At 71.7% G+C, this 111,828-nt stretch carries 102 protein-coding genes and 1 pseudogene (1 of these 103 running past the window's edge); 63 read left to right on the top strand and 40 right to left on the bottom strand.

The genetic code is table 11. From position 1 onward, the window contains the following. The first annotated feature begins 151 nt into the window (after positions 1 to 151). Entirely contained in the window at positions 152 to 1,336 is a 1,185-nt protein-coding gene (locus ACIRQ7_RS03740) for an alpha/beta hydrolase (protein WP_404259566.1), read from the top strand. Positions 1,337 to 1,357: 21 nt separating this feature from the next. Here ACIRQ7_RS03740 and ACIRQ7_RS03735 read toward each other — a convergent pair whose 3' ends face one another. From ACIRQ7_RS03735 to ACIRQ7_RS03725, 3 genes are all read right to left on the bottom strand, one after another. Beyond that, positions 1,358 to 2,404: a hypothetical protein gene (locus tag ACIRQ7_RS03735; RefSeq protein WP_404259564.1), complete on the bottom strand. Its 1,047-nt coding sequence runs from the start codon at positions 2,402 to 2,404 to the stop codon at positions 1,358 to 1,360. Positions 2,405 to 2,437: 33 nt separating this feature from the next. Then, a complete protein-coding gene (locus ACIRQ7_RS03730; protein ID WP_404259562.1) occupies positions 2,438 to 2,899 on the bottom strand; it encodes a hypothetical protein in 462 nt (153 codons plus the stop codon). 75 nt (positions 2,900 to 2,974) lie between these two features. Next, positions 2,975 to 4,744 (bottom strand): acetyl/propionyl/methylcrotonyl-CoA carboxylase subunit alpha, encoded by a 1,770-nt coding sequence (locus ACIRQ7_RS03725; protein WP_404259560.1) that lies wholly within the window; start codon positions 4,742 to 4,744, stop codon positions 2,975 to 2,977. Between the two features lie 497 nt (positions 4,745 to 5,241). Between ACIRQ7_RS03725 and ACIRQ7_RS03720 the strand changes: the two genes are divergently transcribed. The 11 genes from ACIRQ7_RS03720 to ACIRQ7_RS03670 all read left to right on the top strand — a co-directional run bounded on the left by ACIRQ7_RS03720 (position 5,242) and on the right by ACIRQ7_RS03670 (position 18,241). Further along, positions 5,242 to 5,730, top strand: coding sequence for a hypothetical protein (locus tag ACIRQ7_RS03720; protein ID WP_404259559.1), 489 nt, complete (start codon positions 5,242 to 5,244; stop codon positions 5,728 to 5,730). An 825-nt stretch (positions 5,731 to 6,555) separates the two neighbouring features. Next, on the top strand, positions 6,556 to 7,839 hold the full coding sequence (locus ACIRQ7_RS03715) for a hydroxymethylcytosylglucuronate/cytosylglucuronate synthase (protein ID WP_404259557.1): 1,284 nt from the start codon (positions 6,556 to 6,558) through the stop codon (positions 7,837 to 7,839). Between the two features lie 55 nt (positions 7,840 to 7,894). Continuing rightward, positions 7,895 to 8,911, top strand: a complete 1,017-nt coding sequence (gene blsE / locus ACIRQ7_RS03710; protein WP_404259555.1) for a cytosylglucuronate decarboxylase — start codon at positions 7,895 to 7,897, stop codon at positions 8,909 to 8,911. A 19-nt stretch (positions 8,912 to 8,930) separates the two neighbouring features. Then, positions 8,931 to 9,878: a CGA synthase-related protein gene (gene blsF, locus ACIRQ7_RS03705; RefSeq protein WP_404259553.1), complete on the top strand. Its 948-nt coding sequence runs from the start codon at positions 8,931 to 8,933 to the stop codon at positions 9,876 to 9,878. 97 nt (positions 9,879 to 9,975) lie between these two features. Further along, positions 9,976 to 11,208: an arginine 2,3-aminomutase gene (gene blsG / locus ACIRQ7_RS03700; protein ID WP_404259551.1), complete on the top strand. Its 1,233-nt coding sequence runs from the start codon at positions 9,976 to 9,978 to the stop codon at positions 11,206 to 11,208. Further along, positions 11,205 to 12,383: a DegT/DnrJ/EryC1/StrS family aminotransferase gene (locus ACIRQ7_RS03695; protein ID WP_404259549.1), complete on the top strand. Its 1,179-nt coding sequence runs from the start codon at positions 11,205 to 11,207 to the stop codon at positions 12,381 to 12,383. Before blsG ends, ACIRQ7_RS03695 begins: the two co-directional genes overlap by 4 nt. Beyond that, a complete protein-coding gene (locus tag ACIRQ7_RS03690; RefSeq protein WP_404259547.1) occupies positions 12,380 to 13,648 on the top strand; it encodes an ATP-dependent carboxylate-amine ligase in 1,269 nt (422 codons plus the stop codon). Before ACIRQ7_RS03695 ends, ACIRQ7_RS03690 begins: the two co-directional genes overlap by 4 nt. Before the next feature lie 102 nt (positions 13,649 to 13,750). Continuing rightward, on the top strand, positions 13,751 to 14,998 hold the full coding sequence (locus ACIRQ7_RS03685) for an MFS transporter (RefSeq protein ID WP_404259546.1): 1,248 nt from the start codon (positions 13,751 to 13,753) through the stop codon (positions 14,996 to 14,998). A 98-nt stretch (positions 14,999 to 15,096) separates the two neighbouring features. Next, on the top strand, positions 15,097 to 16,977 hold the full coding sequence (locus ACIRQ7_RS03680; RefSeq protein ID WP_404259544.1) for a hypothetical protein: 1,881 nt from the start codon (positions 15,097 to 15,099) through the stop codon (positions 16,975 to 16,977). A gap of 39 nt (positions 16,978 to 17,016) precedes the next feature. Beyond that, positions 17,017 to 17,673 carry a class I SAM-dependent methyltransferase gene (locus ACIRQ7_RS03675; RefSeq protein WP_404259542.1) on the top strand — a complete coding sequence of 219 codons (657 nt, stop codon included), beginning with the start codon at positions 17,017 to 17,019 and terminating at the stop codon, positions 17,671 to 17,673. 49 nt (positions 17,674 to 17,722) lie between these two features. Next, positions 17,723 to 18,241 carry a nucleoside 2-deoxyribosyltransferase gene (locus ACIRQ7_RS03670; protein WP_404259540.1) on the top strand — a complete coding sequence of 173 codons (519 nt, stop codon included), beginning with the start codon at positions 17,723 to 17,725 and terminating at the stop codon, positions 18,239 to 18,241. Positions 18,242 to 18,287: 46 nt separating this feature from the next. Here ACIRQ7_RS03670 and ACIRQ7_RS03665 read toward each other — a convergent pair whose 3' ends face one another. The 5 genes from ACIRQ7_RS03665 to ACIRQ7_RS03645 form a co-directional block, all read right to left on the bottom strand. Then, entirely contained in the window at positions 18,288 to 18,899 is a 612-nt protein-coding gene (locus ACIRQ7_RS03665) for a nucleoside triphosphate pyrophosphatase (protein ID WP_404259538.1), read from the bottom strand. Between the two features lie 43 nt (positions 18,900 to 18,942). Beyond that, positions 18,943 to 20,427 carry a peptidoglycan D,D-transpeptidase FtsI family protein gene (locus tag ACIRQ7_RS03660; protein WP_404259536.1) on the bottom strand — a complete coding sequence of 495 codons (1,485 nt, stop codon included), beginning with the start codon at positions 20,425 to 20,427 and terminating at the stop codon, positions 18,943 to 18,945. Between the two features lie 125 nt (positions 20,428 to 20,552). Next, the gene (gene mmpB, locus ACIRQ7_RS03655) at positions 20,553 to 20,681 is read right to left on the bottom strand and encodes a morphogenic membrane protein MmpB (protein ID WP_401462290.1); all 129 of its coding nucleotides are present in this window, start codon (positions 20,679 to 20,681) and stop codon (positions 20,553 to 20,555) included. A gap of 215 nt (positions 20,682 to 20,896) precedes the next feature. Then, positions 20,897 to 21,109 carry an acyl-CoA carboxylase epsilon subunit gene (locus tag ACIRQ7_RS03650; RefSeq protein WP_401462293.1) on the bottom strand — a complete coding sequence of 71 codons (213 nt, stop codon included), beginning with the start codon at positions 21,107 to 21,109 and terminating at the stop codon, positions 20,897 to 20,899. 79 nt (positions 21,110 to 21,188) lie between these two features. Beyond that, positions 21,189 to 22,778, bottom strand: coding sequence for an acyl-CoA carboxylase subunit beta (locus ACIRQ7_RS03645; protein ID WP_404259534.1), 1,590 nt, complete (start codon positions 22,776 to 22,778; stop codon positions 21,189 to 21,191). Positions 22,779 to 22,909: 131 nt separating this feature from the next. Between ACIRQ7_RS03645 and ACIRQ7_RS03640 the strand changes: the two genes are divergently transcribed. The 4 genes from ACIRQ7_RS03640 to ACIRQ7_RS03625 all read left to right on the top strand — a co-directional run bounded on the left by ACIRQ7_RS03640 (position 22,910) and on the right by ACIRQ7_RS03625 (position 27,490). Then, positions 22,910 to 23,821, top strand: a complete 912-nt coding sequence (locus ACIRQ7_RS03640) for a biotin--[acetyl-CoA-carboxylase] ligase (RefSeq protein ID WP_404259532.1) — start codon at positions 22,910 to 22,912, stop codon at positions 23,819 to 23,821. A gap of 250 nt (positions 23,822 to 24,071) precedes the next feature. Further along, positions 24,072 to 25,226: an adenylate/guanylate cyclase domain-containing protein gene (locus tag ACIRQ7_RS03635; protein ID WP_404259530.1), complete on the top strand. Its 1,155-nt coding sequence runs from the start codon at positions 24,072 to 24,074 to the stop codon at positions 25,224 to 25,226. Between the two features lie 130 nt (positions 25,227 to 25,356). After that, positions 25,357 to 26,145 carry an enoyl-CoA hydratase/isomerase family protein gene (locus ACIRQ7_RS03630; RefSeq protein WP_404259528.1) on the top strand — a complete coding sequence of 263 codons (789 nt, stop codon included), beginning with the start codon at positions 25,357 to 25,359 and terminating at the stop codon, positions 26,143 to 26,145. A 256-nt stretch (positions 26,146 to 26,401) separates the two neighbouring features. Further along, positions 26,402 to 27,490 (top strand): diguanylate cyclase domain-containing protein, encoded by a 1,089-nt coding sequence (locus ACIRQ7_RS03625; RefSeq protein ID WP_404260097.1) that lies wholly within the window; start codon positions 26,402 to 26,404, stop codon positions 27,488 to 27,490. A gap of 48 nt (positions 27,491 to 27,538) precedes the next feature. On the opposite strand, the gene ACIRQ7_RS03620 is transcribed toward ACIRQ7_RS03625, so the two are convergent. Next, complete coding sequence (locus tag ACIRQ7_RS03620; RefSeq protein ID WP_404259526.1) at positions 27,539 to 27,931, bottom strand: hypothetical protein; 393 nt, start codon at positions 27,929 to 27,931, stop codon at positions 27,539 to 27,541. Between the two features lie 108 nt (positions 27,932 to 28,039). Between ACIRQ7_RS03620 and ACIRQ7_RS03615 the strand changes: the two genes are divergently transcribed. The 5 genes from ACIRQ7_RS03615 (at position 28,040) to ACIRQ7_RS03595 (ending at position 33,436) form a co-directional block, all read left to right on the top strand. Then, positions 28,040 to 28,378, top strand: a complete 339-nt coding sequence (locus ACIRQ7_RS03615) for a hypothetical protein (RefSeq protein WP_401462311.1) — start codon at positions 28,040 to 28,042, stop codon at positions 28,376 to 28,378. Positions 28,379 to 28,669: 291 nt separating this feature from the next. Further along, positions 28,670 to 29,929, top strand: a complete 1,260-nt coding sequence (locus tag ACIRQ7_RS03610; protein ID WP_404259524.1) for an Ig-like domain-containing protein — start codon at positions 28,670 to 28,672, stop codon at positions 29,927 to 29,929. Between the two features lie 103 nt (positions 29,930 to 30,032). Then, positions 30,033 to 31,016, top strand: a complete 984-nt coding sequence (locus tag ACIRQ7_RS03605; protein WP_404259522.1) for a GNAT family N-acetyltransferase — start codon at positions 30,033 to 30,035, stop codon at positions 31,014 to 31,016. 312 nt (positions 31,017 to 31,328) lie between these two features. Next, positions 31,329 to 32,528, top strand: a complete 1,200-nt coding sequence (locus ACIRQ7_RS03600; protein WP_404260096.1) for a DUF2786 domain-containing protein — start codon at positions 31,329 to 31,331, stop codon at positions 32,526 to 32,528. Positions 32,529 to 32,776: 248 nt separating this feature from the next. After that, the gene (locus ACIRQ7_RS03595) at positions 32,777 to 33,436 is read left to right on the top strand and encodes a YoaK family protein (protein ID WP_404259520.1); all 660 of its coding nucleotides are present in this window, start codon (positions 32,777 to 32,779) and stop codon (positions 33,434 to 33,436) included. A 64-nt stretch (positions 33,437 to 33,500) separates the two neighbouring features. Here ACIRQ7_RS03595 and ACIRQ7_RS03590 read toward each other — a convergent pair whose 3' ends face one another. The 4 genes from ACIRQ7_RS03590 to ACIRQ7_RS03575 all read right to left on the bottom strand — a co-directional run bounded on the left by ACIRQ7_RS03590 (position 33,501) and on the right by ACIRQ7_RS03575 (position 36,407). Further along, entirely contained in the window at positions 33,501 to 34,013 is a 513-nt protein-coding gene (locus tag ACIRQ7_RS03590) for a hypothetical protein (protein ID WP_404259518.1), read from the bottom strand. Positions 34,014 to 34,096: 83 nt separating this feature from the next. Next, positions 34,097 to 34,378, bottom strand: coding sequence for a hypothetical protein (locus ACIRQ7_RS03585; protein ID WP_404259516.1), 282 nt, complete (start codon positions 34,376 to 34,378; stop codon positions 34,097 to 34,099). Positions 34,379 to 34,427: 49 nt separating this feature from the next. Continuing rightward, positions 34,428 to 35,132 (bottom strand): peptide-methionine (S)-S-oxide reductase MsrA, encoded by a 705-nt coding sequence (gene msrA / locus ACIRQ7_RS03580; protein WP_404259514.1) that lies wholly within the window; start codon positions 35,130 to 35,132, stop codon positions 34,428 to 34,430. A gap of 132 nt (positions 35,133 to 35,264) precedes the next feature. Then, a complete protein-coding gene (locus ACIRQ7_RS03575) occupies positions 35,265 to 36,407 on the bottom strand; it encodes a hypothetical protein (RefSeq protein WP_403667239.1) in 1,143 nt (380 codons plus the stop codon). A gap of 169 nt (positions 36,408 to 36,576) precedes the next feature. On the opposite strand from ACIRQ7_RS03575, the gene ACIRQ7_RS03570 reads away from it, so the two are divergent. Beyond that, positions 36,577 to 37,737 (top strand): cystathionine gamma-synthase, encoded by a 1,161-nt coding sequence (locus ACIRQ7_RS03570; RefSeq protein WP_401462336.1) that lies wholly within the window; start codon positions 36,577 to 36,579, stop codon positions 37,735 to 37,737. Positions 37,738 to 37,776: 39 nt separating this feature from the next. On the opposite strand, the gene ACIRQ7_RS03565 is transcribed toward ACIRQ7_RS03570, so the two are convergent. The 3 genes from ACIRQ7_RS03565 to ACIRQ7_RS03555 all read right to left on the bottom strand — a co-directional run bounded on the left by ACIRQ7_RS03565 (position 37,777) and on the right by ACIRQ7_RS03555 (position 39,183). Beyond that, positions 37,777 to 38,028 (bottom strand): hypothetical protein, encoded by a 252-nt coding sequence (locus ACIRQ7_RS03565; protein WP_404259512.1) that lies wholly within the window; start codon positions 38,026 to 38,028, stop codon positions 37,777 to 37,779. Then, positions 38,025 to 38,513, bottom strand: a complete 489-nt coding sequence (locus ACIRQ7_RS03560) for a sigma factor-like helix-turn-helix DNA-binding protein (RefSeq protein WP_404259510.1) — start codon at positions 38,511 to 38,513, stop codon at positions 38,025 to 38,027. The genes ACIRQ7_RS03565 and ACIRQ7_RS03560 overlap by 4 nt, the downstream gene beginning before the upstream one ends. 169 nt (positions 38,514 to 38,682) lie before the next feature. Continuing rightward, positions 38,683 to 39,183 carry a MarR family winged helix-turn-helix transcriptional regulator gene (locus ACIRQ7_RS03555; RefSeq protein ID WP_404259508.1) on the bottom strand — a complete coding sequence of 167 codons (501 nt, stop codon included), beginning with the start codon at positions 39,181 to 39,183 and terminating at the stop codon, positions 38,683 to 38,685. 356 nt (positions 39,184 to 39,539) lie between these two features. On the opposite strand from ACIRQ7_RS03555, the gene ilvA reads away from it, so the two are divergent. From ilvA to ACIRQ7_RS03540, 3 genes are all read left to right on the top strand, one after another. After that, entirely contained in the window at positions 39,540 to 40,703 is a 1,164-nt protein-coding gene (gene ilvA, locus ACIRQ7_RS03550) for a threonine ammonia-lyase (protein WP_404260094.1), read from the top strand. A 298-nt stretch (positions 40,704 to 41,001) separates the two neighbouring features. Continuing rightward, on the top strand, positions 41,002 to 42,093 hold the full coding sequence (locus tag ACIRQ7_RS03545; RefSeq protein ID WP_404259506.1) for an ATP-binding cassette domain-containing protein: 1,092 nt from the start codon (positions 41,002 to 41,004) through the stop codon (positions 42,091 to 42,093). Beyond that, the gene (locus ACIRQ7_RS03540; protein WP_404259504.1) at positions 42,090 to 42,959 is read left to right on the top strand and encodes an ABC transporter permease; all 870 of its coding nucleotides are present in this window, start codon (positions 42,090 to 42,092) and stop codon (positions 42,957 to 42,959) included. Before ACIRQ7_RS03545 ends, ACIRQ7_RS03540 begins: the two co-directional genes overlap by 4 nt. Before the next feature lie 153 nt (positions 42,960 to 43,112). On the opposite strand, the gene greA is transcribed toward ACIRQ7_RS03540, so the two are convergent. Beyond that, entirely contained in the window at positions 43,113 to 43,610 is a 498-nt protein-coding gene (greA, locus tag ACIRQ7_RS03535; RefSeq protein ID WP_401462354.1) for a transcription elongation factor GreA, read from the bottom strand. 217 nt (positions 43,611 to 43,827) lie between these two features. Then, positions 43,828 to 44,238: a DUF4307 domain-containing protein gene (locus ACIRQ7_RS03530; protein WP_404259502.1), complete on the bottom strand. Its 411-nt coding sequence runs from the start codon at positions 44,236 to 44,238 to the stop codon at positions 43,828 to 43,830. Between the two features lie 130 nt (positions 44,239 to 44,368). Between ACIRQ7_RS03530 and mca the strand changes: the two genes are divergently transcribed. Both mca and ACIRQ7_RS03520 read left to right on the top strand, forming a co-directional pair. Then, entirely contained in the window at positions 44,369 to 45,241 is an 873-nt protein-coding gene (gene mca, locus ACIRQ7_RS03525; protein WP_401462359.1) for a mycothiol conjugate amidase Mca, read from the top strand. A gap of 4 nt (positions 45,242 to 45,245) precedes the next feature. Further along, positions 45,246 to 45,512, top strand: a complete 267-nt coding sequence (locus ACIRQ7_RS03520; RefSeq protein WP_404259500.1) for a hypothetical protein — start codon at positions 45,246 to 45,248, stop codon at positions 45,510 to 45,512. Positions 45,513 to 45,666: 154 nt separating this feature from the next. Here the strand turns inward: ACIRQ7_RS03520 and ACIRQ7_RS03515 are convergent, their stop codons facing one another. Continuing rightward, entirely contained in the window at positions 45,667 to 48,948 is a 3,282-nt protein-coding gene (locus ACIRQ7_RS03515) for a tetratricopeptide repeat protein (RefSeq protein WP_404259498.1), read from the bottom strand. A gap of 210 nt (positions 48,949 to 49,158) precedes the next feature. On the opposite strand from ACIRQ7_RS03515, the gene ACIRQ7_RS03510 reads away from it, so the two are divergent. From ACIRQ7_RS03510 to ACIRQ7_RS03495, 4 genes are all read left to right on the top strand, one after another. Further along, positions 49,159 to 51,258 carry a thioredoxin domain-containing protein gene (locus ACIRQ7_RS03510; RefSeq protein WP_404259496.1) on the top strand — a complete coding sequence of 700 codons (2,100 nt, stop codon included), beginning with the start codon at positions 49,159 to 49,161 and terminating at the stop codon, positions 51,256 to 51,258. Positions 51,259 to 51,370: 112 nt separating this feature from the next. Beyond that, entirely contained in the window at positions 51,371 to 52,375 is a 1,005-nt protein-coding gene (locus ACIRQ7_RS03505) for a zinc-binding dehydrogenase (protein WP_404259494.1), read from the top strand. 74 nt (positions 52,376 to 52,449) lie between these two features. Continuing rightward, positions 52,450 to 53,832, top strand: coding sequence for an amidase (locus ACIRQ7_RS03500; RefSeq protein WP_404259492.1), 1,383 nt, complete (start codon positions 52,450 to 52,452; stop codon positions 53,830 to 53,832). An 87-nt stretch (positions 53,833 to 53,919) separates the two neighbouring features. Next, positions 53,920 to 54,300, top strand: a complete 381-nt coding sequence (locus tag ACIRQ7_RS03495; RefSeq protein WP_404259490.1) for a MerR family transcriptional regulator — start codon at positions 53,920 to 53,922, stop codon at positions 54,298 to 54,300. Positions 54,301 to 54,407: 107 nt separating this feature from the next. Here the strand turns inward: ACIRQ7_RS03495 and ACIRQ7_RS03490 are convergent, their stop codons facing one another. Further along, positions 54,408 to 55,046 (bottom strand): TetR/AcrR family transcriptional regulator, encoded by a 639-nt coding sequence (locus ACIRQ7_RS03490; protein WP_404259488.1) that lies wholly within the window; start codon positions 55,044 to 55,046, stop codon positions 54,408 to 54,410. Positions 55,047 to 55,608: 562 nt separating this feature from the next. Further along, positions 55,609 to 56,334, bottom strand: a complete 726-nt coding sequence (locus ACIRQ7_RS03485) for a hemolysin III family protein (RefSeq protein WP_404259486.1) — start codon at positions 56,332 to 56,334, stop codon at positions 55,609 to 55,611. 239 nt (positions 56,335 to 56,573) lie between these two features. Between ACIRQ7_RS03485 and ACIRQ7_RS03480 the strand changes: the two genes are divergently transcribed. The 3 genes and pseudogenes from ACIRQ7_RS03480 to ACIRQ7_RS03470 all read left to right on the top strand — a co-directional run bounded on the left by ACIRQ7_RS03480 (position 56,574) and on the right by ACIRQ7_RS03470 (position 59,097). Continuing rightward, positions 56,574 to 58,394, top strand: a complete 1,821-nt coding sequence (locus tag ACIRQ7_RS03480; protein ID WP_401462384.1) for a phosphoenolpyruvate carboxykinase (GTP) — start codon at positions 56,574 to 56,576, stop codon at positions 58,392 to 58,394. 36 nt (positions 58,395 to 58,430) lie between these two features. Next, positions 58,431 to 58,532, top strand: a pseudogene (locus ACIRQ7_RS03475) (IS5/IS1182 family transposase); the annotation flags it as partial. 139 nt (positions 58,533 to 58,671) lie between these two features. Next, positions 58,672 to 59,097, top strand: coding sequence for a VOC family protein (locus ACIRQ7_RS03470; protein ID WP_404259484.1), 426 nt, complete (start codon positions 58,672 to 58,674; stop codon positions 59,095 to 59,097). Positions 59,098 to 59,367: 270 nt separating this feature from the next. Here the strand turns inward: ACIRQ7_RS03470 and ACIRQ7_RS03465 are convergent, their stop codons facing one another. After that, the gene (locus ACIRQ7_RS03465) at positions 59,368 to 59,793 is read right to left on the bottom strand and encodes a hypothetical protein (RefSeq protein ID WP_404259482.1); all 426 of its coding nucleotides are present in this window, start codon (positions 59,791 to 59,793) and stop codon (positions 59,368 to 59,370) included. A gap of 137 nt (positions 59,794 to 59,930) precedes the next feature. After that, positions 59,931 to 61,142, bottom strand: a complete 1,212-nt coding sequence (locus ACIRQ7_RS03460) for a pyridoxal phosphate-dependent aminotransferase (RefSeq protein ID WP_401462390.1) — start codon at positions 61,140 to 61,142, stop codon at positions 59,931 to 59,933. 188 nt (positions 61,143 to 61,330) lie between these two features. Between ACIRQ7_RS03460 and ACIRQ7_RS03455 the strand changes: the two genes are divergently transcribed. Then, positions 61,331 to 64,174 carry a P-loop NTPase fold protein gene (locus tag ACIRQ7_RS03455; RefSeq protein ID WP_404259480.1) on the top strand — a complete coding sequence of 948 codons (2,844 nt, stop codon included), beginning with the start codon at positions 61,331 to 61,333 and terminating at the stop codon, positions 64,172 to 64,174. 50 nt (positions 64,175 to 64,224) lie between these two features. On the opposite strand, the gene ACIRQ7_RS03450 is transcribed toward ACIRQ7_RS03455, so the two are convergent. Together ACIRQ7_RS03450 and ACIRQ7_RS03445 are read right to left on the bottom strand one after the other, a co-directional pair. Next, positions 64,225 to 65,862, bottom strand: a complete 1,638-nt coding sequence (locus ACIRQ7_RS03450) for an amidohydrolase family protein (protein WP_404259478.1) — start codon at positions 65,860 to 65,862, stop codon at positions 64,225 to 64,227. A gap of 135 nt (positions 65,863 to 65,997) precedes the next feature. Then, positions 65,998 to 67,287: an amino acid deaminase gene (locus ACIRQ7_RS03445; RefSeq protein ID WP_404259476.1), complete on the bottom strand. Its 1,290-nt coding sequence runs from the start codon at positions 67,285 to 67,287 to the stop codon at positions 65,998 to 66,000. 287 nt (positions 67,288 to 67,574) lie between these two features. On the opposite strand from ACIRQ7_RS03445, the gene ACIRQ7_RS03440 reads away from it, so the two are divergent. The 5 genes from ACIRQ7_RS03440 (at position 67,575) to ACIRQ7_RS03420 (ending at position 71,842) form a co-directional block, all read left to right on the top strand. Beyond that, positions 67,575 to 68,618 carry a sugar kinase gene (locus ACIRQ7_RS03440; RefSeq protein ID WP_404260093.1) on the top strand — a complete coding sequence of 348 codons (1,044 nt, stop codon included), beginning with the start codon at positions 67,575 to 67,577 and terminating at the stop codon, positions 68,616 to 68,618. Then, positions 68,615 to 69,394, top strand: coding sequence for an IclR family transcriptional regulator (locus ACIRQ7_RS03435; protein WP_404259474.1), 780 nt, complete (start codon positions 68,615 to 68,617; stop codon positions 69,392 to 69,394). The genes ACIRQ7_RS03440 and ACIRQ7_RS03435 overlap by 4 nt, the downstream gene beginning before the upstream one ends. Before the next feature lie 8 nt (positions 69,395 to 69,402). After that, a complete protein-coding gene (locus tag ACIRQ7_RS03430) occupies positions 69,403 to 69,813 on the top strand; it encodes a RidA family protein (protein WP_401462409.1) in 411 nt (136 codons plus the stop codon). A 143-nt stretch (positions 69,814 to 69,956) separates the two neighbouring features. Then, complete coding sequence (locus ACIRQ7_RS03425) at positions 69,957 to 71,438, top strand: GntP family permease (RefSeq protein WP_401462412.1); 1,482 nt, start codon at positions 69,957 to 69,959, stop codon at positions 71,436 to 71,438. Positions 71,439 to 71,581: 143 nt separating this feature from the next. Further along, positions 71,582 to 71,842 (top strand): hypothetical protein, encoded by a 261-nt coding sequence (locus ACIRQ7_RS03420; protein ID WP_404259472.1) that lies wholly within the window; start codon positions 71,582 to 71,584, stop codon positions 71,840 to 71,842. Positions 71,843 to 72,013: 171 nt separating this feature from the next. On the opposite strand, the gene ACIRQ7_RS03415 is transcribed toward ACIRQ7_RS03420, so the two are convergent. Then, a complete protein-coding gene (locus ACIRQ7_RS03415) occupies positions 72,014 to 72,346 on the bottom strand; it encodes a hypothetical protein (protein WP_404259470.1) in 333 nt (110 codons plus the stop codon). 272 nt (positions 72,347 to 72,618) lie between these two features. On the opposite strand from ACIRQ7_RS03415, the gene ACIRQ7_RS03410 reads away from it, so the two are divergent. Next, positions 72,619 to 73,470, top strand: a complete 852-nt coding sequence (locus ACIRQ7_RS03410; protein WP_404259468.1) for a helix-turn-helix domain-containing protein — start codon at positions 72,619 to 72,621, stop codon at positions 73,468 to 73,470. A gap of 10 nt (positions 73,471 to 73,480) precedes the next feature. Further along, the gene (locus ACIRQ7_RS03405) at positions 73,481 to 73,672 is read left to right on the top strand and encodes a hypothetical protein (protein ID WP_404259467.1); all 192 of its coding nucleotides are present in this window, start codon (positions 73,481 to 73,483) and stop codon (positions 73,670 to 73,672) included. A 72-nt stretch (positions 73,673 to 73,744) separates the two neighbouring features. On the opposite strand, the gene ACIRQ7_RS03400 is transcribed toward ACIRQ7_RS03405, so the two are convergent. Continuing rightward, the gene (locus tag ACIRQ7_RS03400; protein ID WP_404259465.1) at positions 73,745 to 75,112 is read right to left on the bottom strand and encodes a M14 family metallopeptidase; all 1,368 of its coding nucleotides are present in this window, start codon (positions 75,110 to 75,112) and stop codon (positions 73,745 to 73,747) included. 249 nt (positions 75,113 to 75,361) lie between these two features. On the opposite strand from ACIRQ7_RS03400, the gene ACIRQ7_RS03395 reads away from it, so the two are divergent. After that, positions 75,362 to 76,285 (top strand): serine protease, encoded by a 924-nt coding sequence (locus ACIRQ7_RS03395; RefSeq protein ID WP_404259463.1) that lies wholly within the window; start codon positions 75,362 to 75,364, stop codon positions 76,283 to 76,285. A 115-nt stretch (positions 76,286 to 76,400) separates the two neighbouring features. On the opposite strand, the gene ACIRQ7_RS03390 is transcribed toward ACIRQ7_RS03395, so the two are convergent. Further along, positions 76,401 to 77,378 (bottom strand): chitinase, encoded by a 978-nt coding sequence (locus tag ACIRQ7_RS03390; protein ID WP_404259461.1) that lies wholly within the window; start codon positions 77,376 to 77,378, stop codon positions 76,401 to 76,403. Between the two features lie 468 nt (positions 77,379 to 77,846). On the opposite strand from ACIRQ7_RS03390, the gene ACIRQ7_RS03385 reads away from it, so the two are divergent. The 12 genes from ACIRQ7_RS03385 to ACIRQ7_RS03330 all read left to right on the top strand — a co-directional run bounded on the left by ACIRQ7_RS03385 (position 77,847) and on the right by ACIRQ7_RS03330 (position 88,866). Further along, the gene (locus ACIRQ7_RS03385; RefSeq protein WP_404259459.1) at positions 77,847 to 79,406 is read left to right on the top strand and encodes a hypothetical protein; all 1,560 of its coding nucleotides are present in this window, start codon (positions 77,847 to 77,849) and stop codon (positions 79,404 to 79,406) included. Positions 79,407 to 79,576: 170 nt separating this feature from the next. Beyond that, a complete protein-coding gene (gene cpaB / locus ACIRQ7_RS03380; protein WP_401462441.1) occupies positions 79,577 to 80,302 on the top strand; it encodes a Flp pilus assembly protein CpaB in 726 nt (241 codons plus the stop codon). A gap of 13 nt (positions 80,303 to 80,315) precedes the next feature. Continuing rightward, positions 80,316 to 81,809 carry a CpaE family protein gene (locus ACIRQ7_RS03375; RefSeq protein WP_404259457.1) on the top strand — a complete coding sequence of 498 codons (1,494 nt, stop codon included), beginning with the start codon at positions 80,316 to 80,318 and terminating at the stop codon, positions 81,807 to 81,809. 75 nt (positions 81,810 to 81,884) lie between these two features. Then, positions 81,885 to 82,373 (top strand): TadE family protein, encoded by a 489-nt coding sequence (locus tag ACIRQ7_RS03370; RefSeq protein ID WP_404259455.1) that lies wholly within the window; start codon positions 81,885 to 81,887, stop codon positions 82,371 to 82,373. Next, positions 82,370 to 82,942, top strand: coding sequence for a TadE/TadG family type IV pilus assembly protein (locus ACIRQ7_RS03365; protein WP_404259453.1), 573 nt, complete (start codon positions 82,370 to 82,372; stop codon positions 82,940 to 82,942). The genes ACIRQ7_RS03370 and ACIRQ7_RS03365 overlap by 4 nt, the downstream gene beginning before the upstream one ends. After that, entirely contained in the window at positions 82,939 to 84,279 is a 1,341-nt protein-coding gene (locus ACIRQ7_RS03360; protein ID WP_404259451.1) for a CpaF family protein, read from the top strand. Before ACIRQ7_RS03365 ends, ACIRQ7_RS03360 begins: the two co-directional genes overlap by 4 nt. Next, positions 84,276 to 85,223 (top strand): type II secretion system F family protein, encoded by a 948-nt coding sequence (locus ACIRQ7_RS03355; protein ID WP_404259449.1) that lies wholly within the window; start codon positions 84,276 to 84,278, stop codon positions 85,221 to 85,223. Before ACIRQ7_RS03360 ends, ACIRQ7_RS03355 begins: the two co-directional genes overlap by 4 nt. Positions 85,224 to 85,237: 14 nt before the next feature. Next, the gene (locus tag ACIRQ7_RS03350) at positions 85,238 to 86,131 is read left to right on the top strand and encodes a DUF5936 domain-containing protein (protein ID WP_401462459.1); all 894 of its coding nucleotides are present in this window, start codon (positions 85,238 to 85,240) and stop codon (positions 86,129 to 86,131) included. A gap of 506 nt (positions 86,132 to 86,637) precedes the next feature. Next, a complete protein-coding gene (locus ACIRQ7_RS03345) occupies positions 86,638 to 86,802 on the top strand; it encodes a hypothetical protein (protein ID WP_401462462.1) in 165 nt (54 codons plus the stop codon). A 14-nt stretch (positions 86,803 to 86,816) separates the two neighbouring features. Further along, positions 86,817 to 87,515, top strand: a complete 699-nt coding sequence (locus tag ACIRQ7_RS03340; RefSeq protein ID WP_404259447.1) for a pilus assembly protein TadG-related protein — start codon at positions 86,817 to 86,819, stop codon at positions 87,513 to 87,515. Between the two features lie 62 nt (positions 87,516 to 87,577). Beyond that, a complete protein-coding gene (locus ACIRQ7_RS03335; RefSeq protein WP_404259446.1) occupies positions 87,578 to 88,162 on the top strand; it encodes a hypothetical protein in 585 nt (194 codons plus the stop codon). Positions 88,163 to 88,215: 53 nt separating this feature from the next. Then, entirely contained in the window at positions 88,216 to 88,866 is a 651-nt protein-coding gene (locus ACIRQ7_RS03330; RefSeq protein ID WP_404260091.1) for an OmpA family protein, read from the top strand. A 41-nt stretch (positions 88,867 to 88,907) separates the two neighbouring features. Here ACIRQ7_RS03330 and ACIRQ7_RS03325 read toward each other — a convergent pair whose 3' ends face one another. Then, positions 88,908 to 89,645, bottom strand: coding sequence for an esterase/lipase family protein (locus ACIRQ7_RS03325; RefSeq protein WP_404259445.1), 738 nt, complete (start codon positions 89,643 to 89,645; stop codon positions 88,908 to 88,910). 113 nt (positions 89,646 to 89,758) lie between these two features. Here ACIRQ7_RS03325 and ACIRQ7_RS03320 point away from each other — a divergent pair, with 113 nt between their 5' ends. Further along, positions 89,759 to 90,340 (top strand): TetR/AcrR family transcriptional regulator, encoded by a 582-nt coding sequence (locus ACIRQ7_RS03320; protein WP_404259443.1) that lies wholly within the window; start codon positions 89,759 to 89,761, stop codon positions 90,338 to 90,340. Positions 90,341 to 90,537: 197 nt separating this feature from the next. Further along, positions 90,538 to 91,749, top strand: a complete 1,212-nt coding sequence (locus ACIRQ7_RS03315; protein WP_404259441.1) for a Cmx/CmrA family chloramphenicol efflux MFS transporter — start codon at positions 90,538 to 90,540, stop codon at positions 91,747 to 91,749. Between the two features lie 147 nt (positions 91,750 to 91,896). Here the strand turns inward: ACIRQ7_RS03315 and ACIRQ7_RS03310 are convergent, their stop codons facing one another. Both ACIRQ7_RS03310 and ACIRQ7_RS03305 read right to left on the bottom strand, forming a co-directional pair. After that, on the bottom strand, positions 91,897 to 92,265 hold the full coding sequence (locus tag ACIRQ7_RS03310) for a DUF192 domain-containing protein (protein ID WP_404259439.1): 369 nt from the start codon (positions 92,263 to 92,265) through the stop codon (positions 91,897 to 91,899). Positions 92,266 to 92,350: 85 nt separating this feature from the next. Beyond that, positions 92,351 to 93,007, bottom strand: coding sequence for a maleylpyruvate isomerase N-terminal domain-containing protein (locus ACIRQ7_RS03305; protein WP_404259437.1), 657 nt, complete (start codon positions 93,005 to 93,007; stop codon positions 92,351 to 92,353). Between the two features lie 200 nt (positions 93,008 to 93,207). On the opposite strand from ACIRQ7_RS03305, the gene ACIRQ7_RS03300 reads away from it, so the two are divergent. Continuing rightward, on the top strand, positions 93,208 to 93,942 hold the full coding sequence (locus ACIRQ7_RS03300) for a prepilin peptidase (protein WP_404259435.1): 735 nt from the start codon (positions 93,208 to 93,210) through the stop codon (positions 93,940 to 93,942). Between the two features lie 751 nt (positions 93,943 to 94,693). Here the strand turns inward: ACIRQ7_RS03300 and mgrA are convergent. After that, positions 94,694 to 95,731, bottom strand: a complete 1,038-nt coding sequence (gene mgrA / locus ACIRQ7_RS03295) for an L-glyceraldehyde 3-phosphate reductase (protein WP_404259433.1) — start codon at positions 95,729 to 95,731, stop codon at positions 94,694 to 94,696. 122 nt (positions 95,732 to 95,853) lie between these two features. On the opposite strand from mgrA, the gene ACIRQ7_RS03290 reads away from it, so the two are divergent. The 4 genes from ACIRQ7_RS03290 (at position 95,854) to ACIRQ7_RS03275 (ending at position 101,278) form a co-directional block, all read left to right on the top strand. Then, complete coding sequence (locus ACIRQ7_RS03290; protein WP_404259431.1) at positions 95,854 to 96,651, top strand: isoprenyl transferase; 798 nt, start codon at positions 95,854 to 95,856, stop codon at positions 96,649 to 96,651. A 510-nt stretch (positions 96,652 to 97,161) separates the two neighbouring features. Then, positions 97,162 to 98,484: a PhoH family protein gene (locus ACIRQ7_RS03285; RefSeq protein ID WP_401462494.1), complete on the top strand. Its 1,323-nt coding sequence runs from the start codon at positions 97,162 to 97,164 to the stop codon at positions 98,482 to 98,484. A gap of 407 nt (positions 98,485 to 98,891) precedes the next feature. Then, on the top strand, positions 98,892 to 99,590 hold the full coding sequence (locus ACIRQ7_RS03280) for a transglycosylase SLT domain-containing protein (RefSeq protein WP_404259430.1): 699 nt from the start codon (positions 98,892 to 98,894) through the stop codon (positions 99,588 to 99,590). A gap of 140 nt (positions 99,591 to 99,730) precedes the next feature. Beyond that, positions 99,731 to 101,278, top strand: coding sequence for an AI-2E family transporter (locus tag ACIRQ7_RS03275; RefSeq protein ID WP_404259428.1), 1,548 nt, complete (start codon positions 99,731 to 99,733; stop codon positions 101,276 to 101,278). Positions 101,279 to 101,393: 115 nt separating this feature from the next. On the opposite strand, the gene ACIRQ7_RS03270 is transcribed toward ACIRQ7_RS03275, so the two are convergent. Together ACIRQ7_RS03270 and ACIRQ7_RS03265 are read right to left on the bottom strand one after the other, a co-directional pair. Then, positions 101,394 to 101,927 (bottom strand): alkyl hydroperoxide reductase, encoded by a 534-nt coding sequence (locus ACIRQ7_RS03270; RefSeq protein WP_401462503.1) that lies wholly within the window; start codon positions 101,925 to 101,927, stop codon positions 101,394 to 101,396. Between the two features lie 42 nt (positions 101,928 to 101,969). Further along, positions 101,970 to 102,524: a peroxiredoxin gene (locus ACIRQ7_RS03265; protein ID WP_401462506.1), complete on the bottom strand. Its 555-nt coding sequence runs from the start codon at positions 102,522 to 102,524 to the stop codon at positions 101,970 to 101,972. Between the two features lie 155 nt (positions 102,525 to 102,679). Here ACIRQ7_RS03265 and ACIRQ7_RS03260 point away from each other — a divergent pair, with 155 nt between their 5' ends. Beyond that, positions 102,680 to 103,645 (top strand): hydrogen peroxide-inducible genes activator, encoded by a 966-nt coding sequence (locus ACIRQ7_RS03260; protein ID WP_401462509.1) that lies wholly within the window; start codon positions 102,680 to 102,682, stop codon positions 103,643 to 103,645. Between the two features lie 4 nt (positions 103,646 to 103,649). Here the strand turns inward: ACIRQ7_RS03260 and ACIRQ7_RS03255 are convergent, their stop codons facing one another. The 6 genes from ACIRQ7_RS03255 to ACIRQ7_RS03230 form a co-directional block, all read right to left on the bottom strand. Then, complete coding sequence (locus tag ACIRQ7_RS03255) at positions 103,650 to 104,027, bottom strand: VOC family protein (protein WP_404259426.1); 378 nt, start codon at positions 104,025 to 104,027, stop codon at positions 103,650 to 103,652. 60 nt (positions 104,028 to 104,087) lie between these two features. Further along, positions 104,088 to 106,487 (bottom strand): FtsX-like permease family protein, encoded by a 2,400-nt coding sequence (locus ACIRQ7_RS03250; protein WP_404259424.1) that lies wholly within the window; start codon positions 106,485 to 106,487, stop codon positions 104,088 to 104,090. 8 nt (positions 106,488 to 106,495) lie between these two features. After that, the gene (locus ACIRQ7_RS03245; RefSeq protein ID WP_404259422.1) at positions 106,496 to 108,925 is read right to left on the bottom strand and encodes an FtsX-like permease family protein; all 2,430 of its coding nucleotides are present in this window, start codon (positions 108,923 to 108,925) and stop codon (positions 106,496 to 106,498) included. After that, complete coding sequence (locus ACIRQ7_RS03240; RefSeq protein WP_404259420.1) at positions 108,922 to 109,611, bottom strand: ABC transporter ATP-binding protein; 690 nt, start codon at positions 109,609 to 109,611, stop codon at positions 108,922 to 108,924. Before ACIRQ7_RS03240 ends, ACIRQ7_RS03245 begins: the two co-directional genes overlap by 4 nt. Beyond that, entirely contained in the window at positions 109,608 to 110,132 is a 525-nt protein-coding gene (locus ACIRQ7_RS03235; RefSeq protein WP_401462524.1) for a PadR family transcriptional regulator, read from the bottom strand. The genes ACIRQ7_RS03240 and ACIRQ7_RS03235 overlap by 4 nt, the downstream gene beginning before the upstream one ends. Positions 110,133 to 110,234: 102 nt before the next feature. After that, a protein-coding gene (locus ACIRQ7_RS03230; RefSeq protein ID WP_404259418.1) for an ABC transporter permease crosses the window boundary here: on the bottom strand, positions 110,235 to 111,828 show its 3' portion. The gene runs 857 nt beyond the window's last position; only the last 1,594 of its 2,451 coding nucleotides appear in the window; its start codon lies off the right edge, out of view — the gene reads right to left on this strand; its stop codon occupies positions 110,235 to 110,237.

The following is a 111,828-nucleotide window of genomic DNA, read 5'->3' as shown; positions in this document are numbered from 1 at the left end:
ACGCAGGCCTCCCCTTCCCCATCAAACCTGGCGCAATGCGGTCTTCCGGTGGCGTCCCGCGACGTCCGCCGGCGGCCGCTGGAGAACGCCGCGGCGGCCGGTCGAGGGGACACCCGGGCCGCACCCGGCGTGCGGAAGCCGGAGAACTCTCATGGGACTGACCAGCGGGTCACTGTTGTGCGTCACGGCTGCCGTCGCCGTGGCCTGCGTGGGGCTCACCCTGTGGCTGTGGCCACGGTTCGCCGGCCGCGGGCCGCGGGCGCTGCTGGGCCGCCTCGGCACGATCGTCGCGACCCAGCTGACGATCGTCGCCGCGCTCGGCCTCGCGGTGAACGCCAACTTCCAGTTCTACACGTCCTGGCACGAGCTCCTCGGCCTGTACGACGACGCTCCGGGCGCCGTCGGCAAATGGGGTGACGGCGGGACGGCCGGCCCCGTGGGGGACCCGTCGAAGGGCCTCGTGCAGCCCTCGGGCCCCGAGGGCCTGGACAGGGTGCACGGGCTGCCGAAGGGGCCGCCGGAGCTGGCGGGCAGGGTCGAGGCGGTACGGATCGTCGGGAAGCGGACGCGGGTCGTGGACACCGCGTATGTCTCGCTGCCGCCGCAGTACTTCCAGCCGCAGTACGCCCGCCAGCGCTTCCCCGTCGTCGTCGCGCTCAGCGGCTACCCGGGCGGGACGTTCCTGCTGGCGCAGCATCTGCGGATCCCGCAGACCGCCGCCGGCCTGATCCGGTCCGGCCGGATGCAGCCGACCGTCATCGTGATGCTGCGGCCCACCATCGCGCCGCCGCGCGACACCCAGTGCGTCGACGTGCCGGGCGGTCCGCAGGCCGAGACCTTCTTCACCCGCGATGTGCCGGACGCCCTGAAGGCCCACTACCGCGTCGGCCACGACCCGGGCGGCTGGGGCGTGCTGGGCTACTCCTCGGGCGGCAGCTGCGCGCTCCAGCTCGCCCTGCGGCACCCCCGCACGTACACCGCGGCGGCCGCACTCTCACCGGAGTTCCGGGTCGCCAACGACCCGACCACCGGCAACCTCTTCGGTGACGGCAAGGACCGGATACGCCGACGCCAGGAGCACGACCTGATGTGGCGCCTGCGCCACCTGCCCGTCCCCCGGGTGAACGTCCTCGTGGGCACCAGCCGTTCAGGGGAGAAGAACTACCCGGCGGCCGCCTCCTTCCTGGACGCGATCCGTCCCCCGATGAAGGCCGAGGCGATCGTCCTCGACCACGGCAGCCACAACTTCGCCACCTGGCGCCGCGAACTTCCCGCCGCGCTCCGGTGGATGAGCCGGTCCCTGACGTTCCCGGAGGATGTGGTGGGCACTTCGTGAGGGGTGGCCGGTGGGCCGGGTTCATTGCCCGGCGGGCGTGGGGTCGGGTGGGGGGAGCCGGTAGGTGTCGAGGGCGGCGGCCCGCTCGTGGTACGGGCGGCGGTGCAGGGTGGACACCAGCCGCCACATGCGCCGCTCGTCCGCCAGCCGGTGCGGCAGCACCAGCCCCAGCGCGGCGGCGAGCGGCCCGCGACCGGCGTTGACCAGGGCGCGTACCGCTGCCGCCCACTCGTCGGTGGCGTTCACCGCGCAGCGGTACCAGAGCGGCAGCAGGGCGGTGAGCGCCGCCGCGGTCCCGAGCAGCGCGGCCGCTTCGGCGCCGTCGGAGGCGAGGGCGGCCAGGGCGAGGACCGCCAGTGCGGCGTGCCCGTAGAACAGCGCGACGAAGAAGTCCGCGTTCGTACGGGCGAGTTCGGCCTGGCGGCGGATCTGTTCCGGTGCGGTGCCGGTCAGCTCGTTCCACAGCACCTGGGTGTCCAGCCGGAAGCGGTCGTGTCCGTACTCCTCCAGGCGGCGGACGGCATTGCCGAGCAGGGTCGGGGCGATCTGGTCGTCGTCGATGGGATAGCGGCTCAACCGCTCGCCGAGCAGCGCGCGCTGGGCGGCGGTGCGTCGCAGGTCCCGGTGGGCCGTACGCGCCAGGCGCGGGTCGGCGCGGAGCCGGGCGAGCTCCTCGGCGTCGGCGGCCGGCAGCTCCGGGCCGGCCGTGCGGGTGCGGCGTTCGAGCCGCAGGAGGGCGATGCGGTCGGCGAGGCGCCGTTTGGCGGCGCGCTGGCGGACGCAGCCGCGGGCGTACGCCGTGGAGGGCCACAGGGTGTAGCCCTCCAGGACGCGGTAGAGCGGGGTCGCCAGGGCGTTGAGCACCAGCCCGAGGAGGAGCGCGGCACTCAGCAGCAGGAGGGCGGCGCCGGTCCCGGTGGCGGGCCAGAGGCGTTCCGCGGGGGCGCTGTGGCGCAGGCTCGGTGCGACGAGGACGGAGAAGACGGCGAGGTTCAGGGCGGTGGGCAGGATCCAGCCGACGATCAGCGTCCACGCGCCGCCGAGGACGCTCTTGGCGATGTCACCCACGGGAGCCGCACACCCCTCCTGCGGCTCCGCGCCTCACCACTCGTCTTCCTTGTCGTCACCGAAGGGCGGCCCCGGCGGGGTGTTGCCGTGCACGGGGCGAACGCGGTAGGAGACCCCCTGATCTCCGTCCTGGATCACGAAGACACTGCCGGCGGAGCGGTGGTCGGCGGCGGTCGGCGCCCCGTCGGAGGCGGCCAGGCGGTCCACCAACTCCCGCAAGGACGTGGTGAGTTCGGGGGAATCCTGCAGCAGGTGGAGCAACCTCCGCCGCCACCGCGCGAGCAGGCCTTCGACGGCGTCCGGACCGCCGTCCTCCTGCGCGGCGGCGTGGTCGTCGCTGAGGGTCTCGAGTTCGCGGTTCAGCGCGTCCCCGCCGCTGCCGTGGGCGATCACACGGGCGAACTCCTCCCGTACCCAGGACCATTGGTCCGTGTCCGACGCGGCGATCAGCTGCCGCGCCGCGGCGGTCGCCAGCGCCACCAGTTCCGCTTCCATGCGCCCATTGAAACGGGCGGACCCCCGGCACTCAAGTGCCCAGGGCCCGCCCGTGACGGGGTGACGACGACCGCGTCAGTCCTTGATCTCGCAGATGACGGCGCCGGAGGTGAGGGCGGCGCCGACCTCGGCGGTCAGGCCCTTGATGGTGCCGGCGCGGTGGGCGTTGAGCGGCTGTTCCATCTTCATGGCCTCAAGGACGACGACGAGTTCGCCCTCGGCGACCTGCTGGCCTTCCTCGACGGCGACCTTGACGATGGTGCCCTGCATGGGGGAGGCCAGCGCGTCACCGGAGGCGGCGCTGCCGGACTTCTTGCCGGCCTTGCGCTTGGGCTTGGCGCCACCGGCGACCGCGGCGCGGGCCAGCGGCATGCCGAGCGAGGAGGGCAGCGACACTTCGAGGCGCTTGCCGCCGACCTCGACGACGACGGTCTCGCGGGTGTCCGCCTCGGCCTCGTCGCCGCCGGGGGTGGCGAAGGGCGGGATGTCGTTGACGAACTCGGTCTCGATCCACCGGGTGTGGACCGTGAACGGCGCGTCGCTGCCGGTGAGTTCGGGGCCGAACGCCGGGTCCTTGACGACCGTGCGGTGGAAGGGGATGGCGGTGGCCATGCCCTCGACGGTGAACTCGTCCAGGGCGCGGGCGGCGCGCTGCAGAGCCTGCTGGCGGGTGGCGCCGGTGACGATCAGCTTGGCGAGCAGGGAGTCCCAGGCCGGGCCGATGACCGAGCCGGACTCCACGCCCGCGTCGAGGCGGACGCCGGGGCCGGTGGGCGCGTCGAAGCGGGTGACGGTGCCGGGGGCCGGCAGGAAGCCGCGGCCCGGGTCCTCGCCGTTGATGCGGAACTCGAAGGAGTGGCCGCGCACGGCGGGGTCGTCGTAGCCCAGGGCCTCGCCGTCGGCGATGCGGAACATCTCGCGGACCAGGTCGAGGCCGGTGACCTCTTCGGTGACCGGGTGCTCGACCTGGAGGCGGGTGTTGACCTCGAGGAAGGAGATGGTGCCGTCCTGGCCGACGAGGAATTCGCAGGTGCCGGCGCCGACGTAGCCGGCTTCCTTGAGGATGGCCTTGGAGGCGCGGTACAGCTCGGCGTTCTGCTCGTCCGACAGGAAGGGTGCCGGGGCCTCCTCCACCAGCTTCTGGTGGCGGCGCTGGAGGGAGCAGTCACGGGTGGAGACGACGACGACGTTGCCGTGGGTGTCGGCCAGGCACTGGGTCTCGACGTGCCGGGGGCGGTCGAGGTAGCGCTCGACGAAGCACTCGCCGCGGCCGAAGGCGGCGACGGCCTCGCGGACGGCGGAGTCGTAGAGCTCGGGGACCTCTTCGAGGGTGCGGGCGACCTTCAGGCCGCGTCCGCCGCCGCCGAAGGCCGCCTTGATGGCGATCGGCAGGCCGTGCTCCTTGGCGAAGGCGACGACCTCGTCGGAGCCGGAGACCGGGTCGGCGGTGCCCGCGACCAGCGGCGCGCCGGCGCGCTGCGCGATGTGCCGGGCGGCGACCTTGTCACCCAGGTCGCGGATGGCCTGCGGGGGCGGGCCGATCCAGGTGAGGCCCGCGTCCAGCACGGCCTGGGCGAACTCGGCATTCTCCGACAGGAAGCCGTAGCCGGGGTGGAGGGCGTCCGCGCCGGAGTCGGCGGCGGCGGCGAGAACCTTGGCGATGTCCAGGTAGCTGGTGGCTGGGGTGTCACCGCCCAGGGCGTATGCCTCGTCTGCCGCGCGGACGTGCAGGGCATCCCGGTCCGGGTCCGCGTAGACCGCTACGCTCCCGATCCCTGCATCCCGGCAAGCACGGGCAACACGAACAGCGATTTCGCCACGGTTCGCGATGAGCACCTTGCGCACGATGGATCCTTCCTTGGCGCTTCGCCGCAACAATTTGAACGACGCGAGTTTAGGGACTGGCAACACCGCGTGCCGACCCGTTCCCGGGCGTGACCTTTCCCACACAGAGTGTGCAGGGGGTGCCAGTGAGAGGCCAAAGGCCCCTGTCACCCCAGGGTAGGCCCGGATTCCTGAACTCCGGCTCAAGCCCGGGTGTGGCCTAGGTCTCTGCCTGGTGGCGTCCTGCGGATCGTCAATTCTTTGTGGAGTCCCTACGAATGGACGAAGGAAACTTTGCGTGCGGCTGCGAGGGGCGACCGGCCCCCGACCCCGCGCGCGACGCCGCCGTCCCGTCCGGCCTCTTCCCCTACTCGTGCACATCCCGCGCACATCCCGCGCAGACCCTTGCCCCGGCTATTACCGATTAGTAGCGTGCGCGATGTCTTCTGTACTGGCGGTAACCGGCGTTCCCTGGGGGCGCGCGGAGGCCGCGCGGAGTTCGGCAACGACGGAAGTGGGTGGGTGGGGTGACAACGGCGCGCAGACCGGTGGCCTTGGCGGCGGCGGTGATGCTGATCCTGGAAGGGTTCGGGATCGTGCTGCTCAACTGGATCCTCAGCATCGTCGTGGACCGGCAGCAGATGTCCCTCGCCGGGCTCCAGCCCCGCGCGATGTCCGCCGGAGCGTGGATCGCCGGCGGCCTCTTCGGCGTCTACCTGCTCTTCTGCGCCGGTGTCCTGCTGCGCTGCGCGCTGCGCGACCGCGCCCCCGGCGGCTTCACCCGCATCGTGCTCATCAGCTGCGCGGTCATCCACGGGGTGCTCGGCGCATTCGCCGTCGGCCTGGTCGGCTGGGTCGCGTTCCTCGCCATGATGGTGGTGCTGGCACTGCTCGTGCTGACGCTGGTGGCGTACGGCGAGGCCCACCGGGCCACGGCGGGGAACGGTGGCCCGGAGGGGAACGGCGCGGGCGGCAACGGCGCGGCTCCGGCGCCCACCTCGGCCTGACCGGCGCGGGCGACTCGCACCGGCCGCCCGGTAACCCGCCCGCGTTCGCGTGAATTCGCCCGCGTCCGCGTGGCGCCGGCTTGTCGGCCAGGTGCCCAGCATCTGGCGCGCTGCCCTTGGCCGTCGGCGTCCCGTCGTCTGCGGTCGGCTGTCCGTCGTCGGCGGTTGACCGATGGTTTGACGCCATCGGCGCGTGACGGGGGCGAATGCGGGCGGCAATACACGGAGCGCCATGGGCCCCAGGGCCACGCCGGCACTTCCTCGGCCCAGGTGCTGACCGCCCTCGCGCAGGTGCTGCGGCTGGACGCGCCCGTGCGGGCGCCCCTGGCGTACGCCGAGTTGAGTGGGGTTCTGGCCGACTTCGGGGCGGGCGCCGCGAGCGTGCCACGGCGGAAGCCGCGGCCACCGGACGGGTGGTCCCGGGCGCCACGAGGAACGCCGCCCCTCGGAGGACGGAGCCGGCCTCGGCCGCGCCGGACCCGGCAGCGGGAGCGCCTCTGCGGAGGCCTGCACGGACCGCGGTGCCGCGATGTGTCCTGCGCATGGCGTCGCCGTCCCGCGCGTCATCCACCGCCCGGCCGGTACGGGGCACCGGTCCGTAGGGGGACCGCCCGGCGGCGCCGAGGCGTCGCGCGGGGCCGTGGCCGGAGCATTGGCGCGGAGCCACTGTTGCACATGGGATGCAGTTGCTTGATTGGCTCAATAGTGCCCGTGGGCACCCTTGCGTCCCGGTTCCGTCGTCTATGAGCATGGCGTCCCGTCCGGATTCCGAAACCGGACGTCCGTCGACCCAGGGGCAAACTCCACGAAGGGTTCGATCACGTAATGGAGCATCACTTAAGCGATATCGAGCACGACCCGGGCGGTGTGGCGGGGACCATCGCCGTGGCGGGTGCCGAGTTCGGCTGGGGCAGTACCGGCAAGTTGAGCGCCGTCATCGCCGCGCTCCGGGCGCGTTCCCCGCGGCCCCTGAGATTCGTGGGGCTGGCCTCGCGGCTGAGCCGTACGCTGCTGGCCGAGCACGGCATCGACCGCTGGTACGACGTCGCCGTGGACGACCGGAAGGCCGTCGCCGAGGTGGTGCGGCAGGAGCGGATCGTTGCGGGGCTGGTGGTGCTGGAAGGCCCGGCGGCCATGGCCCTCGAAGGCGCCGAAGTCCCCACCGTGTTCGTCGACAGCCTGCCGTTCCTGTGGACGGAGGGGGACCGCGCCGCCCTCCCGATGGACGTCTCCGTCTACTGCGCGCAGCGCTGCGTCGACCTCCCCGCGGAGTGCCGGGGCGTGCTCGCCTCGATCGGCAATCTGCGGTGGGTGGAGGCGGTGGTCTCGGCGGCCCCCTCGGCGTCCGCACCGGCCCCGTCCGAGCAGGCGCCGATGCGGCGGGCGCTGGTGAATCTGGGCGGGCTGCGGTCGCCGACGCTGGGGGACTGGACCTGTTACCCGCGGGTGGTGGTGCCCGCCGTGCTGAGTGCCCTCGCGGCCTTCGGCGTACGCGACGCGCATGTGGCGGGCAACCTCCCGGAGGCGTTCCGCGCCGAGCTGGAGGCCGTGGCGGGCCCGGTCGGCGGGGCCGGGGCGGCGGGCGGTGCGGACGCGGCGGGCGCCGCGCGAGGTGAACTGCGCGTCACCTACGGGCCGTTGGGGCACCGCGAGTTCCTGGACCGGCTGGCCCGCGCCGATGTGCTGCTGACCTCACCCGGCCTCACCACGCTGCTGGAGGCCGGCGCGCTGGCCAGGCCCGTCGTCTGCCTGCCGCCGCAGAACCTCAGCCAGATCTTCAACGGCCGCTTCCACAGCAGCGCCGTCGGGGCGGATGTCCGGGTGCGCTGGCCCGCGGAGGTCTTCTCCGAGGAGCGTGTGCTGGACGACCGTACGACGGCCGAGGAAGCGGCCCTGCGGGTGATCTACGGCGGCATCGCGGACGCCGTGCGGGACGCCGGGCGCGTGCGGCCCGCCGTCCGCGACGGGGTGCTGGCCGCGCTGCGGCGGGCCCGGGACGGCGCCGACTGGCGGGGGCTCGCGGACACCGTCGGCGCCGCGGGTGCGGCGCAGGTCGCCGACCATGTGCTCGCCCTCGTCCTACGGACACCGACCGCTGCCCGCAGCTGAACGGCCGGCCGCGGAGCGCGGCCGTCCCCGGCCCGGCAACAGGAGGGTTTTCCTCATGACGGCACGTCATCAGAAGCGCAATCCTGCCCACGAACGCCAGCGGTATCTGTTCATCCGCATTCTGGAAGCCTGTAATGCGGATTGCTTCATGTGTGAATACGCGCTGTCCCGCGACGGCTTCCGATTCTCGGCGGAGGATTTCGCGCAGCTGCTGCCGCGGGCCGCCGAGGCCGGCGTCGGATACGTACGCTTCACCGGCGGCGAACCGCTGATGCACAAGGACGTGGTGGAGCTGGTGCGCCTCGGCAGCGCCGCCGGTATGAAGATGTCGCTGATCACCAACGGCATGATGCTGCCCCGGCAGGTCGAACGACTGGCCGCCGCCGGACTCGCCCAGGTCATCGTCAGTCTCGACGGCGGATCGGCACGGACGCACGATGTCTACCGGCGCTCGCCCGGCATGTTCGACAACGGGCTGAGCGGCCTGCGGGCGGCCGCCGGGCTGGGGGTGCTGCCGCGCGTCAACAGCGTGGTGGGGCCGCACAATTACCGTGAGATGCCGCAGTTGCAAAAGGTGCTCACCGAAGCGGGCGTGCACCAATGGGAACTGTCCGCGCTGAAGCTCGAACGCACCATTCGCTATCCCGATCCCGACCATGTGCGGGCCGTGTGCGATCCGCTGTACGACGCCGATCCCGAGAAGCTGCTGATTCCGCTGGGAAAGCGTTTCTACGGTGATACGCCGGAGGAGCAGCAGCGGTATTTCGGCGAATCCGTCACCCCGCGGGCCGCCGGTCCGCAGTGCCATGTGGTGGACGACGTGATCTATCTCGACGGCAAGTACGGCCGGGCGTACGCCTGTAGCTGCCTGCCGCACCGCGAGGGCGAGGAGCTGGGCGGCGCGCCGCTGCGTGAGGGCGGCGTCATCCGGCTCGACACCCCGACCTTCCGCGCGCACGTCGACTTCTTCCGCGAGGAGGGCCCGCGCAGCTGCAACGGCTGCTCCACCACGGCCGCCGGCTACAGCGACGACGTCGCCCGGCTGGGCTCCGCAGAGCCGTGGCAGTACTGACATGACGGGAGCGAGCGACATGCCCGCATCAGGCCGGCCACTCCCGCCGGCGCGCGGCCCCGCACCGGCCCGGCAGCGCGTCCTGCTGGTGGACGATCCACGGCGGCTCGACTCGCTGACCGCGTGCCGCCGGATCGCCGCCCATCTGCCGGAAATGGACCTCCTGCGCGCCGCGGACCGGACCGCCACCGCGGACGCACCGCCGCCTGACGCCGCGCTGGTCTGCGATCTCCCGGACGCCGCACGGGAGTTGACCGAACAGGGCGTCCCGGTCGTGTATCTGCACTCCGGGCATCAGGCGGAGCTGCCGGCCACGGCCGCGGCGGTCCGCCTGCTGCACGTACCTGCCTGGCTGCCGGGACCGAAGCCGGCAGGCGGGGCCGGGGTGCGGTCCACGGGGCTGCTCGCGCCCGCCCGGCTGGCCCGGAGCCGGTCCCGCGCGGGGTGTCTGCTGCTGGTGTCGGCGTACGGCGTGCGCGCGGCGGACCTCACCGGGATCGCGGCCCGTACGCTGCGGCCGCTGGCCGAGGAGGCGGCGGGCCGGACCGGGCGGTGCGACGTGGTGTGCGACGTCGGCACCGAGCACGTACGGGAGGCGCTCGCCCCGCTCGCGCAGGTGCGGGTGCGGCCCGCCGCGGAGGTGGATGTCGACGCGCTGCACACCGAGGCCGCGGTGTTCCTCGCCTCACCGACCCTCACCGCGCTCTCGCTGGCGCAGCCCCGCCGCGCCCCGCTGGCCTTCCTGCCGCCCCTGGGCCCCGCGCAGGCGGATCTGGCCCGCCGTACGGCGCAGATCGCGCCGGTCGGCACGGTCGGGGACGCGTGGGAGCCGGGCCGGGGGCCGCTGTACGCGCCCGATGCGCCGTCCCCGTGGAGCGGGATCGACGCCGGTGCGGACGATCTGCGCGGTGCGCAGCGCGTCGCCCGCAGCATCCGCCAACTCGCCCTGGCGCCCACGGCGTTCTGAGCCGCGCCGCCCCACCGGAAGCAGTACCCGCCACCCGTCCGCCGCCCGAGTTCCCATGACCGCTGAGTTCGTACGGACCGGAGAGCAGATGTCCCCCATGAGCACAGAGACCGGCCAGATTCCGCCCGACCGCACCGCGGGTGCCGCCCGCACACCCCGCGGCGACATCTCCGATGAGCAGTGGAACGACTGGCGTTGGCACATGCGCAAGCGCATCACCAACGTGGACAAGGCCCGGCAGTGGATACACCTGACCGCCGACGAGGAGAAGGCGATAGCCGAATCGGCGGGGAAATACCGCTGGTCCCTCACGCCGTATTACGCCTCGCTGATGGACCCGGACGACCCGCGCTGCCCCGTCCGGCAGCAGGCGGTCCCCGCGCTGGGCGAACTCATGGAGTTCAGCGGCGCGGAGGTCGATCCGGTGGGCGACATGTTCTACCGCAAGACCAACCGGGTGGTGCACAAATACCCGGACCGGGTGATCATGCTGATCACCGAGGCGTGCCCGGTCTACTGCCGGCACTGCACCCGGAAATTCCACACCACCGATGTCGACGGTACGTACTTCGAGAAGAACGAGGGTGAGGATTTCGCGGAGGATCTGCGGTATATCGCCGACCACCCCGAAATCCGCGATGTGCTGCTGACCGGCGGCGACCCGCTGTCCTACCGGGACGGCAAGCTGGAAGAGATCATCTCCGGGCTGCGTGCCATCCCCAGCGTCGAGATCATCCGGATCGGCAGCCGCTTCCCCGTGCTGCTGCCGCAGCGCATCACCGACGACCTGTGCGACATGCTCGCCCGCTACCACCCGGTGTGGCTCAACACCCACTTCAACCACCCGAAGGAAATCACCCCGGAGGCCGAGCAGGCCGTCGACCGGCTGCTGCGGCACGGCATTCCGGTGGGGAACCAGACCGTCCTGCTGCGCGGCATCAACGACGAACTGCCCGTCATGCGCCGCCTCATGACCGAGCTGCTGCGCATCCGGGTGCGTCCGTACTACCTCTACCACTGCGACAACGTCACCGGCGTCTCGCACTTCATGACCTCCATCGAAAAGGGCTGGGAAATCATGGAGGGGCTGCAGGGGCACATCACCGGATTCGGCGTTCCGCAGTACGTCCTGACCACCCGGCTCGGAAAGATCCCGATAGCCGAGCCGTATTTCCGGCAGACGCCGGACGGACTGGTGCTCCGCAATTACCGCGGCCAGGAAATGCTGGTCGATGACGCCGCATATCCCCTGGCCGAGGCCACCCTGCGGGCGGCACGCCGCGAAACGGCCGAAAACCGTACCGACGGCACGGAGGGCGGCGGACGATGAGCCTCGACAAACGACTGGGACAGCGGTTCCTGCCGTACGGCGCCAACTACCTCGACTGGTCCGACATGAGCGAACTGCAGTACGCCATCGAGCAAGGCGTCCTGTTCCGCTACCAGACCGAGAACGAGAGCATGGCCAGCCGCCTGGAGCGCCGGGTCGGCGAGGAACTGGGCGCCGCGCATGTCCTCGCGGTGCACAACTGCACCGAGGCGCTGCGGCTCGCGCTGGTCTCGACCCGGCCGCGGGCGGGGGACACCGTCCACATCCCGGCCGTCACCTTCGTCGCGGTGGCCGGCGCCGTCCTGGCCACCGGCCTGATCCCGGTGCCCGTCGACGTCGACGACCACTTCGCGCTGGACACCTCGCTGCTCCCGCCGGATGCCCAGCGGGTCATCGTCGCGCACATGGAGGGCGCCGTCTCCCCGCTGCCCGACGGCGTGCCGTACGTCATCGAGGACGCGGCGCAGGCCCTCGGCGCGTCCTTCCCCGACGGCCGCCGCACCGGCACCCGCGGCTACGCCGGGGCGTTCAGCTTCCACCACAACAAGGTCCTCACCTCCGGCGAGGGCGGCCTGCTGGTGACCGATGACCCGGCGGCGTGGGAGACGATGCGCTGCTATCACGACCACGGCTCCGCCCGGCAGCCCGGCCGCTACCCGACCTGGAATGACGACGCCTACTACGGCGAGAACTTCGTCACCAGCGAAGAGGTCGCCGCCATCCAGCTCCAGCAGTTCCGCCACCTCGACCAGGTCCTCGGCGGCCTGGAGCGGCACTACGGCCTGGCGTTGCAGGAACTGCCCGACCGGCCCGACATCGGACTCCTGCCGCGGTCGGCCGGCGACGCCAAGATCAGCCTGCGGTTCCGGATGGAGAGCCGGGAGCTGCGCGACCGCGCGGTGGCCCGCCTCACCGCCCAGGGCATCGCCAACTGGACCCTCAACAAATACCTGCTCCCCGAACACCCGGTGCTCAAGGGGCGCCGCTCGCTCTACGCCGACGGCTTCCCCTGGAACCTCGCCGAGAGCCACCCGCGCGCCCTCTCCCGCGACGGCTTCGCCCGCACCCGCGACCTCCTGGACCGCACGCTCTGCGTCCCGCTGTCACCCGAACTCGCCGAAGCGGAACAGGTGGTGGCGGCCAAGGGCCTCCGGCAGGCCCTGGAGTCGCTGTGAGTGCGGCACCGGGCACCGCCCTGCTGATGGCGGACGACAGGGCCTGCTCCTTCAGCCGTTACGCGGCCCGCGAGCGCGCCGAGGGGCTGGTGCTGCTGCGCTTCGAGGAGGCCCGCGCCGACCTCTCGCCCGACTACCTCCGCGAGACCGCCCACCTGCCCGCCTTCTGGGTGCGGCAGGACGTACCGCTGGAGGTGGAGGCCCGCCGCTACCGCACCTGGGTGGCCGGGCAGCCGGTCCGGCCGACGCGCTTTTGCAACACCTCCGAGCCCCGGCAGGAACTCGCCCAGCGGTTCGCCGCACTGGCGGGGCTGCCGCACCTGACCGGGCAGCAGGTGCGGTGGGTGCGGGACAAGGCCGCCATGAAGGACAGGTTCCGGGATCTGGGACTGCGCACCGCCGCGTACGCGCGGGTGCGGGACGCCGCCGGGGTGGCGCGCTTCGCGGCCGTGCACGGATGGCCGGTGGTGCTCAAGCCCGTCGACTCCTTCGCCTGCGTGGACACCTTCCTGCTGCACGGCCCCGCCGACCTGCGGGAGGCGGAGCCCTCCTTCGGCGCTGCCCGCCGCTGGATGGTGGAGGAGTATCTGGGCGGCACCGAATGGGAGGCCTGCGCGCTGATCCTCGACGGTGCGGTGCTGGACGTCTGGCCCAGTGCGATGCCGTGCCGGCCGCTGGACATCGTGGGCGGCGCGATGAACGCCAACATCAGCATCGGCACCGGGCCCGGCCCGACGACGGACACGGCCGCGCTGATACGGCGCATCGTGACGGGGATGGGCATCGATCACGGCTATCTGCACATGGAGTTCTTCGAGATCGACGGCCGGGCGTACGCGGGCGAGGTCGGCATCCGGCCGGCCGGCTGCGAGATCACCGCCAACCACGGCCACGCCTACCGCTTCGACGTCTTCGGCGCCGCCCTCGACGTCTACACCGGCCGCCGGCCCGCGCTGGAGTACGGCGAACGGCGGTGCGTGGGCGATCTGCTGCTGCCGCTGCCCCGTAGCGGCACGGTCGGCGCGCTCACCTCGCGCGCCGAGCTGCTGCGGATGCCGGGAGTCATCGAGGCGGTCCTGCGGGTGGCGCTGGGGGAGCGGGTCACCGCGCGCCGCGCCTCGCACAACTCGTCCGGATATGTGCATATCGAGGGCGCCACCTCAGCCGAGGTCGAGGCACGGATGCGGGGGGTGCTGGAGCGGTTTCGCATAGAGGTCGCCCCGGCGGATGGCCGGCAGCAACGGGAGCCGGCCGACGCGCCATGAACGACGCCCGGTGAACGACGCCCGGTGAACCATGCGCCATGAACGACGAGCAACGCACGACGAGCAACGCACGACGAGCAACGAACGGAGAGCTGAGCAGCGATGATCGGGATGTCCCGGCGGTTCTTGCGATTACTCACCCGCCGGCAGGTGGCCGGGCCCGCGTGGTGGAGCGTCGTCTCCCGGCTGCCCGTGTATCTCATGTCCCTCGCGATGGTCCTGGTCGTACGCGAGCAGGGCGGCAGCTATCCGCAGGCCGGAATGGTGTCCGCCTTCTACACCGTGGGCATGGCCCTGGGCAGCCCGCTCGTCGCCCGCCGTATCGACCGCACCGGCCGCCGCGGCGTGCTGCTCACCACGGGCCTGGTCTACCCCCTCGCCCTCGCCGCCCTCGTATGGGGCACCGCTCCCGGCACCCCCGGCCAGCTCGCGCTCGCCGTCATCGCGGGCGTCTCGCTGCCGCCCGCCAACGCCTGCATGCGCTCCCTGTGGGCGCGCCTCCCGCTCCGGGACGAGGAGCGGGAGACCGCCTACCTCTGGGAGGCCCTGCTGACCGAACTGCTTGTCATCGGGGCGCCGTTGATGCTCGCCGCCCTCATGGTCACCGGATCCGCGGGGCGGGCGCTCACCGCCGTCGCCGTGCTCGGCGGCATCGGCGCGCTCGGGCTGGCGCTCACCCCGCTCCCCCGGGAAGTGGCCGACAAGGACCGGGCGGCACGCGCGGAGCGCGGCGCCCGGCGCGGCGGGGCCGGCCCGCTGCGGGACCCCGGAATGCGGGCGCTGACGGCCGTCATGGCCGCCTCGGCCGTGCCGATCGGCCTGATGACGCTGGCCATTCCGGCCTTCGTCGACCGGCACGGCACTCCGGGGCGCACCGGTGTCGTCTACGCCTGCTGGGGCATCGGCAGCGCGCTGGGCGCCCTGTGGCTGGGGCGCGCCCAGTCGGAGCGGCCGGTGCACCGGCGCTTCCCCTGGCTGCTGCTGGCGTACGCGGCCGGAACCGCACTGCCGCTGCTCGCCGGCTCCGAACTCACCCTGGCGCTGGCGCTGGCGATCGGCGGCGCGCCCATCGCGCTGGTGTCGGCCGGCGAGATGTCCCTGGTCAGCACGTTGGCGGACAGCCGGCTGCTGACCGAGGCGTTCACCTGGGCGTCGCTGGCCACCGTCGTGGGGGAGGCGGCGGGCCAGCAGGTGGGCGGGCTGCTCATCGATCCGCTGGGGCCGCACGGCGTCTTCGCGGTCGCGGTGGGCGTCTCGCTGGCCACCGCGCTCGGCGCGTTCGCCTGCCGCGGCCTGTTCGCGAAGGGGGCGCTGCCCGATCCCACCGCACTCAGCCCGCAGCAGCCCTAGGCCCCGAGGCCCGAGGCCGCGCCCCGCGCACTCCCGCCGTACCCGGCGGCAAACCCCCGCTCTCCGTACACAGAACACCGAGGACAGAGGTCACCCTGATGCACTCCGCCGACACCGAAGCGCGCACCCCCGCCCGCCGGTCCCCCGCCCACCCGGCCGTCTTCCGGCCGGTCGCCACCGAGCAACTGCCGTCGGCGGTCGGGGAGTTCCTGACCGCCCCCGCCGAGCTGCCGGTCCCGGTGCTGGTGGACGGGCGGGACGACCTGGCGCGGAGCATCGAGCTGGCGGGGCGTCTCTACGACCGCACGGCGTCCCCCGCGCCCCTCGACCACGGCGTGCTCCTCGGCTCCGATGAGCTGCCCGACGGGCTCGCCGAACTGGCCGGACCGCTGGCCAGGACGTGGCTGACGCCCGCCGACCTCGCCCGCTTCGGCCAGGACATCCACGGCACCCTGCTGGTCATCGGCACCTACCGCACGCTCTGTCTGGACCCGGTGCGCGAGCTGCTGCAGCGCACCTACCGGGCCGACGGGGTCGGGCTCTCCTTCCTCAGCGGGCGCGATCCGCACTCCCTGCTGTGGAACGTCGCCAAGCAGTACGCGGACACCGACGACACCCTGACCCGGCTCGGGCTGTTCACCGACACCGACCGGCCCGCCGCCGCCCACGACGTACGCGTCTACGACGACCGGGACTTCGAGCGCATCGACATCCAGGCCGAGATCCTCGACAACCGCTGGCGCAAGGTCGTCTTCCAGGGCCACGGCAAGGACGACAGCATCAACCTCGGCGAGTTCACCATCTGCGGCCTCAACCCCGTCGCGCCCCGCACCGCCGACCTGCTCGGCCCGCGCTGCGCCTACGGCCTGCCCTGCTACAAACCGGAGGACAAGCTCGTACCGCTCAACCGGGTGGCCGCCGCCGAGGTGGTGCTCAGCGCCTGCAACAGCGGGCCGCTCGCCGACCTCGCGCTGTACGACCCGCGCTACCAGATCCTGCTCAACGCCCTGGACGGCCCGGCCCGTACGGTCGTCTCCGCGGTGTCCGTGCACGACTCGGACCGCCCCGAGAACGCCGCCTGGATGCGTGCCGCGCCCACCGGCTCGGACTCCGTGGACACCCTCAACGCGAGCCTCGCCGGATCCCACCCCTACCCCGCCTTCATGCGCTTCGGCCTGCCGGGACCCGCCGACCCCGACCGGCCCGCCCCCCGGCTGTCCGACCACCGGCCCGACGAGCTGCTGCTGACCGTCGGCACCCGGCTCACCGCGCTGCTCACCGGGGAACTGCTGCCGCACAACCAGCCGTTGCGGCCGCGCCTGGCCAAGCTCGCGCGCAAGGTGGACCTGTGGGTGGCGCGGCCCACGCATCTGGCCGACCAGTCGGACAGCGAGATCCGGGCCTCCCTCAAGGCGGACCTCCAGTCCCTCGACCACGTCATCGCCCAGCAGGTCGCCGAGAACCCGGAGACCGAGCTGATGAACTACCCCGCGCACTTCGGCGACCGCAGCCGTCTCGACGAGGACGTCGCCGAGGTGGTGTGCCACTGCGGCCGTCCCGCCCAGCAATTCACCCGGCGCGGTCTGCTGCCGCACGTCCTGGACACCGTCTGCGTGGTCTGCCTGCGCTGCGGCGATGTGACGTTCCGGGTGCCGCGGGCGCCGGAGCTGCTGGCGTACGCGGCGGACGAGGTGCCGGCCGGCGGCGCCTTGGAGGTGCGGGCCGAGCTGCGGGCCGCCCGGCCGGGGCCGGTGCGGCTGGGGCTCTTCGTGCCGAGCTATCTGCGCGAGGACACCGTCGTGGAACCGGCGATCACCAAGGTCAAGGGATCCGGCACGGAGGCCAGGGACGTGACCTTCCAGGTGCGCTTCGCCGCGGACACCGCCCCGCAGGCCTACTACTTCACCGTCTTCGCCGTGCAGGACCTGGCGGTCTCCACCGCCCGGCGGCACTTCGGAGTCGTCCCCCGACGGGGCTGACAGCCGTCCGCCCCGATCCGTCACCCAAGGAGGACAGGTATGGAGCACGCCCCGACCGGCGGCCCGCCGCAGGCCGCCCCGCCGCAGCCCGCCCCGCCCGAGGTCGCACTGATCGAGACGAACGGCGAGGTGACCCTGAGCATCGGCGGCGAACAGGCCATGCAGGCCTGGGAGCGCGATCTGATGTGGGCCAGTGCCGACATGCTGTGCCGGCACGGCCAGGACTTCTACGAAGTCGGCCTGGGCCTCGGCCTGTCGGCGCTGCGGATCGCCGAGCACCCCGCCACCCGCCGGCACACCGTGCTCGAACTCTTCGACGAGGTGGAGGAGTTGTTCCGCTCCCAGCACCCCGAACTGCCACCCACCCTGGGCATCGAGCGCGGTGACTTCTTCCGGCGGATCCACGAACTGCCCTCGGAGAGCATCGACGGCATGTTCTTCGACCCGGCGCTGGACATGGACGTCTGGAAGGACGCCGAGCTGTGGTCGCGGTCGATGGCCGAGGTGGTCCGGGTGCTGCGGCCGGGCGGCGTCTTCATCCCGTTCTTCAGCACCAAACCGGAGCTGAGGTGGCAGTACGTCGACCACTTCCGCACCATCACCGTCGAGCGGCACACCTACCAGGCCTACGACACCACCGAATACACCTACGGAACCAGCGGCAACGCGTACATCCAGTGCTTCCACAAGGACTGAAGCGCCAGTGCCCCGTACCCCTCGTATCCCGTCACCCGGAGGTCAATCGGTGAGCGTGTCCCCGAGCCGTGAAACGGACGCCGCACTCGAAGGTGTGCACAGCGTCTTCCTCGCCGGCCCCTTCATGGGGCTGGTCGATCCGGAAACCGGCCGGATGCCGGACGCCGGCTGCCTGCCCTTCGCCGTGCTGATCGAGCACTTCGAGAAACAGGGACTGGAGGTCTACAACGCGCACCGCAGGGAGGCGTGGGGCGCCGAGGTCATTCCGCCCGACCGGTGCACCGCACTCGACCAGAAGGAGATCGAGAAGGCCGACGTCTTCGTCGCCATCCCGGGAATCCCGCCCTCGCCCGGCACCCATATCGAGATGGGCTGGGCCAGCGCCTTCGGCAAGCCGATCGTGCTGCTGATGGAGGAGGGCAGGGACGAGGACTACGGCTACCTCGTACGGGGCCTGCGGTCGGTGGCCACCGTCGAATACGTCCGCTGCACCGATATCCCCGCGGCCGTACCGGAGATCGACGCGGCCATCCGCCGGGCCGTCGACCGGCTGCGGACGGCCGTCTGACGCGGCGGCGTCCGGGCGGGAGGAGACCCTGCCCGGACGCCGCCGCTCAGGTCCACAGATCGGTGATCGCGACATCCAGCCCGGCGAGCAGCTTGCGCAGCAGCGGCAGCGACAGGCCGATGACATTGCCCGGGTCGCCGTCGATACCGTCGATGAAGGGGGCGGAGCGGCCGTCGAGGGTGAAGGCGCCCGCGACGAACAGCGGCTCGCCGCTCTCGACATACGCGGCGATCTCGGCGTCGGTGGGCTCGCCGAAGCGGACGGTGGTGCCGGCGGTGGCGGAGACCTGACGGCCGGTCGCGGTGTCGATGACGCAGTGGCCGGTCTGCAGCACGCCGGAGCGGCCGCGCATCGACTTCCAGCGGGCGGTGGCGTCCTCGGCGTCGGCGGGCTTGCCCAGCGCACGCCCGTCCAGCTCCAGGACGGAGTCACAGCCGACCACCAGGGCGCCGGCGGCCTCCGGGCGGCCGGCGACGGCGGCGGCCTTGGCCTCGGCCAGCACCCGCGCCAGCTCGCCCGGCGTGCCGGCGGTGATCGCGTCCTCATCGACACCGCTGACGACGACCTCCGGCGCCAGCCCGGCCTGCCGCAGCAGGGCCAGGCGGGCGGGGGACTGGGAGGCGAGGACGAGGCGGCGGGGGCGGGGCTCTTCGGTCATGCCCGCCATCGTACGGAGGTCCGGAGCCCCCGGCGGCCCCGGACTACTTGCCGAGCACGGCCTCCATCACTGACTTGGCGATCGGACCGCCGAGCTTGCCGCCGGCGATCTCGGAGCGGGGGATGTCCATGTCCTTGGGGTCGACGAACACGGCGACCGCGACCGGGGAGCTGCCGTCGCTCTTCTTGGCGTACGAGACGAACCAGGCGTAGGGACGCTCGTCGTTGACGTCGGCGCCGTGCTGGGCGGTGCCGGTCTTGCCGCCGACCGTGACGCCGTCGATCTTCGCCTTCGATGCGGTGCCCTCGTCGACGGTGTACTCCATCATCTCCTGCACTTTCTTCGCGGTGGAGGCGGAGACGGCCTGCGGGTCCTTCGGGTGCAGCGGCGTCGGCTCGAACTTCTCGATCGTCGACAGGTCGGGGCCGCGCAGCTCGTCGACCATGTACGGCTTCATCACCTTGCCGTCGTTGGCGAGCCCGGCGGTGACCATCGCCATCTGCAGCGGCGTGCTGGTCAGGCTGCCCTGGCCCATGCCGGTCAGCGCGGTCTGCGGCTGGTCGAGCTTCTCGGGGTAGGTGCTGGCGGCCGAGCGGACCGGGGTGAACTGCTGCTTGTTAAAGCCGAACTTCTCCGCCGTCTCGCGCATCTTGTCGGTGCCGAGCTTGTGGGCGGCGTCCAGGAAGACGTTGTTGCAGGACCACTGCATACCGGTCTTGAGCGAGGCCTTGTCGCAAGGGGCGGAGCTGATGTCGTTGCCGACCTGGGTGCGGGTCTGCGGGAGTGTGTAGGGCGCGGGGGCACCGGAGGGGGCGTCGATGTCGCTGACCGTGCCGTGTTCCAGGGCCGCGGCGGCCGTGAGGATCTTGAACGTCGAGCCGGGGGCGTAGACCTCGCGGGTCGCGCGGTTGCTCATCGGCTTGGACTTGTCGCCGTCCAGCTGCACGAACTTCTTGCCCTCGGCCTCGGTGATGCCGGCGAACGACGACGGGTCGTACGAGGGGGTGCTGGCCATCGCCAGGATCTTGCCGCTGCCCGGGTCGAGGGCGACCACGGCGCCCTTCGCGTCCAGATCGGTCAGCCCCTTGTAGGCGGCCTTCTGGGCCTTCTCGTCGATGGTGGTCAGCACATCGCCGCCGCGCGGCTTCTCGCCGGTCAGGACGGCCTGTGCCCGGTTGAAGAACAGCCGGTCGTCCTTGCCGCTGAGGACGTCCTGGTAGACGCCCTCCAGGAAGGTCGGGCCCTGCGCCTGCGAGGCGTAGCCGGTGATCGGGGCGTACATCGGGCCGTTCTTGAAGGTGCGCTTGTACTTGAAGTCGCCGTCGGTCGCCACGGAACCGGTGATCGGCTTGCCGCCCACGATGATGTTGCCGCGCGGGTAGGAGAACGCCTCGATCTTGACCCGGCGGTTGTTCTTGTCCTTGGCGAGGGCGTCGGCCTGGATGAACTGGACCCAGGTCGCCCGGACCAGTAGGGCGAGCACCAGCACCCCGCAGAAGACGGCTATGTGCCTCAGCGGCCTGTTCATCTGACTCCCACTCCCGACGCGGGCCAGGTGGTGGCCCCTGCCCATCGGGCGGGTGCCCGAATTGCGCTGTCAGGAGGGAAAGATGCGGTGGGGGCCAGTGTGGTTGCAGATGACGCCTGTGAGTGTTACCTCCCCGCCAGCAGGAACATCAGCACCACCGCGGCCACGGCCAGCACGATGCCCATCCGGCGGAGCTTCGCCTGCGCTTCGCGCAGCTCCTCGGGCGGTTCATCGGACGGATCGGACCACAGCATGACGTCGATCCTGCGCCCCGGCATGGCGGCGGCGCCTGAGTACGGATACTCAGGCGCCGCGGCACCGGGGACTAGTCAGTGCTGTATGCACCGATGCGCCCGGAGAAGCAACAGGGGGAAAGCTGCTGCGATCCGCCTCACACGCGGGACGCGCCGAGGGCCGCGACCGGTTCCGGATCAAGCATCCGGTCCGGTCCGGCCCCCGGGCCGCCGGCTCAGTGCGGCCAGTAGCTCGTGCGCCAGGCGCGCGGCCCCGGATGTGGCATGCGGGCCCGCGCCGGGACGGTCGACGCCGGATCCGACCATTCGTTGCCGCGCGCCGGACCTCCCGGTTCGACCGCGGCGGCGGCCACGGCACGGGCCTGGACCACCGCGACGGCGGCGGCCAGCTCCTCGGCGGTGGGGTTGCCCCGTACGACCTTGATCATCAAAACCAAGCCTCCTCGGCTGGACGCTGACGGAGCGGACGTGGCGGCGCCGGATGTGCCGGCCGGCGCCGCTGACCGGTCAGAGCGGGATGTTGCCGTGCTTCTTCGGCGGCAGCGACTCACGCTTGTTGCGCAGCGTGCGCAGGCCGCGCACGATGTGCCGGCGCGTCTCCGACGGCATGATCACCGCGTCGACGTATCCGCGCTCGGCCGCGACGTACGGGTTCAGCAGCGTGTCCTCGTACTCCTGGATCAGCTCCTGGCGCCGTTCGTCCTGCGCCTCCGCGTCGTCGATCGCGGCGAGCGTGCGGCGGTGCAGGATGTTGACCGCGCCCTGCGCGCCCATGACGGCGATCTGGGCGGTGGGCCAGGCGAGGTTGAGGTCGGCGCCCAGGTGCTTGGAGCCCATGACGTCATACGCGCCACCGAAGGCCTTGCGGGTGATGACCGTGATCAGCGGCACCGTCGCCTCGGCGTACGCGAAGATCAGCTTGGCGCCGCGCCGGATGATCCCGTCGTACTCCTGGTCGGTGCCCGGCAGGAAGCCCGGCACGTCGACGAAGGTGATGACCGGGATGTTGTACGCGTCGCAGGTCCGCACGAAGCGGGCGCCCTTCTCCGACGCGTCGATGTTGAGGCAGCCGGCGTACTGCATCGGCTGGTTGGCGACGATGCCGACCGAGTGGCCCTCGACGCGGCCGAAGCCGGTGATGATGTTCGGGGCGAACAGCGCCTGGGTCTCCAGGAATTCATTGTCGTCCAGGACATGCTCGATCGCGGTGTGCATGTCGTAGGGCTGGTTCGCCGAATCCGGGATCAGCGTGTCCAGCTCGCGGTCGACGTCCGACGTCTCCAGGTCGGCCTCCTCCGGGAAGGCCGGCGGCTCGGAGAGGTTGTTGGACGGCAGGTACGACAGCAGGCCCTTGACGTAGTCGATGGCGTCCTTCTCGTCACCCGCCATGTGGTGCGCCACGCCCGAGGTGGTGTTGTGCGTCCGGGCGCCGCCCAGCTCCTCGAAGCCGACGTCCTCACCGGTGACCGTCTTGATGACGTCCGGGCCGGTGATGAACATGTGCGAGGTCTGGTCGACCATCACCGTGAAGTCCGTGATGGCGGGGGAGTAGACCGCGCCGCCCGCGCACGGGCCGACGATCAGCGAGATCTGCGGCACGACACCCGACGCATGCACATTGCGCCGGAAGATCTCCGCGAACAGGCCGAGGGCGGCCACGCCCTCCTGGATCCGGGCGCCGCCGCCGTCGTTGATCCCGACGACCGGGCAGCCGTTCTTCAGCGCGAAGTCCATCACCTTGACGATCTTCTCGCCGTAGACCTCGCCCAGCGACCCGCCGAAGATCGTGAAGTCCTGGGAGTAGACGCAGACCGGACGGCCGTCGACGGTGCCGTAACCCGTGACGACACCGTCGCCGTACGGGCGGTTCTTCTCGATGCCGAAGTTCGTGGAACGGTGCCGCGCGAACTCGTCGAGCTCGACGAACGAGCCCTCGTCCAGCAGCAAGTCGATGCGCTCACGCGCCGTCAGCTTGCCCTTCGCATGCTGCTTTTCCACCGCACGGGCGGAACCGGCGTGCGTGGCCTCTTCGACCCGCCGCTGCAGGTCGGCCAGTTTGCCCGCGGTGGTGTGGATGTTTGCTTCCGGCTCGGACATCGGGATGCGGCTCCTGCTCGTCCTGGTCTGGTGCTCGTACTGAGGGTGGTACGGGGTTGGCTACCGCCTCGTAGCGTATCGGCGGGATCGCGCTGCGGCACTGCGTCGTTGACCACACCTACGCTGGCCCCATGACGCCTCAACCACCGGAAAACCGGGACAAAGACGGCCGCGCCGAGGGCCCGGAGCCCGGTCCCTGGACCGATCTGGAGCGCCCCCCGCTCAACACCACGGCGCTCCGCCGGGCCCTGCTGCGCCCCGACACGCTGTGGACCTCGCTCGACGTCGTCCGCGCCACCGGGTCCACCAACACCGACCTCGCCGCGCGTGCCGCCGAGGGCGCGGCCGAGGGTGCCGTACTCGTCGCCGAGGAACAGTCGGCCGGGCGCGGCCGGCTGGACCGCCGCTGGTCGGCGCCGCCCCGCTCCGGGCTGTTCTTCTCCGTCCACCTCACCCCGCGCGTCCCGATGCCGCACTGGGGCTGGCTGCCGCTGCTCGCCGGCGTGGCGACCGCGACGGCACTCTCCCGCGACGCGGGCGTCGACACGGCCCTCAAGTGGCCCAACGACCTCCTGGTCACCGTGGACGGCACCGAACGCAAGGCCGGCGGCATCCTCGCCGAACGCGCCGCCGACGGCGTCGTCATCGGCATCGGCCTGAACGTCTCGCTGCGCGCGGACGAGCTGCCGGTCCCCGGCGCCGGCTCGCTCGCCCTCGCCGGCGCCCGCTCCACCGACCGCGACACGCTGCTGCGCTCCGTCCTGCGCTCCCTGGACCACTGGTACGGGCAATGGCAGGCCGCCGACGGCGACCCCGCCGCCAGCCGCCTCCAGGAGGCCTACGCGGCGGGCTGCGCCACCCTCGGCCGCTCCGTACGCGCCGAACTTCCCGGCGACACCGAGATCCTCGGCGAGGCGGTCGCCATCGACGGCGACGGCCGCCTGGTCCTGGCGACCGCCGACGGCGTCCAGCAGCCGGTGGCGGCCGGCGACATCGTCCATCTGCGCCCGGCGGGCGAGGACACGGACGGCCGGCGCACCTGACGCCGGAGCCCCCGCCGGAGGGGCCGCGACGCCCCTCCGGCCGCCGGGGGCCCGCGCCCCGCCGCACCCGCTCCGTACGGCGGAACCCGCCGCGCCGACACACCGCTCCCTCACCCGGGGTGACAGTGGCGACATGTGAGAGTGAGCCAGAGCACACCTGCCGTATCGTTGAGGCGGTCCGCCGGGGAGCGGGCCACGGGCGAGCAGTGATCGGAAGGGCAGTGCGCAGGGATCGGACAGGGAGCGGCCGGTGACCGCCGACGACTCGGGCGCCACCTCGCGGGATACGGACACCGGGGACGAAGCCGCCGGCGACGTCCCCACCGGCGACCCCGAAGGGGCCGTGGAGGTGGGCGATGACGACAGCATCGCCATCCGTCTCGAACAACTCATCCTCGGCGCCGACCGCCGCTACACGCCGTTTCAGGCGGCCCGCAGCGCCGGCGTCTCCATGGACCTCGCGGCCCGCTTCTGGCGCGCCATGGGCTTCGCCGACATCGGCCAGGTCAAGGCGCTCACCGAGGCCGACGTGCTCGCCCTGCGGCGACTGGCCGGCCTGGTCGAGGCCGGGCTGCTGAGCGAGGCGATGGCCGTACAGGTCGCCCGTTCCACCGGCCAGACCACGGCGCGGCTCGCCGACTGGCAGATCGACTCCTTCCTGGAGGGGCTGACCGAACCCCAGGACTCCGGCCTGACACGCACCGAAATCACCTATCCGCTCGTCGAGCTGCTGCTGCCCGAGCTGGAGGAATTCCTGGTCTACGTCTGGCGGCGGCAGCTCGCCGCCGCCACCGGCCGGGTCGTGCGCGCCGCCGACGACGCGGAGATGGTCGACCGCCGGCTCGCCGTCGGCTTCGCGGACCTGGTGGGCTTCACCCGCCTGACCCGCCGCCTGGAGGAGGAGGAGCTGGGCGAGCTGGTGGAGGCGTTCGAGACCACCTGCTCCGACCTGGTGGCCGCGCACGGCGGGCGGCTCATCAAGACCCTCGGCGACGAGGTCCTGTTCGCCGCCGACGACGCGGGTATCGCGGCCGAGATCGGGCTGCGGCTGATCGAGACCATGACCAACGACGAGACGATGCCCGAGCTGCGGGTCGGCATCGCCTTCGGGACGGTCACGACCCGGATGGGCGACGTCTTCGGCACCACCGTGAATCTCGCCAGCCGGCTCACGTCGATAGCGCCGAAGGACACCGTGCTGGTGGACGGTGCGTTCGCGGTGGAGCTGGGGCGCACGGGGGATGCGCCGGTCTCCGAGGCGGACGCCGCCGCGGCCGAGAAGGCCGCCGAGGAGGGCACCGGCGCCGCCCCGCCGTCGTACCGCTTCGCGCTGCAGCCGATGTGGCAGCGGCCGGTGCGTGGCCTCGGCGTCATCGAGCCCTGGCTGCTGCGCCGCCGCGGCTGACGGCACCCGCCCCTGCCGCCGCCCGCTGTTCCCGCTGCGTACGGCCCCCTCCTGTCGCGCGGCCCGCGCACCTGAAATGATCCCGACCAGATCATTCAGGTCAACGGTCGTTAACCGGGAGGGCTGCTGTATGCAACGGTTCGGTGAGTGGGTCGGCGTGGACCGCCACGGCTTCGTGGCGGAACTCGTCATGGACCGTCCGAAGGCCATGAACGCGGTGTCCACGGCGATGGCCGACAGCCTGGCCGCGGCCTGCGCCGAGCTGGCGGCCGACACCTCCGTACGGGCGGTGGTCCTCAGCTCCACCCATGAGCGGGCGTTCTGCGTGGGCGCCGACCTCAAGGAGCGGAACTCCTTCACGGACGCGGACCTGATGCGCCAGCGTCCGCGCACCCGCGCCGCCTACACGGGCGTCCTGGAGCTGCCCGTGCCCACCATCGCCGCGGTGCACGGCTTCGCGCTCGGCGGCGGCTTCGAGCTGGCGCTCGCCTGCGACCTGATCGTCGCCGACGGCAGTGCCGTGGTCGGGCTGCCCGAGGTGTCGGTGGGCGTCATTCCCGGCGGCGGGGGCACCCAGCTGCTGCCGCGCCGGGTGGGCGCCGCCCGGGCCGCCGAGCTGGTGTTCACCGCGCGCCGGGTACCGGCGGCCGAGGCGGCCGGGCTGGGCCTGGTCGACCGGCTGGTGGCCGACGGGCAGGACCGCGCGCAGGCGCTGGAGCTGGCGGCCACCATCGCCCGCAACTCGCCGGTCGGACTGCGGGCCGCCAAGCGCGCCATGCGGCTCGGGCACGGACTGGACCTGCGGGCCGGGCTGGACCTGGAGGACGGCGCCTGGCGCAGTGTGGCCTTCTCCGGGGACCGGGCGGAGGGCGTCGCGGCGTTCAACGAGAAGCGGGACCCGGACTGGCCGGGGGAGTGAGCGGGGCCGGCACCCGGCGCCCCGGCCCCGGGTGCCGGCCCGCCTCACCCAGGGGCGCGATTACGCAGGGTGAGGGAACTGTTCGTTCGAGGAGGTCGCCCGGGTGTGGGAGCCGTACCGCAAGGGGCGAATCGGGTTAAACATTCCTACGCTGTAGTGCAGGGTGTGCTCCCACGGTGACGGAATGTGAGGTCCGGTGACGGGCGAGGGCGAGGGTGATGCGCGGCTGCGGGCCGTGGTGGAGCTGGCGCAGGCGATGGCGGCCGCGCACACTCCCCGGGAATCCGCGCATGCCGCTGCGCAGGGGGTGCGACAGGCCCTGGGCGGCTCCTTCGCCGCGATCTCCAAGTGGGAGCGCGAGCTGGGCAAGCTGCGCGTCCTGGTCAACGTCGGCGAACTCGCCGAGGACGAAGTGGAGTTCCCGGACGACGAGACGTATCCGGTGCACGAGTTCCCGGAGATCGTCGGCTTCCTGCACGAGCAGTGGGCCGGCGGCGGCGAACCCAGTGCCTGGCTGGAGACCATCGACGGAGTGCCCGGCGACGGCCTCCACAACCCTCAGCGGGTGGCCGCGCTGCGCCGCCGGGGCCGCGGCTGCTGCGTGGTCGCGCCGATCGTGCTGCACGGCCGGGCCTGGGGCGAGCTGTATGTCGCGCGGCGTACCGGCGAGCCGGTCTTCGACCGGGCGGACACCGACTTCGCGAGCGTGCTCGCCGCCGTGACGGCCGCCGGGATCGCCCAGACCGAACGGCTCGCCGAGGCCCGCCGGCTCGCCTTCACCGACGCCCTGACCGGCCTCGCCAACCGCCGCGCCGTGGACATAAGGCTGGACGAGGCGCTGGAGCGGCACCGCAGGGACGGCGCGGTGGTGAGCCTGGTGGTGTGTGACCTCAACGGTCTGAAGCGGGTGAACGACTCCCGCGGCCATGCCGTAGGCGACCGGCTGCTGGAACGATTCGGCTCGGTCCTGTCCCTGTGCGGCGCGATGCTCCCCGGGACCCTCGCCGCCCGCCTCGGCGGCGACGAATTCTGTCTGCTCGCGGTCGGCCCGCCATCCGACGAAGTGGTCAAGGTGTCCGTCGAACTCTGCGCCCGCGCGGGCGAGTTGGAGCTCGGCGAGGGCGTCGCCGTCGGTGTCGCCTCGACGGGGGACCCGATCGGCCCGGTACGTACCGCCCGCCGCCTCTTCCGGCTCGCGGACGCCGCCCAGTACCGCGCCAAGGCGGCCCGCTCGGCCGAACCGGTGGTCGCCGGACGGCACGGCGGCGCGGACGACCCGGTCGTACGCCTCGCCGACACCCCGGAACCGCGGCCGGGCACGGAACGCCGGCGGTTCCGGAGGTGAGGCCGGGAGCGCGGGGGCGGGCCAGGGATGGGGCGCCGGAGGCGCCGGTCAGGCAGGCAGCCTGTCCGGCTCGTCGCTGCCGCCGCTGCGGCGGACGGAGTAGCTGACCAGGCCGGCGCCGAAGGCGAGGCAGGCGGCGCCGCCGATCACGTACGGCGTGGTGTGGGGGCTGCCCGTGTCGGCGAGGAAGTGCTGCGGGGTGAGGCCGGCGTCGGAGATGTCCGTGCCGGTCGCACCGGTCATACCGGTCGCGTCCGCCACCGTCGCTTCGCCGTTGCTCGCGTCGCCCGCCGTGCCGGCCTGTGCCGGGGCGCCGACCCGCTTCCCGACCTCGGCGGCCCCGTCGTCCTCCACGGTCGCGTTCGCCGACGGTACGAACCACAGGGCGAGCAACACCGATCCCGCGGCAGCGGCGGTCAGCAATGGTCGTCGTGCGGTCACCGGAGCGATCCCCCTTGTGGGTTCGGTGATTTGGCCGTTGACCGCAGATGTTAGTGACCGCCGCGGGTCGCGGGGAAGTCGGGACCGTACATGCTTACGCTCCGTGGCATGAGCAATGGCGAGACATCACGTTTTGTGCGGCTTCACGTCGAACTGGTCATGGAGATCACCGACGCGGACCTGCTGACCGGCGCCGCCCTCGACCGCATCGGCGGCGATCCGGCCCTCCCGGACGAGGAGCGCCGGCAGTCCCTGGAGACGGTCAAGGGGGATCCGGCGGAGGCGCTGGCGCACCTCATCGACCCGTTCGATCTGGTCACGGCCGTCCCGGGCAGCGAGCTGGCGCAGGCTTCCTGGAGCAGTGAGGAAATGACCGACTACGACCCGGACGCCGAGTGGGACGCGGCCGAGTGGGACCTCGCGGACGACACCGCCGGCGGGAGCTGACCCGCACACACGGTCCCGGCGCAGCCTCCCCCCTTCCCTCGGTCCCCGTACGGCTTCCCGCCGTGCGGGGACCCGCTATGCGCGGAGGGACACCCCACGGGCACCGCGCGTGCACCGAGTGTGCACGACTCGGGCAATACGTGGCCTTCCCCACATATTGCGCAGGCATGGAACAGGCGAAAAGGAACAGACGTTCATCAGACGTCGGCCGGAATGCCTGCATCCAGATTTGCCTGCGTTCAGTCGTCCTCTCGGGGATTCGGGAAATCGGTAGCAATGGAGATGCGTGTGATGACGGACAGCAAGCGCCGCAAAGGCTTCATAGCCGGTGCCGCGCTGCTCGGGGGCGTAGTCACGCTCTCGGCGTGTGGCGGAGGCGGCGATGGCGGGGGCGGCGGCAGCGCCTCCGCCGGACACGAGAAGGTCAAGCAGGTCGACGCGGCGGCGGCGAAGGACGCCTCGGAAGCCAAAATCAAGATCACGCCCAAGAACGGCACGTCCGACGCCGGTATCAACGACGACGCCAAGGTGACGGTCAGTAGCGGCAAGCTCACCGACGTCGCGATGACCTCCGTCGCGTCCAAGGAGACCGTCAAGGGCACGCTGGCCGCCGACGGCTCCTCGTGGAAGCCCGACAAGGCGCTGGACCGCTCGGCGAAGTACAAGGTCACCGCGCACGCCGTCGACTCCGAGGGGCGCAAGGCGGTCGAGAACTCCTCCTTCACCACGGTCTCCCCGTCGCACAGCTTCATAGGCAACTTCACGCCCGAGGACGGTTCCACCGTCGGCGTCGGGATGCCGGTGTCGATCAACTTCGACAAGCCCGTGAAGGACAAGAAGGCCGTCGAGTCCGCGATCAAGGTCGCGTCCAGCAGTAACCAGAAGGTCGTCGGCCACTGGTTCGACGACAAGCGGCTGGACTTCCGCCCCCAGGAGTACTGGAAGGCGAACTCCAAGGTCACCATGAAGCTCCAGCTGGACGACGTCGAGGCCGCGCCCGGCGTCAAGGGCGTGCAGAACAAGACCGTCAGCTTCAACGTCGGCCACTCGCAGGTCAGCACCGTCGACGCCAAGACCCACGAGATGACCGTGGTCCGCGACGGCCGGACGCTCAAGACCATCCCGATCTCGGCGGGCAGCAAGGAGCACCCGACCTACAACGGCAAGATGGTCATCTCCGAGCGGTTCAAGCAGACCCGGATGGACGGCTCCACCGTCGGCTTCACGAACAACGACGGCAAGGGCGAGTACGACATCCCGGACGTGCCGCACGCCATGCGGCTGTCGAACTCCGGCACCTTCATCCACGGCAACTACTGGGGCCACGGCATCTTCGGCAACAGCAACACCAGCCACGGCTGCATCGGCCTGCAGGACGCCAAGGGCGCCGGTGACTCCTCCACGGACGGCGCGTGGTTCTTCGACCACTCGCAGACCGGCGACGTCGTCGAGATGGTCAACTCCCCGGACAAGACCGTGCAGCCCGAGAACGGCCTCAACGGCTGGAACATGGACTGGTCGCAGTGGGTCGCCGGCAGCGCGCTGAAGTGACGCAGCCCGGCTGAGACCACCCGTGCACGGAGCCGCATGAGCGACGCCCGGCCGCGCCGAAAATACGGCGCGCCGGGCGTCGCCGCTGCGTACGGTGCGCCGCATGGGAATCGATACCGACGCCTGGTACGCGGTGCTCGCCGCCGCCCACGCACACGACCGGCCTGGCATCCCGGCACCCGAACGCGCCGCGGAGGCGGGCCGGTTGCGGGTCCCCTCGCTGCAGGGCCGCGCGGCCAAGGTGACGGTGCCGGACCCCGCCGCGCCGGCGGACGGCACGGCCCGCTACGCCGGAGTCGCCCTGATCCGCCTCCCCGACACCCCCGGCAACACCGACACCGCGTTCCTGCACCTCTTCACCGTCCACCCCGCCCACCGAGGCCGCGGCGTCGGCCAGGAGCTCTGGGGCGAGGTGCGCGCGGTCCTCGCCGCCGAGGGCCGTACGTCGGTCGCCACGCTCACCCAACAGGGCGGCACGGGCGAGAAGTTCGCCCTCCACCACGGCGCCGAGCGCGCGCTGTCGCTGATGACCTACGTGCAGGACGTGGCGGCGGGGGCGCCGAGCGGCGCGGGCCCGGAGCCGGTGGCCGCCACGCCGCCGGCCGGCTACGACTTCGCCCTCTGGGACGGCATCGTCCCCGACGCACATGCCGCCGCGCACGCCCGCGCCCACGACGCCATGCAGGACGCGCCGACCGGGGACCTCGACGAACAGCACGTCCCCTGGGACATCGAACGGGTGCGGGCCGCGGCCCGCGTCGTCGTCGACCGGGGCGGGGTGATGCTGACCGTCGCCGCCGTCACCGCGGCGGACGGCGCGATCGCCGCCTACACCGAACTCGTGCTGCCCACCCCCGCGTCCGTACGCGCCCTGCAGTACGACACCGTCGTCCTCCCCGCGCACCGCGGCCGCGGCCTGGGACGCGCGGTCAAGCTCCGCATGCGGGACGAGCTGCGCGCGCGGTGGCCCGGCGTACGGGACATCATGACCACCGTCGCGGACGAGAACGCGCCGATGCGCGCGGTCAACGCCTCACTCGGCTACCGGCCCGAGAGCCCGCTGGGCATCTACCAGCTACGGCTGTGAGGGGGCACGCGACGGCGGGGGAGGGGAGGGACGGGCGCGTGCCGGTGACCGACCCGCTGAACGGCCCGGGTCACTGTCCCCTGCCCACCACGGGACGGCCGAGGACGTACGGGGCCTGCTCCGGGCCGTGCAGCAGCCATGGCCACCGATGCCACCGACCGGTGAAGGCCGCCCGCCATGTGTCCGTAGAGTGAACGGGTGACTGAGCGCGCAGGAGGCGGCCGGGGCGAACGAGGCGGCCGTGACGAGCGGGGCCGACGCGGCGGCCGCGACGGACAGCCGTCGTCGGCCGTGGACGAGCTGGTCGCCAGCGTGCTCGGCAGTGTCCGCTACGCCCCCGACGGCGAGCAGGCCGAGGAAGCCATGGAGGCTGGCGCCTCGCTGCTCGCCGCCTCACCCGACGGCTGGGAATCCGTCAGCGCCGCCGTGGTCGCCGCGGCCGTCGCGGCGGTGGGGCAGTGCTGGGCGGGCGGCTGGCACCCCGCCGACCTGGAGCGGATCGTCCGGCGCGAGGCGTCCGACGCGACGCTCGTCGCCCTGGTCGTCGACGCCGTCGCGGCCGAGGCGGCACGGCCCGCGGCGAAGCGCACGGCCCGCGACGCACGCTGGACCGAGCAGCTCGGCCGCCTCGGCGCCGAGGTCTGGTGGACGTCCGACCGCGGCTATCTGGACGCGCTGGCCGAGCGCCGCCGCACCTCCCGCTTCGAGACCGCCTACGACGTCCTCGCGGCGCTGCGCACCCTCGCCAGGCTGCCCCGCATCACCCCGCTGCCGACCCCGCCCCCGGCGCCCGCCCGGAAGGACGGCGGCGCCGCGTCCCGTGCCCTCGGCCGAATCCGCGGGCTGCTCGCCAAGGCCGAGGCGACCACCTTTGCCCAGGAGGCGGAGGCGCTGTCCGCCAAGGCCCAGGAACTGATGGCCCGGCACAGCATCGACGAGGCCCTCCTCGACACCGCGGGCGGCGCGCCGGGCGGCGGGCCCTCGGCGGTCCGCATCGGCATCGAAGGACCGTACGAACAGGCGAAGGCCCTGCTCCTTGACGCCGTCGCGGCCGCCAACCGCTGCCAGGCCGTGTGGGCCGCCGACGTCGGCTTCTCCACCGTCGTCGGATTCGAACCCGACCTGGAAGCAGCCGAGTTGCTCTACACCTCGCTGCTGCTCCAGGCCACCGCGGCGATGAACCGCGCGGGCGACGACCACCACGCCCGCGGCCGCTCCCGCCGCACCCGGGACTTCCGCCAGACGTTCCTCGTCGCGTACGCGGACCGCATCCGCGACCGCCTGTCCGCGGCCACCGCCGCCGCCACGGCAGCCGCCACCGCCGAATCCTCCGCCGCGGCCCCCGACCTCCTCCCGGTCCTCGCGGCCCGCGAACTGGCCGTCGAAGAAACCACCGGCGCCCTCTTCCCGGACACCGCACCCGTCCGCCTCCGCGGCATCCGCGACGCGGACGGCTGGCAGCAGGGCCGAGCCGCAGCCGACCGGGCACGGCTGGGGCGGGGCGAGGGGTAGCGCCGCACCAGGCACGCGAGAAGCGCGCCCAGCGAGGCGCAACCACGGTCCGGAAGGCGCGGAGGCTGTGGAGAGCGTGTCACCAGGGCTGCGCCGGGCCGCGACCGTACGCTCAGTCCCCATAGGCGAAAGCAGCTGGTGGGAGACAGGCCGTGGCAGGGGTTCACAGCGATGACGGCCCTCCTGGGAGGGTCGATCCCCTGCGGATCCTCTTTCGCGGCTCCGACGGCCCCCTCCCCGTCCTCCTGTTGCTGCTGACGACGGTGACCGGGTTGGTGGACTCCGTCAGCTACCTCGTGCTCGGCAAAGTATTCGTCGCCAACATGGCCGGCAATCTCATCTTCGTCGGCTTCGGCCTCTCGGAAGTGGGGACAGCCGTGGCCCCCTCAGCCGTTGCGATCGGCGCCTTCCTCGTCGGCTGCCTCGCCGGCGGAAGGGCCGTGCAATCGCTGGCACACCACCGAGGGTGGCTGCTGTGCGGAAGCGCAACAGTCGTCGTGGTGTTGGTCGCTGTCGCTGTCGCCCTGCTGTGGGGCGTGGAGGACGGGGGCTCGGTGCCGTCGGCCCGCCGCTGGGCCGCGATCGTCGCCCTGGCATCGGGGATGGGCTTCCAAGCGGCCCTCACCCGGCAGGTCAACCTGAAGGACATGAGGACGGTCGTCGCGACGCTCACCTTCACTGCCGTCGCAGCCGACTCAAAACTGGCCGGCGGCCGGGGCCGGGGTGTGACCAGCGGCGTGATCTCGGTGCTGACCGTGGTGTTCGGCGCGTTCTGCGGAGGCCTCCTCCTCCGGGTCGGCGACGTGCGCGCACCGCTGCTCCTTGCCATCGCTCTCCTCGTGATCGCCGCGGCCGGAGTCGCCGCACTGTCAAGAAAAGAAGCCGATTGGCAACGGCCGCACACCTAGGGTCTGTCGCCGCGTGCCGCGCTGTGCTCCAGCGGGGCCGGGACGACGATCTCTGGGCCGTGCCTCAGTCGTCGTGCAGCGGGCGGCCCAGCAGGTCCCGGGCGGGATACTTCCTGCGCACCTCTGCTCCTGGCGGGGGCTGGTGCGTCCGCCAGGCGAAGGCGAAGCGGTTGGCGGCACGATCGAAGGAGATGCCGAGCGGTACTGCGGGGATGCCGAACTCCTTCCGGGACCACTCGATGATCGCTGCGGCCAGTCCTTCCGCCTGGAAGTCGGCTTCAGGGAACAGCACTCGGTGCACCGTGACCAGCGTGTGCCGCCCTGGAGGCCGGGCAGCCTCGATCGCCTCTGCCGCCAGCCCCAATCCGTGCCGGAGCCAGCCCACTTCGTCCGGGGTGAGGCGCAGCCCTGAGCGGTCCGTGGGGGGATGTTCGAGGACGGGCGTGGCGTCAAGCCAGACCCGTTCACTGATCCGCTGGGCACCGTCCGGCGGAGCCGCCACCGAGGCCGACCCTGCCGTGAGGTCGATGGCAATGCCCCAGGCGGCGCCGAAGACTCGGTAAACGGCCGTCCGCATCAGCCGTCCGTCGGCGCCGGAGCCACCCCCACCGCTCAGCTGACCCCCGTCCCGGCCAGAGGCGCCTGCCCTCCGGGCGTCGCTCAGGAGGTTTCCGCGGTGACCTGATGGGCGAAGACCGTGAACTCCGCGTAGCCATGGTCGTTGACGGATCGGTGATCGACGGCCACACGGACTCGGTTGCCAGGTAGGCCCGACTCGACGAGCGTCGCGTCCAGACGGACCGCGAGGGGGAGGTCTGTGTTCGGCTCAGGCTCCTCGTCCTCGTCCCAGAACAGAGGGGTCTTGTCGATGATCGAGTGCCGCACGCCCTCGGCATCGACGAAGACGACCTCGACAACCGAGGGGTATGCGCTGGTGTCCACCCACCGAACTGCCGCAGCGTGCAGCAGGCCGGTGGGTGACGTGGCACGTTCAGTCATCAGCCGGCGCAATGCCCGTGGGGCAGGACGCTCCCCAGTTCGTCTCGAACGGGTCACTCAGCTTGACGCCCGTCCCGCCGATCCCGCAGTACCCCGCCGGGTTCTTGTCGAGGTACTGCTGGTGGTAGCCCTCTGCCGGGTAGAAGGGGCGGGTGGTGTCGGCGGGGAGGATTTCGGTGGTGATGGTGCCGTGGCCGGAGTTCTGCAGGATGGTGCCGTAGGCGTCGCGGGAGGCCTCGGCGGTCTGCTGCTGGGCGGGGGAGTGGGTGTAGACGGCAGAGCGGTACTGGGTGCCGACGTCGTTGCCCTGGCGGAAGCCCTGGGTCGGGTTGTGGGACTCCCAGAAGAGCTTCAGGAGGGCGGTGTACGGGACGACCGCGGGGTCGTAGACGACCCGGACGGCCTCGGTGTGGCCGGTGTGGCCGCTGCAGACCTCTTCGTAGGTGGGGTGGGGGGTGTGGCCTCCCTGGTAGCCGACGAGGGTGGTCCAGACGCCCTCGGTCTGCCAGAACTTCCGCTCGGCGCCCCAGAAGCACCCCAGGCCGAAGTCGGCGATCTCCAGGCCCTCCGGATACGGGCCGAGCAGCGGGTTGCCCAGGACCGTGTGCCGGTCGGGTACGGCGAATTCCCGCTCGGGGCGTCCCTCCAGGGCTTCCTCGGGCGTGGGGAGGTGGCTCTTGAAGCGGGAGAAGAGCATCGGGATCAGGCTCCAGACGGCGAGGGGGCGAGGGGGACGACGAACCGGCGCAGGGCGGAGTGCGCTATCCGGGCAACGCCGGGGAGCGGGATGGCATTCCGGCGCCGGCCGGCCGGATCCAAACGACAGACCCTACTGACCCGGCTTCCGGGGGAATCCCGCCGATGTGCCGCCGAGTTGTTCCCAGCCGGCGATGGCCAGGGCGCGGTAGGCGGCGTACTCGGCGGCGGGGTTGTGGCCGTACGACCACGGGACGGCGCCGACGTGGCCGTCGACCTGCCGGAGCTGTTCCATGGCCTCGGCGTAGCGCTCGGCGCGCACCAGGAACCAGACGAGCAGATGACGGACGTGCGGTGCCATCGGGTGGTCGGCGGGGGCCTCGCGCAGCGCGAAATGGGCGCCTTCGATGGCGCGCTCGATGACCACGCTCTGGTAGAGGCCGCGGACCATGTTGGCCTCGGGGAGGTGTTCGTAGACCGCGAAGAGGGGGAGGGCGGGCAGCAGGCTCTTCGGCGGGGCGCCGGCGGCGGCGCGCTCGCAGAACTCCTCGGCCTGCTCGCGGGAGCCGTGCCACTTCTGTGACCAGTAGGGGAGCGCGGCGAGATGCGCGCCCATGTGCTGCGGGGCGCGCTGGACGACCTTGGACCAGAGCTCTTCGTAGTCGGCGGGGCGGTCGTGCAGGCCCCGGGCGACGGCGAGTTCGGTGATGTAGGGGACGGGGGAGCCGGGAGCGAGGAGCGCCGCCTCGTGGCAGACCGTGCGGGCCTCTTCCAGGATCATGCGGAAGTCCTGCGAGCCGGGGTCGCGCAGTGCCTGGAGGACGAGGAACTGCGCGTGGGTCTGGGCGCCGCCGGGGTCCTTGGGCGCTTCGTTGCGCCACGTACGCAGCCAGATGCCGCCGACGCGGTGCCCGCCGCCGTCCGCCCCGGCCGGTGCCGCTTCGTGGGCCAACTCGAAGGCGGCGGCGCCGGCCAGCGTCTGGACCCGCTGCCAGCGGCGCTCCCAGTCGTCGCCGGTGGACCGGAGAAGGGCGGCGGCCGGGCGCCAGTCGTGGGTGCGCCGCATTTCCGCCAGCGCGTCCTCCAGCTCCTGGTCGGGCCCCGGGAGGCGTACGTCGAGCTCGTCGAGGGGGACGAAGTCGTAGCCGGCCATCGGGTCGGAGGCCACCACCAGACCCTGCCGGGCCTGGCTTCCCGCCCGCCGGCGCCGCATCCAGGGCAGGAAGATGACACCGCCCATCGCGAGGGCGGCGAAGAGAACCAGCAGAGCATCCATGTGGTGTGTCCCGGTCGGAGGCGGTGAGGCGGTGGGGTGAGGGAGGCGGAGGGCGAGCGGTGGTGGAGGTAGGGGAACCGATGTGCGGTGGCCCCCGTATGTATCCACTATCCAGCCAACCAGAAAGTTCCGGAAGGTTCGGTTGCGCGGCCGACTACCCTCGGCAGGCATGAGCGATCAGCGCGACCAGCGCCACCAGCATTTCGAAACCCTCGCCATCCACGCAGGTCAGGAGCCCGACAAGGCGACCGGCGCGGTGGTTCCCCCGATCTACCAGGTCTCTACTTACAAGCAGGACGGCGTGGGCGGGCTGCGCGGCGGCTATGAGTACAGCCGCAGCGCCAACCCCACCCGTACCGCCCTGGAGGAGAATCTCGCGGCCCTGGACGGCGGCCGCCGCGGTCTGGCCTTCGCCTCCGGCCTCGCCGCCGAGGACTGCCTGCTGCGGACCCTGCTGACCCCGGGTGACCACGTGGTCATCCCCAATGACGCCTACGGCGGTACGTTCCGGCTGTTCGCGAAGGTCGTCGAGCGGTGGGGCGTGGAGTGGTCGGTGGCCGACACCTCCGACCCGCAGGCCGTACGCGCCGCGCTGCGGCCCCGTACGAAGGTGATCTGGGTCGAGACGCCCAGCAACCCGCTGCTCGGCATCAGCGACATCACGGCGCTCGCCGGTGTGGCCCGCGACGCCGGTGCCCGGCTCGTCGTCGACAACACCTTCGCCAGCCCCTACCTCCAGCAGCCGCTGGCCCTCGGTGCGGACGTGGTCGTCTACTCCACGACGAAGTACATGGGCGGCCACTCCGACGTCGTCGGCGGCGCCCTCGTCGTCAACGACGACACCCTCGGCGACGAACTCGCCTACCACCAGAACGCGATGGGTGCGATCGCCGGGCCCTTCGACGCCTGGCTGGTGATGCGCGGCATCAAGACGCTCGGCGTCCGCATGGACCGGCACAGCGCCAACGCCGCGCGCGTCGCCGAGCTGCTCAGCTCGCACAAGAAGGTCTCCCGCGTCTACTACCCGGGCCTCGCCGAGCACCCCGGCCACGAGATCGCGGCCAAGCAGATGCGGTCCTTCGGCGGCATGGTGTCGTTCCAGGTCACGGCCGGTGAGCAGGCTGCGGTGGAGGTCTGCAACCGCGCGAAGCTGTTCACCCTGGGCGAGTCGCTGGGCGGCGTCGAGTCGCTGATCGAGCACCCGGGCCGGATGACGCACGCCTCGGTGGTGGGCTCGGCGCTGGAGGTCCCGTCGGATCTGGTGCGCCTGTCGGTCGGCATCGAGAACATCGACGACCTGCTGGCCGACCTGTCGCAGGCGCTGGCCTGACGGGCAGCCGTCCGGGCCGTGGCCGGCGCGGCCACGCGTTCACCACCCCTCCGGCGGAGGGGTGGTGTGCGCCGGCGGAAGCAGCCACGGCTGCGCCACGGCCGCCCAGCTCAGCAGGGCCGCCAGCGCCACGAGCGCGACCACCCAGCCGACGCGGCGTAGCAGGCGGCGGTGTGCCAGGAGGCGGCTGCCGCGGCTGAGGGACCGTGCGGCCAGATCCGGCGGGACGAGGGGATGCGGCCCGGCCAGCATCCGGCGCACCTCGGTCTCCTTGCGGTCGGGGAGGCTCATGGTGCGGCCGGTTCGGGGGGCGTGGGGGCGGACGCGGGAGGCGCGGGGCGGCTGGTGCGCATTTCGGTGATGGCGTGCAGGCACAGTGCGCGCACCCGCTCGGCGGGCAGGCCGAGTTGGGCCGCGGTCTGTTCCTCGGCGACGCCCTCGTAGAGCCGCAGCACCAGGATCAGGCGCTCCTGCGGGGACAGCCGGTCCAGGAGGCCGCCGCGTGGCCGGCGGTGGCGCCAGGCGGTCTGCGCGAAGCGGGCGGCCATTTCCTGCCGGGCGCGTGCGTACGGGTCCTCACCGCGCAGCCGGTCCCAGGCCGCGTACGTCCGGGACAGCGCGCAGGTCAGCAACTCCTCGGCGGCCGGGGCGGGGCGGGTGAGCGGTTCGCCGGTGAGCAGGGCCGCGACATGCAGCAGCCGGCCCGCCGCGCCCGCCACGAACGACTCGAACTCCTGGGCGCGGCGGCTCTTCCGTGCCGTCCGCCGCTCTCGCACCGCGCCTCCCGGCTGACCGGCCCTGACCCCGGCTCATGCACCGGGACCGGGCACCGGCTCCTGGCTTCCTATGGCACGGCAGCGCGGGCGGCCGGTCAAGAGGCGCGGCAGGAGTCGAAGGCAGGAGCGCCGGTCGCCGTGGGCACGAAAGGAGGCCGACGGCGGGCGGTCAGGACGCGGCGCCGCCGGGCGGCAGGGCCGCGGTGATGTCGGCGAGGGAGGTGTTGAAGCGCGTCAGGAGCGTGCAGAACGCGTCGCGCTCCTCCTGGGTCCACTCCTCCGTCACCAGCGCCATCAGCGCACGGCGGGACTCGCGTACCTCTTCCAGGCGGGCGCGGCCGCGCTCGGACAGCTGGAGCACCACCGCCCGGCCGTCCTCGGGGTGCGTGGCGCGGCTGACCAGCCCGGACTCGACGAGCGGGGCGACCTGGCGGGTCACCGTCGAGGAGTCGATGCCCATCCCGCAGGCCAGCGCCTTGACGCCCATCGGCCCTTCCTGGTCCAGGCGGTTGAGCAGCAGGTAGGCGGCGCGGTCCATGGAGTTGCGCGCCTGCCCGACGCCGCCGAGCCGGCTCTGTTCTGCACGGCGGGCGAAGACTGCCACTTGGTGCTGTAGCGCGTCGAGAAGAGCGGGATCGGTGTGGGTCGTCATGTCCGAAGAGGTGGGCATGGCCGGGTGCTCGCTTCATGGGGTGGGTACGGATTGGAGGACAGAGTACGCGGACCCGGCGCGAACCGTACCGGCGCTGCCCGATCCGATAACGCCCTGTAACCCCGTCCGCCGCTCCCACGGGCGCCGAAGAGCCCGGTCGCCCGGCCGGAAAAGCCCCCGCGGGGACGAGCTGCGAGACTGGCGGCATGGCCGATCACACGCCGCGTACACCGCACCGGACCCCCGGAGCCGCGCATTCCACCGACCGTCCGATGACCGGCGAGCCGATTACGGACGGTCCGGTCACCGGCGGCCCGGCCGGCGCGGAACCGGCCGCCGCGCTCACCGTCGAGGACGTGCGCGCGGCGCACAAGATGCTCTCCGGCGTCTCCCGGGCCACCGCGATGGAGGGCAGCCGCTACCTGTCCGGGCTGGTCGGCGCTCCCGTGCACCTCAAGTGCGAGAACCTCCAGCGCACCGGCTCCTTCAAGATCCGGGGCGCCTACGTCCGGATCGCCGGGCTCTCCCCGCAGGAGCGGGCGGCCGGTGTGGTGGCGGCGAGCGCCGGCAACCACGCCCAGGGCGTGGCGCTCGCCGCGTCCCTGCTGGGGGTGCGCTCCACGGTCTTCATGCCGGTCGGCGCGCCGTTGCCGAAGGTCGCGGCGACCCGTGACTACGGCGCCGAGGTGCGGCTGCACGGCCAGGTCGTCGACGAGACGCTGGCGGCCGCCCAGGATTACGCGCGCGAGACCGGCGCGGTCTTCATCCACCCCTTCGACCACCGCGACATCATCGCCGGCCAGGGCACGGTCGGCCTGGAGATCCTCGAACAGTGCCCGGAGGTGCGCACCGTCGTCGTCGGGATCGGCGGCGGAGGGTTCGCCGCGGGCGTGGCGCTGGCGGTCAAATCGCTGCGCCCGGACGTGAAGGTCGTCGGCGTGCAGGCGGCGGGCGCGGCCTGTTACCCGCCGTCACTCGCGGCCGGGCACCCGGTGGCCATCGAGGGGCTGTCGACGATGGCGGACGGCATCAAGGTCGGACGGCCCGGGGATGTGCCGTTCGCGCTCGTCGAGGACCTGGTGGACGAGGTCCGTACGGTCTCCGAGGACGAGCTGTCCAGCGCGCTGCTGCTGTGCCTGGAGCGGGCGAAGCTGGTGGTGGAGCCGGCCGGCGCGAGCCCGGTGGCGGCGCTGCTGTCCGACCCGGGTGCCTTCGAGGGGCCGGTGGTGGCGGTGTTGTCCGGGGGGAACGTCGACCCGCTGCTGATGCAGCGGATCCTGCGGCACGGCATGCGCGCCGCGGGCCGCTACCTCTCGCTGGGGCTGCGGCTGACGGACCGGCCGGGGGCCCTGGCGACGCTGCTGGGGGTGCTGACGAAGGTGGACGCGAACGTCCTCGACGTCGGCCATGTGCGGACGGATCCGCGGCTCGGACTGACCGAGGTCGAGGTGGAGTTGCACCTGGAGACCAAGGGGCCCGAGCACTGCGTCGAAGTGAGCGCGGCGCTGCGGGAGGCCGGGTACTACATCTCGGAGTGAGCCGGTGACGGCGTGAACCGGTGACGCGCGAAGCGGTCGCGTGACCGGTCGCGTGTGCCGGTGGTGGTGTGCGGCGCGGTGGGTACCCCGGGTACCCGCCGCGCCGTACGCATGTGCGGCCGCGAAAACCGCGTCACGTGTATCGCGATGTATCGCGTCTGGAGTAGTATCGCGACGGAGAGTCGCGGAGTGCTGCCGACCTGCGACCCTCCGTGAACAGCAAATGCTCACGGAGCGGGCGTAGTCCGGCAAACGTAATATTCGACCTGGAACTGACCCAAGCCATGGGAGTACCCATATGCCAGGCGCCATTTACGCCGAAGGTCTGGTGAAGACGTTCGGCGACGTCAGGGCACTGGACGGCGTCGATCTCGACGTCCCCGAAGGAACCGTCCTCGGCATGCTCGGCCCCAACGGTGCCGGCAAGACCACCGCCGTACGCGTCCTGACGACCCTCCTCCAGCCAGACAGCGGGAAGGCGGTGGTCGCCGGGATCGACGTCCTCGCGCACCCGGACAAGGTGCGCCGGTCGATCGGTCTCTCCGGCCAATTCGCCGCGGTCGACGAGTACTTGACCGGCCGTGAGAATCTGATGATGGTCGGCCAGCTCTACCAGATGAGGGCCCGGGACGCGAAGATGCGAGCCGTGGAACTGCTGGACCGCTTCCACCTCGGCGACGCCGCCGACCGCATCGCCAAGACCTACTCCGGCGGTATGCGCCGCCGGCTCGACCTCGCCGCCGCACTCGTCGTCAGCCCGCCCGTGATGTTCATGGACGAGCCCACCACCGGCCTGGACCCGCGCAACCGCCAGCAGTTGTGGGACGTCATCCAGGAGCTGGTCGCCGGCGGCACGACCCTGCTGCTCACCACCCAATACCTGGAAGAGGCCGACCGCCTCGCCCACGACATCTGCGTCGTCGACCACGGCAAGGTCATCGCCCGCGGCACCTCCGACCAGCTCAAGGCCCGTACGGGCGGTGAGCGCGTGGAGGTCGTGGTGCACGCCGCCGAGCACATCCCCATCGCCGATGAGGTGCTGCGCGGCTTCGGCAAGGGCGAGGGCACCGTGGAGCCGCACACCCGCAAACTGACCGTCCCGGTGTCCGGCGGCGCCAAACTGCTCGCCGAGGTCATCCGCGAACTCGACACCCGGGGCGTGGAGATCGACGACATCGGACTGCGCCGCCCGACCCTCGACGACGTCTTCCTCTCGCTGACCGGCCACGTCGCCGAGGCCGGGGAGGAGAACGGCGAGGGCACCGAAGCCGGCGGGAACGGCGGCGAGCGCCGCGCGAAGGGCCGCAAGGGCAGAAAGGCCGCCAAGCCGGTCGACGAGGTCGAGGCGGCCGGTTCCGGCACGACGCCCCGGAAAGAAGGCGTGAAGTGACGACGGTGACCGAAGCGGCCCCCCTCCGTACCCCGCAGCCCCGCGGCGGCTTCGGCCGGTCCGTGCGCGACTCCCTCGTCGTCGCCAAACGCAATCTGATCCGGATGGTCCGCATCCCCGAAGTGGTGATCTTCGGGCTGATCCAGCCGATCATGTTCGTGGTGCTGTTCACCTACGTCTTCGGCGGCTCCATCATCATCCCCGGCGCTCCGGTGGGCGACGCCCAGGCCTACCGCGAATTCCTGATGGCCGGCATCTTCGCGCAGACCGTCACCTTCGCCACGGCGGGTGCTGGTGCGGGCATCGCCGACGACATGCACAAGGGACTGATCGACCGCTTCCGGTCACTGCCGATGTCCCGTGGCGCGGTCCTCACCGGCCGCACCCTCGCCGACCTCGTGCAGACCGCCCTGACCCTGGTCGTGCTGGCCGCCGTCGCCCTGCTCATCGGCTGGCGCACCCACGAGAACATGGCCGAGGTGCTGGCCGGCTTCGCCCTGCTGCTCCTGCTCGGCTACGCCTTCTCCTGGATCGGCGCGCTGATCGGCCTCACGGTGCGCACCCCCGAGGCGGCCACCTCGGGCGGCCTGATCTGGCTCTTCCCGCTGACGTTCATCTCCAACGCCTTCGTGCCGGTCAACGGCATGCCCGTGTTCCTGCAGCACGTCGCCGAATGGAACCCGTTCAGCGCGACGGTGCAGGCCGTCCGGCAGCTGTTCGGCAACACCATCGAAGGGATTCCGGCGTCCGTGACCGGCGCCTGGCCGATGGAGCAGCCGGTGCTGGCCTCCGTCCTCTGGTCCGTCCTGATCATCGCCGTCTTCCGGACCCTGGCGGTGCGCAAGTACCGCTCGGCGACGGCCTGACGGACGCCGGCCCGGCGTACGGCCGAGGGACAGGGGGGAGGCCCGGCCCACGCGGGGGTGGTAGTGCCCGCACTCGCCCCGCCCGCACACGCAGAAGCGGCCCGGAGTCTCAAGCCTCCGGGCCGCTTCGTCGTCTGTGTGACGCCTGCGGGCTCAGCCCACGTACGGCTTGGCGTCGAGGATCTTCACCGCCGCCTTCTTGCCGTTGGGGAGCTCGTACTCCGCCTGGGCGCCGACCTTCTTGCCGTTCACACCCTCGCCCAGCGGCGACTGCGGGGAGTAGGTCTCGATGTCCGAGCTCGCGTACTCCCGCGAGGCCAGCAGGAACGCCAGGGTGTCGTCCGGGTCTCCGTCGAACGCGATGGTGACGACCATGCCGGGAGCGACGACTCCGGTGGCGGCGGGGGCCTCGCCGACCTTCGCGGTCTGCAGCAGCTGGGTGAGCTGGCGGACGCGCAGCTCCTGCTTGCCCTGCTCCTCCTTGGCCGCGTGGTACCCGGCGTTCTCCTTCAGGTCACCTTCCTCGCGGGCCGCCGCGATCTTTTCGGTGATCTCGGCGCGTGCGGGACCAGACAGGTGCTCCAGCTCGGCCTTGAGCTGGTCATACGCCTCCTGGGTCAGCCAGGTGACGTTCTCGCTGGTCTGGGTCACAGGTGCTCCTCGTCGGTACTGGGGATAAATCAAACGCCCTACCGGGAAGACATGCGCCTTCACAGGTGGGCGAAACCACGAGCCTAACAATTCCGGCACAAAACGGGGAAGGGGAATTCCACAGTCAACCCACAGGATGCGCATCGTCGCAGGTCAGCGATAGTCCCCGGCGGGCCTGCTGCGCGTCGCCGGCCGCGGGCCGGCACCGCCGTCGCGGTCAGCTGCCGCCGGAGGCCCGGCAGCCGACGAGCACGGCGTTGGTCGCCCGCTTCGTCGTGCGCAGCGTGACCTCGGTGTCCACCTGGCTCGTGCGCTGGTCGATGGTGACGTCCTTGCGGCCGACCTCGGAACCGTCCTCGGCCTGCGAGCGGAGGGTGCACACGCCCTTGTCGTCGGTGCCCTTGACGACCTCGAGATGCACCTTGACGGTGCTGTCGGACACCGCGTCCCAGGCGATCAACCGGCCGCTGAGGTCCTGCCCGGAGATGTACGAGCCGCCGATCCAGGCGATCACGCCGAGCAGCACGACACCGAGCACCGCGCCGGTGATCTTGAGCTTGCGGTCCGCGCGCTGATCCGCGGAGCGGCCGTAGCGTCCGTCCGGGAGCCCTTCACGCACCGCGGCCATGATCATTCCTCCTGGTACGGGGACCCGGAACGGACAACCCCCGGGTGGTCCCCTCCCCGGGAATACGGCGCCCCCTCGTTTCGGTCACTATAGGAGGCATCTTCTCCGGCCTTTCACTGAGGATCGAGTCTTGACTGAGCAGCTGCGATTGATGGCGGTCCACGCCCACCCCGACGACGAGTCGAGCAAGGGTGCGGCCACCATGGCCAAGTACGTGTCCGAGGGGGTGGACGTGCTGGTCGCCACCTGCACAGGCGGTGAGCGAGGCTCCATCCTCAATCCCAAACTCCAAGGAGACCCGTACATCGAGGAGAACATCCACGAGGTACGGAAGAAGGAAATGGACGAGGCCCGGGACATCCTGGGCGTCAAGCAGGAGTGGCTCGGCTTCGTCGACTCCGGGCTGCCCGAGGGCGACCCGCTGCCGCCGCTGCCCGAGGGCTGCTTCGCGCTGCAGGACGTGGAGGCCGCGGCCGAGCCGCTGGTCAAGCTCATCCGGGAGTTCAAGCCGCAGGTCATCACGACCTACGACGAGAACGGCGGCTACCCGCACCCGGACCACATCATGACCCACAAGATCACGATGGTGGCCTTCGAAGCGGCCGGTGACCCGGAGAAGTACCCCGAGGCCGGCGAGCCCTACACGCCCCAGAAGCTCTACTACATCCAGGGCTTCAACCGCCCCCGCACCGTCGCGCTGCACGAGGCGCTGCTGGCCCGCGGCATGAAGTCGCCCTACGGCGACTGGCTGGAGCGCTGGAAGCAGTTCGAGCAGCGCGAGCGCACCCTCACCACCTACGTTCCGTGCGACGACTTCTTCGAGATCCGCGACAAGGCCCTGATCGCGCACGCCACCCAGATCGACCCCGACGGCGGCTGGTTCCGGGTCCCGATGGACCTCCAGCGCGAGGTCTGGCCGACGGAAGAATACGAGCTCGCGAAGTCGCGGGTCGATACTTCCCTCCCCGAGGACGACCTCTTCGCGGGCATCCGCAACAATTGACCCCATGATGAGCGCGACCAGCACCCTCGCCATGACGCACTTCGTCACCCTTGCCGACAGCTTCGACAAGGACAAGGTGACCCCCGGCGTCCTCGGCTTCATCGTCTTCGCGGTCATCGGCGGCGCCGTTTGGCTGCTGATGAAGTCCATGAACAAGCAGATGAAGAAGGTGGACTTCGAGGAGGGGCCCGAGGAGGGCGAGGCGGTCACCACCGCCTCCACCACCCCGAAGGCGGCCACCCCGAAGGCCGCCGAGCCGAAGACCGGCTGACGGCCGGGGACCGGCCATCGGCTGACGGCCACCGGCTCATGGGCCGCCGGCCCCCTGACCCCCAGCGGGCAGCGGGCCGCGCGGCCCGCCCGGCGCTCGTGGACGACATCCCCGGGCGCCACGCCACGGCGGCGCACGCCACCGGGCCGCTGCGTCATTCCGCGGCGGTCGGCGCGACGGCCACCCCCATGACCTCGCGTGCATGGCGGTTCGGCACCATGCCGAGCCGCCAGGCCTGCCACCCCGTTTCCGGCTCCACCCCGCGGTCAAGCAGCAGCGCGAACGTCTCCGCGCAGTCCTCCAGCTTCGCATCGCGCGACGGATGCCTCTCCTGGACGAGCTGCGCCAGCTCCTCCTGCGCCACGGCCGTACCGATCACCGAACCGCCCGGCGAGGCGAACGGCAGCAGGGTGCAGCGCAGGAACCGTGCCCAGTCCTCGCCGCGCCGGTCGCCGTAGCCGGCGAATATGCGCGCCGCCTCGTCGACCAGCTCCAGCGCCTGCGCCGCCCGGCCGTTGCCCGCGTCGATGATCACCAGCTCCAGGCACGACCACGCCTCACCGTGCGGCACCCCGATCCGCTCGAAGTCCTTACGGGCGTCCTGCAACAGCTGCCGGGCGAAACCGCTGTTGCGCAGCGAACCGGTCTGCGCCGCCCGCAGATCACGGGTGACCCGCCCCGAATGATGCCGGGCGCAGGCCAGGCCGTAGCTGTCCTGCATCCTGCTGAACATCGTCCGCGACCGCTCCAACTGGCGCAGTGCGGCATCGTGCTCGCCGCGCTCCTCCAGCGCCTGGCCGAGGTAGTACATCGTCCACGCCTCACCACGGGCGTCCTCGTGCTCGTGGTGCAGCGACAGGGCCTGCCGCAGCTGGTCCGCGGCGGGCGCCGGATCGCCGTCCACCAGCCGGGCCCGCGCCAGCTGGGTCATCGCCCAGGCCTCGCCGCGCTCGTCGTGCGTACGGCCGTAGAGCTCCATCGCGGCCTGCAGGGCCGCCTCGGCCTGCGGCACCTCGCCCATCCGCAGATACACCTGGCCGAGCTGGAAGTGCGCCCACGCCTGGCCGTGCGCGCTCTCGCTCTCCTCATGCAGCCCCAGCGCCTCGTGCAGCAGCGCCAGCGCCTCGGGAATCCGCGCCCGGTCCCGCTCCACGGCCGCCAGGGCGTGCAGCGTCCAGGCCCGGTCGCCGTGCATATCGGCACCGGACTGCATCTCCAGCGCCGCACGCAGCTTGGTCGTGGCCTCGGTCAGATTGCCCTGCTGCTGGAGGGTGATGCCCAGATCGCGCAGCGCGCGGGCGGCGCCCGCCGGATGCTGCGCCTCGATGTAGAGATCGACCACCGATGTCAGGGTCGTCCGCGCCTTGTCCAGCTCGCCGAGCTGCCGGGCCGCGACACCCGTACGCCATTGCACCGACCGGACCAGCAGCCCCTGGCCGACGGCCCGGGTCAGCTCGCTCAGCTCGCCGAGGCGGTAGAGGTCGCCGCGCAGCAGGCAGTAATCGCACAGCGCGCCCAGCAGATGGGAGACCGCGGCCTGGTCCACGTCCTGGTCGGCGTGGCGCAGCGCGGCCGTGATGAAGCTGGTCTCGTCGTCGAGCCATTGCAGGGCGGCGTCCAGCGAGGTGAAGCCGTGCGAACCGAAGCGGTCGGCCCGGGTCGACGTACGGCCGTCGACGAGGCGGATGACCGAGTCGGCCAGCTCCGCATAGCCGCGGATCAGCCGCTCCTGGGCGGCGCTGCGCTCCTCCGGATCCTCCTCGTCGACCAGCCTGGCGTGCGCGAAGGTGTGGATCAGGGCGTGCAGGCGGTAGCGCTCACCGCGCACCAGCTCGATCAGGCCGGCCTTCGCCAGCTCCGTCAACTGCCGCTCCGCCTCCGCGTTGTCCACCCCCAGCAGGGCCGCCGCTGCCGCGGCCCCCAGGCTCGCGCGGCCGACCAGGGCCAGCCGGCGCAGCAGCCGCCGGGCCGTCTCCGGCTGGTCGTCGTAGCGCAGCCACAGGGCGCGGTCCACCGGCGCCACCGGGCCGACGGCTGCCAGATCCGAGGCCAGCGCGGCGGGGGAGCGCGTCGCGAGGGAGGTGCCCGCCACCCGCAGCGCCAGCGGCAGGCCGGCGCACAGCCCGGAGATCTCGTCGATGGCCCGCGCGTCATACGGAGCCGATTCGCCCGCCGCATCCTGTGCCCCGGCCGCCGAGCGGAGCAACTCCTCGGTGCCTGCCGCGTCCAGCGGCCCCACGGGGAGCTGATGCACCCACGCCTGGAGGTCCGCCGGCAGCTCCATCGGCTCGCGGCAGGTGACCAGCACCAGGCTGTCGGAACGGTCCGGCACCAGGCTCCGCACCTGCTCCGGATCCGAGGCGTCATCCAGCAGGACCGTCACCGGAAGGCCCTTCAAATGCTGGTGATAGAGATCGGTCAGCCGCTTGACGTGCTGGTCCTGGGAGGGGCGCTCACGGAACAGCAGCTGCTCGCGCGGCGCGCCCAGGCGGTTGAGCAGATGCAGCAGCGCGTCCCGGGTCGGCAGCGGGGCCTCGCCCGGGGTGCTGCCGCGCAGATCGACGACGCAGGCGCCCCGGAACTGATCGCGCAGCTGATGCGTCGCCCGCACCGCCAGCGCCGTACGGCCCGAGCCCGGCTCGCCGTGCAGCACCACCACCGTCGGCTTGGTCTCGGTGCTCGCACGCGCCGCGTGCACCCACTGTGCGATCTGCGTCAGCTCCGTCCGGCGCCCCGCGAACGGGCTTCCCGAACGCGGCAGTTGCGAGAAGGACTGCTCCAGTACGGAACGCTGCCGGGCCGCCTGGCTGCGGTCCGCGCCACGCAGCTGCGGCACCACCCGGGTGGTCTTCGCGGCCACCGGATCGGAGGGGGTCCCGCTGCCGCGGGTCGCCGCCGTCAGCATCCGCTGCTGATCCAGGAACGGCCGCACTCCCCGCACCTCAAGGGCCGTCAGCCACTGGAGCCGCAGCTGCTCGGGGCCGCCCGGCTGCCCCCGCATCCCGGCCTGCTGGTGCGCCGCCGGCCAGTGGCCCGCCGTCAGCTTCAGGACCGTGGCCGCGGCGCCCGCGACCACCACCGCGGCCCCCACGCCCAGCGCGGGGCCCGCGCCCATGCCGTACACCAGGTCCGTGGCGAAGGCCGCTGCCGCCGCCACCGCCGTCGCGACCGCGGGGGTCCCCCACTCCTTGCGCGACAGCCTCGCGGACAGCGGGCGCTCACCTGCCGCGGCCTCGTCCAGCGCCCGGACATACGCGGAGTACTCCTCGGACGCGGCGCCCGCCAGCTCCTCCAGCGCCTCCCGCGCCCTGCCGAGCAGCGTGGCCTGGTCCAGCCGGCCGCCCGCACGACGCACCTCCTCCTCCACGGCTCGCGCCAACAGGCCTTCCGCTTCAGCCCGATGGCCGTCACGCAACACAGCCAGTGAGCCCGGCATGAGGTTCCCCCTCCAGCAGTTCCGGCAGTTCCGGCGGTTCCAGCAGTCTCCGGTGGTCCCGGCAGCGCTCGGCGGATATCCGCCGGCTCCCGATCCGGCGATGATCGCCGCCGTACGCACAGTGTTCCGCGTCCGCGTGAATTCCGGCAGGCCTGTGGATAACTCCCTCCGCTCCCGACTCCCGGACCCCCGTTGGGAGAGGATGGGCCCATGCCGAACCGCCTGGCCCATGAGACTTCCCCGTATCTGCTCCAGCACGCCGACAACCCGGTCGATTGGTGGCCGTGGTCCACCGAAGCGTTCGAGGAGGCGAGGCGGCGCGGTGTGCCGGTGCTGCTCAGCGTCGGCTACAGCTCATGCCACTGGTGCCATGTCATGGCCCACGAGAGCTTCGAGGACCCGGCGACCGCGGCCCTGCTCAACGACCACTTCGTCTCCGTGAAGGTGGACCGCGAGGAGCGCCCGGACGTCGACGCCGTCTACATGGAGGCCGTCCAGGCCGCCACCGGCCAGGGCGGCTGGCCGATGACCGTCTTCCTCACGCCCGACGCCGAACCTTTCTACTTCGGCACCTACTTCCCGCCCGAGCCGCGCCATGGCATGCCGTCCTTCGCGCAGGTCCTGGAGGGCGTACGCGGCGCCTGGACGGACCGCCGCGACGAGGTCGGCGAGGTCGCCGGACGGATCGTCGCCGACCTGGCGGGACGCTCCCTCACCGACTCGCTGCCCGCCGCCGACCGTCGGCCGCCGCGCCCCGAGGAGCTGCACGCCGCCCTGATGGGCCTGACCCGGGAATTCGACGCGGTGCGCGGCGGATTCGGCGGCGCGCCCAAGTTCCCGCAGTCCATGGCGCTGGAGTTCCTGCTCCGCCACCACGCGCGCACCGGCTCCGAAGCGGCCCTGGACATGGTCAGGGCGACCTGTGCGGCGATGGCCCGCGGCGGGATCTACGACCAGCTCGGCGGCGGTTTCGCGCGCTACGCGGTGGACGCGACGTGGACCGTGCCGCACTTCGAGAAGATGCTCTACGACAACGCCCTGCTGTGCCGGACCTACGCGCACCTCTGGCGCGCCACCGGCTCCGATCTGGCCCGCCGGGTCGCCGTCGAGACCGCCGACTTCATGGTCCGCGAGCTGCGCACCGACCAGGGCGGTTTCGCCTCCGCGCTCGACGCGGACAGCGACGACGGCACGGGCAGCGGCCGGCACGTCGAGGGCGCCTACTACGTCTGGACGCCGGAGCAGCTGCGCGAGGTGCTCGGCGACAAGGACGCGGAGTTCGCCGCGCATCACTTCGGCGTCACCCAGGAGGGCACCTTCGAGGAGGGCGCCTCGGTCCTCCAGCTTCCCGGCACCGGTATCGGCACGGGCACCGGTGAGGGCCCCGACCCCGACACCGATCCCGACACCGACGGGGTGGACGACGCCGAGCGGGTGGCGTCCGTCAAGCAGCGGCTGCTGGCGGCGCGTGAGGAGCGGCCCCGCCCCGGCCGCGACGACAAGATCGTCGCGTCCTGGAACGGCCTGGCCATCGCCGCGCTCGCCGAGACCGGCGCCTACTTCGGCCGCCCGGACCTGATCCAGGCCGCCACCGACGCCGCCGACCTGCTCGTCCGCGTCCACATGGACTGGCAGGGCCGGCTGCACCGCACCTCCCGGGACGGCACCCCGGGCGCCAACTCCGGTGTCCTGGACGACTACGCGAACGCCGCCGAGGGCCTCCTGACTCTGGCCTCGGTCACCGGGGAGGGCGTCTGGGTGGAGTTCGCCGGCTTCTTCCTGGACACCGTGCTGGTGCAGTTCACCGCCGAGGACGGCACGCTCTACGACACCGCGGGCGACGCCGAGGCGCTGATCCGCCGCCCCCAGGACCCGACCGACAACGCCACGCCCTCCGGGTGGACGGCGGCGGCCGGCGCCCTGCTGACATATGCCGCGCTGACCGGCAGCGACCTCCACCGGGGCGCGGCCGAAAGCGCCCTAGGCGTCGTCACGGCGCTCGGCGGCAAGGCACCGCGCTTCATCGGATGGGGACTGGCGGTCGCCGAGGCCGCACTGGACGGGCCCCGCGAGGTGGCGGTCGTCGGCTCGCAGGACGATCCCGCGACCCTTGCCCTGCACCGCGCCGCGCTGCTCGGCACCTCCCCCGGGGCGGCCGTCGCGCTCGGCGCACCGGGCTCCGACGAGGTGCCGCTGCTGGCGGACCGCCCGTTGGTCGACGGCCGCCCGGCCGCGTACGTCTGCCGCCGCTTCACCTGCGAACGGCCGACGACGGACCCGGAGGAGCTGGCGGAGCGGCTGCGGGCGTGAGCCCCCGCGGGGGGAACGCGTCCCTCCGCGGCCGCTGCGGCCGCCCGCCGCAAGTCTTGGGACCAGCGACCGTATTGACCTTGACGTGCGCGTCAAGTTCTAGCCTCGCGGCATGACGAACCGCACTCACCGCGAAGTACGCCTGGCCGCCCGCCCCCGGGGGCCGGTCGCCGATGACCTCTTCGAGATCGTCGAGGTGCCGGTCCCCGAACCGGCGGCCGGTCAGGTGCTCGTACGCACCACCCACATGGGTGTCGCCGCCGTGATGCGCACCCTGATGGACGAGACCAGCGTGGTGCCGATGCCGCCCTACGAGGTCGGCGCGCCGCTGCACGGAGCGGCCGTCGGCGAGGTCGTCGCCGCGCCCGGCACCGACCTCCACCCCGGTGACCTGGTGGAACACCGCCTCGGCTGGCGCGAGTACGCGCTGCTCGACGCCGCCGACGTACACCGCCTCGACCCCGCTCTGCTGCCCGACCCGGCCGCCCACCTCTCGCAGGGACCCACCGCCCTGATGGGCATCGCCCGCGGTGCCGAAGTGCGCCCCGGGGACACGGTGTTCGTCACCGGGGCGGCCGGTGGCGTCGGCTCCCTGGCGGGTCAGATCGCCCGGCAGTACGGCGCGACCCGCGTCATCGGCAGCACCGGCTCGCAGCAGAAGGCCGACCGGCTCATCGCGGAATTCGGCTACGACGCCGCGGTCATCCGCGGCGCGGGCCCCATCGAGGAGCAGCTGCGCAAGGCCGCCCCGGAGGGCATCGACGCGCTCTTCGACAACGTGGGCGGCGAGCAGCTGCAGGCGGCCCTCGCCGTCGCCAACCGGGGCGCCCGCCTGGCGATCGTCGGGGCACTGTCCAGCCAGCTCTCCGACGACGCCCCGGCCACCACCGCGATCGACACGCTCGCGCTGCTCGCCCGCGGCATCACGCTGCGCGGTGTCGCGCTGTTCGACCACCTCGACCTCATCCCGGAGTGGAACCAGCGGTTCGCCGCCGGTCTGCGCGACGGCTCCCTCACCTTCCCGCACGCCCGCCTGCAGGGCATCGAGCAGGCACCGCGCGCACTGCGCGAGCTGACCGAGGGGCGCCATATGGGCGCCGTGATCGTCGAGTTGTGAGCGCCGGGGCCCAGCGGCGGGCGCGGTGGGCGGAGCGCCTCCGTCCCGCCGGTCGCCGGTTGTAGCCTGCGGGAATGGAGACCTTGCCCGGCTGCCGGCCCCTCGTCCCGGAGGCCGCGGCGCTGCGGTCCGGCACCGACGACCCGGCCGCCGCGGCGTCCCGTACCTGCGACCGCATCGACGCCGTCGATCCGCATGTACGGGCCTTCGTGCCCGAGCCGGACCGGCGCGCACGGCTCCTGGGGGCGGCGCGGGAGCTGATGGCGGCCGGTCCGTCGGACCCGGCGCGCCGCCCCGCCCTGTACGGCGTCCCGGTCGGCATCAAGGACATCGTGCATGTCGAGGGGCTGCCCACCCGCGCGGGATCCACGCTGCCGCCCGAGGTGCTGGGCGGCGCACAGGCCACCGTCGTGGACCGGCTGTGCGCCGCCGGAGCGCTGATCGCGGGCAAGACCGTGACGGCGGAGTTCGCCGTCACGGCGCCGGGCCCCACCCGCAATCCGCACAACGTGGCGCACACCCCCGGCGGTTCCAGCAGCGGCTCGGCCGCGGCGGTCGCCGCCGGGATGGTGCCGCTGGCCATCGGGACACAGACCGTCGGCTCGATGATCCGCCCCGCCGCGTACTGCGGTGTGGTCGGATTCAAGCCGGGATACGGCCGGATCCCGGTCGACGGAGTGATCCCCAACGCCATCGGCTTCGACACTCTCGGCTGCTACGCCACGGATGTCGCGGGCGTCGCGCTCGCCGCGTCCGTGCTGTGCGACGGATGGCGTCCCGAGGTCGCGGACGCGGATACGCACGTGGGTGCGCACGTGGATGCGGATACGGAAGTCGGTACGGGCCTGCGTGCGGCGGGACCGGCCCGGCGCCCCGTCCTCGGCGTGCCGGTCGGCCCGTATCTGGAGCGGGCCGACGACGAGGCCCTGCACGCCTTCCGGGAGCAGCGGGAACGACTGGGCGCGGCCGGCTACACGGTGCGCGAGGTGCCGGTGATGGCCGACTTCGAGCAGATCGTCGCGCAGCTCTTCACGATGAACCGCTACGAGGTGGCGCGGGCCCACGCCGACTGGTTCGCGCGCTTCGGCGACCGCTACCGGGACGAGACCGTGGCCGCCATCCGGCAGGGTCACTCGATCGGGGACGCCGACTACGAGGCGGCCCGGGTCCGGCGCGCCGCGTTCCGCGAACGCCTCGCCGCCGACGGGAAGGACGCCGGTATCGACGTGTGGATCGCCCCGTCGGCCACCGGCCCCGCGCCCGCGGACCTCACCCGCACCGGATCGTCGGTGATGTGCCTGCCGTGGAGCAACGCCGGACTGCCCTCGGTCAGCCTTCCCGCAGGACGCTCGGCGGGCGGGCTGCCGCTGGGACTCCAGCTCGTCGGACCCTCCGGCGCGGACGAAGAGCTGCTGCGGGCAGCGTCCGGCATCGAGCGTGCACTGAACGGGAGTTGACCGGCTCCGATCGGGAGCCGGTTCCGGAGCCGGCCGGGAAACCGGGCGGCCGTACCGGGGCGCGGAACGGAAAGGAGCCGAGGGCGGATGCGTATCGGAGACGCGGCGACGGCCGCCGGGATGACGCCCAGGGCGTTGCGCTACTACGAGCAGCAGGGTCTGGTGACCGCCCGCCGGACGCCGTCGGGCCACCGGGTGTACGACGCGGAGGACGTCCGGCGGCTGCGCGCCGTACGCGAACTGCGGGACGCGGGGCTGACCGTCGGCGACGTCCGGGAGTTCGCGCATCTGCTGCGCACCATGCCCGCCAACGGGGTGCCGGACCTGATCCCCACCGGACGGGAAGCGGGCCCCTGTTCGGCCGTGGAAACCGTGGCCCGGCGGCGGCTCGCCGACCTGGACGCCCGTATCGAGCAACTGTCGCTCCTACGGGCGCGGCTCGCGGCACGACTGGGCGAGCCGGCCTGACCTGAAGAACGGGCGGGACGGGAGAACCGGCGGGACCGGGAGATCTGCCGTCCTGGTCGGGCGTGGCGAAGGGTCGGCGAAAGGGGCGCGGCCCGGACGCCTCGCTCTCAGAGGGTGAGGCCGCGGTTCAGGACATCCATCGTCCGGTTGATCAGGGCCTCCAGATCGGCGCCCTGCCCTTCGTCCTCGACCCAGCGCATCATGGCCTCCTGGAGAGCGGCCAGGACCGCCGCGCTGATGACCCGCACTTCCAGGTCGTCGACCGTCCGGCCCGCGCGCTCGGCCAGGACGGCGGAGATCATCGCCGCGTCCCGCGCGGTGTTCTCCGCCGTACGGCCCCGGATGGCAGGCACTTCCCGCACCAGCCGCATGCGCTGGAAGAGTTCCGTACGGTCCTCGGACGTGATTTTGCGCAGCGATTCGACGGTGACCTGCCGCAGCGATTCGACCATCGGCTCACCGGCGGGCCGGGCGCGGATACCGGCCTCCAGCACCGCGTCGTACTCGTCCGTGAGCACGATGTCTTCCTTGGTGGGGAAGTAGCGGAACGCCGTGCTCGGTGAGACGTCGGCGGCCTCGGCGATCCGGTCGACGGGCGTCGCGTCGTACCCCTGCTCCTCGAAGAGCCGGTGAGCGGCACGGCGGATCGCCTGCCGGGTCTGGATCTTCTTCCGCTCCCGCAGCCCGGCCTTCGGCGTCCCGTGCGGCGTGGTGGCGGAGGTGTGTGCAGAGACCATGAACGTCATTGTCGGGTATCGCGCGTGGCCGGAGCGACGCCCGTGGTCCCCGGGAGAGGCCCCGGCGGCCGTGCCTGTCTGCGGGAGGGAGCGGGGGCGGGGAGGCCTCGGCCGCGCGGACACCGGACGGCTTCCGGTCCCCGCCTTGTCGCCTCCACCCGTCCCGCGACGTTCTGACGGCAGCTCTCAAAAGACTCCACGTGCCACTTCCCGCGAAACGCTGACTGTCAGTGGTGCGTGTCACGCTGTGGAGTGCCGGTGATGACGCATGGTGACCGATGGGGGGTGAGGTGGGATGCGACCTGCGAGGCGGCTGAGGGCGGTGCTCGGTGCGGTGCTCGGCGCGGGCGGCTTCCGGGCCGGCCGCGGCGTGCTGATTCCGGCCGTGGCCCGGCTGGTCGCCATGGCGCGAACCCTCGCTGCGTGGCGGGTGGTTGGCGCGCAGCCGGCCCCGGAACGGCGAATGGCCCCGGAACGGCGAATGGCCCCGGAACGGCCAATGGCCGCGGCCTCGGGGCCGCGGCCACCGGGGCGCGCGAGATCGGGTGTGCCGGCCGAGGGCCGGGCCGCCTCAGGTGTGCGAATACGCGACCAGTGAGATGCCGACGTAGTGCACGATGAACGCCGCCAGGGTCAGTGAGTGGAAGACCTCGTGGAAGCCGAACCACCGGGGTGAGGGGTTGGGGCGCTTGATCCCGTAGATCACGCCGCCGGCGCTGTAGAGCAGTCCGCCGACGATGACCAGCACCAGCACGGCGACGCCGCCCGTGCGCAGGAAATCGGGGAGGAAGAAGACGGCGGCCCAGCCCATGGCGATGTAGCAGGGGGTGTAGAGCCAGCGGGGGGCGCCGACCCAGAAGACGCGGAAGGCGATACCGGCCAGCGCGGCGGCCCAGATCGCCCACAGCAGTGCCTCGCCGCGGGAGCCGGGCATCAGCAGCATCGTCAGCGGCGTGTAGGTGCCCGCGATGATCAGGAAGATGTTCGCGTGGTCCAGGCGGCGCAGGATGCCGTCGGCCCGCGGGCTCCAGTTGCCCCGGTGGTAGAGCGCGCTGACCCCGAAGAGCAGGCAGGCGGTGAGGGTGAAGATCCCGCAGGCCACGCGGCCGCGAGGGCTGTCGGCGAGTGAGGTGAGGACAACGCCGGCGACCAGTGCGGCGGGGAACATCCCCGCATGCAGCCACCCACGCAGCTTCGGCTTGAGGGGTGCGGTCGCCGCGGCGACCGCGGAGACCGCTCCCGCTGAGGGAGGCGCGGGGGAGGTGTGGCTCTCAGTGGCGTCGCGCGCGGAAGTCATGACGCAATGCTACCTACGCCACCGTAAGTTACGGATTCGTCCGGAAGTGGTGACGGTCACGAAGGCGCCCTCTGGACAGAACTCTGTCGGGGTCGGATGATCAAATGAGTGCGGTCGGCACCGGATGAGCGGTCACGAAGCATCCGGGTCGCGGCCCCCAAGGGGCAGACATCCAAACAAGCGGATTTTTCCTGACGAACCGGACAGGAATCCGTCCACACCCTCATCTAGGAGCGATCGTGGCGCGCGACAACGCGGCTCCCACCCTTCCGACCCGTCACCAGGACCTCATCTCCTGGGTCGATGAGATCGCAGCGATCACCCAGCCCGACCGGGTCGTCTGGTGTGACGGCTCGGAGGCGGAGTACGAGCGGCTGTGTGAGGAGCTCGTCGACAAGGGCACGTTCAAGAAGCTCGACCCGATCAAGCGACCCAACTCGTACTACGCCGCTTCGGACCCCTCGGACGTCGCGCGCGTCGAAGACCGCACCTTCATCTGCTCGGAGAAGGAAGAGGACGCCGGACCGACCAACCACTGGAAGGCTCCCGCCGAGATGCGGGAGATCTTCGCCGGCGAGAAGGGTGTCTTCCGCGGCTCGATGCGCGGCCGGACGATGTACGTCGTCCCGTTCTGTATGGGGCCGCTCGGCTCCGACCTCTCCGCCATCGGCGTGGAGATCACCGACTCGGCATACGTCGCCGTCTCGATGCGCACCATGACCCGCATGGGACAGCCGGTGCTCGACGAGCTCGGCGAGGACGGTTTCTTCGTCAAGGCCGTGCACACCCTCGGCGCCCCGCTGGCCGAGGGTGAGGCCGACGTGCCGTGGCCGTGCAACACCACCAAGTACATCTCGCACTTCCCCGAGGCCCGCGAGATCTGGTCCTTCGGCTCCGGCTACGGCGGCAACGCCCTGCTCGGCAAGAAGTGCTACGCGCTGCGCATCGCCTCCGTCATGGCGCGCGACGAGGGCTGGCTCGCCGAGCACATGCTGATCCTCAAACTGACGCCGCCGCAGGGCGAGTCGAAGTACGTCGCCGCCGCTTTCCCCAGCGCCTGCGGCAAGACCAACCTCGCGATGCTGGAGCCCACGATCTCCGGCTGGACCGTCGAGACCATCGGCGACGACATCGCCTGGATGCGCTTCGGTGCGGACGGCCGCCTCTACGCGATCAACCCCGAGGCGGGCTTCTTCGGCGTCGCGCCGGGCACCGGCGAGCACACCAACGCCAACGCCATGAAGACCATGTGGGGCAACTCCGTCTTCACCAACGTCGCCCTGACGGATGACGGCGATGTGTGGTGGGAGGGCATGACCGAGGAGAAGCCCGCCCACCTGACCGACTGGAAGGGCAACGACTGGACGCCGGAGTCCGGGACCCCGGCGGCGCACCCCAACGCCCGCTTCACCGTCCCGGCCGGCCAGTGCCCGATCATCGCGCCCGAGTGGGAGGACCCCAAGGGCGTGCCGATCTCGGCGATCCTCTTCGGCGGCCGCCGCGCCAGCGCCGTACCGCTCGTCACCGAGTCGCTGACCTGGCAGCACGGCGTCTTCCTCGGCGCCAACGTCGCCAGCGAGAAGACCGCGGCGGCCGAGGGCAAGGTCGGCGAGCTGCGCCGCGACCCGTTCGCCATGCTGCCGTTCTGCGGGTACAACATGGGCGACTACATGGGCCATTGGGTGAAGGTCGGGGCCGACAAGGACCAGTCCAAGCTGCCGAAGATCTACTACGTCAACTGGTTCCGCAAGGACGACAAGGGCCGCTTCGTGTGGCCGGGCTTCGGCGAGAACGGCCGGGTGCTCAAGTGGATCGTCGAGCGGCTGGACGGCAAGGCGGAGGGCGTCGAGACCCCCATCGGCGTGCTGCCGGCCAAGGGCTCGCTCGACACCGACGGCCTGGACCTGTCCGATGCCGACCTGGACTTCCTGCTCACCGTCGACAAGGACGTGTGGCGCGAGGAGGCCGCGCTGATCCCCGAGCACCTCAACACCTTCGGTGACCACACGCCGAAGGAGCTGTGGGACGAGTACCGCGCGCTGGTGCAGCGCCTGGGCTAGAGCGCTCTCGTGTGAGGGCCGGTCGGTTGACCGGATGTGCCTGTCCGGTCAGTGATCACTGATGCGCTGCGGGACCGGATCGAGCCGTGGACAGCGGCCGATCCGGTCCGTGGGCAGCGCCGGGCCGACCGCCGCCGCAGGGATGAGCCCCCGCCGGAGGCTTGAGCCCCCGCGTGCCCACCGCCGGAGACATGAGCGCCCCGCGTGCCGTACCCCGCCCGCGCCACGGCTTGCGTGCCTGCCTCTCTCCGGACTCCCCTCGCGGCACAGTGGGGCCATGAGCGCAGATGACAGGAATCCTCTGACCCGGGCACGCGTAGCGACCAGGCTTCCCGCGCAGGACTTGGACCGGGGGCGGCGTTTCTACTCCGCGCAGCTCGGTCTGGAACCCGTCGACGAACGGCCCGGTGGGTTGCTCTACCGGTGCGGCGGCGTGGACTTCGTGCTGTTCCAGTCGACGGGGGCCTCGCCGGGCACGTTCACCCAGATGGCGTGGGAAGTCGACGACATCGAGGCGGTCGTGGCCGAACTCGGGCGGCGCGGCGTGGTGTTCGAGGAGGTCGACGTGCCCGGGTTCCGCACGCGGGACGGGATCGCCGAGGTCGACGGGAACTACCCCAGCAAGGGTGCCCGGGGTGAACGCGGTGCCTGGTTCCGTGACAGCGAGGGCAATCTGCTGGGCATCGGCGAGCTGGTCGTCTGAGCGGAGCGCCCGGCCTGCGTGCCCCGCGATCAGGCCCAAAAACCGGGTGCGGGGCGGCAACGGGAGTGGTGTCGCCTCTCCCGATCGGACCCTCAACGCAGCCCCGGGGCCCCGCACTTGGTGCGGGGCCCCGGGTTGTTCGGTGTCAGGGCGTCATGGGTGACGCGGCTCCCGTTACGCCGTCATCCCCTCACGCCGTCAGCCACTCGCGTCGTCGTGCCCCCAGCCGTCATGCGCCCGTGCCGTCGTGCGCTCAATGCCGTCGCGTGCTCACGCCGTGGCGAGGTCGCGGGTGGCCGTGGTGTGGGCCTCCATGCGCTCGGACGCCAGCGCCATCGCCGCGGTGTCGTCACGCGAGGTGGCGACCGCGAGGGCGTTGCCCGCGAGGGTGTGGGCGCGCTGCTGGAGGGCGGGCAGCCGGGACGGGTCGCCGCCGGTGGGCTCCGCCCGCAGCGGGAAGTGGCCGCCGTTCAGCCGGGCGACCTGCTCCGCGATCCGGTCGGCCGCGGAGGCCAGCGCGGCGGCATCCCCCGCGCCGGCGCGGGGCGCCAGTGCGTGCAGTTCGTCGGTGACGGTGAGCAGCGCGGTGAGATGGCCGGCGAGCCGGATGTCCAGCTCCTCCTCGCGGGAGCGGTGCGGGACCTCCGGGGCGACGGCCATGCTGTGGACCGACTTGGTGCGGATCGGTTCGTACATGGGGCGGCCTCCTGGAAACGCTGAGTGGCTATGCCGATCACGGCAACGCGGAAAACGGCAACGCCGAAAACGTCTAGGAGACCATCGTAGCTTAGACTCTGTCTAAAGTTGTGACTCGTACAGAAAATGGCTCCGGATCAGTACTGTCCGTAACCATCGAGGAAAGAGCCGATTCGGGTGACGGCGTCCGTCAGGTCGTCCTTGTTGGGAAGTGTGACCAGCCGGAAGTGATCAGGCTCCGGCCAGTTGAAGCCGGTGCCGTGCACGATCATGATCTTCTCGGTGCGGAGCAGGTCCAGCACCATCTGCCGGTCGTCCTTGACCTTGTAGACCTTGGGGTCCAGCCGCGGGAAGGCGTACAGCGCGCCCTTCGGCTTGACGCAGCTGACGCCGGGGATCTGCGTCAGCAGCTCGTACGCCGTATCGCGCTGCTCCAGCAGCCGCCCGCCCGGCAGCACCAGATCGTTGATCGACTGCCGGCCGCCGAGGGCCGTCGCGACGGCGTGCTGGGCCGGCATGTTGGCGCACAGCCGCATGTTCGCGAGGATCGTCAGCCCCTCGATGTACGAGGTGGCGTGCGCCTTCGGGCCGCAGACCGCCAGCCAGCCGCTGCGGTAGCCGGCGACGCGGTACGACTTCGAGAGGCCGTTGAAGGTCAGCGTCAGCAGGTCTGGGGCGAGCGAGGCGAACGGGGTGTGGGTGACGCCGTCGTAGAGGATCTTGTCGTAGATCTCGTCGGCGCAGACCATCAGGTTGTGCCGGCGGGCGATCTCCGCGAGGCCGCGCAGCAGCTCGTCGTCGTATACGGCACCCGTGGGGTTGTTGGGGTTGATGACGACGATGGCCTTGGTGCGGTCGGTGACCTTGCGCTCGATGTCCGCGAGGTCCGGCATCCAGTCCGCCTGCTCGTCGCAGCGGTAGTGCACGGCCGTACCGCCGGAGAGCGAGACCGACGCCGTCCACAGCGGATAGTCGGGGGCGGGGACGAGCACCTCGTCGCCGTCGTCCAGCAGCGCCTGCATCGACATCTGGATCAGCTCGGAGACGCCGTTGCCGAGGTAGATGTCGTCGACGGACAGGTCGATGCCCTGGGTCTGGTAGTGCTGCATCACCGCGCGGCGGGCCGACAGCAGGCCCTTCGCGTCGCCGTAGCCGTGGGCCGTGCCGACCGAGCGGAGGATGTCCTCCAATATCTCGGGCGGGCACTCGAAGCCGAAGGCTGCCGGATTGCCGGTGTTGAGCTTGAGGATGCGGTGACCCGCCGCCTCCAGTCGCATGGCCTCCTCTAGCACCGGGCCACGGATTTCGTAGCAGACATTGGCGAGCTTCGTTGACTGGATCACCTGCATGTCCGCCACTTTACGGCCGGGTATCGGGACCCGCCCGGTGTTTTTCCCCACCTTGGTCAGCCGAAGGTGTGTGGTGCGTCACGGAGGGTGAGGGAGGGTGCGGGCCGCGAGGACCCGCTGCCGGGGGGGCGGAACCGATTTCGCAGGAGCCCGGCGGAGCCGTGCACGGCGGCGGTACGCTCCCGGCGATGGCGACCACTCCTCCCCCAGGGGCCCGGCCCCGCCCCGCCGCGGGCCCCGGCGCCGTTCCCCCGCCCGGCCCCGCCCCGCACGTCCCCTTCTCCCTGCTCAACGACGAGCCGGTGGCCGACCCCGCGGCGGACCTGCTCGGCGCCGGACGCGCCGCCCGCCAGCTCGCCGGACTGCTGGCCGCCTCCCACGACTCCACCCCCTTCACGCTCGCCGTCGACGCCGGCTGGGGCATGGGCAAGAGCAGTCTGATGCGGCTGGTCGACGCGGAGCTGGCGGAGCTCACCCGGCGCGCGGGCACCCCCGACGTGCACACCGTCTGGTACAACGCCTGGACCTCCACCGGCGCCGACGCGCTGGAAGGCCTCATCAAGTCCGTGCTGATGCGTTTCGACCGGCGGGTGCTGCGGCGCGGACTCCAGCGGGTCTCCGAACGCCGCGCCGTGCTGCGGGCCTTACGGGCCCTGACGACCGTGGCCGCCGGACCGCTGGGCGTGTCCGGGCTGGTCGACGAACTCTGGAAGAGCCTGTCCGTCAACTCCCAGGCCCGCAACGAGATGCGCGGCGCTCTCGGCGACCTCGTGCAGGAATGGGCGGACGGCGGCGACTTCCGGCCACGCCGCCTCCTGGTGGTCTTCATCGACGACCTCGACCGCTGCTCGGAGGAGACGGTGCTCGCCGTCTGCGAGGCGGTGAAGGTCTATCTGGACGTGCCGGGGCTGGCGTTCGTCGTGGGCTGCGACCGCTCGGCGCTCGGGCCCAACGGGCTGCTGCGGGACCTGTCGCCCGCGGGCTCGGCGTTCATGGAGAAGATCTTCCAGACCAGCTACCGGATCCCGGCGGCCGACGGGCAGGGCGTCAAGGACTACATCCGCTGGTGCGCGCGGACCGCGGGCGTCGAACCGCTGCTGGACGACGCGATGGTGGAGCTGCTGGTCCAGCGCACGGGACGCAACCCGCGCCGGATCAAGCGCCTGATGAACGGCTTCGTACTGGAGGCGACCCTCAATCCCGTCTGGCGCGACTTCGGGCCCGGCGCGGTGATCAGAACCCTGCTGCTCCAGTACTTCTACCCGGACTTCTACCGCATGATGACCGGCCCGTCCGGGACCGTGGACGGCGATGTGGTGGCCGAATTCCGGACCTACCGCGAGGTGCGGCGCACGCTGCTGGCGGCGCCCGGCGGGGCGGGCGCCGGCGAACTCGCCGCGGCCCGCGCCTTCCTCGCCTCGTACGACTTGGTGGCGCCCGCCGGGACCGGGCCGGAGGGCGCGGAGGTGCTGGCGTCCCTTGAGCGTCAACTCCCCAACGAATTCCCCGACTTGGTCATCAACCCGGGGTTCACCTCGCTCGTCGACGAGCTGGCCGGACGCCCTGACGCCGAACGGCTGCTGCTGCGGCTGCGCGAGGGGCCGCTGCTGTCGGGTCAGACGCCGACCCGTATGTCGCGCGAGTGGGAGCCGCTGTGGCAGGGGCTGCAGAACGTCCCGCCGGACGGTTTCGACACGGGGTTCGGGCCGCCGCTGGCCTGGCCGCCGGGCGGCCTCCAGGTGGGCCCGACCGCGCAGCAGTCCGCACCGTACGGGATGCCGGCGCCCTACACGTCACCCGTGTACGCGCCCCCCGGCTATGCCACCCCGCCGTATACGTCCCCCCAGCAGCAGCCCTTCGGGATGCCGCCCGACGCGTACGGCCGGCAGCTGCCCGAGCCGCTGCCGGACACCGATCCGCAGGACGCCGACTTCGACCTCGTCCCACCGGCGGGCACCGGCTCCCCGGCGGGCATCGGCACTCCGGCGGGCCTCGGCACTCCGTACCCCGACCCGTATCCCGGCACGTCCTACTCCGCGCTGCCGGGCTACGCCTCGGCGGCCCTGGAGGTGCTGTGGGTGGACGACCAGCCGGACCGCAAGGCGGAGGTGCGGACGGTGCTGGCGAGTCTGGGCATGCGGGTGCGGCACGTGGACGGAAGCGAAGCGGCCGCCGCCGAGCTGCGCGCCCGCAGCTTCGGGCTGCTGGTCTCCGACATCAGCCGGGGGCGGCAGCACCACGCCGGCTTCGAGATGGCCGAACGCTTCGCGGCGGACGGGCTGTACGACGGGCCGGTGATCTTCTACACCATCCGGCAGTCCCCCGACCGGGAGGAGCGGGCGGCACGGCTCGGCGCCGCGATCACCAACAAGGAGGACGAGCTGCGCGACCTGCTGCTCGCCGTGGTCCAGCAGACCGCGCCGGCCCCCGTGCCCTGGTCCGCCCCGCAGCCGGTCCGCGCACCCTTCCAGCGGACCCGGCCGCCCGCCGGCCCCGGCGCGGGGCCGGAGCCCGGAACCCTCGACCTGTCCGTCGTCTGGGTCGACGACGAGGCCGACAGCCAGTACTGGCTGGGGGCGGAGCTGCGCCGCGGGGGCGCGGAGGTCTTCATCACCGGGGACGAGCAGGAGGCGATCGACAGGCTTTCCACCCACGGAGCGGACCTGCTGCTCTCCGACGTCAGCCGGTACGGGGACGAGGAGGCGGGCTTTGCGTTCGCCCGCCGGCTGCGGCAGGAACGCCACTACCTCGGGCCGCTGGGCTTCTTCACGTCGCAGGTGACCGCCACCCGCAAGGAACGCGCGAGGGAAGTGGCCGCGCTCGGTGTGACCAGCCGCGAGAGCGTGGTCCTGTCCTGGGTCGAGGCGGTCCAGGGGACACGGCGGGCGGGAGGCCGGGAGGGTGGTGCCGCTCCGGAGGACGGGGCGTCCGCCCCGGAAGACGGCGCCGCGTACGCAGGCGCCCCGGACGGTGACTCCCCGGGCTCCCCGGACCGGGGATCCCCGGACGGCGAGGCCCCGGTCGCCGGCTGACGGCGGGGCTCTCCCCGGCCGTCAGCCGGCGACCGGCGGCCCGCTGTCCCTCAGCCCCGTCCGCCCGGCGTCGTCCGCCGTACCGACCGGCCCGCGAGGACGTCCGTCCGCTTGCCGTCCGCCATCACGAAGCGGCCGTCGATCAGGACGTGCGGGATGCCGGACGGCAGGGTGCGCGGGACGTCGAAGGTCGACTCGGCGGCGACCGTGTCCGGGTCGAAGAGGACCAGGTCGGCGCGGTGGCCCTCGCGGACCAGGCCGCGGTCGGGCAGCCGCAGGCGGGCCGCGGGGCGCGAGGTGAGGTGGGCGACGCACTCCTCCAGGGAGAGCACGCCCAGCTCGCGGACGTACTTGCCGAGGTACTGGGGGAAGGTGCCGTAGGCGCGCGGGTGCGGCTTGTCACCCTGGAGGATGCCGTCGCTGCCGCCGGTGTGCACGCGGTGCCGCATGATCTGCCGCACGTTCTCCTCGTGGCCGACGTGCTGGAGGATGGTCGAGCCGAGCCGGTCGTCGAGCAGGATCCGGCGGGCGGTGACCCAGGGCTCCTCACCGCGTTCGGCGGCGCTCTGCGCGACCGTCCGGCCGACGTAGCCGGACAGCGCCGGGTCGCTGACCCCGGAGATCTCGATCTTGTCCCACTCGATCGGCACGCCGTGGCAGCCGTCGGCGCCCTCCACCTCCATGACGTGCCGGATGCGCTCCGCGGTGACGTCGTCCAGGAGGCGGGCCAGGATCGCTCCCGGGCCGCCCTCGCTCGCCCAACTGGGCAGCATGGCGACCAGCGTCGTGCAGCCGGGGGTGTAGGGGTAGGTGTCCAGAGTGATGTCCGCGCCGTCGTCCAGCGCCCGGTCCAGCAGGGTCAGCAGCTCCGGGGCGCGGCCCTCGTTGACGCCGAAGTTCATGGTGGCGTGCGCCAGGTGCAGGGCGCAGCCGGCCTCACGGGTGAGGGCGACCATCTCCTCGTAGGCCTGCAGGGCGCCCGCCCCGTAGGAGCGGTGGTGCGGGCAGTAGTACCCCTCGTAGCGGGCCACCACCCGGCACAGTTCGCCCAGTTCGGCGTCCGACGCGTACATGCCGGGGGTGTAGGTCAGGCCCGAGGACAGGCCCACGGCGCCCTGCTCCAGGCCCTCGGCGACCAGCTGCTTCATCCGCGCGACCTCGTCGGCGGTGGCGTCCCGGTCGTCCCAGCCCATGGCGAGCATCCGGACGGTGCCCTGCGGGATGAGGTACGCGGCGTTGACCGCGATGCCGTTGCCGTCGAAGCCGTGGTCGAGGCGGTCGAGGTACTCGCCGACGGTGCGCCAGTCGAAGTCGACGTCGGTGCTGCCGGGGCCGCCGCCGTTCCAGCCGGTGATCTGCGCGCGGACCTCGGCGAGTGTGCGGTCGTCGACCGGCGCGTACGACAGGCCGTCCTGGCCGATGACTTCGAGGGTGACGCCCTGTGCGGCCTTCGCCTCGTGCGACGGGTCACGCAGCAGCGCGAGGTCGCTGTGCGCGTGCATGTCGATGAAGCCGGGGGAGAGGGCGAGGCCGTCCCCTTCCACCGTGCGGGGCGCGGACGGGCGCGGGCCGCCGTCCGACTCGCGGTGGATCTCGGCGATCCGGCCGTCGGCCAGGCCGACATCGGCGCGGTAGGACGGACCGCCGGACCCGTCGATGACGCGTACGTCGCGAAGCACGGTGTCCATGGCTGGGGCTGCCTTTCGTGGGAAGCCGGCGGCGCGCGCCGCGGGGGTCGGCGCGCACCGCCGGGGTCTGTGGGGGCGGTGGGGCGGACGGGCCGCCTGCGCCCCGGGGGGAGGGGCGGCGGCCCGGTCCCCGCCCTAGAAGAAGGTGCGGATGAAGTCGGTGACCGTGCCGTCCTGTTCGACGAGCGGGATCAGCTGCCACTTGTCGAAGGACGTGCAGGGGTGCGACAGGCCCATGCCGACCCAGTCGCCGACCTCCAGGTCGCCCGCGTGCTCGGTCGCGACCCAGGCGTGCTGGTCGGACAGGCCGGTGACGGTGACGCCGTCCGCGGCCCGCAGGGTGCCGTCCCGCCCGGACCGTACGACCTGGGCCTGCGGCAGATCCAGGTCGTAGGCCGCGTCCCGCTTCCCGGCGTTGAGGAACGCCTGGCTGCCGGTGGGGCGGGAGACAACCTGCGCCCACAGGCGGAAGGCGGGCTGCAGGGCGCCCTCGTCCGGCACCCGGTTGAAGGGGGTGAGGTGGCGGTAGTGGCCGTCGTCGTGCGAGACGTACGCGCCCGAGCGCAGCAGCTTCAGGGCCGGCGCGGACAGCGCGGGGATCTCGGCGAAGACCTCGGCGACCGTGTCGAACCAGGCGCTGCCGCCGGCGCTGATGACGATCTGGTCGAGGTCGGCGAACCGGCCCGCCGCGTCGAAGTCCACGGCCAGCGCGACCAGTCGGCGCAGCCAGGCGGCCACCCGCTCGGACGTCGCGTCCGGCACCTCACCCTCGTAACCGGCGACGCCGACCAGGCGGAGGGTGTCCACGCCCGCGATGGCATCGGCCAGTTCGAGGCATTCGGTCTCGGTGCGGACGCCGGTGCGGGCGCCGTCGCCGGCGCCCAGCTCGACGACGACGTCGACCGGGCGGGAGGCGCCGGCCTCGCGCAGCGCGGCGTCCATCAGCTCGATACCGCGCAGTGAGTCGACGTAACAGATGAAGCGGAAGTCGGGGTCGGCGTCCAGCTCGGCGGAGAGCCACCGCAGGGCGGCGGCGTCCACGACCTCGTTGGCCAGGAAGATGCGCTGGATGCCGTAGGCGCGATAGGCGCGGGCCTGGTGGGGGACGGCCGCGGTGATGCCCCAGGCGCCGTGCTCCAGCTGGCGGGCGAAGAGCTGCGGTGCCATGGAGGTTTTGCCGTGCGGGGCGAAGGCCAGGCCGTGCCGGGTGGAGTACGTCTCCATCAGGGCGAGGTTGTGCTCGACCGACTCGGCGGAGAGGGCCAGGACGGGGGTGGTGAATCCGTCGCGGAAGAGATTGCGGCGCTCGGCCGACAGCTCGCCGACCGTCAGGCCCTCGGCGTCCGGGGGGAGCGCCTTGAAGCGGTGGTCGACCCGTTCCTCCGCGAGTCCCCTGAGTCCCTTCGCGAGCCGATCGCCGGCCATGGGGCCTCCTCAAAGATCTTGTTGCACCATTTGCAACACCCATTGCGCATATCGCTTACAGCTGTCTAACATCCGAGCCATCACCAGGTCAATGGTGAGAAACCTGGTGGAGACACCGTGGAGAACGGCCGCAGCGCCCACCGAAACGGGCCCCGGCAACCGGCCCGCACCGGCCCGCAGCTCCCACCGAGCACCGCAGTAAAGGAGCACCCCCGATCGTGACCAGGCCCTCCCACCTCAGCGACACCGTCGACCCGGACGTCGACGTCGTCTGCCTCGGCGAGTCCATGGTCACGTTCCTGCCCGGCCGGCCAGGACGACTCGCCGACGTGCCCTCCTTCGACCGCGCCATCGGCGGCGCCGAATCCAACGTCGCCTGCGCCCTCGCCCGCACCGGCCACCCCACCCGCTGGATCTCCCGCGTCGGCACCGACGGCTTCGGCGACCACCTCCTCGCCGCCATCGCCGACTGCGGCGTCGACGTCACCCACGTCCAACGCGACCCGCTGCGCCCCACCGGCATCTACTTCCGCACCGCAGGCGAACGCGCCACCGGCATCGACGGCGAAGAACCCGACCGCGCCGAGGTCCTCTACTACCGCGCCGGATCCGCCGCCTCCGCCATGGCCCCCGGCCTCCTCGACACCGAGGCACTGCGCAGCGCCCGCATCCTCCACCTCACCGGCATCACCGCGGCCCTCTCCGACAGCTGCCTGGACGTCCTCCGCAGCCTCACCCGCCGCACCCCCGGCCGCCCCCTCGTCTCCTTCGACGTCAACTACCGCGTCGGCCTCTGGCGCGACCCCGCACAGGGCCCCGGCGTCCTCCTCGACCTCGCCCGCGGCGCCGACCTCGTCTTCGTCGGCGAGGACGAAGCCGAAGCCGCCTGGGACCTGCACGGACCCGACGCCGTACGCGCCGCCCTCCCCGAACCCACCACCCTCGTCGTCAAACAGGGCTCCCAGGGCGCCACCGCCTACCACCGCCGGGCCGACGGCACCGACACCGTCACCTACGCCCCCGCCCTCAGCGTCGACGTCACCGCCCCCGTCGGCGCCGGCGACGCCTTCGCCGCCGGATACCTCTCCGCCACCCTCCGCGACCTGCCCGCCTTCGCCCGCCTCCGGCACGGACACCTCATGGCCGCCGCCTCCCTCACCGTCCCCGGCGACCTCGGCACCCCGCCCACCCGCGCCCACGCCGACCGTCTCGCCGCCCTCACCCCCGCCGACTGGGGCACACTGCGACTCGGCCCCGGCTGGACGACCGACAGCGACAGCAACGGCAGCGACGGGGTACGAACCGCACGGGTGGAGGTCCGTACAACATGAGCCAGACAGTCGATCGCGCACTGAGCATCCTTCCGCTGCTCGCGGAAGGACCGGCCAACCTCGAACAGGTCTCGGTCCGGCTCGGCGTCCACAAATCCACCGCCCTGCGGCTGTTGCGCACACTCCACGAGCACGGCATCGTCTACCGCCAGCCCGACCAGCGCTACCGCCTCGGCGCCCGGCTCTTCGCCCTCGCCCAGGAAGCCGTCGAAAACCTCGACGTACGCGAAATCGCCCACCCCCACCTCGTCGACCTCAACGAAAAATGCGGACACACCGTCCACCTCGCCGTCTACGAGGAGAACGAGGTCCTCTACATCGACAAGGTCGAGAGCCGCTACCCCGTCCGGATGTACTCCCGGATCGGCAAGCCCGTCGCGATCACCGTCGCCGCGGTCGCCAAGCTGCTCCTCGCCGACCTCGCCGAACCCGAGCGCCGCGCCCTCGCGGAGAAGCTCGACTACCCCCTCTACACGCCCCGTTCGACGCCCAACGCCCCGGCCTTCCTGGCCGAACTGGTCAAGGTCCGCGAACAGGGCTGGGCCACCGACCTCGGTGGCCACGAGGAATCCATCAACTGCATCGGCGCCCCCATCCGCGGAGCGGACGGACGCCTGGTCGCCGCCATGTCGGTCTCCGCACCGAACGTCGTCGTCACCGCAGAGGAACTCCTCAAACTGCTCCCGCTGGTACGCCGCACCGCCGACGCCATCAGCCGGGAGTACTCCGGAACCGCAATCCCCCAGCCACCGGCCGGGCCCGCACAGGAAGTCTGAGCACCACCATGACCGAGAAGACCGCCATTACGCCGGCCACCCACACCACCCCGCCCGCGAAGTTCTCGCACGGCGTCAAGAAGGGCAACATCCTCCAGGTCGCCGGCCAGGTCGGCTTCCTCCCGGCCGTTGAGGGCCAGGCCCCCACCCCCGCCGGGCCCACCCTGCGCGAACAGACCCTGCAGACCTTCGCCAACGTCAAGGCGATCCTCGAAGAGGGCGGCGCGACCTGGGACGACGTCATGATGATGCGCGTCTACCTCACCGACGTCGACCACTTCGCCGAGATGAACGAGATCTACAACGCCTACTTCGAGGCCGAAGGCCTCAAGGCCCCCGCGTCCGCCCGCACCACCGTCTACGTCGGGCTGCCCAAGGGCCTGCTCATCGAGATCGACGCCCTCGCGGTCCTGAGCTGAGGCACCGAACACCTTGCTCAGCCTGCCGTTAGCACCACCGCACACGCACCAATCGCCGCACGGCGCGGCGCCCCGCACCCACGGGGCGCCGTGCCGCGGTCCCCCCTGCCTGGAAATTTTCTGCCTGACAACGGAGTCACCCCATGTTCCTCGCTGCCCCGGCCGCCGCCCCCGCACCGCCGCCACCACCCCACACCGGCGGCCTGCTCGCCCTGATACCGGGCACCGCGGGACTCCTGACCGTCGCCGCCCTCGGCATCCTCCTGCTGCTCTTCCTGATCATCAAGGTCAGGCTGCAGCCGTTCGTGGCCCTCCTCGGCGTCTCCATAGCCGTCGGCCTCGCCGCGGGTCTGTCCGTCACCGAACTCTTCGGCACGGTCCAGAAATCCGACGTCGTCTCCATGATCGAAACCGGCATGGGCGGCATCCTCGGCCACGTCGCCATCATCATCGGCCTGGGCACGATGCTCGGCGCGATGCTGGAGGTCTCCGGCGGGGCGGAAGCCCTCTCCGCCCGGCTCCTGCGCGTGTTCGGTGAGAAGCGCGCCCCCCTCGCCATGGGCCTGACCGGCCTGATCTTCGGCATCCCCGTCTTCTTCGACGTCGGCATCTTCGTCCTCGCACCGATCGTCTACGCCGCCGCCAAGCGCTCCGGCAAGTCGATCCTGCTCTACTGCATGCCGCTGCTCGCCGGTCTCTCCATGACCCACGCCTTCCTGCCGCCGCACCCCGGCCCGGTCGCCGCCGCCGGCCTCTTCAAGGTCGACCTCGGCTGGATCATCCTGATGGGCCTCATCTGCGGCATCCCCGCCGTCATCGCGGCCTGGGGTTACGCGGCCTGGATCGGCAAGCGCCTCTTCGTCCCCGTCCCGCAGGACATGGTCGAGGCCGCCGAGGAGGCCAAGGCCGCCGTCGCCGCGGAACAGGCCGCCTCCGGCGTCACGCCCCACGAGAAGCCGGTCCCGCTGGGCACCGTCCTCGCCATCATCGGCACCCCCCTGGTCCTGATCCTGCTGGCGACCTTCTCCTCCATCGCCCTGGACCCCTCGACCCTCCGCTCGGTCATCGAGTTCTTCGGCAACCCCTTCGTCGCCCTGACGATCGCCCTGCTGCTCTCCTACTACCTGCTGGGCATCCGCCGCGGCTGGTCCCGCAAGTCCCTGGAGGCCGTCTCCACCGCCTCCCTCAAGCCGGTCGGCAACATCCTGCTGGTGGTCGGCGCGGGCGGCATCTTCGGCGCCGTCCTCAAGGGCAGCGGCGTCGCCGACGCCCTCTCCGAGACCTTCCACAACGTCGGCCTCCCGGTCATCGTCCTGGCCTACCTGCTCTCCCTCGTGCTGAGGGTGGCCCAGGGCTCCGCGACCGTCGCCATCGTCACCACGGCCGGCATCGTCCTGCCGCTGGTGGAAGGCCAGGGCATGTCCCAGGCGTCGCTGGCCCTCGTCATCATGGCGATCTCGGCGGGGTCGATCTTCGCCTCGCACGTCAACGACGGCGGCTTCTGGATGGTGTCGAAGTACTTCGGCATCTCGGAACGCGACACCCTGAAGTCCTGGACCGTCCTCGAATCGGTGCTCTCCGTAGCCGGCTTCGCGGTGGCGGCTCTGGTGAGCCTGGTCGTCTAGCCGCGCACGCACGGTGCCGTCGCCCGCCCCGTCCTCCTGCCCCTCCCGGGCAGACGGACGGGGCGGGCATCGTCATGGAGCCGGATCCGGAATACCATGAAGGCCAAATCCGGGCGCGCACCACCGACTTCGGGGCGGACGGCATGTGGTCTGGCACGCACGATGGCTATCTCGAAGCGACCGCCCAGGCGATCGCCGAAGAGCTGCGACGCAACCGCTCCAGGCAGCGCGCCAAGGCCGCGGAGTTCAGCCGGGAGCAAGTGGAGCGGAGCCACCAGCTCGCCCACGAAGCCGAGGCCGCCGAACTCGAACGCCTCGCCGTCCTCGGCCAGATCCCCCAGGCCGAATACAAGGCCCGCATGGCCACCCTGGAAGACCTCGGCAGCTTGCCGACCACGGTGTAGGGCGGGTGGTCGGCTCAGGGCGCCTTCCCGTAAGCCCGCGCCCCCTCGTGCGGCAGTACGGCCCACATCCGCGTCCCCTCGCCGGGCCCCGGTGACGCCCCGAACCCCCACTCGTCCCGGCAGTCCCGCACCACGCAGGCCAACAACAGGAGCGCCGACCGCCGCCGGGCATCACAGGCCGCCGCGAGACGGCGGTGCGTATGCCGCGGATGCGCGTCGTACAGGAACACGCGCAGCGAGTCGTCCCGATAGCGCAGCGCAAGGGTAGACGTCCTCGGAGGCGGTGAACCGGCAGGCGCACGCGGTGAGTTCACCCACCACCTGAAGAGCGGCTGTGGTCACGTCATGAAGGCCGTGTGCTTCGAGGATGACGTGGGTCGCGTGGCGTGCGATGGCGGGGCTGATCAGTGCGGCGGGGATCGTCAGGCCGTAGGTGAGGGTTTCCGGAACGGGCGGCGTACGGGTGTCGAGCGGGTGCGGACACACGGACACGGCTGCGGGCATGGCAACTCCCTGTTGTTCATGGGCGGTTGATGGTGTGGCAGCCGGTGGCCTGTCTCCCTGGCGCGAGCCCGCCTCTCTCAGGGGAGGAGGTTGCGGGCAGGCTCGCGCGATGCGCTTCCGACTGGGTCGAGCGTAAGCGGTGCGTTACTGACTGTAGGGAGTTCCGTGCACAGTGCCCACTGAGCTTGGGGGTAATTACCCCCAAGCTCTTATGGACCGGTATGGCCATGCAGAGGCAGACTGGCCTCGACCACGGCGCGAGAAGGGGCTACATGCCGACCAGGACCACACCAACGGTGCGCCAGAAGCGACTTGGTGCCGAGCTGCGCAAGATGCGTCTCGCCGCCGGGGCCACCACCGAATACGCAGCAGGGCTTTTGGGCATCGACCGCACCCGGGTCTCCAACATGGAGGGCGGCATCCGGCCGGTATCTCCTGAGCGGGTACGCACTCTGGCCTGCAACTACGCCTGCCCTGACGCGCTGTACGCCGATGCCTTGGCCGCCATGGCCGCGGACAGGGAGCGCGGATGGTGGGAGCGCGACCGGGGAACGCTCGCCGCCGGACTGCTGGACATCGCGGAACTCGAATGGCACGCGGCACGCATCAGTACGACGCAGTCGGTTCATGTCCCAGGCCTGTTCCAGACCGAGGACTACGCGCGGGCTGTCTTCGCCGCGGTCCTGCCGCCGCCGACCCGGCTCGAAGTCGAGTTGCGGGTCGCCCACCGTTTGGAGCGACAGCGGGTCTTCGAGCGGCCCGAGCCGCTCGCCTATGTGGCGTACGTCCATGAAGCGGCGCTGCGCATGAGGTTCGGCGGAACGGACGTCATGCGTCACCAGCTCGCTCACCTGTGCCACGCGTCGGAACGGGACAGAGTCGAGATTCGGGTCCTCCCGGTGGAAGTGGGCGCGTTTCCGGGAGCTGGACATGCGCTTCTATACGCCGATGGCGTCGTGCCTCAGCTCGACACGGTGCAGCTGGACTCCGCGCATGGGCCGGAGTTCACACACGCCGAGGCCCAGCTGGCTAAGTACCGCGCCCACTTGGACTGGATGGACAATGCCTCGCTGTCGGCCCCGGCTTCGCGTGACTTCATCCGCAAGGTCGAACGCTCACTCTAGGAAGGTCACGATGCCGGACATCAGCTGGGAAGAGCCCTACTGCGGCGAAGGAAACAACTGCTTCCGCATAGGCACCGACGATCAGGGCAACGCCTACATCACCGTGGCGGGCGCCGAGGACACCTATGTCACCGACACCCGCGAAGCCCTCCGCACCCTCATCCGCGACATCAAGGCCGGCAGGGCCGATCACTTGCTGTAGAGGCGGTGGTGCGGAGGGGAGGGCGCCCGGCGGCGATCGCGTGCCGGGCGGCCTCGAGTCAGCGGGGGTGCGTCAACTGCCGTCGCAGTACTGCGCTTCCTTTCCGATCGCGCGGTACGGGCAGTCCGCCGTCTCCAGGAGTTGGAGCACCGCCTCGCGGTTGCGGGACGTCTCCTTGGGGATGACGGTGTCCTTCGGGTAGAAGCCGCCGGAGCCGGCGGAGGACGGGTACATCTCAAACGTGTACGCGAACACCTTCTGGTCGCCCCACAGCCAGTCGTCGATCGCGCCGTCGGTGACGTAGAGCTCGCTGGACTGCTCGGGGGTGTAGCCGTTGGAGGCGGCCATCTTCTTGCCGATGGTGGCGAAGGTGTCGTGGTCGTCCTGGGTCATGCCGGGGCCGGTTTCGTCGTAGGTGAAGCCGAAGGGCCACAGGACGAGTTCGCTGTAGGTGTGGAAGTCGATGGCGGCCTTGATCTGCTGCTTTCCGCCGATGATGCGGCTGTGGACGAACTTCGAGACGACCTGGACCTCGGGGGCGGAGGCGGCGGAGGGGCCGCGGTAGGTCTCGTCGGCGGGGTCGTCGGAGGAGCCGTCGCAGCAGCCCCACTTGAAGTCCCAGTTGCGGTTGAGGTCGGTGCCGACCTCCTGGGAGTCGGGGGCGGGCTGGCGGTTCTTGCGCCAGCTGCGGAAGGCACCGGAGGCGATGTCGTAGGCGCCGCCGTCCGGGTTGAGGTCGGGGACGATCCAGATCTCGCGGGAGTCGAGCATCTTGGTGATGCGGTCGTCGGATCCGTAGGCGCTGGTGAATTCGTCGAGGAGGTACAGCGCCATCTCGACGGTGAGGTGTTCGCGGGCGTGCTGGTGGGCGGTGAAGAGGACCTCGGGTTCCGCTTCGTCCTTCGTGACGTTCTTGCTGAGTTTGAGGGCGAGGATGTCGCGGCCCTCGTGAGAGGTCCCGATGGTCTGTTTGCTGAGGAGGTCCGGGTACTTCGCGACGAGGGCGTCGATCTGCTGGGTGGCCTCTTCGTAGGTGTGGTACTTCGCGTAGCCGGCCGGGAAGTCCTTGACGCGGGTGCCGGAGGGGGGCGCCGAGGCGCCCGGCGGGTCGGGCAACCGACGCAGTCCGTAGCCGAGTCTGCGGACGGCGGTGGCCTGGGCGCGGTCGGCGGTGATGACGACGGCGTGGGCGTGGGTCTCGTCGATGCTGACGCCGGTGGCGGCGAGGGCGGTGCGGGCGGCGGGGGTGGCCGGGCCCTTGACCTCGTACTGGTGGGGGAGTTCGGCCCGTTGGACGCCGTCACGGGTGGCCGCGGTGCGTTCGGCGGGTGGGGCGTCCTGGGCCTGTGCGGCGATCGGTGCCGCGAGGGCGAGGGAGAGGAGTGCGGCGAGGACGGTGGTGCGTCCGCCGCGTATCCGTGTGGGGGTGTGAGGTCGCATGCGGTCTCCTGTGGGGTGTGAGGCGAAGCGACGGCGCCAGTGTTGGGCGTGGGCATGGGCTGGTCAAGACGTTCGGCGGCCAGATGCGGGGTGGTGAGCCGAAGGTGTCGGGAAGCGGGCGGATTCCGGCAACTTGCCATCGATTCGCGGAAATTGATTGCTCCTGACCGCTGCGGCGCCAACAATGCGCACGACAAAACCGAAGCGACGTCAAGGACCTTCGGTGACGGAAGCGGAGAGGACCCCCACATGAATCGACCTCTCGTCGGCACCCTGGCCACGGCCGTTCTGGGAGCCGCAGCTCTGGTGGGCACCGCCGGTACGGCCGGCGCTGCCACCCACCCGGGAAAGGCGCCACAGACGGACCGGGCCCTCGCGGCGAAAGCGGCCCCGCAGGCCCCGGTAGCGCAGAAGCACAGGACCAAGGCGGTGAACTTCGCGGGCACCGTCGCGCTCAGCAACTGCTCCGGTTCGATAGTCAAGATGCCCGACTCGCAGGCGAACGACCCGGCGCTGGTGATGTCCAACGGGCACTGCCTGGAGAGCGGTATGCCGGGCGCGGGCGAGGTCGTGGTCGACAAGCCGTCCAGCCGCAGCTTCACCGTGCTGGACGCCAAGGCCGGCAACCTGGGCACGATCAAGGCCACGAAGATCGCGTACGCCACCATGACCGACACCGATGTGTCGCTCTACGAGACCGGCTCGACGTACGCCCAGATAGAGCAGAAGTACAAGATCAAGCCGCTGGAGCTGGCGACCGAACACCCCGCCAAGGGTGCCGCGATCACCGTGGTCTCCGGCTACTGGAAGAAGACCTACAGCTGCAACGTCGACGGGTTCGTGCCCACCCTGAAGGAGGGGGACTGGACCTGGAAGGACTCGGTCCGCTACACCGCCGACTGCAAGACCATCGGCGGGACGTCCGGCTCGCCGGTGGTCGACAACGCCAGCGGCAAGGTGGCGGCCATCAACAACACGGGTAACGAGGACGGCGAGGAGTGCACCGTCAACAACCCGTGCGAGGTGGACGAGAACGGCAAGGTCACCGTCCACCAAGGCATCAACTACGCGCAGGAGACGTACGGGATACCGAAGTGCTTCGGCAGCGGCAACAAGCTGGACCTGGACAAGGCCGGCTGCGAACTGCCCAAGCCGTCGGCGGCCCGCCGCTGATTCCCGCACGGTGAACTGACGTGACACAGACCAGGTCCCGTGCACCTGTGCACGGGACCTGGCTGCGGGGGGTGGCGCGTGGGGGGTGGCTTCAAGGGAGCCGGGGGCCGGCCGGTTACGGGAGGCCGTGGACGTGCGCGCCCACCTGGCTCGCGAACTCGTTGCCGCCCGTGGCGTCCCAGTTCGTGGACCAGGTCATCGCGCCGCGCAGGCCCGGGTAGGTCTTGGACGGCTTGAAGTCGCCGCAGCCGCTGCCCTTGGTGAGGCAGTCCAGGGCGGCGTTGACGACGGACGGGGCGACGTAGCCGCTGCCCGCCGCGCGGGAGGAGGCCGGGACGCCGATGCCGACCTGGGACGGGTCGAGGCCGCCTTCGAGCTGGACGCAGGCGAGCGAGGTCAGGAAGTCGACGGTGCCGGCGGAGTAGACCTTGCCGTCGCAGCCGTTCATCGAACCGCTGTTGTAGTACTGCATGTTGACGACGGTCAGGAAGTCCTTGATGGCGAGTGCCGTCTTGAAGTACTCGTTCTGCGGTGACTGCATGTCGATGGTCTGCGGGGCCATGGTGACCACGACGTCGCCGTGCGCGGCGTGCACCGCCTTGAGCGCCTGCGTCATGTAGGTGGAGTTGAGGCCGTTCTCAAGGTCGATGTCGACGCCGTCGAAGCCGTAGTCGTCCATCAGCTTGTTGATCGAGTCGGCGAAGTTCTTGGCGGAGGCGTCGTCGCTGACGGACACCGCGCCCTTCTCGCCGCCCACCGAGATGATCACGGACTTGCCGGCGGCCTGCTTCGCCTTGATGTCCGCCTTGAAGTCGTCGGCCGAGCCGTATCCGACGGCCGGGTCGAGGTTGAAGGTGACGCCGCCCGGCTGCCCGGTGGTGTCGGCGAACGACACGGCGATGATGTCGTAGGCGTCATCGACGTCCTTCAACTTCTGCACGGTGGCGCCGTTGTTGAAGTTCTGCCAGTAGCCGGTGACGGCGTGTCCGGGCACCGCGGCCGTGTGTGTGGCGGGGGCGGCCGGGCGGTCCTCGGACGCGTGGGCGGTGCCTGCGGCGACGACGCCGGCGGTGGTCAGCAGCGCGGCGGCCATTCCGGCCAGCAGCCTCGTCCTGACGAGGGAGGAACGTGCTCCGGAGCGCCCCCGGGATCGTTCTGGGGATCGTTCTCCTGAGCGGGATTCTGAACGTGCGCGAACCACGACTGCCTCCGGGTGGGGGGAAGTTGGGGGGAGTGGTGCCGATCGCGCTCTGGGGCCCCTGCGCTTGGCGTACAACGTGGTCCAGACCATTGATCCTGTCAAGACTCTCGCCACAACCCGTCCGGCCCGCACCCACCCCCCCCGGGTGGTATGCGCCCTTTACCTGGTTGGCGTCCGGCGTTCGTCCGCGGGGTACAGACCAATTCCCCGGGGAGTGATGACCATGACGAGTAGCCCAGAACGTGTTCTCTTGGGGCGTATCTCGTGGATAAAGTGCTGAGCGTATGGCGCCGATGGCGCAGAGCTGTGCCGATCCGCGGTCCCGGGACCCCCGGAGGCCAAAGGGAATGGGGGAGCGACGTGCCGACCGCGATTGCCGTCACCAGCCCGGACCTCGCGTTGCCCGCCACCGACCGGCAGACCCCGGCCGCCGTGGTCCTCCAGGCCCCGCATCTCCAGTCGTTGGACGACGCCCTGACGGAGGCCAGCGCCGTCCTCGAACACCACGGCCATATCGTCGCCCTCTACTCCTCCGCCTGCCCTCCGGACCACATTCGCCGGCTGCACACCCTGCGCGCCGTCCTGGAGAGCGACCGGATCGCGATCCTGCCGATGGATCTGCCGCCGCTGGGCGTCGCCGTACTCGCCCGTCAGCTCCGGCAGTTGTCACTCTGCGACATCAGTCCGGGCCTGCTGGCCTGCGCGGCACGGCTGCTGTCCCACTACATCCACGCCGGCGCGCTGCTCGGCAGCGTCGGCGGGCTGGACCGGGTGGAGGTGGATCTGCGCTCCCATGTGAAGTCCTGGCTGCCCGGCGCGCATTTCGCGGTACTCGCCCACCCCGAGCCGCAGTTGCACCACGTCGACCGGCACCGCCCCGAGGCCGGTCTGCCCGCGCCCGGCTACGGAACCCGTCTCGCGATCGCCCGCGGCCAGCTCGGTGCCGAATGGGTGGAGGGGGTGCTCGCCCCGGCCTGGCAGGTGCAGGGCGTGTACGACGAGCGGCTGCCCGCGGAGTCCGCCCGGTGGTGGGGCACCCAGAAGCTGATCGAATTCGCCGCCGCCATCCCGGATCTGACGGTGCTGCACGGCCTGGTGTCCTCCGTACGACGCGAGGACTGCCGCTGGTGCGGCCTGGAACTCATCGGCGACCGGTGTGCGTTCTGCGCGGCGCCGGTGTCGGTGTCGCCGGCGGCTTCGGTGCCGGGGAACGGCGCGCCCGTCGTCGCGGGTCGGCCGCGGGCCGGCGGGCCCGCGGCCATAGGGGCGCCGAGGGCCGTGCGCGTGCAGGCGGCGACGGCCGTGCCCGCACCCGCCCCCACCGACGCCCCGCCGGCGGCCGGTTTCGGCCCGCCGCCCGGAGGCTTCGGCCCGGCTCCGGACATGAGTGCCGCGCCCGCGGTGGCGCCCGGCGCGCCCCCGGCCCCCGAGGCGGCGCCCTCGCCGCTTCAGGAGCGTGGCCTGTCCCCGGTCGCACCGTCCGGCGTTCCGGCCGATCCGGGTGCTCCGGTGACGCCGGGTGTTCCGGTTGTTCCAGGGGCCCCGGCTGCGCCTCGGGTCCCTCGGGGACGTGGCGAGCGCGGCGAGCCGGGGCGGCTGGATGTGCGGGGGCCTGATGTCTCGGGGAACCCGTACGCCGCGGGGACCGGACCGTATGCCACCGCCGGGCCGTACGCCGCGGGGGCCGAAGGGTCGTACGCCCCAGGAGTTCCCGGTGTTCCAGGAATGCCAGGGGGGCCAGGAGTTGCGGGAGGCCCGGGAGCCTCCTCGGCGGCCCCCGGCTTCCCCTACGGGCCCGAGGCCCCGCGGGTCTCCGGAATCCCGCAGGCCCACGGTGGCTGGGATCTGCCCGGCCATCCGGATCTGCCCCGCTCCCCGGATCTGCCCGGCGACCCGCGGACGGTGGCGCGCGTGCGCTGAGATCCGCATCCCGGGAGCGGGACCGGCCCAACGGCCGGGCGGTGCCGGGCACGGAGGCGCGGGGCAGCCGCCCCCGCCCTCGGCCCACAGCCCGCCCGGCGCCCCGCACTTCCCCGCCCCTGCCCGCGCCCCGCCCCGTCCCCTCCCGTCCCGATCGAGGTCCCGCATCCATGAATTCACGTCAGCGCCGCGGAGTGATCCTGCTGCTTCTGTCGGTCCTCTGTGCCGTCGGCGCGTTCGTCGGCGTGCTGTCCGTGATCAAGAATGTGGAGTCCAAGGTCGGCCCGGAAAAGACGGCGTATCGGCTGAAGGGTGATGTGGCGGCCTATAAAGCGCTGGATCCTGGGCAGTTCGAAAAGGTGAGCATGCCCCAGCGGTGGCTTCCGCCCACCGCCGTGACCGACCTCGACGAGGTCAGCGGCAAGATAGCGGTGACCCCGCTGAAGAAGGGGTCGCTGCTCCAGGACGACATGATCGTCGAGCGGCCGGCGCTGAAGGCGGGACAGCAGGAGATCGCCATCATGATCGACGCGGCGACGGGCGTGGCCGGCAAGATCAATCCCGGTGCGCGGGTGAACATCTACGCCACGTTCGAGGGCAAGCGCCCCGAGGACAAGCCGGTCTCCAAGGTCATCGTCGCCGGAGCCCAGGTCATCGACGTCGGCAAGCTGACGCCGCTGGAGGCCAAGGACCCGGGCGCCGCCACCGGCGCCTCCGGCACCCGCCAGGCGGGCGAGGCCGTGCCGATCACCTTCGCGCTGGGCACCACCGACGCCCAACGCGTCGCGTACGCCGAGTCGTTCGCCTCCCATGTGCGGCTCGCGCTGCTCGCCCCCGGCAGCGAGGCCACCATCCGGCCCGGCGAGCGCACCTACACCCTCGACGGCGACAAGTGACCCGGAGGCACAGGTGACCATCCGCATCCTCCCGGCAGTCGGCGACCCCGACGCCGCGCGAGCCGTGACCTCACTGCTCAGCCAGCTGCCGGACGCCGAACCTGCGCCCGTCGTCGCCGACTCCACCGCCCTGCTCAACGCGCTGGCCGCCGCCGCGGGGCCTGGGGCAGGCGGGCCCTCCCAGGCCGGTGCGACGCCGGCGTCGTCCGCCACCGGGCAGCCGTCCGCGGTCGAGGGGCTTCCCGAGGTCGTCCTCGTCCACGAGCGGATCGGGCCGGCCCCCGCGCTGGAGCTGATCCGCGAGGTGGCGCTGCGCTTCCCGGCCGTCGGCGTCGTGCTGATCACCACCGACGCGGGCCCGGCGCTCTTCTCCGCGGCGATGGACGCGGGCGCCCGCGGCATCGTCGGACTGCCGTTGTCCTACGACGAGTTGGCGGCCAGGGTGCAGGCCGCCGCCCAGTGGTCGGCCGGTGTGCGGGTGCACCTGGGGGGAAACCCTGACACGCTCCCCGGGCCGAGCGGCACGCTGGTGACGGTGACCGGCGCCAAGGGCGGCGTCGGCACGACCGTCACCGCCGTCCAGCTGGCGCTGGCCGCGAGGGCCGCCGGCCGCAGTGTGGCGCTGGTGGACATGGACCTCCAGTCCGGCGATGTGGCCTCCTACCTGGACGTGCAGTTCCGCCGCTCCCTCGTCGACCTGGCGGGGATCGCGGACATCTCCGTACGGGTTCTCCAGGACGCGGTGCACGACCACCACACGGGCCTCGGGCTGCTGCTGGCGCCGGAAGAGGGGGAGCGCGGTGAGGAGGTCGACGACCGGGCGGCCCGGCAGATCGTCACCGCGCTGCGCTCGCGCTATGAAGTGGTGATCGTGGACTGCGGTTCCCAGATGCAGTCGGCGAACGCCGCGGCCGTGGAACTCGCCGATACGGCCCTGCTGGTGACGACGCCGGACGTGGTGTCGGTGCGGGCCGCGAAGCGCCAGGTGCGGCTGTGGGACCGGCTGCAGATCCGGAAGGCGGAGGACACCACCACCGTCGTCAACCGCCTCACCCGCAACACCGAGATCCAGCCGGCGCTGGTCGCCAAGGCGACCGGCACCCAGGTGGCCAGGACGCCGGTCCCGGCCGCCTTCAAGGAACTCCAGCCCTGTGTCGACTCGGGCCGGATGCAGGATCTCGACGACCGGTCGACGGTCAAGCAGGCGCTGTGGGCGCTGGCGGCCGAACTGGGCCTGGTGGATTCGCCGGCCGCCCGGCAGGGCCGGGGCAGTCACCGGGCGCGTACGTCACTGACCGGGCGCAAGCGGAAGGCCATAGGAGCGGGGTCGGCCACCGGTTCCGGGGCGGTTCCGGGTCAGGTCTCAGGGGCGGCATCCGGGGCGAACGGGTCCGGCTCGGGGTCTGTGCCGGGTCAGGGTTCCCGGTTCGGGGCCCGGCGCGGCTCCTCGGCGGCGGCCCGGAGCGCGGGGCCGTTCGATCCGGCCGGTCCGTACGAGGAGGGCTGAGAGGTGCGGCGGCCGCAGGGCCGTGTCCGCGCAGTCCCGTCCGGTCCGCGACGCCCGGCACGGCACCGCGCGGCGTTGTCGGGGTCTTCCCGGCACGACCGGTACCGGGAGGACCCTCCGCGTTGCGAGGCAGCGCGCCGGGCGCCGCGGACCGCGCCCTCCGGGCGGACGACGGGACGTTGCGGACACGGCCTGGTCGGCGGCGACCGCGGACAGGTCTCCGTCGAATTCCTCGGGCTGCTCCCGCTGATCGCCCTGGTGCTCATCCTGCTCTGGCAGTTCGTGCTGGTCGGCTACACCTACTCGCTCGCCGCCAACTCCGCCGACCAGGGAGCCCGCGCCGCCACCGCGACGCAGGGCGGCGGCGCCGGCAGCTGCCGTACGGCCGCCCTCCAGGACCTGCCCGCCTCCTGGCGCAGCGGCGCCTCCACCGACTGCCACACCGCGTCCGGCCTGTGGAAGGCGACGATCCGGATCAAGGTCCCGGTGCTCTTCCCCGGCGCCGGGGACTTCCCCTGGACGGTCACCGGCACGGCGGGCGCCGCCGAGGAGGACGCCGGATGAGCGGGGGGAGCGGGATGCGGGCGATGCGGGCGCGGACGGGAACGCCGCGCGGAGCGAGGGCGGCGGCAGCCCGGCGGACGGCCGGCCGGCGGCGCGGCCTCGGCGCGGGCCGGGACCGGGGCCAGGTCTCCATCGAGTTCCTCGGCTTTCTGCCGATCCTGATCGCGATCGCGCTGGGCGTGATCCAGTTGGGCCTCGGCGCGTACGCCGTCCAGCAGGCCGGCACGGGAGCGCGGGCCGCGGCCCGTACCGCCTCGATGGACGAGGCCGACCGGCAGACCGATCCGCAGGCCGCGGGGCTGGCGGCGATGAGCGGCTGGATCAGTGACGGCGCCACGGTCTCGGTGGGCGGCGGGGGCACGGCCGTGCGCGCCACCGCCACGGTGCAGATCCCGTCCCTCATCCCCGGAGTCACCTTCGGCTCCGCCAGCCGCAGCGCCACCATGGCCCGACCCGAGACGCCCAAGGCCCTGGGGGCCCTCGTGCGGACCGTACGAGAGACCCTGGGGCCCGTCCCGTCGGCCGTCCGCGCCGCCGGTCATGTCCACGAAGGAGTACCGACGCGATGAGCCTGAAAGCGCGGATCGTCGCACCCGAGCCGGCCGGGGAAGCGCGCGAGGACAGTCATCTCGTCGCCGTCTACCGCGCCAAGCTGCTCGAAGAGATCGACCTCGCCGAGATGTCCTCGCTGGCCGCCGCCGACCGCCGCTCCCGGCTGGAACGCGTCCTGGGCCACATCATCAGCCGTGAGGGCCCGGTGCTGTCCACCGCCGAACGCTCCCAGCTCATCCGTCGGGTGGTGGACGAGGCGCTCGGCCTGGGCGTGCTGGAACCGCTGCTCGAGGACGCCTCGATCACCGAGATCATGGTCAACGGCCCCGACCAGGTGTATGTCGAGCGGTCGGGCCGGGTCGAGCTGCTGCCCGTCCGCTTCGCCTCGCACGAGCAGCTGATGCAGACCATCGAACGCATCGTCTCGACCGTCAACCGCCGCGTCGACGAGTCCAATCCGATGGTCGACGCCCGGCTGCCGTCCGGCGAGCGCGTCAACGTCATCATCCCGCCGCTCGCCCTGAACGGCGCCACGCTCACCATCCGCCGCTTCCCGCGCGCCTACACCCTCGCCGAACTCATCGGCATGGGCACGCTCGACGAACAGATGCTGATGCTGCTGTCCGGGCTGGTCCGCGCCAAGTTCAACGTCGTCGTCTCCGGCGCGACCGGCGCCGGGAAGACCACCCTCCTCAACGCGCTCTCCGGGCTCATCCCCGACGGCGAACGCATCATCACCGTCGAGGACGCCGCCGAACTCCAGCTCCAGCAGACCCATGTCATCCGGCTGGAGTCCCGGCCGCCCAACGTGGAGGGCAAGGGCCGCATCACCATCCGCGACCTCGTCCGCAACTCCCTGCGCATGCGCCCCGACCGGATCATCGTCGGCGAGGTACGCGGCGGCGAGACACTCGACATGCTCCAGGCGATGTCGACGGGCCACGACGGCTCGCTCGCCACCGTCCACGCCAACAGCGCCGAGGACGCGCTGATGCGACTGCAGACCCTCGCATCCATGTCGGACGTCAAGATCCCCTTCGAGGCGCTGCGGGACCAGATCAACAGCGCCGTCGACTGCATCGTGCAGCTCAGCCGGCATGCCGACGGCTCCCGCCGGATCAGCGAGATCGCCATCCTCGACTCCCGCGGCCACGAGGACTACCGGATCGCCACGGTCTGCCGCTTCGACGCCGAACCGATGGGCGCCGACCGCGTCGTGCACGGCCGCTTCCGCTACTTCCCGCTGCCCCGACGGGTCGCCGAACGCCTCTTCATGGCGAGCGAGCCGACCCTGCCGGCCTTCGGGGTCGCAGCCACCGACGACGAACTCGCCACCCGGAAGGCCACCTCATGACCGGCGGGAACAGCCTCACCCTGCTCGCCCTCGGCGCCACCCTGCTGTGCGGCGTGCTGGCGGTGGCCGGCGTACGGATCTACGCGGCCGGGCGGGCCCAGCGCCAGGCCGTCGTCGACCGGCTGGCCGATGAACGCGGACTGCCGCAGTCCGGGAAGCGCCGCCGCTTCCCGTCCGTCGACCGCACGCTGCGCGGCACCCGCTTCGGCCGGCGACTCGAACTTCGGCTGGCCGCGACGGGACTGGACGTCACCCCCGGCGAGTTCACCGTCTACATGCTCGGTACGGTCCTCGCGCTCTGGCTGATCGCGCAGGCCACCCTGGCCGCGTTCTTCGGCCCGATCGCCGCCCTGGTCGCCGTCTGGGCCGCGTTCGCCTTCCTCAACTGGCAGCGGCAGAAACGGATCGAGAAGTTCATCAACCAGCTCCCCGAACTCTCCCGGATCCTCGCCAACGCCACCCAGGCCGGACTCGCGCTGCGTACGGCGCTGGGCATGGCCGCCGAGGAACTGGAGGCCCCGGCGGGCGAGGAGCTGGCCAAGGTCTCCGACAAGCTCGCCGTCGGCCACTCCGTCGACGAGGCCCTCGGCGAGCTGGCCGAACGCCTCCCCTCCCGCGAACTCGTCGTCCTCGTCACCACCCTGGTGCTGTCCAACCGCGCCGGCGGCACCGTCGTCGGCTCGCTGCGCAACCTCACCAAGACCCTGGAGGAGCGCAAGGAGACCCGCCGCGAGGTCCGCACCCAGCTCTCCCAGGTCGTCGTCACTGCCTACGTCGTCCCGCTGCTCGGCATCGGCACCCTCCTTCTGATGAACCGGATCGCGCCGGGCGCCATCGAACGGATGACGTCCTCCTTCCTCGGCCAGTTCGCGGTCATCGCGGCGTTGGTCCTCTACGCCCTCGGCTTCTTCTTCATCCGCCGCTTCGCCAAGATCGACGTATAGGTATCGGGTACACCATGGGAATCGGAATCCTGCTGGCTCTCGCCGCCGCGCTCTCGGTCGTCGGGATCTGCTGCGGTATCGCCCTCTACCGCCGCGAGGCCAGGCTCCCGCCCGACCTGGCACTGTCCCTGGAGGTCGGCGCGACGCGTACGACGGTCGTCGGCTCGGCCGTGGACCGCACCGGCATGCGCTACGCGCCCCTCGTCCTGCGGCTGATGGGCGACAAGCGCGTCGCCCGGGTCCGCCGCCGCATCGACCTCGCCGGCAATCCCGGCGGCCTGACCGTCGACCGCTACGCCGCCCGCCGGGCCGTCTACGGCGCCCTCGGCTTCTTCGGCGCGCTGGTGATGTTCCTGCGTGATCAGCCACTGCTGGGCGTCTTCATGGTCCTCTTCGGCCTCTTCTGGACCGAGGTCGGCATCTGGGCCGCGATCCGCCAGCGCAAGGACACCATCGAACGCACCCTTCCCGACTTCCTGGACGTGCTGGCCGTCGTCGTCAGCGCCGGACTCGGATTCCGTCAGGCCCTGGACCGCGTCGCGGACAAGTACGAGGGCCCCTGGGCCGACGAACTCCGCATCACGCTGCGGCAGATGGACATGGGCGTCAGCCGCCGCGAGGCCTTCGAGGAGTTGCGCAAGCGCAACGACTCCGAGCAGGTCGCGCAGTTCGTCACCGCTCTCCAGCAGGGCGAGGAGCTGGGCTCACCGATCGTCGACACGCTCATCCAGATCGCCAACGACATGCGCCGCACCGACGCCCAGAACGCCCGCCGCCGCGCCGCCCGCGCCGTCCCCAAGGCCACCATGGTGATCACCACCTTCATGGTCCCGGCCACCATGATCCTGCTGATCGCCGGATTCTTCCTGGGCTCGGGCACCAACTTCGGCTCTCTCATGGGCGAATGACGGACCGTCCCCGCCCGCCCCTCCTTGCGGCTGCACATCAGCACACGGACAGGGCACCCCCGTCCACCTGCGGACTCACGGGCCCCGTACGGTACGCGGCACCACACCCGCGCCCGGCCGGATGCGTACGCTGCACGGCCTGCTTCCGGCCAACGCCTTCGCAGGAGCAACGAGTTATGCCACAGTGGTTGCGCCGGCGGTCCGCCTCGCCCTGTGGCGCGGGTGGGCCGGCCGGTCCGCATCGGCGTCGAAGCGTGGGCCGGTCCCGAGGGGGACCGGTGGTCCCGGAGGGGGAACGGGGGTGGTCGGGGTGCGACAGAGTGGCCGAAAGGTGCTGTTGAGCGTCCCGCTCGTGTTCCCGAAAGAGGATTGGGTACGGAGTCCCTATTCCGGGAGCTCCTTTCCGGCGTATTTTTCTCGTGTCAAGAGCGCGCCCGAGCGCGCCGACACCACGGGGACAGACCAGCCGGACCAGAGCGGGACGGCCGCCCACGGAGGGGAACACGATGGCGAAGCGGCTTTTGAGGAACGACCGGGGACAGACCTCGATCGAGTACCTCGGCATCATCGCGGTGGTCGTGGCGATCGTTCTGGTCCTTTCGACCACGGACTTCGGCGGTCAGATCGCCACCGCCATCGCGAACAAGATCTCCGAAGTCGTCGGTATCTAGTCGCCGCGACGCTGGTGACCGCGGTACGCAAGCGCCGTCTGCGGCGCGACGCCGGGCAGGCCTTTCCGCTCTACATCGTGGCGGTCGGGGGCCTGCTCTTTCTCGCGCTCGCCTTCTTCGCCGTCGGACAGGCGGCGGCGACCCGCAACAGCGGGCAGACGGCCGCGGACGCCGCCGCGCTGGCCGCGGGCCAGAAATACCGCGACCAGCTGAGCAAGGGCTTTTTGGAGGCGATCGGTGACGGAAGCGAAGGGACCGGTTGGGAAGACCTGTTGAACGGACGCGGAATTCCCTCCGAAGCCGCATGTGAGAACGCAGACTGGTTCGCGGGACAGAACGACGCGGAGGTCACCACCTGCACCCCGGACTCCTGGCCCACGTCATTCGCCGTGACGATCAAGACCGGTAAGACCGTGGGGAATTCGGTCATCCCGGGGACCGAGAACACACACGCTTCGGCCGAGGCGAAGGCCGTCGTCGCTCCCCGCTGCACGATCGATCCCACCCCGCCGGACGACGGCAAGGCCGACCCCACACCGGCCCCCGGCAAGAAGGACGACAAGGACGGCAAGGAGGGCGGGAAGGACGGCAAGGGCGAGAAGCCGACGCCCATCGGGCTCCTCTGCGACGGACAGTCCTGGACGCTCGATCCCGACCACCTCCAGGATCTTCCTGACGCCTCCGACCTCTTCTCCGTACGCCTCGCGCAGTGATCCACCCCTCGGCCTTCCTCCTACCCCCACCCGATCAGTCGACGATCAAAGGAATCGCATCCATGAGCATTCGGCGCACCACGAAGGCCGCCAGGGGAGCGGTCGCCATGGCGAGTGCGGTCGGCCTGGCTCTCGTTGTGGCCGGCTGCGGTGGTGACGGCGCCGGCGGATCGAAGACCGCGGACAAGGGGCAGGCACCCCGGAGCAGCGCTCCGAAGGAGAGCGGGCCGGGCACCCCGGCGGCCGACTCCGATGAGGTGATCGGGGAGATGAAGGGCGCGGACGGCATCGTCGTCACCCTGCACTCCGTCGTCCGGGACTCGGGAGGCTTCGTCACCGTCAACGGCACGGTGACCAACCGCGGAAGCAAGGTCTTCAACGCCGTCAACTGGCGCTCCAACGAGTCGGAGATGCGTTCCCGTTCCTCCATCTCCGGAGCCACCCTCGTCGACAAGGCGGGGAAGAAGCGGTACTTGGTCCTGCGCGACACCAACGGCGAATGTCTGTGCACCACGGCCCTCAACGCCGTGATGCCCGGCGCCAGCCGTCCTCTCTTCGCCCAGTTCCCCGCGCCGCCGGCGAAGGTGACCGAGGTCGATTTCCAGCTGCCGACCATGCCGCCGGCCAGCGTGCAGATCACGGACTGAGCGGGTCGATGACCGTGACGGAGGCGACCGTGCCCGAGACGACCCTGCCCGATATGCCGTACGCGCCCGAGGCGCCGTACGCGCTCGTCGGGCACCGCGCCGCCCGTGTGACCCGTACGGCGCTGACGGCCGCCGTCGCGCTGCTGCTGACCGCGGCGTTGGCGACCCCCGTGGCACACGCCGATCCGCCCGGGGTGACCGAGAACTCCAGCCCGCCGGTCGCCATCGACGCGGGGGACCCCGATCTCCGGATGGTTCAGGGGGCCAAGCTCGCCCCGTCCAAGGTCCTCAACATCAAGTCCATCGTCGAGACCGACGACGGTTCCGAGCGCCGCCAGGACACCAACGACAATGTGACCTTCGCGCTCCAGGCCGAGGTGCTGTTCGGCAAGGACAGCGCCAAGCTGAGCCCGGACGCGCTGTCCCGGATCGCCGCCATCGCCGCGGAGATCAAGAAGCAGAACGCGCGCAGCCTGCGCGTCTTCGGTTTCACCGACAACCTCGGTTCGGCGGGGCACGGTCTCACGCTGTCCAAGGACCGGGCGAACGCCGTCCAGGAGGAGCTGGCCAAGGATCTCGGCTCGTCGGTCAGCTTCCAGATCCGCGGCTACGGCGAGCAGTACCCGATCGCCGACAACGCCACCGAAGAGGGCCGCAAGAAGAACCGCCGCGTCGAGGTGAGCTTCCCGCGCACCGGTTCCTGACGTCGCCCGTGGCGGCCCGGCGGCGGGCGCGGGGCGCGGGGTCAGCCGTCCGAGGCGAGGAAGGCGCGTACGCCCGCCGAGACGGTGTCGTCGCCGAGCAGGTCGTTGTGCTTGAGGCAGCCGGCCGGGGTGTTGAGCGCGCCGGCGAGCGGCACGCTGTCGTCCGGGTTGATGAACTCGTCGCAGCTGGACCAGAACGTCGCGTACCGGACGTCGCCCGGTGTCTCGTCGCCCTCGGCCAGTCCGTCCTGGACGTACGACCCGGGCGTCATGTCGCGGCAGGCCTGGTCCCAGGCGGCGCAGGCCCAGGCGAGGCCGGTGCCGTGGTTGGGGCCGCCGAGCGACACCCAGTGGTCGACGGCTGCGGCGCCGCCGCCGTTCTTGACATACCAGCGGGTCGGGAGGCTGCCGTAGGAGTGCGCCACGATGTCGACCCGGGGCGCGCCGGTCTTGCGGCGTACCTCGTCGACGTAGGCGGCGAACTGCGCGGAGAGCGTCTCGTTCACCGAGGCGTGGGTGTCGTAGGACCAGGCGAACAGTTCGGACGCGGTGTAGCCGTCGGCCTTGAAGTCGTCGAGGAGACCGCCCCAGACGCCGGGATCGGCGTTGTAGCCGTGCACGAAGATCACGGGGGTGTGCGCCGCGGCCGAGGGGGCGGCGGCGGAGACGTCCGGAGCGGTTGCCCGCGCCGGTACGGCCGTTGACGGCTGGGCCGCCAGGAGCAGGGCAGCGGCGGCGAGGACGCATCCGGCGATCGCTGAGCGCGCCGTACGAACCATCGGTCCCCCTGGGTCGTGGTGCGGGTGAGGTGACGGTAGCGCCTTGGTGTGACCGCCGGTAAGGGGGCGTCTGGTATTGGATCGACCAGTTCAATACGTGGTAGCGTGCCCGCATGGCTCGACCCAGGAAGTTCGACGAGGGGCGGGCGGTCGACGCGGCGATGGACGCGTTCTGGGCCGCCGGCTATGAGGCGACGTCCACCCAGGACCTGTGTGACGCCACCGGCCTCGGTCGCAGCAGCATCTACAACACCTTCAAGAGCAAGCGCCACCTCTTCGACCGCTCGCTCGCCCGCTATATGGAGTGCAAGAACGCCGAGTTGACCGAGCTGCTGGAGAGCGAGCTGCCCGCCCGGGTCAAGATTCGCACCCTGCTGCAACGCGTGATCGACGAGGAGTTCGCGCAGGACGCCGACGGCCGCGGATGTCTGGTCGTCAATACCTGCGTCGAGGTCTCGGCGCGTGACGCGGAGGTCGCGGCCACGCTCGCCCGGGACTACGGCGTCCGGCTGGAAGCGCTGCGCGCCGTGATCGAATCCGGTCAGCGCGACGGCGATATCGCGGCCGGCAAGGATGCCCGCACCCTCGCCCATCTCGTCATCGCCTCCATCAGCGGCCTGCGCGTCTCCGCGCGTTCCGGGGTGGACCGGGTGGCGCTGCAAGGGGTGGCGGAGGCGGCGCTCACCGCCTTCTGATCCCGCACTCCTCGCACTCCCCGCACTCCCCGCTCTCCCTCCGCTCCCCGCACTCTTCGCGCCCTCCGTCGTCGGCGGTCGCGGCGGGGTGCTTCTTTCGGCTTTATTTTGAACAGATCGATACAAAACAAACGGAGACTTCCTCAACTCCCCGAAGTCTCCCCGTACTTCACCACAACCGACCGGAGTGCCTGCTCATGCCACTTGCTGTCCACCTCCTCGGACTGGGCATCTTCGCCCAAGGGACCTCGGAGTTCATGCTCTCCGGGCTGCTGCCCGATATCGCCGCCGACCTCGGCGTCTCCATCCCGGATGCGGGCCTGCTGATCTCCGCCTTCGCCGTCGGCATGATCGTCGGCGCCCCGGTTCTCGCGGTGGCCACGCTCCGGGTGCCCAGGCGTACCGCGCTGATCGCCTTCCAACTCGTCTTTGTCGCCGGGCATGTGGTCGGTGCGCTCGCGCCGGGCTACGGCGTGCTGTTCGCGACCCGTGTGGTGAGCGCGATCGCCTACGCCGGGTTCTGGGCGGTGGCCGCCACGACGGCGGTGAGCCTGGTGCCGCCGGGCGCGAAGGGGAAGGTGCTGTCGGTCGTCGCCATGGGCCTCACCCTCGCCACCGTCGTGGGCGTACCGGCCGGCACGGTCCTCAGCCAGCACGCGGGCTGGCGCGCGGCCTTCTGGAGCGTGGCGGGGCTGACCGTCCTCAGCATGCTCTCGCTGCTGGCCGTACTGCCCGCGGGGCGCCCGAAGGGCTCCCAAGTGCCCTCTGTGCGGCGGGAACTGACGGGTCTGGCCCGCCCCGCCCTGTGGGTCTCCTACCTCGTCACCACGCTGACCTTCGGCGCCGCGGTCGTCACCTTCAGCTATCTCGCTCCGCTGCTGACCGAGGTGAGCGGGCTGCCGGAGGGGTGGGTGCCGGTGGTGCTCTCGCTGTACGGGGTCGGCGGCCTGATCGGGGTGACGCTCGGCGGACGGTTCGCCGACACCGCGCCACTGCGCACCCTGCTCCTCGGGGTCGTGGCGCTCACCGTCGCTTCCGGGGTGCTCGCCCTGACAGCCGGGAGTCTCGGCCTCACCATCGCGCTGGTCTTCGTCCTCGGGTTCACCGGCTATCTCGTCAACCCGGTCGTCCAGTCACGGGTGTTCCGGCTCGCACCGGACGCGCCGACGCTGGTCGCGGCGGTGAACACCTCGGCCTTCAACGTCGGGATCATGCTCACCCCGATGCTGGGCGGACTCGCCATCGACGCGGGCCTCGGGTTCGCCTCGGTGGCCTGGGTCGGCGCCGGCACGGGCGTGGCCGCCCTCGCGGCGACGGGGTGGGCGGCGGCGCTCCGGCGCCCGGCGGAGCGGGAACCGGCCGTGGCGTCCGCCCCGGTGGTGGTGGAGCGGGAGGCGGTGCGGGTGTGACAGCGAACCCCGTGGGGTCCCAGGGCCGGAGGATCCGGAGGGGGCCGCAGGCCGGTCAGCCCGTGAGCCCGTCATGCCGTTGGTCCGTCACCCGTATACCCGTTGATCCGTGAGCCGGGCAGGGGCTACTGGGGGACTGCTCGGGTACTACTCAGGGGCACCCGGGGGCCGGACCGTGACGGTGAGGTGCCGGCCCGGGTGCAGGCCCCAGCGCGCCATCGCTCCCGCCTCCGCCTCCAGTACGTGCCGCGCGCGCAGCCGGGGGAGACCCATCCGCCCCGGGCGCATGGTGCGGACGGCCAGCACCCTGAAGTCCCGGCTCAGATAGGCGATATCGAGCGCGAACCGCATCCGGAATGTGTGCACCCCGCTCGCCGGGGTCAGCAGCAACGCCCCGTCGATACCGTCCCGGCCCAACAGCCCGCGAGTGCGGGCACGGTAGGACCCGGCGATCTCCAGCGGCACCTCGACGTCCGTGCCGTGCAGGGTTCCCGATCCATCCGTCCAGCGCGCCATGGACGTCGTTCTATCAGGCCAGGGCTCAGGGCACCGCTCTGGACGGGCGCGGGCTCCGGAGTCTCCGGAGTCTCCGGCAGGCGTATCAGCCGAGGAAGAGCGGTAGTTTCGCGGCCAGTCCGCCGAGTTCGGTCTGCTCGGCGTCGGTCGGTGCCCGGCGGCCCGTGCCGAGCAGCAGCGCGTCCTTGTCGGTGAACGACGCGGGGAACGCGGCGCCGGCGATCTCTTCCAGCGTCGCCCGGGACCGGGCCAGGCCCTCCGGGGGCGGTTGCGTCGAACCCGGGAGGTGGGCGACCAGGTCGAGGTGGTGCAGCGTCCACTCCAGGACGTAGGCGGAGAGGTAGTCGCCCACGGTGAGGACCTCGTCCTGGGTACTCACCCGGGCCCCTGGGTCGGCGAGTTCGGCGGCGCGCCCGGCGGCCGAGCCGACGTCGTCGAGGTGGAACTTGAGCAGGCGGGGTTCCCCGTACGCGGCGGCAAGCCGGACGATCAGCGCGTCGAGCGGGTCCTCGCCGGTCGGTGGCTGGTCCTGGACCTTCCAGTAGGTCACGGCGTTGACGGTCGGTTCCGCTTGGGCGGGGGTGGCGAGGGTGATCAGGACGTCCTGCGCGTCGATGATCAGGTGGCACGCCAGGTCCCGTACGAGCCAGCCGGTGCAGCCGGACGGCTGCTCGAAGTCCTTGTCCGGAAGTTCGGCAACCGCGGTGCGCAACGCCGTCCATGAGCGCGAGAAGAGATCCACATCGGCAAGATAGTGCGGCGCCGGAACGGCGGACAAGCGGAGCGGCGAAGAACCGTCCCTCCTCGCGTGATCGTCGCATCCCCGCCGCCAACGACCGGCGGTGGCTGGGGCCTTCGAAACATCGCCGCCTTGCGATGAACCGCATCTGACGCCGTCCGCTGATGCACCAGTGAAGACGTGACAGCCCATAGGGTCGCCCCGTGCCAGTGACGCTGATGGTTCTCGCCGCCGCCTACGGGGCCGCCGCCGGGCTGCTCATCCCCCGGCCCGCCCACCGGATGGCCGTCGAGCCCGAGGAGGAGTGGCGCGCGGCCTGCCCCCAGGGCCATGCGATCACCGGGGTCGCGCGCGGATGGCTCGGGCCGGGGCGCTGCCCGGACTGCGGGGCGTACGGGCCCGGGGTGCTGCCGACCGCCACCGTCACCGCGCTGGTCTGCGCCGCCCTGGCGGCCGCCACCGGGGCGCGTCCCGAACTGGCCGTATGGCTGGTGATGGCGCCGGTCGCGGTGCTGCTGACCGCCGTCGACTGGCGGGTGCGCCGCCTCCCCGACGAGCTGACGCTGCCGCTGGCGGCCGTGGCGGCGGGGCTGCTGGGGCTCGTCGGCTGGCTGACGGGGGAGGGCGGAGTGTGGCGGCGGGCGCTGCTGGGCGGGCTGGTGCTCGGCGCGTTCTACCTGCTGCTGTACGTCATCAACCCGGCGGGGATCGGCGAGGGGGACGTCAAGCTGGCGCTCGCCCTGGGCGTCGCCCTCGGGTGGTACGGCTGGCCCGCCGTCGTCACGGGCGGCGTGGCGGGCGTACTGATCGGCGCGCTGTACGGGGGCGGTCTGATCCTCTTCGGGCGAAGCGGGCGGAAGTCGGTGATGCCGCTCGGCCCGTTCATGATCATCGGTGCGTTCGGCGGCCTGCTCCTGGGCGGCGCCGCGGCCGCCTGACGACGGGGGCCGGCGGTGCCGGCTGATCACGAAGGTCTGGCGGCCGTGCTTGACGGCGGAGGTCTGGCGGCGGTGCCTGATGACGGCGGCCCGAGCGCGGTGGCCTGACGGCGGTGACCTGAAGGCGGTCGTCCGACGGCGGGCGCGCGGGCGGTGACCGACCGCCGGGTGGCCAGGGCGACGACCGGCCACGGAGCCATGCGGCCCGGCATGCCGGGCCGCCCCAGCGGTCCACACCGAGCTGCTCCCGCGGTAATCGCGGCCCACGACGAGCCGCCCTCGCGGTCACGCGACTCACACCGAGCTGCCCCGCGTCCACACCGAGCCACCCCCGGGCATCGCGTCGCCGCCCCGGGCAGCACGCCGGGCCCCGGCATCAGGGCGCCCCCCCCGGCATCACGCCGAGCCACCCGACCATCACGTCGAGCCACGTCGAGCCACGTCGAGCCATGACGGGCCGTGCCGGGCCACGCCGTGTTTGCGCGGCGTGCGCGCAGCATGCCTTCCGCGGGGTTATGGTGGAAACCCCCCCTCGGGCCGGTCCGTATCCCCCCCCACGGACCGGCCCGTTTTTTGTTGGGGAGCCCCCGGCCCGCCCCGTCTCGCGACCCGGCCCGCCGCGTCAGCCCGTGCGGGACAGCCCGCGCGGGAGACGCCCCGGAGCATCTCCGGAACGCCTCCCGAGCGCGCGCCCCGAACGCCGACCGCTCGCCGGATTCCGCCGCCCCCTCGGGTTCCGGTCCGGGTCGCCTCAGCCCCGTCGGGCCCAGATGTTCACGCCGTCCGTGGTCTTCGCGAACTCGTCGATCTCGGCCAGCTCCGCGTCCGTGATCGTGGGGGCGCCGAGGGCCGCGATGTTGGCCTCCAGCTGGCTGACGCTGCTGGCGCCGATCAGGGCGGAGGTCATCCGCTCGTCACGGATCACCCAGCCCAGAGCCAGCTGGGCCAGGGACTGACCGCGGCGGGCGGCGATCTCGTTCAGGCCGTGGAGCCGGCGGACGACGTCGTCCGACAGCAGATTCGGGTCCAGGGACTTGCCCTGCGAGGCGCGCGAGCCCTCGGGGATGCCCTTCAGGTACTTGTCCGTGAGCAGGCCCTGCGCCAGCGGCGCGAAGGAGATGCAGCCCATGCCCTCGGCCTCCAGGGTGTCCAGCAGGCCGTCGTCCTCGGTCCAGCGGTTGATCATGGAGTACGAGGGCTGGTGGATCAGCGCGGGAACGCCCATCTCGCGCAGCAGGCGGGCCGCCTCGCGGGTCTGCTCGGCGTTGTAGGACGAGACGCCGGCGTACAGCGCCTTTCCCTGCCGGACGGCGGACGCGAGCGCGCCCATCGTCTCCTCCAGCGGGGTTTCCGGGTCGAATCGGTGCGAGTAGAAGATATCGACGTAATCGACACCCATCCGGTTCAGTGAGGCATCCAGCGACGAGAGGAGATATTTCCGTGATCCCCATTCGCCGTAGGGGCCGGGGTGCATCAGATATCCGGCCTTCGTCGAGAGAATGATCTCGTCGCGGTAGGCGCGGAAGTCCTGGGCGAAGATCTTGCCGAAGTTCAGTTCCGCCGATCCGGGCGGCGGACCGTAGTTGTTCGCCAGGTCGAAGTGGGTGACGCCCAGGTCGAAGGCCCGGCGCAGGATGGCCCGCTGGGAGCTGAGGGTGCGGTCGTCCCCGAAGTTGTGCCACAGTCCGAGGGAGATAGCGGGGAGTTTGAGTCCGCTGCGGCCCGTGCGCCGGTACTCCATGGAGTCATAGCGCGAATCCGCGGCGCGATAGTCAGAGGTGCCAGTCATGGTCATCTCCCTATCACGGAGTTGTGACACACCTGATTGGGCTGTTCACGCGCCCGAGAAGTAAAGTTGCCGACTTGAGGCGACGGGGCGACCGCCATTGGCACGGAGGGGCTGGACCACACATGCTGCGATCTTCCGGGGTGCGCATCCCGTATCCGCCTGCACTGCGCGATCTGGTCTACCGGTTGTACGCGCGCCGGGTGGAGGGCCGCCTGGATCACGACCAGGTGCCCAAGCACATCGGCGTCATCCTGGACGGCAACCGCCGCTGGGCACGGGCCGACGGCCGGACGACCGAGCAGGGCCACCAGGCAGGCGCGGCGAAGATCAGCGAGCTGCTGGGGTGGTGCGGTGAGACCGACGTCGAGGTCGTCACGCTCTGGCTGCTGTCGACGGACAACCTCGACCGGCCCGAGGCCGAGCTGACCCCGCTGCTGGGCATCATCGAGAACACCGTGCGCGATCTGGCGGCCGACGGCCGCTGGCGGGTGCACCACGTCGGCAACCGCGATCTGCTCCCCTCTCATACGCAGCAGGTGCTGAAGGAGGCCGAGCAGAAGACGCTCGACAACAACGGCATCATGGTGAACGTCGCCGTCGGTTACGGCGGTCGGCAGGAGATCGCGGACGCGGTGCGTTCGCTGCTGCTGGAGCACGCCGAGCGGGGCACCTCCTTCGAGGAGCTCGCCGAGATCGTGGACGTCGAGCACATCTCCGAGCACCTCTACACCCGCGGCCAGCCGGACCCGGACCTGGTGATCCGCACGAGCGGCGAGCAGCGCCTCTCCGGTTTCATGCTCTGGCAGAGCGCCCACTCCGAGTACTACTTCTGCGAGGTCTTCTGGCCGGCCTTCCGGAAGGTCGACTTCCTGCGTGCGCTGCGCGACTACGCCGCCCGGCACCGCCGTTACGGCTTCTAGGACAGGCCCGGAAAACCTCCCGATGCGCCCCGACCCGTCCGGTGCCCGCTGCCGCGCGCTGACACTCCGATAGCGGTACGGGCCGGTGCCGGTTCTCCTGAACCCGTTCGGCCCAGTGGGGCCGCGGGGGCCGGTGCGGCCGTCGCCCCCGCGCATCGCACCTCCTGACGCACTTTTCACTTCTGTCCCACTGCGGTGCCCGCCGCCGCCGGGCGATCACACGTAACCCAAGGTTCACCGGCCGTGCGTCATATGCCGTGGCATGGGTGTGGGGGTTCGAGGGAATATCCCTTCCAGGTCGGCGTCCGGAACAAGACATCGGGCGTCGCATCTCAGCGGACGGCATGGGGTCGTCCGCCCGGGAGGCCCTTTGCACATCACGGACGATCGTGCGCACCGCACGGACGACGCGGAGGGCCGGCGTTCGGCCCGTGCATCGTGGCCAGAACCCGGTCCTGTCCCCCGCGACGCCGTCGCACCCCGACCTCTTTCGAGGGGGTTCGTCCACCCGTGGTGAACAGCAACAAGCGCCGTGAGAACGGCCGGCGCACTTATGTCCTCGACACCAGCGTCCTGCTGGCGGATCCAGGCGCCATGTCCCGCTTCGACGAGCACGAAGTCGTGCTGCCGGTCGTCGTGGTCACGGAGTTGGAGGCCAAGAGGCACCATCCAGAGCTGGGCTACTTCGCGCGGCAGGCGCTGCGTCTGCTGGATGAGTACCGGGTGCAATTCGGGAGGTTGGACGCCCCCATCCCCATAGGGGAACTGGGGGGCACGCTCAGGGTCGAGCTCAATCACTCCGATCCGGGGATTCTGCCCGCCGGCTTCCGGCTCGGCGACAACGACTCGCGGATCCTCGCGGTGGCGCGCAATCTGCAGGCCGAGGGGTACGACGTCACCGTCGTCTCCAAGGACCTGCCGCTGCGCATCAAGGCCTCCGCGGTCGGCCTGCTGGCCGAGGAGTACCGCGCGGAGCTGGCCATCACCGACTCCGGCTGGACGGGGATGGCGGAGCTGACGGTCACCGCCGACCAGGTGGACGATCTGTTCGCCGACGAGACGACGCACGTACCGGACGCGGCCGAACTTCCGGTGCATACCGGACTTGTGCTCCAGTCCGAGCGGGGCAAGGCCCTCGGCCGGGTCACGGAGCAGGGCACGGTCCGGCTGGTGCGGGGCGACCGGGAGGTCTTCGGGATCCACGGCCGCAGTGCCGAACAGCGGATCGCGCTGGATCTGCTGCTGGACCCGGATGTCGGAATCATCTCGATGGGCGGCCGGGCCGGCACCGGCAAGTCGGCGCTGGCGCTGTGCGCCGGTCTGGAGGCCGTGCTGGAGCGTCAGCAGCACCGCAAGGTGATGGTCTTCCGGCCGCTGTATGCCGTCGGCGGGCAGGAGCTGGGCTATCTGCCGGGCAGCGAGTCGGAGAAGATGAGCCCCTGGGCTCAGGCCGTCTTCGACACGCTGTCCGCGGTGACCAGCAAGGACGTCATCGAAGAGGTGGTGGGCCGCGGGATGTTGGAGGTACTGCCGCTCACCCACATCAGGGGGCGGTCGCTGCATGACGCGTTCGTCATCGTGGACGAGGCCCAGTCGCTGGAGCGGAACGTCCTGCTGACCGTTCTGTCCCGTATCGGGGCCAACTCCCGGGTTGTGCTGACCCATGACGTCGCCCAGCGCGACAACCTCCGGGTCGGGCGGTACGACGGTGTGGTCGCGGTGGTGGAGAAGCTCAAGGGCCATCCGCTGTTCGCGCACGTCACCCTCAACCGCTCGGAGCGGTCGCCGATCGCCGCACTGGTGACCGAAATGCTGGAGGACGGCAGGATCTGACCGTATGTGAACCACGGCGCCGCCCGGCAAAGCGAAGGAGCTTAGCCGGGCGGCGCGCGTGTGCGCGGGAATATCCGAAAATCGCGTCGCGTAAACAAGGTGTGAGCTTTCACACCCAGTGGGGAATTGATTCCCGGCGGCTCGTTCGGGCAGAGTCTGGGTCCTGTCAGGCCCCGCATACGGCACCACCAGCATCCTCAGAGGTGCGGAACACCCGAACTTCATAGCGACTTGCCGTATGCCGCCCGAGCACCACGCGGACCCCGAGGGGGACGCACCGGGCCAGTGCCTCCCGTGACCAGCCGGTCCCTACCGCTCAACAGGGTCCGGAACAAGGGGAGACCAGCGCCAGGGGCACGATTGCGTCCGCGAGGTCACCTATGCGGGCGATGCTGGAAGGAAAGCGTGTGAGCCGGATCTCGGTCCGGGGATTCGCCGTGGCCTCCGCCACCGCGGTCACCACCGTCGGCGCCGTAGTCGGCGTCGCTGCAGGCAGCGACCAGGGCTCGGTCGGCAACACCGAGGCCACCGCCGCCGATGCGACGATCGCCGAAATTCCCACGGGCCAGCAGGCCCAGGTGCAGACGGCCTCCCTGACGCAGCAGGCGGACGAACAGTCCACCCAGGCCGATGCCGCAGCCCTGAAGTCCGCGCAGGAGTCGGCCCGCAAGGCAGCCGCACAGACCGCACAGGACAAGAAGGACGCGGCGGAGGAGAAGGCAAAGGCGGAGAAGGAGGCCAAGGAGCGCAAGGAACTGGCGGCTTCCCGCTCGTCCGCGCGCGACGCCGCTGACTTCACGGTCAAGGGCTCCTACAGCATCGCCGACACCCAGGCCATCGCACGCCAGATGATGCCGGGCGATCAGTTCCAGTGCTTCAGCAACATAGTCGACCACGAGTCGGGCTGGAACTATCAGGCAACCAACGCCTCGTCGGGCGCCTACGGGCTCGTGCAGGCGCTGCCGGGCTCGAAGATGTCCTCGGCCGGTTCCGACTGGCAGACGAACCCGGCCACGCAGATCAAGTGGGGCCTGAACTACATGAACGACCGCTACGGCAGCCCCTGTGGCGCCTGGTCGTTCTGGCAGGCGAACAGCTGGTACTAGGCCACACCCGGCCGTACCGGCACAGCAGCGCAAACGGAACCCCCGACCGCGAAAGCGTCGGGGGTTTCGCGCATCCGGCGCGGCGCCCGGGTAACGTCGTGCCGTCAGTTGTGGGGAGCGGGAGGGGAAGAGGAAGCGACATGTCCAGACTGCCTCAGTGGGTCGGTGGCCTCGGCGCCGGTCTGACGCGGCTTTCGCAGCGGCTGGAGGACCAGCGCCGCCGGGCGGAAGCCGCGGCGGTGGCCGGTGACGCGGACGCGCTGAGCCGTCCCGGGCACGCGGACGCCCCGAACGCCGGCGGTTCCGCGGCGGCCGGTCCTCCGCGAGAGCCGGCCGGCCGCGACCGCGCGCCGTACACCGCGCACGGCACGCCGGAGCACGGGGCGGAGGGCGCGACGACGGAGGACGCCGCCGCGGTCAGCGCGCCGAGCACGCCGGACTCCGTCCCCGCCCCGCCCTCCTACGCGCCGGCCGTCTCGGCCCGCCCCGATCCGGTGGCCGCGGTGCCGTGGGGCGTACGGGTGGCCACCGAGGTCGCCTGGCGGCTGCTCATCCTGGCGGGCGCACTGTGGGTGCTGGCGCGCGTCATCACCACGATCGAACTGGTCGTCCTGGCCTTCATCGCGGCGCTGCTGATCACCGCTCTGCTGCAGCCGACCGTGGGGTGGCTGCGCCGGCGCCGGCTGCCGCGCGGGCTGGCCACCGCCCTGACCTTCATCGGTGGCTTCGTCATCATGGGGCTGGTCGGCTGGTTCGTGGTGTGGCAGGTGCAGGACAACATCGACTCGGTCTCCAGCCAGATCCAGAAGGGCATCACCGAGCTCAAGGGCTGGCTGCTGAAGAGCCCGTTCCATGTGACCGAGAGCCAGATCAACCACATCGCGAAGAACCTTCAGGACGCGGTCGGCGCGAACACCGAGGCGATCACCTCGGCTGGGCTGGAGGGCGTCACCGTCGTCCTCGAAGTGTTCACCGGCATCCTGCTCGCGATGTTCACCACGCTCTTCCTGCTCTACGACGGCCGCCGGATCTGGACCTGGCTGCTCAAGCTCGTACCGGGCGCGGCCCGCGAGGGCGTGGCGGGCGCGGGGCCGCGGGCCTGGCGGACGCTGACGGCCTACGTACGCGGCACGGTCATCGTCGCCCTGATCGACGCCATCTTCATCGGCATCGGGCTGTGGTTCCTCGATGTGCCGCTCGCCGTGCCGCTGGCCGTCTTCATCTTCCTGTTCGCCTTCATCCCGCTGGTCGGCGCGGTGGTCTCGGGCGCGATCGCGTGTGTGGTCTCGCTGGTCACCCAGGGCGTCTTCACGGCGCTGATGGTGCTGGCGGTCGTGCTGGCCGTCCAGCAGATCGAGGGCCACATCCTGCAGCCGTTCATCCTGGGGCGCGCCGTGCGCGTCCATCCGCTCGCCGTCATCCTGTCGGTCGCGGCGGGCGGGCTGATCGCGGGCATCGGCGGTGCGGTGGTGGCCGTTCCGCTGGTCGCGGTCACCAACGCCGTTGTCGGCTACCTGCGTTCGTATGCGAAGGAACAGGCGTTGCGGATGACGCCGGTGCCGCACGGGTCCACCGCGATCAGTGCGACGCCTTTGCCGGCTCCCGAGCGGGTGCCGACGGTGACCACCACCTCCGCGGCGACGCCGACGGGCCCGGTCGCGGTCGCCACCGAACAGCCCCAGGAGTAACGCCGGCCACCCGGGCCGGAGCGCACGGCATCGCCTGGACATACACGAAACCCCGCAGACGGAGTGTCTGCGGGGTTTCGTGCGTGGTGCGGGTGCCGTGCACGCGCCTGCCGGATTATTCGGCGAGTGCCGCCTCGGCGTCGAGGGTGGCGCCGACGGCCTGCAGGACGGCCGCGATCTTGACGGCTTCCTGGATCGTCTCGCGGTCCACACCGGCCTTGCGGAGCACCTGCTCGTGCGAGTCCAGGCACTGGCCGCAGCCGTTGATGGCCGAGACGGCCAGCGACCACAGCTCGAAGTCGACCTTCTCCACGCCCGGGTTGCCGATGACGTTCATCCGCAGACCGGCGCGCAGCGTCCCGTACTCCGGGTCGGAGAGGAGGTGACGCGTCCGGTAGAAGACGTTGTTCATCGCCATGACGGCGGCGGCCGACTTGGCGGCCGTGTACGCCTCGGCGGAGAGGTTGGCCTTCGCCTCCGGCTCCAGCTCGCGCAGCACCTTCGGCGAGCGCGAGGCGATCGCGCAGGCCAGGACGGTGCCCCACAGCTGCTGCTGGGGAAGGTCGCTGTTGCCGATGACCGAGCCGAGGTTCAGCTTCAGGTCCTTGGCGTAGTCCGGTACGGCGGACTTCAGTTCGTCGAGAGCCATGTCAGCTCACCCTTCCGTTCGCTTGTTCCGCTGTTCCGCTGGTCACTCGCCCGAGAGGAGCGCGACCGGGTCGAGGGTCTCGTCGCCCTTGGACCAGTTGCAGGGGCACAGCTCGTCGGTCTGCAGGGCGTCCAGAACCCGCAGGACCTCCTTGGGGTTACGGCCGACGGAGCCGGCGGTCACCATGGTGAACTGGATCTCGTTGTTCTGGTCGACGATGAAGACGGCGCGCTGCGCGAAGCCGTCCTCGCCCTCGATGCCGAGGTCGCGCATGAGCTCGTGCTTCGAGTCGGCGAGCATCGGGAAGGGCAGGTCGGTCAGGTCCGGGTGGTCCTTGCGCCAGGCGTGGTGCACGAACTCGGAGTCGCCGGAGAAGCCGAGGACCTGGGCGTCACGGTCGGCGAACTCTTCGTTCAGCTTGCCGAAGGCGGCGATCTCGGTCGGGCACACGAAGGTGAAGTCCTTGGGCCACGCGAAGACGATCTTCCACTTGCCTTCGTAGGTCTTGTGGTTGATCTGCTCGAACTCCTGGCCGGTCTCCAGCGAGACGCAGGCGGTCAGATCGAACTCGGGGAACTTGTCACCAACAGTGAGCACGCGCTCTCCTTGCAACGGGGGGAAGAGCCCACGCGACGTCCCATAAAGGGGATTCGGGGGCTTTCCTTGGGGCTTGGACGGGTTACACAGTGCCACAGGAGGCATTGATCAGTGAAATAGCTAGACTGGTTGATGTTGATCGGAGGTGGTTATCAGTGGCTTCTCCCGCAAGCCCCGGCGGCAGACCCCGCCAGCCCAGCCTGGCCCAGTTGCGCGCGTTCGCCGCGGTGGCCGAGCATCTGCATTTCCGCGAGGCGGCGGCCGAGATCGGCATGAGCCAGCCCGCGCTGTCCGGTGCGGTGTCCGCGCTGGAGGAGACGCTCGGCGTGCAGCTGCTGGAGCGTACGACGCGCAAGGTGCTGCTCTCGGCGGCGGGGGAGCGGGTGGCGGCCCGCGCCCGTACGGTGCTGGAGGCCGTCGGGGATCTGCTGGAGGAAGCGGAGGCGGCGCGCGCGCCGTTCACGGGCGTGCTGCGGCTCGGCGTCATTCCGACCGTCGCGCCGTATCTGCTGCCGACCGTGCTGCGGCTGGTCCACGAGACCTATCCGGAGCTGGATCTCCAGGTGCACGAGGAGCAGACCGCCTCGCTGCTGGACGGGCTGGCGCACGGCCGGCTCGATCTGCTGCTGCTCGCGGTGCCGCTCGGAGTGCCGCAGGTCACCGAACTCCCGCTCTTCGACGAGGACTTCGTGCTGGTCGCGCCCAAGGAGCACTGGCTCGGCGGACGCGGCGACATCCCCCGCCAGGCGCTCAAGGAGCTGGATCTGCTGCTGCTGGACCAGGGGCACTGCCTGCGCGACCAGGCGCTGGACATCTGCCGGGAGGCCGGCCGGGACGAGAACACGCCCGTCACGACGAGCGCGGCCGGGCTGTCGACGCTGGTGCAGCTGGTGGCCGGAGGGCTGGGTGTGACGCTGCTGCCGCGGACCGCGCTGCGGGTGGAGACCGGCCGCAACGACCGCCTGACGACCGGCTACTTCGCCGATCCGGCGCCCGCCCGGCGGATCGCGCTGGCGATGCGCAGCGGGTCGGCGCGGCAGCGGGAGTTCGAGGAGTTCGCGGACGCGCTGCGGGTGGCGCTGCGGGGGCTGCCGGTGCGGATGGTGAAGGACGGTTCCTGACGGATCACTGCGGTGCGCGCTCGGCGGCGCTGCGCTCGACGCAGAACTCGTTGCCTTCGGGGTCGGCCAGGGTCACCCAGCCCCTGCCGTCCGGCACACGGTGATCGCCGACCAGGGTGGCACCCAGGGCGAGGAGGCGCTCCACCTCCTCGTCGCGTGACCGGTCCTGCGGCTGAAGATCCACGTGCACCCGGTTCTTCACGGCCTTGGCATCCGGGACCTGCACGAAGAGCAGCGCCGAGCCCTGCGCGACGACCAGTGCCTCGGGGTCGCCGGGGAAGTCCTCATCGGTGACGGTGCCGTCCAGCACGGCGGCCCAGAACTGCGCCAGGCGGTAGGCGTCGGTGCAGTCGAAGGTGAGGTGTCGCACAAGGGAGGCCATGGGGCGCACTATTGGGCACGGCGGCCGCGGCTGTCCACCGAATTCGCCACCGGGCGCCCGCTATTCGGTGCGCAGGCCGTCCGGCCGCATCAGCCGCCACAGCAGCGGCAGGGACAGTGCGGTGACGCCGAGGATGACGGCCCCGGCGGTGCCGGTGAGGGCGAGGACGGCGGTCCAGTCGATCTGCAGCGGCTTGCCGGCCATGTGGAGCAGCAGCGAGCCGAGGCCGAGGCCGCAGCCCAGCGCGAGGGCCAGGCCCAGGGCCACCGGCAGCGCCGTCTGCCACATCACCGAGCGGCCCAGCACGCGGCGTGGCGTGCCGAGCGCGTCCAGGGCCGACAACAGCCGGGCCCGTTCGCGCAGTTGCTCCAGCACGGTGATCAGCAGGCCGCAGCCGATCAGCAGCAGCACGGCCACCGGCCCGGCGGTCAGGCCGCCGCGGGACAGGCTCAGCATCTCGTCGGCGCTGTCGCCCTCGTCCGAGAGCACGTACGTCCGCGGATCGACCCGGGCGGCGGCGTTGCGGACGTGTTCGACGGCGTCGGGGGCGGCCGGGTCCAGGCGCAGGAGCACGGAGACGTGGGGGCGCCGGAGTTGGCCGGCGTCCAGGGCCCCGGGGGTGGCGAGCACGCCGCTGCCGTCATACGTGTACGGGAGGTTGCCGCGTGCGGTCGCGGGCCGGGCGGTGGCCGGGACCGTCCAGGTGGCGGGTGTGCGCTCGGCGTCCCGGCTGCCGCTGGGGTCGAGGGCCAGCCGCTCGCCGGGGTGCGGCAGCAGGATGCCGGCTTCGGGCTCGCCGGCGGGGGCCCGGGAGAGGAAGACATCACCGTCGGAGCAGCTGCCGATGCGGGCGAGTTGGCGCAGGGCGGCGCAGTCGGCGACGGTCACCGCATACGGCTCGGGGTCGTCGGCGTCGTGGGCGGTGCCGTCGGCCAGGGCCCGCTGATGCCTGGCCGTGTCCGCGTAGCCGCTGATCTGGCCGTGCGATTCCCGGACGCCCGCCGCCCCGCCCAGCAGGCCGAACATCCGGTGGGCGGCGGTGGCGGGCACCGCGCCGTCGGTGGCACCGGCCGTGGTCCACGGGGTGTGCTGGTCGGTGAGCCCGGAGGGCTGGGTCTGGACGCCGGCCAGCAGCAGCTGCACGGCGAGCGCGCCGGCCACCGCCACGGTGATCCCGCTGACCGAGCGGCTGGCCGACGTGCCGTTCAACTGGAGCCGCCGGACGGCCAGATGCCAGGACTGGCTGCTCCGGCTGCCGCGCCCCAGCCGGGCGACCGCGGTGTCCAGCAGCCAGGGCAGCACGGCCGCGATACCGAGCAGCAGCAGCGTGGTGCCGCCGATCAGCTGGGCCGTGGCGGCATCGCCCGAGCGCAGCCCGCCCGTCGCCTGCGGCAGCAGCAGCGCCACCCCGGCGGCGGGCAGCAGCAGCCGCCACCACAGGCGGCGGTGCAGCGGCGGCGCCGTACGGGTCACCCCGAGCGGTTCGACGGTGACCCGCCGCATGGTCAGCAGCGTGACGCCGGTGGAGACGGCCGGGACGGCCAGGGCGATCAGAGTGGCCAGGGCGGTGTCGGGGACGAGGTCGGACGGGAAGAAGCCGAGGCCGAAGAGCGAGACGCCGGAGATCGGCAGGCGGACGGCGAGGAAGAGGGCGGCGCCGGTGAGCAGCCCGAGCAGCGCGCCGGCCAGCGCCTCACCGGCGGCGATCCGGCGGGTGGTGGCACGGTCGGCGCCCACCAGGCGCAGCGCGGCCAGCCGCCGGTCGCGGCGTTCCCCGCCGAACCGCACGGCCGTCGCGGTGAAGACGGCGACCGGGGCGAGCAGCGCGACGCAGCCCACCATGACCGCGAGCGCGGCGAGCGGGCTGAGCCGGAAGGCGTTGCCCGTGTCGCCGAACCCGGTGACCCGGAAGACGCCGTCGCCGGGCTCCCGGAGGGCGTCGCTGCCCTCGTAGTAGAGGAGTTCGCCGGGGTGGGCCAGGCCCGTGTCGCCGATCCGGGCGGTGATCCGCTGATGCGGGAAGCGGTCCTTGAGCAGCGCGCCGTCTGGGGAGGCCAGCAGGTCGGCGAGGGCGGGGGAGACGGCCAGTTCGCCGGGGTCCGGCAGCCGGGAGAGGCCGGGCGGAACGGGGGCGTGCGGTCCTTCGGACCGGATCACCCGCCCGGTCAGGGAGGTGCCGTGGTAGGCGCTGTCCACCGGTGTCATCAGCAGCGAATGGTCCGAGCGGGCGGGGTGGCCCGAGACGGGTGTGGCGGTCCGGGCCTTCCCGCGGTCCAGGGCGGAGTTCATGGCGTGCGGGACGGCGGCGGCGAGCAGCAGCACGCAGACGCCGAGGCCGACGCCGACCGCGGTCAGCGCCGTACGGATCCAGCCCTCGCGGCCGCCGGTGACGGCGAACCGGGCGCCCATGGCGAGGTCGGTCGACCAGCGGCGGGCGGCGCCTCGCCGGGGTGCGGTCATGCCGGTACTCATTCCGTTCGCAGGCCGTCGGGCCGCATCATGCGCCACAGCGGCGGCAGGCTCAGCGCCGTGACGAAGAGGATCACGCCGGCGCCGCTGGCGGTCATGCCGGCCACCACCGGCCAGTCGACCGCCACCACGCCGTCGATCATCGTCAGCAGCAGGGTGCCCAGGGCCAGTCCGCAGCCGAGCGCGAGGCCCAGCCCGAGGACGACCGGGATGGCGGTCTGCCACAGCACGGACCAGCCGAGGGTGCCGCGGCGGGTGCCGAAGGCGTCGAGGGCGGACAGCAGCCGGCGGCGTTCGTTCAGCTGCTCGACGGTGGAGATGATCAGGCCCGCGCCGATCAGCAGCAGGGTGATCACGGCGCCGATGAACAGGCCGTTGCGGACGCTGGTGTACTGCTGGTCGTGGGGGTTGTCGACGCTGGAGAACTCGTTCATCGTCGGGTCGATGTGCGCCGCGGTGTTGCGGATGTGCTCCACCGCGTCCGGTGTGCCGCGGTCGAAGCCGACCTGGAGTTCCCTGGTGGGGTACCCGAGCCGGGTGGTGTCGATCGCCGATGGGGTGGCCAGCAGGTCGTACGAGAAGCGGCCGGGGGAGCTGCCGGGGTGGATCAGGCGGGTGGTGCGGGCCTGCCCGGGGATCTTCCAGGGGCGCGGGTGGGCCGTTTCGTCGTCCACCATGGCGGGGTTGAGGTCGACGGTCGCGCCGGGGGCGGCGGGGGAGCCCTGCTTGCGGTGGTCGGTGAGGAACACCTCGCCGTCACGGCAGGACGTCAGGTGTGCCAGCCGGCGCAGTTCGGGGCAGCTGCCGACGGCGAGGGTCGCGGAGTGGGCGAGGTCCTGGGGCCGGCCGGGCCGTGGCATCCGGCTGATGTTCCCGTCGATGGTTCCGCGGGCCGCGGTCACGCCGGGGGTGGCCCGCAGCATGGTCAGCGCCCGTTCGGTGCGCGGCCAGCTGTCCTCGCCGCCCCACAGGCCGATCTGCGGGAGCTTGCCGGACCTGGCGTAGGCGTCGGCGTAGCCGGCCTGCATACCGGTCATGAGCATATGGATCGCGATGGCCCCGGCCACCGCGACGGTGATCCCGCTGACCGCGCGGGTGGCCGAGCCGCTGCTCAACTGGAGTCTGCGGGTGGCGAGTTGAAAGGGTACCGGGCCGCCGTGCAGCCGGCTCACCACGGCGTCGACCAGCCAGGGCAGCAGCGCGGTGACACCGAACAGCAGCAGCATCGCGCCGGCCGCGAGCCGCAGGGTGTTCAGGCCGGTGTCCGTCCACGGCTCTTCGCGGGCCAGCGGTACGAGCAGCAGGGCGCCCGCCGAGGGCAGCGCGAGCCGCCACCACAGCCGGCGCCGGACGGGCGGGCGGCCGCGGACGATGCCCAGCGGTTCGACGGTGACGCCGCGCTGCGCGAGGAGCGTGACGAGCACGGCGGCGGTAGGGACGAGGACGGCGATCAGGGCGGCGGCGACCGGGTCGGGGGAGACGTCCGCGGGGAAGACGTTGATGTCCCACAGCGTGATGCCCGAGGCGAGCTGCCGGCCGCCCAGGAAGAGCGCGGCGCCCGCGAGCGTGCCGAGCAGCGAGCCGAACAGCGCCTCGCCGGAGGCGATCCGGCGGGTGGTCGAGACGTCCGAGCCGACCAGCCGCAGCGCGGCGAGCCGGCGCTCGCGGCGTTCGTTGCCGAAGCGTACGGAGGTGCCGATGAAGACCATCACCGGCGTCATCAGCGCCACACACGTCATGATCACCAGCAGTACCGCGGGCGCCCGCATCGGCCGCGGCTGCCAGCTCGTGCCGAAGTGGTCGATCCGGTAGGCGTGGGGCGGGCGCAGGGTGGCGCTCTGCGCGACGTAGGTCAACTCCCGTGGGCCCTGAAGCCCTTCGTCGCCGATGACACCGGCCACGTCGTAGTCCAGCCGGTCGCGCAGCAGTGCCCCCTCGGGCGAGGCCAGCAGCTCCTTGAGCGCGGGGGAGACCAGCATCCGTCCGGCGCCGGGGAGTTGGCCGATGCCCGGGGGCACGGGCGGGTGTGTGCCGTCCGGCCGGACGAGCCGGCCGCGGATCGGGGCGCCGTGGAAGGTGGTGTCCGCCGAGCTGTAGAGCACGGTGTCGTCGGCGGGCCGGGGGTCGTGCGCCTGCCCGAGATTCTCCCGGGCCCTCTCCCGGCCGTGCCAGGCGTCCATCAGGGTCGGTACGGACGCGCCGAGCAGCAGCACGGCCACGCCCAGAGCCACACCCGCGGCCGTCAGGGACGTACGGATCCAGCCCTCGCGGCCGCCGCCGGCCGCGAACCGCATGCCCATCGCGAGGTCGCGGGCCCATACGGCCGGGCCGGTGCGCGGGGCGGTGAGCGGGTCCGGGCGCGCGGGGGTGGGGCCGCGTTCGCCGCCGCGCGCGCCGTCGACACCGGCGTGCGAGCGGAGCAGGCTCATATCAAGCCCGCCAGCATGTCCTTCACCTTGCCGTCGCGGACGACGATCTCGCGGTCGGAGTAGGCGGCGACCCGGGCCTCGTGGGTGACCAGGACGACGGCGGCGCGGGTGTCGCGGGCGGCGTTGGTCAGCAGGGTCAGTACGCGTTCGCCGTTGAGGGAGTCGAGGGCGCCGGTGGGCTCGTCGGCGAAGATGACGCGGGGCTCGGTGACCAGTGCGCGGGCGACCGCGATCCGCTGGCCCTGGCCGCCGGATATCTCACCGGGCCGCTGGCCGTGCACCTGCTCCACCTCCAGACGCTCCATCCACACCCGGGCCTGCCGCTCGGCCTCCTTGCGCTTGGTGCCGTTCAGCCGCAGCGGCAGGGCGACGTTCTCCAGGCAGGTCAACTCCGGTACGAGCTGGCCGAATTGGAAGACGAAGCCGAAGTCGGTGCGGCGCAGGGCGCTGCGCCGGGCGTCGCTCAGGGAGGTCAGGTCGTGCTCGGCGTAGCGGACCGTGCCGGTGTCCGGGGTGATGATGCCGGCGAGGCAGTGCAGCAGTGTCGATTTGCCGGAGCCGGAGGGGCCCATGACGGCGACGACCTCGCCGGGGTGGACGGAGAAGTCCGCGCCGTCCAGCGCGGGCGTCGCTCCGTAGGTCTTGTGCAGTCCCTCGGCCGAGAGCAGGGAACCCTCCGGCGTCATGCCCGGACCGTTTCCGCCAGCCGGTCCAGTCGCGCGGCGGTCAGCTCCAGCCAGCGCAGATCGGCTTCGAGGTGGAACAGCGCGTGATCGCAGATCAGCTGGTCGGCGAGGTCGCCCTTGCGCTTGCGCTCGGTCAGGCCGCGCATCAGCCGCAGATGCTCGGTGCGCTGGGTGTCCAGCAGTTCGGCGGCGTCCCGGCCCGTCATCAGGGCGAGCACGACCTTGGTGTAGAGCGTCGACTGGAGGTAGGGCTCGGGCTTCTCGGGGCGGGCGAGCCAGTGCGCGACGTCCGTGACGCCGGCGTCCGTGATGGCGTACCGCTTGCGCTCCGGACCCGCGCCGGACTCCACGCCGTCCACCTCGACCAGGCCGTTCTTCAGCAGCCGGGACATCGTGGAGTAGACCTGCCCGTAGTGCAGGGGCCGGTCGTGGCCGAAGTGTTCGTCGAAGGCCCGCTTGAGGTCGTAGCCATGGCGGGGGCCGGACTCCAGGAGGCCCAGCAGCGTATGACCGATTGACATGGCGACCACCTTACGTGCTGGGTGTAGTCCTGGTGTATACGCGGGATGTATAGCGCACAAGGGCGCCCGGGATCCGGGGCTTCCGGGTCCCGGGCGCACCGCTCACTCCGACCGCAGGCCGTCCGGGCGCATCATCCGCCACAGCGGCGGCAGACTCAGCAGCGTGATCACCAGGACGAGCCCGGCACCCGCCGCCGGCAGCGGCCACACCACCGACCAGTCGACGCTCGCCTTCCCGGCCATGTTCAGCAGCGCCATGCCGAGCCCGAGCCCGCCGGCGACGGCCAGCGCGAGGCCCAGCACCACCGGGACCGCGGTCTGCCACAGCACCGACCAGCCCAGGGTGCCGCGCCGGGTGCCGAACGCCACCAGCACGGACAGCAGCCGCCGCCGCTCGCGCAGCTGCTCCAGCGTGGAGACCAGCATGCTCGCGGCGATCAGCGCCAGCGTCGCGGTGGAGGCGACGAGCAGACCGGTCCGCACGCTCGCGAACTGCTTGTCGCGCGAGTAGTTCTGGAGGGCCGTGACGTTGATCAGCGGATCGATACGGGCCGCGGTGTTGCGGACGTACTCCTGACCGTCCGGGAGACGAGGGTCGACCTTGACCATGGCGCGCGCGGTGGGGTCGTCCAACTGTGCGGTGTCCAGCGCGCCGGGGGTGGCGAAGATGCCGAAATTCGTCTGCCCCGAGGGGTCCTTGCGGGAGTCGACGGTCCGGGCCGACTTCGGCACGGTCCACCAGCGCGCCGCGCCGTCCGGCTTGCCGGTGTCCATGTCCGCGTTGAACAGCACCTTCGCGCCGGGCCGGGCGGTCTCGAAGAGGTAGTCGTCCTCGACCATGCCGCTGCTGTCCTTGACGATGAAGGCATCGCCGTTCTTGCAGGAGCCGGTGTGGGCCAGTTCGCTCAGGGTGGCGCAGTCGCCGACGGTGACCTCGGTCGACGGCGTGAAGTCCTCGCCCTTGTGGGCCGGTTGCGCCCGGGTGGCGCTGGCGTGGATCGCCGCGATGACGCCGTCCACACCCTGCGTGGCGCGGAAGTCCCCGATCATCTTCCGGATCGTGGCGATGTCCCGCGTCGGCAGCGAGATGTCCATCTGCGCGCGCCGCGAGTCCTGCCCGGTGACCTTCATGAAGTCGCTCTGGATGGCGGCGAAGAACAGCTGGAGCGCGATGGCCCCGGCGACCGCGACGGTGATGCCGCTGACCGCGCGGGCGGCCGTACCGCTGCTCAACTGGAGCCTCCGGATGGCCAGTTGCCAGGGCACCGGGCCGCCCCTGAGGCGGCCCACGACCGCCTCCACCAGCCACGGCAGCAGCAGCGTGACGCCGAACAGCACCAGCACCGCGCCGCCGGCGATCGCGTACGGGTCGACCACGGCGTTCGCGGTGTCCACCCGGCCGTTCAGGAGCAGCAGCGCCAGGCCCGCCAGGGGCAGCGGCAGCCGCCACCACAGCCGGCGGCGGCGCCCGGCGGTGTGGCGCACGACGCCCAGCGGCTCGATGGTGACCCCGCGCAGCGCGAAGAGCGTCACGAGGACGGCGGACAGCGGTACGGCGACGGCGACCAGCACCGCCAGGGCCGGGGCCGGGGTGATGTCGGAGGGGAAGGCGTTGATGTCCCAGAGGGTGACCGAGCCCATCAGCTGCCGGGCCGCCAGGAACAGCAGCGCGCCCAGCACCAGCCCGAGCAGCGAG

Origin of the sequence: Streptomyces sp. NPDC101393 (genome assembly GCF_044767385.1) — a bacterium.
Lineage (GTDB): Bacteria > Actinomycetota > Actinomycetes > Streptomycetales > Streptomycetaceae > Streptomyces.
This window is presented reverse-complemented; position numbering and strand designations above follow the sequence as displayed.

What these genes read in the sequence shown, in the direction of transcription:
- ACIRQ7_RS03740 (WP_404259566.1), top strand. Translation starts at nt 152, where the DNA reads ATGGGACTGACCAGCGGGTCACTGTTGTGCGTCACGGCTGCCGTCGCC.
- ACIRQ7_RS03730 (WP_404259562.1), bottom strand. Translation starts at nt 2,899, where the DNA reads ATGGAAGCGGAACTGGTGGCGCTGGCGACCGCCGCGGCGCGGCAGCTG.
- ACIRQ7_RS03715 (WP_404259557.1), top strand. Translation starts at nt 6,556, where the DNA reads ATGGAGCATCACTTAAGCGATATCGAGCACGACCCGGGCGGTGTGGCG.
- blsE (WP_404259555.1), top strand. Translation starts at nt 7,895, where the DNA reads ATGACGGCACGTCATCAGAAGCGCAATCCTGCCCACGAACGCCAGCGG.
- blsF (WP_404259553.1), top strand. Translation starts at nt 8,931, where the DNA reads ATGCCCGCATCAGGCCGGCCACTCCCGCCGGCGCGCGGCCCCGCACCG.
- blsG (WP_404259551.1), top strand. Translation starts at nt 9,976, where the DNA reads ATGAGCACAGAGACCGGCCAGATTCCGCCCGACCGCACCGCGGGTGCC.
- ACIRQ7_RS03695 (WP_404259549.1), top strand. Translation starts at nt 11,205, where the DNA reads ATGAGCCTCGACAAACGACTGGGACAGCGGTTCCTGCCGTACGGCGCC.
- ACIRQ7_RS03685 (WP_404259546.1), top strand. Translation starts at nt 13,751, where the DNA reads ATGATCGGGATGTCCCGGCGGTTCTTGCGATTACTCACCCGCCGGCAG.
- ACIRQ7_RS03680 (WP_404259544.1), top strand. Translation starts at nt 15,097, where the DNA reads ATGCACTCCGCCGACACCGAAGCGCGCACCCCCGCCCGCCGGTCCCCC.
- ACIRQ7_RS03675 (WP_404259542.1), top strand. Translation starts at nt 17,017, where the DNA reads ATGGAGCACGCCCCGACCGGCGGCCCGCCGCAGGCCGCCCCGCCGCAG.
- ACIRQ7_RS03665 (WP_404259538.1), bottom strand. Translation starts at nt 18,899, where the DNA reads ATGACCGAAGAGCCCCGCCCCCGCCGCCTCGTCCTCGCCTCCCAGTCC.
- ACIRQ7_RS03660 (WP_404259536.1), bottom strand. Translation starts at nt 20,427, where the DNA reads ATGAACAGGCCGCTGAGGCACATAGCCGTCTTCTGCGGGGTGCTGGTG.
- mmpB (WP_401462290.1), bottom strand. Translation starts at nt 20,681, where the DNA reads ATGCTGTGGTCCGATCCGTCCGATGAACCGCCCGAGGAGCTGCGCGAA.
- ACIRQ7_RS03650 (WP_401462293.1), bottom strand. Translation starts at nt 21,109, where the DNA reads ATGATCAAGGTCGTACGGGGCAACCCCACCGCCGAGGAGCTGGCCGCC.
- ACIRQ7_RS03645 (WP_404259534.1), bottom strand. Translation starts at nt 22,778, where the DNA reads ATGTCCGAGCCGGAAGCAAACATCCACACCACCGCGGGCAAACTGGCC.
- ACIRQ7_RS03640 (WP_404259532.1), top strand. Translation starts at nt 22,910, where the DNA reads ATGACGCCTCAACCACCGGAAAACCGGGACAAAGACGGCCGCGCCGAG.
- ACIRQ7_RS03630 (WP_404259528.1), top strand. Translation starts at nt 25,357, where the DNA reads ATGCAACGGTTCGGTGAGTGGGTCGGCGTGGACCGCCACGGCTTCGTG.
- ACIRQ7_RS03625 (WP_404260097.1), top strand. Translation starts at nt 26,402, where the DNA reads ATGGCGGCCGCGCACACTCCCCGGGAATCCGCGCATGCCGCTGCGCAG.
- ACIRQ7_RS03615 (WP_401462311.1), top strand. Translation starts at nt 28,040, where the DNA reads ATGAGCAATGGCGAGACATCACGTTTTGTGCGGCTTCACGTCGAACTG.
- ACIRQ7_RS03610 (WP_404259524.1), top strand. Translation starts at nt 28,670, where the DNA reads ATGACGGACAGCAAGCGCCGCAAAGGCTTCATAGCCGGTGCCGCGCTG.
- ACIRQ7_RS03605 (WP_404259522.1), top strand. Translation starts at nt 30,033, where the DNA reads ATGGGAATCGATACCGACGCCTGGTACGCGGTGCTCGCCGCCGCCCAC.
- ACIRQ7_RS03590 (WP_404259518.1), bottom strand. Translation starts at nt 34,013, where the DNA reads ATGCGGACGGCCGTTTACCGAGTCTTCGGCGCCGCCTGGGGCATTGCC.
- msrA (WP_404259514.1), bottom strand. Translation starts at nt 35,132, where the DNA reads ATGCTCTTCTCCCGCTTCAAGAGCCACCTCCCCACGCCCGAGGAAGCC.
- ACIRQ7_RS03575 (WP_403667239.1), bottom strand. Translation starts at nt 36,407, where the DNA reads ATGGATGCTCTGCTGGTTCTCTTCGCCGCCCTCGCGATGGGCGGTGTC.
- ACIRQ7_RS03570 (WP_401462336.1), top strand. Translation starts at nt 36,577, where the DNA reads ATGAGCGATCAGCGCGACCAGCGCCACCAGCATTTCGAAACCCTCGCC.
- ACIRQ7_RS03565 (WP_404259512.1), bottom strand. Translation starts at nt 38,028, where the DNA reads ATGAGCCTCCCCGACCGCAAGGAGACCGAGGTGCGCCGGATGCTGGCC.
- ACIRQ7_RS03555 (WP_404259508.1), bottom strand. Translation starts at nt 39,183, where the DNA reads ATGCCCACCTCTTCGGACATGACGACCCACACCGATCCCGCTCTTCTC.
- ilvA (WP_404260094.1), top strand. Translation starts at nt 39,540, where the DNA reads ATGCTCTCCGGCGTCTCCCGGGCCACCGCGATGGAGGGCAGCCGCTAC.
- ACIRQ7_RS03545 (WP_404259506.1), top strand. Translation starts at nt 41,002, where the DNA reads ATGCCAGGCGCCATTTACGCCGAAGGTCTGGTGAAGACGTTCGGCGAC.
- ACIRQ7_RS03530 (WP_404259502.1), bottom strand. Translation starts at nt 44,238, where the DNA reads ATGGCCGCGGTGCGTGAAGGGCTCCCGGACGGACGCTACGGCCGCTCC.
- ACIRQ7_RS03520 (WP_404259500.1), top strand. Translation starts at nt 45,246, where the DNA reads ATGATGAGCGCGACCAGCACCCTCGCCATGACGCACTTCGTCACCCTT.
- ACIRQ7_RS03515 (WP_404259498.1), bottom strand. Translation starts at nt 48,948, where the DNA reads ATGCCGGGCTCACTGGCTGTGTTGCGTGACGGCCATCGGGCTGAAGCG.
- ACIRQ7_RS03510 (WP_404259496.1), top strand. Translation starts at nt 49,159, where the DNA reads ATGCCGAACCGCCTGGCCCATGAGACTTCCCCGTATCTGCTCCAGCAC.
- ACIRQ7_RS03505 (WP_404259494.1), top strand. Translation starts at nt 51,371, where the DNA reads ATGACGAACCGCACTCACCGCGAAGTACGCCTGGCCGCCCGCCCCCGG.
- ACIRQ7_RS03500 (WP_404259492.1), top strand. Translation starts at nt 52,450, where the DNA reads ATGGAGACCTTGCCCGGCTGCCGGCCCCTCGTCCCGGAGGCCGCGGCG.
- ACIRQ7_RS03495 (WP_404259490.1), top strand. Translation starts at nt 53,920, where the DNA reads ATGCGTATCGGAGACGCGGCGACGGCCGCCGGGATGACGCCCAGGGCG.
- ACIRQ7_RS03490 (WP_404259488.1), bottom strand. Translation starts at nt 55,046, where the DNA reads ATGACGTTCATGGTCTCTGCACACACCTCCGCCACCACGCCGCACGGG.
- ACIRQ7_RS03485 (WP_404259486.1), bottom strand. Translation starts at nt 56,334, where the DNA reads ATGACTTCCGCGCGCGACGCCACTGAGAGCCACACCTCCCCCGCGCCT.
- ACIRQ7_RS03470 (WP_404259484.1), top strand. Translation starts at nt 58,672, where the DNA reads ATGAGCGCAGATGACAGGAATCCTCTGACCCGGGCACGCGTAGCGACC.
- ACIRQ7_RS03465 (WP_404259482.1), bottom strand. Translation starts at nt 59,793, where the DNA reads ATGTACGAACCGATCCGCACCAAGTCGGTCCACAGCATGGCCGTCGCC.
- ACIRQ7_RS03460 (WP_401462390.1), bottom strand. Translation starts at nt 61,142, where the DNA reads ATGCAGGTGATCCAGTCAACGAAGCTCGCCAATGTCTGCTACGAAATC.
- ACIRQ7_RS03455 (WP_404259480.1), top strand. Translation starts at nt 61,331, where the DNA reads ATGGCGACCACTCCTCCCCCAGGGGCCCGGCCCCGCCCCGCCGCGGGC.
- ACIRQ7_RS03450 (WP_404259478.1), bottom strand. Translation starts at nt 65,862, where the DNA reads ATGGACACCGTGCTTCGCGACGTACGCGTCATCGACGGGTCCGGCGGT.
- ACIRQ7_RS03445 (WP_404259476.1), bottom strand. Translation starts at nt 67,287, where the DNA reads ATGGCCGGCGATCGGCTCGCGAAGGGACTCAGGGGACTCGCGGAGGAA.
- ACIRQ7_RS03440 (WP_404260093.1), top strand. Translation starts at nt 67,575, where the DNA reads ATGGTCACGTTCCTGCCCGGCCGGCCAGGACGACTCGCCGACGTGCCC.
- ACIRQ7_RS03435 (WP_404259474.1), top strand. Translation starts at nt 68,615, where the DNA reads ATGAGCCAGACAGTCGATCGCGCACTGAGCATCCTTCCGCTGCTCGCG.
- ACIRQ7_RS03430 (WP_401462409.1), top strand. Translation starts at nt 69,403, where the DNA reads ATGACCGAGAAGACCGCCATTACGCCGGCCACCCACACCACCCCGCCC.
- ACIRQ7_RS03425 (WP_401462412.1), top strand. Translation starts at nt 69,957, where the DNA reads ATGTTCCTCGCTGCCCCGGCCGCCGCCCCCGCACCGCCGCCACCACCC.
- ACIRQ7_RS03420 (WP_404259472.1), top strand. Translation starts at nt 71,582, where the DNA reads ATGTGGTCTGGCACGCACGATGGCTATCTCGAAGCGACCGCCCAGGCG.
- ACIRQ7_RS03415 (WP_404259470.1), bottom strand. Translation starts at nt 72,346, where the DNA reads ATGCCCGCAGCCGTGTCCGTGTGTCCGCACCCGCTCGACACCCGTACG.
- ACIRQ7_RS03410 (WP_404259468.1), top strand. Translation starts at nt 72,619, where the DNA reads ATGCCGACCAGGACCACACCAACGGTGCGCCAGAAGCGACTTGGTGCC.
- ACIRQ7_RS03405 (WP_404259467.1), top strand. Translation starts at nt 73,481, where the DNA reads ATGCCGGACATCAGCTGGGAAGAGCCCTACTGCGGCGAAGGAAACAAC.
- ACIRQ7_RS03400 (WP_404259465.1), bottom strand. Translation starts at nt 75,112, where the DNA reads ATGCGACCTCACACCCCCACACGGATACGCGGCGGACGCACCACCGTC.
- ACIRQ7_RS03395 (WP_404259463.1), top strand. Translation starts at nt 75,362, where the DNA reads ATGAATCGACCTCTCGTCGGCACCCTGGCCACGGCCGTTCTGGGAGCC.
- ACIRQ7_RS03390 (WP_404259461.1), bottom strand. Translation starts at nt 77,378, where the DNA reads ATGGCCGCCGCGCTGCTGACCACCGCCGGCGTCGTCGCCGCAGGCACC.
- cpaB (WP_401462441.1), top strand. Translation starts at nt 79,577, where the DNA reads ATGAATTCACGTCAGCGCCGCGGAGTGATCCTGCTGCTTCTGTCGGTC.
- ACIRQ7_RS03365 (WP_404259453.1), top strand. Translation starts at nt 82,370, where the DNA reads ATGAGCGGGGGGAGCGGGATGCGGGCGATGCGGGCGCGGACGGGAACG.
- ACIRQ7_RS03360 (WP_404259451.1), top strand. Translation starts at nt 82,939, where the DNA reads ATGAGCCTGAAAGCGCGGATCGTCGCACCCGAGCCGGCCGGGGAAGCG.
- ACIRQ7_RS03355 (WP_404259449.1), top strand. Translation starts at nt 84,276, where the DNA reads ATGACCGGCGGGAACAGCCTCACCCTGCTCGCCCTCGGCGCCACCCTG.
- ACIRQ7_RS03350 (WP_401462459.1), top strand. Translation starts at nt 85,238, where the DNA reads ATGGGAATCGGAATCCTGCTGGCTCTCGCCGCCGCGCTCTCGGTCGTC.
- ACIRQ7_RS03345 (WP_401462462.1), top strand. Translation starts at nt 86,638, where the DNA reads ATGGCGAAGCGGCTTTTGAGGAACGACCGGGGACAGACCTCGATCGAG.
- ACIRQ7_RS03335 (WP_404259446.1), top strand. Translation starts at nt 87,578, where the DNA reads ATGAGCATTCGGCGCACCACGAAGGCCGCCAGGGGAGCGGTCGCCATG.
- ACIRQ7_RS03330 (WP_404260091.1), top strand. Translation starts at nt 88,216, where the DNA reads ATGCCGTACGCGCCCGAGGCGCCGTACGCGCTCGTCGGGCACCGCGCC.
- ACIRQ7_RS03325 (WP_404259445.1), bottom strand. Translation starts at nt 89,645, where the DNA reads ATGGTTCGTACGGCGCGCTCAGCGATCGCCGGATGCGTCCTCGCCGCC.
- ACIRQ7_RS03320 (WP_404259443.1), top strand. Translation starts at nt 89,759, where the DNA reads ATGGCTCGACCCAGGAAGTTCGACGAGGGGCGGGCGGTCGACGCGGCG.
- ACIRQ7_RS03315 (WP_404259441.1), top strand. Translation starts at nt 90,538, where the DNA reads ATGCCACTTGCTGTCCACCTCCTCGGACTGGGCATCTTCGCCCAAGGG.
- ACIRQ7_RS03310 (WP_404259439.1), bottom strand. Translation starts at nt 92,265, where the DNA reads ATGGCGCGCTGGACGGATGGATCGGGAACCCTGCACGGCACGGACGTC.
- mgrA (WP_404259433.1), bottom strand. Translation starts at nt 95,731, where the DNA reads ATGACTGGCACCTCTGACTATCGCGCCGCGGATTCGCGCTATGACTCC.
- ACIRQ7_RS03290 (WP_404259431.1), top strand. Translation starts at nt 95,854, where the DNA reads ATGCTGCGATCTTCCGGGGTGCGCATCCCGTATCCGCCTGCACTGCGC.
- ACIRQ7_RS03275 (WP_404259428.1), top strand. Translation starts at nt 99,731, where the DNA reads ATGTCCAGACTGCCTCAGTGGGTCGGTGGCCTCGGCGCCGGTCTGACG.
- ACIRQ7_RS03270 (WP_401462503.1), bottom strand. Translation starts at nt 101,927, where the DNA reads ATGGCTCTCGACGAACTGAAGTCCGCCGTACCGGACTACGCCAAGGAC.
- ACIRQ7_RS03255 (WP_404259426.1), bottom strand. Translation starts at nt 104,027, where the DNA reads ATGGCCTCCCTTGTGCGACACCTCACCTTCGACTGCACCGACGCCTAC.
- ACIRQ7_RS03250 (WP_404259424.1), bottom strand. Translation starts at nt 106,487, where the DNA reads ATGACCGCACCCCGGCGAGGCGCCGCCCGCCGCTGGTCGACCGACCTC.
- ACIRQ7_RS03245 (WP_404259422.1), bottom strand. Translation starts at nt 108,925, where the DNA reads ATGAGCCTGCTCCGCTCGCACGCCGGTGTCGACGGCGCGCGCGGCGGC.
- ACIRQ7_RS03240 (WP_404259420.1), bottom strand. Translation starts at nt 109,611, where the DNA reads ATGACGCCGGAGGGTTCCCTGCTCTCGGCCGAGGGACTGCACAAGACC.
- ACIRQ7_RS03235 (WP_401462524.1), bottom strand. Translation starts at nt 110,132, where the DNA reads ATGTCAATCGGTCATACGCTGCTGGGCCTCCTGGAGTCCGGCCCCCGC.